We start from the raw sequence: 112635 nt of genomic DNA, 5'->3' as shown, positions 1-112635 counted from the left end.
CGCCGAGACCGAGTCCGGTTTATCGGCGCGGATTTTCTGCGTGCCGAATCAATGCGGATGGTGGCCGCCGGTGGTGAAAACGGCGGGATCGGGCTGGCCGCGTGCCGCGAAGAATGCGGGTCGGGCGAGCGTACGGCCCGATGGGGTGCCATTTCGGCGGGTTTTGCGGGGGCGGGGAAATGGGGTCCTGCTGATCCCGGATGGGCGTCGCGGCGGCATCGAGAGGCTCTCCGCCGTAAGCGTCTACTTCGTGACTTTTACGAGTCCGCCGCCTTTCGTCAGAGTGCCGGGCAGAAGGAGGTGTTCTGCTCGGGGAAATGGCAGGCGACGCGGTGCCGGGCGCCGGTCAGCACGGGCTCCTCGGTCGCGCACCGTTCCTGGGCCTTCCAGCAGCGCGTACGGAAGCGGCAGCCCGACGGCGGGTTCGCCGGGCTCGGCACGTCACCGGTGAGCACGATCCGCCCGCGCCCGCCGCGCTGCGACGGATGCGAGATCGGCACGGCCGAGATGAGCGCCCTGGTGTAGGGGTGGGCGGGCCGGCTGAAGATCTCCGCCCGCTTGCCCTCCTCCACGATCCGGCCCAGGTACATGATCGCCACCCGGTCGCACAGATGCCGCACCACCGACAGGTCGTGCGAGATGAACAGGTAGGCCAGGCCCAGCTCGCGTTGCAGGTGGGCGAGCTGGTTGACCACCTGCGCCTGGACCGAGACGTCCAGCGCGGAGACGGGCTCGTCCAGCACCAGCACGCGCGGGTTCAGCGCCAGCGCCCTGGCGAGGCCGACGCGCTGGCGCTGGCCGCCGGAGAACTCGTGCGGGTAGCGGCCGGCGTGCTCGGGCGACAGGCCCACCAGCTCCAGCAGCTCGCGGACCCGTTCCCGGCCGCCGTCGCGGTAGCGGCCCCGGGTGCGCAGCGGCTCGGCGACGATCTCGTGCACGGTCAGCCTCGGCGACAGCGACGAGTACGGGTCCTGGAAGACGATCTGGATCTCGCCGCGCAGCGGGCGCAGCTCTGCGTGGGACAGGCGGGCCAGGTCGCGCCCGTCGTACAGGATGCGGCCGGAGGTGGGCTCGGCCAGACGCACGACGAGCCGGCCCGTCGTGGTCTTGCCGCAGCCCGACTCGCCGACCAGCCCGAGCGTACGCCCGGGATGCAGCGCCAGGTCCACACCGTCCACGGCCCTGACCACGCCGGTCCGCCTGCGCAGGACCCCGGTGCGGATCGGGAAGTGCTTGGTCAGGCCCTCGACGGCCAGCACGGGCTCGCTCACGTCGGCCTCCTGCGGAGACGACGGGTGGCAGGTCGGCACGGGTTCGCTCATATCGGCTCCTGGTGGAGGTGACAGGCCGACACGTGACCGTCGGCCACCGCGACCGGCTCGGGACGGCTCGTCCGGCAGACGGCGCGTCCGGCGCCCAGCGCGCAGCGCGGCTCGAAGGCGCAGCCGGGCGGCGGGTTCAGCAGGTCGGGCGGGCTGCCCGGGATCGGCACCAGCGCCCCTCCCGCGGACTCCAGGACGGGCCGGCTGGACAGCAGGCCGCGCGTGTAGGGGTGGCGAGGCGTGGTGAAGACCTGGTGCACGTCGCCGTGCTCGACGACGCGGCCCGCGTACATGACCGCGACCCGGTCGGCCAGCTCGGCGAGCACGCCCAGGTCGTGGGTGATGAGCACCGCCGCCGCGCCGGACTCCCGCCTGGCCGTGTCGAGCAGGCCGAGCACCTGTGCCTGGACGGTGACGTCGAGCGCGGTCGTCGGCTCGTCGGCGATGAGCAGGTCGGGCTCGTTGGCCAGGGCCATCGCGATCATCGCGCGCTGGCGCATGCCGCCGGAGTAGTCGTGGGGGTGGCGGGCGTACCGGTCGGCGGGGTCGGCGATGCCGACGGAGGCCAGCAGCTCCAGCACGCGGGCCTTCACGGCGGCCCGGCGCAGGCCCGGCTGGTGCAGCCTGACGGCCTCGGCTATCTGGGCGCCGACCGGGACGACGGGATTGAGCGCCGTCATCGGGTCCTGGAAGATCATCGCGATCCGGCGGCCCCGTATCCGGCGCAGCCGGCGCGCGGGCAGCGTCAGCAGGTCTTCGCCGTCGAAGCGGACGCTGCCGCGCGCCACCCGCCCCGGCGGCCGGACCAGGCCGAGCACCGACATCGCGGTGACGCTCTTGCCCGAGCCGGACTCGCCGGCCACGCCGAGGATCTGGCCCCGCCCCACCTCCAGGCTGACTCCGTCGACGGCGCGTACGACGCCGTACTCCGTGGGGAACTCGACCGCGAGGTCGAACACCGTGAGCAGCGGCGTCATCGGCGGGCTCCCTTCGGGTCCACGGCGTCGCGCAGGCCGTCGCCGACGAAGTTGACTGCCAGGACGGTCAGCGCGATGGCCAGGCCGGGCGGCAGCCACAGCCACGGCATGGTCTGGAGGAGGGTGAGGTTCTGCGCGTCGGTCAGCATGTTGCCCCAACTGGCCTGCGGCGGCCGTACGCCGAGGCCGAGGAAGGACAGCACCGCCTCCAGCAGGATCATCTGCGCCACCAGCAGCGTGCCCACCACCGCGACCTGCGACAGTACGGCGGGCAGCACGTGCCGCCCGATCACCGTCAGCCGCCCGGCGCCGAAGGCGCGCGCCGCCTGGACGTACTCCCGCTCGCGCAGCGACAACGTCAGCCCGCGCACCACGCGGCAGGCGGTCGGCCAGTTGCACGCCGCGAAGACGAGGACGAGCAGCGCGGTGCCCGGCCCGAGCACGCCCGCCAGCACGACGATGACGACCAGCGAAGGAAAGGAGAGCACCACGTCGGCGGCGCGCATGACGACGGCGTCGACCGGCCCGCCGAACATGCCGGACAGCGAGCCGAGCAGCGTGCCGAGGGCGACCGCCGCCAGCGCCGACAGCAGGCCCACCAGCAGCGAGATCCGTCCGGCGTGCACGAGCCTGGCGAACACGTCGCGCCCCGAGGAGTCGGTGCCGAGCAGGTGCGCCGCCGACGGCGGCTCGCGGAAGGCGGCCAGATCCACCGCGTTCGGGTCGTGCCCGGCCACCAGCGGCGCGGCCAGCGCCAGCGCGGCGACGGCGGTCAGGAACACCGCGCCGGCCACCGCCATCCGGTTGCGCAGGAAGCGCCGGGCGGCCAGCGCGCCCGGCGAGCGCGGCAGGGCGGGGAGAGCGGTCACGACAGGCCGATCCTCGGGTCGGCCGCCGCGTAGAGCAGGTCGGCGGCGAGGTTGCAGAGCAGCACGAGCACCGCGATGAACAGCGCGAACCCGATCACCACCGGGTAGTCGAGCTGGCCGATCGAGCTGACGGCGAGCTGCCCCATGCCCGGCCAGGCGAAGACCTGCTCCAGGGCGACCGCCCCCGACAGGAGCTGCGGGACGGAGATCATCACCACGGTGATCAGCGGGACCAGCGCGTTGCGCAGCGCGTGCCGGATCAGCACCCGGCCGGGACCGGCGCCCTTGGCCTCGGCCGTGCGTACGTAGTCGGCGTCCAGCTCCGCCAGCAGCCCGGCCCGTACGTAGCGGGTGAACGGCCCGGCGATGGACAGCCCGAGGATGGCCGCGGGCAGCACCAGGTGGGCCAGAACGTCGGCGCCGCCGCCGTCACCCGGTGTGGACATGCCGGACGACGGCACCCAGCCGAGCTTCAGCGAGAAGAGGTAGATCGCGGCGATGCCCAGGAAGAAGCTGGGCACCGAGATCGTGCCCAGCCCGGCGACCGTGGTGGCGTGGTCGATCGCGGTGTTGCGCCGGGTCGCGGCCAGCGTGCCCGCCGCCACCGCCAGCACCAGGCCGATCGCCAGGGCGGTGCTCATGAGCAGCACGGTGGGCCCCATCCGCTCGCCGAGCACCTCGGCCACCGGGCGGCGGCTGACGAGGGAGTAGCCGAGGTCGCCGCCCAGCGCGTCGCGCAACCAGATGCCGTACCTGACCAGGAGCGGCTCGTCCAGGCCGAGTTCGGCGCGCTTGGCGGCGACGAACGCCGCGCCGCCCGCGGACAGGTGCTCGGGGTTGACCATCATCCGGACCGGGTCGCCGGGCGCGGCGCGGACCAGGAGGAACACGCCGACGCTGATGAGCACGAAGACCACGGCGTTGATCAGGAGCCGGCGGGCGAGGTAGGCGAGCATCAGTCGGCCAGGGTCCACTCGTCGGCGTTCCAGAATCCGGTGGTGAAGTCGCCGCTGGGCTTGACGCCGCGCAGCCGCGAGCTGGTGGCCCACAGGGTGTCCGGGTTGTACAGCCACAGGTAAGGGACCTGGGCGTTGTCCATGCTCGCGGCCTCCCGGTAGAGCCTGGCGCGCCGGCGCCGGTCGGTGAGGGCGTCGGCTCGGGCGGTGAGGGCGTCCAGTGACCGGTCGCAGAAGTTGCTGATGTTCGCCCCGGCGGGATAGAAGGCGGCGCAGTTGACGATCGTGAGGCTGCTGGAGGGGTCGACGGCGTAGCTGCCGCCGCCGAAGAGCGCCAGGTCGAACGTGCGCCGCTCGTACGACTCCAGCAGCTCGGCCGCCTGCACCTGCTTCAGCTCGACTGTCATGCCCGCCGCGCCCAGCGCGCCCTGCACGACCGTGGCCGCCACGTCGCGGTCGCGCTGGCCGGGGATCCACGACAGCGTCACCGTCTCGCTCGCCCGCCAGCCCGCCTCGGCCAGCAGCGACCTGGCCTTGGCCGGGTCGTAGGCGTACTCGTCCAGCGTGCCGGGCAGCGCCCAGGGGGTGACGAACGAGGAGTTCTGCACCCGGCCCCGGCCGTCCAGGAGCTTGGCGACCAGCGTCGCGCGGTCGATCGCGTGGAGCATGGCCCGGCGTATCCGGGGGTCGGCGAAGCGCGGGTCGCTCTGGTCGACCGCCATCCTGATGAAGCCGGGGCTCGGCCGCGCCGAGACGGTGACGCCGCTGAGCCCTGCCACGGCCCGCAGGTCGGTGGGGGAGACCTGGACCAGGTCCATCTCGCCGGTGCCGAGCTGGGCGGTCGCCACGTCCGAGCTGACGGGTTTGAGGAAGATCCTGGGGATCGCGATGGGCTTGCGGTAGTGCGGGTTGGCGGCCAGTTCGACGTACTGGTCGGTCTGGTACCTCACGAAGGTGTACGGGCCCAGGCCGACCGTCGGGCGGTTGAAGAAGGGGTGGCCCGCGATCCTGTCCACCGGCTCCCCGCCGAGCACGTGCTCGGGCAGGATGAAGGCGAACGGCCCGGCGATCAGGCTGAGGAAGCCGACGTTCCTGCTGGCCGGTCTGATCACGAACGTGGTGTCGTCGGGGGCCTCGAAGGCGGCCCCGGCCAGCTTGCCCGCCATCGCGCTGCCGCTCCTGACGTCGGCCAGCAGCCTGTAGGTGAACAGCACGTCTTTGCTGGTGAACGGCGTGCCGTCGCTCCACTTCAGCCCTCGGCGCAGGTGGAAGGTGATCCGGCCGTCGGCCAGGTCCCAGCGCTCGGCCAGGCGGGGCGCGTAGGCGTAGGAGTCGTCGACGGTCAGCAGGTTGTCGAAGATCAGCGTCATGACCTGCTGGTCGGGGCCGGAGGGCGGATCCAGCGGGGAGAAGCGCTTCGGCTTCTGGTACAGGTGGAGGTTGATCGCGTTGTGCCGGGAGCCCTGGGCGCTGGTCGGGTCGGCGCAGCCGGTGGCCAGCACGAGCACGAGCAGTGCGCCTGACAGGCGGTTCATCGACACGGGACAGGAGCGGACACGGGAGTCTCCTGAAGGGGTCGCGCACGATAAGTGACGAGAAAATACTCTCAGTGATCAGAGGTTCGGCACAAGCCCCGGCCGACGGTCACTTCCCTCGCGGCGCGCAGGGCGGGAACGGGCCCTGCCGGTCCGCGTCCAGGTGTCGCGTGTAAGCAATCGCGCTCGGATCGACAAGTGCTGAGTGTGCCCCCGGGCGTCGGCATCGTCCGGATTGACCATACTTCGTGGAACGAAGTACGGTCGACTCGCCACAACGAGATGGGAGAGCGCATGAGATTAGCCCACGGAACCCTCGCCGTGATCGTGGTGGGATCCCTTGTCACGGGCGGCACCACGAGCGCGGCGCGGGCCGAGCCGACGCCATCGGCGACCGGCACGGCAGGCTCGGTGACCCTGCTGACCGGTGACCGGGTGACGGTCACGGCCGGCGGTTACCGGGTCGAGCCGGGGCAGGGCAGGTCCGTCCGCTTCGAGGTCCAGCGCCGTCAGGGCCACCTCCACGTCATTCCGCAGGACGCGAAGCCGCTGCTCGCCCAGGGCCTGCTGGACGAGCGGCTGTTCGACGTCACACAGTTGCTCGCCTGGAACTACGGCGACGCCGACCAGGCGGAGATCCCGCTGGTCGTCCAGTCCGCCGAGGGAGCCGCGGCGAAGACGCTCACCGGCGCCCGCGCGGCCAAGGAACTGTCCGGGCTGGGACTGGCCAGTGTGCGCGTCCCCAAGGCCCAGACGGGCCGGACCTGGCAGGACCTGGCCGGCGACGCCCGAGCGCTGGCCGCGGGCAGGTCGAAGATCTGGCTCGACGGCAAGCGCTCGTTCACCCTCGACCGGAGCGTCAAGCAGATCGGCGCCCCCGAGGCGTGGCAGCGGGGGCTGACCGGAGCCGGGGTCACCGTCGCCGTGCTGGACTCCGGCTACGACGCCACCCACCCCGCCCTCAAGGACGTCGTCACCCAGTCGCGGAACTTCTCCGACGACCCCGACACCACCGACGGCGTCGGCCACGGTACCCATGTCGCCTCCATCGTGGCGGGGGCCGGGGAGAAGTACCGGGGCGTCGCACCGGGCGCGAAGATCGCGCTCGGCAAGGTCGGCGGACAGTACATCACCGACTCGGCGCTGCTGGCGGGCATGGAGTGGGCCGCCGTCGAGGTCAAGGCGAAGATCATCAACCTGAGCCTCGGCGGCCGGGACACCCCCGGCATCGATCCCATCGAGCACGCCGTCAACACGCTGTCCGAGCGTACGGGGGCGTTGTTCGTGATCGCCTCGGGCAACGGCGGAGGGCCCGGCTCGGTCTCCAGCCCGGGCAGTGCCGACGCGGCGCTGACGGTCGGGGCGGTCGACAGGTCCGACCAGATGGCGAACTTCTCCAACCGTGGTCCGAGAGGTGGCGATCACGCGATCAAGCCCGATGTGACCGCTCCCGGCGTCTCCATCGTGGCGGCGGCCGCGCAGGGCACGGCGGACGGCCCGTACGTCGCCTACAGCGGCACCTCCATGGCGGCGCCGCACGTCGCGGGCGCGGCGGCGATCCTCGCCCAGCAGCATCCGGACTGGACCGGCCGGCAGCTCAAGGCCGCGCTCATCGGCAGCGCCGCGCCGCAGGCCGGAGCCACGCACTTCGACCAGGGCGGCGGGCGCGTCGACCTCGTCCGCGCGACCGGCCAGCAGGTCCATGCCGGCCCCGCGAACCTCGGCGCGGTCTTCCGCTGGGACGAATCCGGCGAGCGGAAGGCGACCAAGGAGATCACCTACGCCAACGACGGAGACACCCCGGTCACCCTCGACCTCACCGTGGACACCGACGTGCTGCGCACCTCGGCACAGCGGGTCGAGGTGCCCGCCAAGGGCACGGCCTCCGTCACCGTGACGATCGACGCGACCGGCACGGCCCCCGGCGACCACCCGGGCACCGTCACGGCCAGGTCAGGTGACCAGATCGTCCGTACCGTCGCCACCGCGTACGTGGAGCCTGAGTCCTACGACGTGAAGATCAGCGCCATCGGAGCCGACGGTCAGCCCGCCGGCGCGTCCGGGGAGTTCTTCAACGACAAGGGCGAGATCTTGCCGATCTACGTCAGTGGCGAGCCGGTCACGTACCGGCTCCCCGTCGGGGAGTGGACCCTGGCCGCGGACGTCTGGGAATCCGATCGCATCACGACCGCCCACCTGCCGGTGAAGGTCAGCGAATCCGGCGCGGAGGCGGTGCTGGACACGCGCCAGGCCCAACCGATCAGGTTCACCCTGGACGAGCCCACCGCCGTCACCAGTGGGTATCTGGAGATGTGGCTGTTCGACGGCTGGTGGTTCCGGGGCTGGTACGGAAACTGGGCGGATCCCAGCGCCGTGAACTTCGTGATCCCCTCCAAGAAGCCCGGCCTGAAGTACATCACCAGGACACACTTCCAGACGAAGGACCCCTCTCCCAGCCGGTCCCGCTACGACCTGGTGGACGAACGGCACGACGGCATCCCAGAAGACCCGACGTACGCGGCCAAGGTGAAGGACCTTGACAAGGTGACCACGACCTTCCGTGGCGCGGGAACCGCCGCGACGGGCGACTACTACGTCACGGTCGCCCCCGACGACGACCCCATGGGCGGGTTCCTGACCCCCACCAAGGGTGTACCGCTGCCGGGCACACTCACGGAGTACCGCACACGAGGGCACAAGTGGGGCGGCGCTCTCGGGGTCGGCGCATCCATGGTCAGAGAGACCGTCAAGCCCATCCGCGACCGTGCCCGGCAGACGTGGGGCGTCGCGGTGAGCGGACCGTCCTTCGCCACCCAGGGAGCCTGGCGGGAGCAGGACAAGCTGACCTTCGACGGCGGCCGGCTGCTGGCCGACGGCGTGCCCGGCCGGGTCGGCATGGACGGCGCGGCCACCGGCACCATCAGCCTGACCGCGGGCGACCAGGTCATCTCCACGATCGACTACACCGGATGCGGGCCACGGAACATGAGCCCGTGCCAGTTGGTCGCCGACCTGCCCGCGCAGGCCGGGACGTACACGCTCAGCGCGACGGCCACCAGGCAGGTGCCGCACTCCACGCTGTCCACGAAGGTGGAGTCGGCGTGGACGTTCCGCTCGGAGACCACCTCGACGCGGGAGGCACTCCCCCTGACCGCGGTCCGCTACGCCCCGGAAGGGCTGGACGAGTACAACCGCGCCAAGCCCGGATCGTCCACCCGGCTGCCGATCACGATCGAACGCAACCCCGGCGCTCCCACGGCGGCGGTGAAGTCGATCCGCCTGCAGATGTCCGTCGATGACGGGGCGACCTGGCAGGACGTCCCGGTCAGGGAAGCGGGGTCGGGCTGGACCGCGCGGGTGGCCAACCCGCGCACGGCGGGCTTCGTGTCCCTGCGCGCCACCTCGACCGACACCGCGGGCAACACCGTCGACCAGACCATCCACCGCGCCTACGCGGTCGGATAGGACTCCTCGCGGGGACGGCCTCCCCATGTGCCCGCTGAGATCCACCTCAGAGGGCATGGCCATCATGGGGAGGCCGACCCGTGCCCGGGGCGCGGGCGCGTGAACGGAAGGACCGGACATGACATCCGACGCGGACGAGCGTGACGACCGGACCGGCCGCCGTACCGAGCTGATCACTCCCGAGCCGGCCGAGGCGCTGGCCGGGCTCCTCGACGTCGAACCGCCCGCGGGGGAGCTGCCCGCCCTGTGGCACTGGGTCTACCTGCTCGACCGGCCCCGACAGCGGGACCTGGGCCCGGACGGGCATCCCAGGCACGGCATACCCGCTCCTCCCGGCCCGGGTCGGCGGCGCATGTTCGCCGGGGGACGGGTGTCCACGCACGCGCTCCTGCGCTTCGGCGCTCCGGCGACCCGTATGACGCGGGTCGTGCGTACCGTGGAGAAGGAGGGCAGGGCCGGGCCTCTGACGTTCGTCACCGTGCGCAGCGAGATCGAGCAGGGCGGGCGGACGGTGATCGCCGACGAGCAGGACATCGTCTACCGGGCCCCCGGCTCGGCGCTTCCTGCACGGCCGGCCGCCGACGAACCACCTCACCCCGAGGCCGGTCTCGCCCTCGACGTGGACGCCGTGCTGCTGTTCCGGTTCTCGGCGCTGACCTACAACGCGCACCGGATCCACTACGACGCCGCCTACGCCGCCCAGGAGGGCTATCCCGGCCTGGTCGTGCACGGGCCGCTGCAGGCCCTGATGATGGGCGAGCTGATCCGCCGCTCGGGCGTGCCCCTGATCGGTCGGGAGTTCGCCTACCGCCTCGTCGCGCCGATGTTCGGCGCGCAGCGGCTGACCGTGGCGCCCGTGCCCGCGCAGAGCGGAGCATCGGCGCAGGCGCAGGCGCAGGTGCAGGTCAGGGATGCCGGGGGCCGGGTCACCGCCACGTGCTCCCTGCACCCGGCAGCCCTCTGGACCGGCCCTTCTGACCGGGTCCGTCCGACCTGATCGCCGAGTTCTCCTGAGCCGCTGGTGCTCACGGCTCGACGGTCTGGGCGGCGAAGCCGCTCGTCCGCCAGGTACGACCGTTCGCGGTCACCGCGACGGCCTCCAGGCCGGGCCTGTCCTCGACCCAGTCGCGCGCGGCGTCCCCCATGGCGAAGGCGGCGGTCGCGTACGCGTCCCGGTGTCTACCATGGTCGGGCAACGGTGATCCCGGAGGGCGCGAGGGGCCGCGCCGGTTGGAGGGCAGGTGACCTCGGGACCGTACGACGAGGTGGTGGCCGACGCCAGCGGCCGCTTCGCCTCGGGCCGCTCCTTCAGGACGCTGGCGGACGAGCACGCCGACTTCGTCGCCGGGCTGCGCGGCCAGTGGGACGAGGAGGCTCCGCTGCCGTACGAGGAGTTCGCCGTTCCCTACCTCCAGCTCAGGCGCAACCTGCTGGACGAGTGCGAGCGGCTCGGCGGCAACCTGCGCTACGTGGGCGACGGCCAGGTCTTCATGGCCGAGCGCAACACGGACGCCGAGGACGCCTCAACGATCGGGAGCGCCGTGGCGGGGCCCGTCCAGATGGGGCCTCGATGATGATCGAGCCGGCCGTTCTCGTCGGCTTCGACCTGCTCGGCATCGCCCCGCTGCCCGGCACCGCCCAGCTCGACCGGCACATCGGCGAGCTGGACCGGGCGGTCGGCCGGCTCCGGCTGCTGGCCCAGGAGGGCGTCCACGCGTACGGGCAGGCCGACCTCAACCGAGGCCCGGCCACGGACGCCCTGCATGCCTACATGACCAGCCCCGACGGCGCCCTGCCGCAGGCGGCCGACCTCGCCGACCGGCTCACCACGGCCGCCGACGGGCTGCGCGTCTCGAAAGGCGTCATCGAATGGGTCGTCGGCCCGCTGTCGGCGGTCGCGCTCGCCGCCCGCGTCGCGGTGGTGTTCGCTCCGCACCTGCTCCCTCGGCTGTCGGCCATGGGGGCGCGGTTCACCGCGATGCTCCGTGACGCACTGAGCCGGGTCGGGCGCATCTTCGCCAGCCTGTTCAAGACGTCCCGGGTGCGCGCGGCCGGTGCCGGGGGCCGTACGGCGCGGGCCGGGCCGAAGCCCGACTACCGGGCGGTCGCCGCGAACAGGTCCACGCCCGTGGACGACGTCGTGGCCGAGGAACTGCGCCGGCCGGGCAACCGCTGGCGTACCGAGAACACCCCGGTGTACCACGGCTCCCGGACCTCCCCCGACCGGATCTTCGAGGAGGGTCTGCATCCGTACGTTCCCGGCGATCGGGTCTACACGTCTCTCGACAGTGAGATCGCGAGATGGTACGCCAGGGGACGCTTCACGTATCGCGTTCGCACCTCCCGCGGCGGCGGCTTCGCCAGGGGTGACAGCGAGGAGACGGTCACGTTCCCCGGAGGGGTGCACCGCCGTTTCGTCGAGGGCGCGGACGACCACAGGACCGGCGACTTCCTCCCCAACCCCCATTTCGATCCTGGCTAGGGCCTGCGGGGAAAGCCTGGTCAGGGCCTGTGGGGGAAAGTCTGGTTAGAGCCTGCGGGGAAGTCTGGTCACGGCCTGCGGGGAGCCGGGCCCGCGCCCCGCTCGGGGTCACGGTTCGCGGGCGAATGCCGCGCAGTCCGGGCAGTCGTCCAGGAACCGGTGACGGCACTCGACGGTGTGCCGCAGAAAGGTGAGGGCCTGCCGCATACGTGCCATCTCGCTCTCCAGGGCCGCGATCTTCGCCCGCACCACCTCCTGCGCCGCCGTCTTCTTCGGCGTCATGGCGGCGCGGACCTCGGGCAGGGAGAGCCCCACCTGCCGCAGTTTCAGCACGGTGCGGGCCTGCTCCATGGCCTCGTCGTCGTAGACGCGGTAACCGTGGCTGTCGCGACGCACCGTGAGAGCCCCGACCTGCTCCCAGTGCCGCAGCACGTGAGCCTCGACCCTGAGCTCCGTGGACGCCTCTCCGATCGTCCTCACCGTTCACTCCTTGCCTTCATGTCGACCTTAACCCCTAGCCTCCGGGCATGACCGAAACCTCCCTTTGTCCTGCGTCGATACTCGTGACCGGTGCGGCGGGAAACCTCGGGCGTGAGGTCGTCCGGCGTCTCCATGCGCGTGGCGTGGGCGTCCGGTGTCTCGACCGGCATCCGGCGGACGCGTTCCCCGGCGTGGAGTCGGTGGTCGGTGACCTGACCGACCCCGATGTCTTCCGCGCCGCGCTCGATGGGATCGAGGCCGTCCTGCTCATGTGGCCGCTGCTCGACTCGGCCCCGGCCCACGCCCTGCTGACCCCGCTCAGGAGCGCGGCTCCCCGTGTCGTCTACCTCTCGTCCTCAGCGGTCGACGACGGACGCGCTCGCCAGAGCGACCCCATCGTGCAGGTGCACGCGGACATGGAGGCGCTGCTCGACGAGGCCGGGCTGCGGCCGGTGGTGCTGCGTAGCGACACGCTGGCCTCCAACGTTCGTGGGTGGGCCGCGCAACTGCGGGCCGGGGACGTCGTGGCCGGGCCGGACATCGCGCGGACGGCGGTGGTCGACGAGCGCGACGTCGCCGACGCGGCCGTACGCGTGCTGCTGCCGGACGGCGACCGATTCGGACGCGGGCCCCACGTGCTCACGGGGCCGGACCTGCTCGGCCGCGCCGATCAGGTGGCCCGGCTCGGTGCCGTACTGGGGCGGCGCCTGCGGTTCGAGGCGGTTCCCGCCGACGTGGCGCGAACCCGGATGCTCGCGGACGGCCGGCCAGAGGAACTGGTGGCGGCGCTGGTCGCGGCTTCGACGCGGCGGCCGGAGTCGGATCGGGTCACCGAGGGCGTGCGGCGGCTCACCGGCCGACCGGCCGGCACCTTCGCCCAGTGGGCTGCCGACCACGCCGACGAGTTCCGGTGACCCGAATTCCGGCCGGTCGTCCTGTGCGCTGATGGGGTGCGTACTTCCCGTTCCGTAGCCGAGCGGGGACGTACGCCGGAGGGAGCAGCGCGTACTGCCTTCCGCCGTACGACGACGGGTGCGGGCCGAGGCGGCGAGGATCGAGGCTCCGCACCGAACCGCCGTCGAGGGGCCCGAGCCATGAAGTCATTGGTACGCCACGTCACCCCCATCTCCCCGGATCGTGCCACCGGTGTCGTGGCCGAGGTCTACGCGCAGGTCAACGCCGAGTTCAGCAGCATCGGCCCGGCCGTGATGATGATGTCCCCGTCGCCCGAGCTGATGGCGGCGGGCTGGTCGCTCATGCGCGAGGCGCAGTTGGCCGGTGCCGTCCCTGCGCTGGAGAAGGGAGTGGTGGCGCTGGGGGTGGCGCAGGCCAACGAACTGGACTACGACGTCCAGGCGTTCCTGTCCGTCCTGCGGCTTCTGGGCCGGGCGGAGCTGGCCGACACCGTCGAGCGTGGCGGCCGGCCCGCCGATCCCGCGCTGGCGGCCCTGCTCCGCTGGGCGGTCGCCACCGGAGGCGACCCGGTGGCGGCGCCGTTCGCCGCCGACAGGGCCGCCGAATACCTCGGTACGGCGTTGTTCACGCACTTCATCAACAGGGTGGCGGCGGCCATGCTGCCTGCCGGGCTCACCCCGGGCAGCATGCCCGCCGGCGACGAACCACCGTTCGAGGGCGCCCCGATCCTGCGCGATCTCGACCAGGACCTGCGGCCCGGCGCCACCCTGCCGCTCCTGGACGGGCTGCCCACCGGCGAGGAACCGGCCTGGGCGCGCGGCTTGCCGATCGGCACGGCGTACGCCGCGCTCGCCGCCACGGCCGCGCAGGGTGCCGGGCTCCTCACGCCCGCCGCCGCCGGGGTGGTCGCGGACGTGATCGCGGAACACCGTGGCCGCCGCAGGCCCTTCGGCGACTGGCTGGACGCGCCGCTGTCGTCGCTTCCTGACCAGGAGGCGGCGGGGGCGAGGGTGGCGATCCTGGCGGGGCTAGCGCCAGAGGCGGTGACCGACGAGGACGTCGCCACCTGGCGAGCCACCGACCGCCGCTTCAGCAACCACTGCACGGTGTACCTGCTGGCCCACGGCGCCATGACCGCCGTCACCCACATCGAGGCCGCCCTCGCTCCCTAGACGTTCGTACGCCTGCCTCCTCCGGGTTTCGCGGACGACGAGCCAGGGAGGGCTCAGCCGAGGTCCGGGTGGGGAACGTACCGGTCCGGACGGATCAATGCGAGGCCCGGCTCGTCGGCCATCAGCGTGTCCAGGTCTCCGATGCGCCAGCCGGCGGTCGCGAGCAGTGTGGGCACGAGGGGATGCGTTCCCGGGAGCGCGATCCGGGCGGTGCGTGCCCGGGTGGCGGCGAGGGCGGCGAGCACCGCGTCCGCGCAGTCTTGCGGGGTGGCTCCACCGGCCGGGCCGATCAGGACGTCGTGGCCGGTCAGGCGGGTCGCGGCGTAACCTCGGTCGGTCGCGTACATGGTGACGCCAGGCAGGGCGGCGTACCAGGCGAGGGTGGCGGGCCGGGCCCCTCCGGAGGCGCGGGCGTCCAGCGTCGCGACCTCCTCTGCCCGCGTTCGCCGCGCGGGCGGCGCGGGCAGTCCCGCGGCCGGCCCGGTCAGGTAGAGCAGCGGGGTCCAGGGGCGCAGGCCGTGCCGTACGTAAAGGGCCATGGCCCGCGGGTCGGACGAGGCGAACGTCACCTTCGGCCCGCTTTCGCGCAGCAACTCCGCGAGCAGAGCCCGCCCCACCCCGGCGGACTGATGCCCGGGCAGCACGAACAGATCACCCAGGTGGGTGACGGAACCCCGCCGCAGCGTGCCCCCGAAGCCGAGGGCTCCGCCGGTCTCGTCGGGGGCGAAGAGCAGCCTGCCGAAGGAACGCTCGGCGTCGAGGAAGTCGGGCGTCCCCGACCACCCGGTCAGCAGCCCGAACCTCTTGGCCACCTCCCGCACAGCGGGCATGTCATCAGCCGTCGCGGCCCGAACCACTCGTCCTCCATCCGGCTTTCCCACACCACCGGCCACAATACCCACCTTGTGGCCGGGCACCGGGGTCTGGCCAAGGAGGCCGGGGATCAGCCGGTTCGGTGGGGGAGGACGATGACCTGGTGGGGGTCCTCGTAGATCACGTTGCCGGGGTCGGGCGTCTCGACGCGTACGCACGCCACCTCGTGCGCGGCGAGAATGTCCAGGTAGCCGGAGACCCGTTCGATGAAAGGGCCGGCCGACGGCTTGAACCAGGCGGTGGCCCCTGGGTTGCGCACTCGGTCGTAGACGTGCGGATCCACGTCGCTGGGGTCGGTCAGGTTCGCCTGATACCAGGCGTGGCCCTCGGTTCTGAAGCGCTCCTGTTCCGGCGAGAGCCGGCCCTGCTTGGCGAGACCGTTGACGAGGCCGAACACGCCGGGGTGGACACCTCGTGCATTGGGGGTGGGGCTCTGAAACCTCACGTACACGCGTCGGTTCTCCTCTGATCGCCTTCCACGCGTCGGGGCACCAAGGCTAGAGCAGTCGCTCGCTTTGGCGGGCTGCTTCCTCCCGGGTCGCGGTGAGGAACGCCCGGCGGAGCGCTTCCTGCCGAGGCTCGTCCCCGGCGTCGCTCGTGGTGGCGATGGGGCGTTGGACGCCGGCGTGCTCCTGGTAGAGCCGGCAGCAGACGTGGATGCCGTGGAGAAGGTTGTCCAGGAGGTCGGGGGCGGGCCGGGCGGGATCGAGCGGGGTGAGCGGCAGGCGGACGGTGTCGGGGTGGAGGCCGAGTTCGGGATGTTCTGCCTGGGCCTTCTCGATGAACTGCCCGGCGGCGGTGAGGCGCTGTTGGACGTCGGTGATGCCGCGCAGGTGGCCCTCGGCGACGTGCAGGGCGTTGCGGATGAGGGGCATGACCACGTGCCGGGAGCGTTCGCCGATGTTGATGGCCGCCGTGATGTCGGTGAGGCTCTCGATGGCGAGGGGCTTGCCGCGCTGCTCGGCGGTGGCCACGATCTGGATCAGGTACAGGCCGGTGCGCTGGGCGGTGACGGTGACCGCCGCGTGGAACCAGTGGGCCGCGGCGATGGCGGCCGCGGTGGGATCGACCTGCGTGAGGAGCGCTTCGCAGCCGAAGGGGTTCTGGTGCAGCAGGCGGTCGGCTTGGGAGATCTGCAGGGGTGAGGCGTCCTCGCGACTGAGGGCGACGGCCTGCTCGGCGCGTTCGGACAGGTCGCCGAGCTCGGCCTGTTCGATGGCGGCCAGTTCGGCGGCGACGTCGGTGGTGATGCGCGTGGTGAGCTGCGGGGCGTCGAGTGTGCGCAGGACGCGGGCGACGGCGTGCGCGGCCTGTTCGACCTTGGTGCCGATCGGCTCGTCGGCGGGCTGCCTGGCATTGATCAGGATGGGCAGGACGGTGGCGAAGGCGTCGCGTTCCTGCTGCCGGTACCAGCCGAGGCTGTGCGGGCCGTGCTGGTCGGTGGCGCTGGCGGGGTGCGTGTACGAGCGCCAGCAGAGCTGGGACAGGCTGGTCAGGTTGGCGGTGAGCTGGAGGAGGTGCTGGCGGGGGTGGTGGCGGGGGAGTTCGGCCACGGTGGTGGCGGTGTCGCCGATGCCGGTGCTCCATTGGGCGATGAGCGCGTTCCGGGCGCAGTCGATGGCATATCGAGTCACAAAGGACCTCTTTATGGAAGGGGGGTACGGAGAGCGTGACGGCGCTGCTCGGGAAGTTCCCGGTGATGCCCAGGATGCTCGATCCGCTACGCGCGCGGAGCGCTTTTGACGTTGTTACGGGTCTCTGATCAGCGCTTTTGCCCGTAGATGCGGAGTAACTTTCTCCGTAGCCGCTCGCGGGGATGGTGTCGTCAAGTCCTTCACCACGTCCGCGGACGCCACGCACGTGTGCCGCTGTGAGTGGATCAGTGCAGGCCGTCCTGTTCGCGTACCGCGGTGGTGAACGTGCCGGTCCTGTGATCTTCCCGATTCCTGTGGGTGATTCCCGTACCGGGGCGATCAGTCGTCGTCGGCCGGCGGGGACGTGACGAAGGCGCCGGCGGTCGCGGCGATGACGGCATCGGTCGCCGCGTGGTCGGGCAGCTCCGCGGCGGGGGGTGTGCGGAGCAGCAGCAACTGGTGGTAGAGCGGCGCGGTGGCGGCGATGAGCAGCCGTCGCGCGTCCGTGTGCGGCGGCAGCTCGCCGCGGTGGACGGCTCGGCTGACGATGACCTCGCAGCGGGCGTAGCGATCTTCCCAGAGCCGCCGCAGGCCGCGGGCGGCTTCCTCGGACCTGAACGAGGCGGCGATCAGCGCCGCGGCGATCGACGGCCGTGCGGTCAGCGCCGCCAGGTTCTCGTGGTTGAGCGCCGCCAGGTCGCCGCGCAGGGAGCCGGTGTCCTGGGGCTGCCAGTCGTCGTCGCCGGTCGCGTCGAGGAGGTCGGCGAGCAGGCCGCCGACATCCCGCCAGCGCCGGTACACCGTCGCCCGATGGACGCCCGCACGGGCCGCGACCGCGTCGAGGGTGAGCTCGTCGTAGCCGCGCTCGCCCAGCTCGGCGCGGACCGCGTCGAGCACCTGCGTACGGATGCGGCTGGTACGGCCACCCGGGCGGCGCCGGATCGGCGGCGTCGACGGGTCGTCCTGTGACGGTGGAGGCGCGGAGGGCATCGTTTCGTCTCCGGTTTGCTCAGCGGACAACATCCATGACACTATCTTAATGTAGCAGTTGTCGCGTTAGTAGAGGAAAAGACCAATGAAGTCCAGTGTCCCCGCCGACCCGACGGTGCTGCGTCCGATGCCGGGCCAGCCGCGGGTGGTGCTGCTCCGGCCGCTGGTCACGTCGCCGTTGATCGAGGTCGGAGAGTTTTCGTACTACGACGACCCGGACGATCCGACCGCGTTCGAGACGCGCAACGTGCTCTACCACTACGGGCCGGAGAAGCTGGTCATCGGTAGGTTCTGTGCGCTGGGCACCGGGGTGCGGTTCATCATGAACGGCGCCAACCACCGCATGGACGGCCCCTCGACCTTCCCCTTCCCCACCATGGGCGGCTCGTGGTCCGACCATTTCGACCTGCTCACCGGCCTGCCCAACCGTGGCGACACCGTCGTCGGCAACGACGTCTGGCTCGGTTACGGCGTGACGGTGATGCCGGGCGTACGGATCGGGCACGGGGCGATCGTCGGTTCCGGCGCCGTGGTCACCTCGGACGTCCCCGACTACGGGATCGTCGGCGGCAACCCGGCCCGCCTCATCCGCACCCGCTACAGCGCCGGCGACGTCGCCCGGCTGCTGGCGGTGGCCTGGTGGGACTGGCCCGTGGAGCACATCACCGAGCACGTACGGACGATCATGTCGGGCAGCGTCGCCGACCTGGAGGCCGCCGTCCCGAACGCCTGACGTCCGTGACGCGGACACGAGACGCCCCCGTGCCCGTGGCCTCGGTTTCCGCCTCGCGGAGGTGGTCCGTTCCGCCATCGACCAGAAATGAAGTGATCTTCCATGTCCCGTCGCCGTGCCCACATCGCGATGGTCGGCGTCCCCGCCGTCAGCCACGTCCTGCCCAGCCTCGAGATCATCCGCGAGCTGGTGGCCCGCGGCCATCGGGTGACGTACGCCAACGACCCGGCGGTCAGCGACCTGATCACGTCGACCGGCGCCGAACTCGTCCCCTGCACCTCCGTGCTGCCCGTCGCCGACAACAACTGGCCCGACGACCCCATCGCCGCGATGAGCCTCTTCCTCGACGACGCCGTCCAGGCCCTTCCGCAGCTCCGCGCCGCCTACGACGACGACCCCGCGGACCTCTACCTGTACGACATCGGCGCCTACGCCGCGCGCGCACTCGCCGAAGCGCAGGAGCGCCCCATCCTGCAACTGTCCCCGACGTTCGTCGCCTGGAAGGACTACGACCGGGACGTGGCCGCGAATCTGTGGCAGCTTCCGGGGGCCGACGCCTACCGGGCGAAGTTCGCGCGGTGGCTCGCCGGCTCCGGCGCGTCCACCACTGACGTGGACGCCTTCTCCGGCCGCCCGGCACGGGCCCTGGCGCTGATCTCCCGCGCGCTGCAACCGCACGCCGACCAGGTCGACCACGAAACGGTGACCTTTGTCGGCCCCTGCTACGAGCTGGGCGGGGGAGCGGAGGGCTGGCGGCGTCCCGGCGAGGCCGCGAACGTCCTGCTGATCTCCCTCGGCTCGGCGTTCACCCGGCAGCCGGAGTTCTATCGGCAGTGCCTGGCGGCCTTCGGCGATCTGCCCGGCTGGCACGTCGTCCTGCAGATCGGCAGGCACACCGACGAAAGCGAGCTGGGCGACATCCCCGCCAACGTCGAAGTGCACTCCTGGGTCCCCCAGCGGGCCATCCTGGAACAGGCGGACGCCTTCGTCACCCATGCCGGAATGGGCGGTTGCGGCGAAGGACTGCTGGCCGGTGTCCCGATGATCGCCGTCCCGCAGGCCGCCGAACAGTTCCTCAACGCCGACCGTCTCGTGGAGCTGGGCGTCGCGCGCCGGATCGACACCCAGGACGCCACGGCCGACGCCCTGCGCACCGCCCTGAGCGAACTCGTCTCCGACCCCGAGGTCGCCCGCCGCTCGGCGCGGCTGCGGGCCGACGCGCTGGCCGAAGGCGGCACCACGCGGGCCGCCGATCTCATCGAGCGCCTGCTGACCTGACCTGACCCCGGCTCGTCCGCCCGGCTCGGCGTCCGACGGCGCGGTTCGCGGGACGGCCACGGGTTGACAGCGGGCCCTCGCATCCAACACCCTTTCACTACTCAAATAGTGAAAGGGTGTTTTGGTTGATCGAGTTCAACCTGGACCGCGGCTCGGGGGTCTCGACGTACCTGCAGCTCGTCCACCAGGTCAAACAGGCGCTCCGGCTCGGTACGCTGCGCCCCGGCGACCAGTTGCCGACGGCCCGCGAGGTGGTCGAGAGCCTGGCCATCAACCCCAATACCGTGCTCAAGGCGTACCGGGAGCTGGAGCGCGAAGGGCTGGTCGAGGGGCGGCCGGGGATGGGGACGTTCGTCCAGCAGGGCATCGCGGGGGCGACGCTCGCCGAGCACACGCGGCTGCGGCACGCGCTGGAGGCGTGGGTGCGCGAGGCCCGCGCGGCCGGGCTCGACCAGGAGGACCTGCGGGTGCTGGTCGCCGTGGTCCTGGCCGACGCCGCGAAGGAGGACGTGGCATGAGTCCCGCGCTGGAGGCGACCGGGCTGGGGGTCCGCTATCGCCGTACGTGGGCGCTGCGCGACTGCTCGCTGTCGGTGCCCGCAGGCCGCGTGGCGGCGCTCGTCGGGCCCAACGGCGCGGGCAAGACCACGCTCATGCACGCGGCGGTCGGCCTGCTGCGGCCCGCGCTGGGCAGCGTTCGCGTGGCCGGTGAGGCGGCGTTGGTGGCGCAGGACAAGCCGCTGTACGACGGCTTCACCGTCGCCGAGATGCTCACCTTCGGCCGCCGCACGAACCGCCACTGGGACGACGCCGCCGCTGCCGACCGGCTCGCCGGGCTCGGCATCCCGCTGAAACGCAAGGTGAGCGGGCTGTCGGGCGGGCAGCGGGCGCAGGTGGCGGTCACGCTGGCGCTGGCCGGTCGGCCCGACCTGCTCGTCCTGGACGAACCGCTGGCCAACCTCGACCCACTCGCCCGCCACGACGTGATGCGCTCGATCATGGCGGAGGTGGCCGGGCGGGAGGTGACCGTGCTGCTGTCCTCGCACGTCGTGTCCGACCTGGAGGAGACCTGCGACTGGCTGATCGTGCTGAACGGGGGCCGGCTGCAGGTCAGCGGCGACATCGAGGAACTGCTCGACGGGCACCTCGTGCTCACCGGCCCGGACGGGGCGTCGACGGCGGGGGCGCAGGTGGTGGGCGCGAGCCGTACCGGCAGGCAGGTCGGCATGCTGGTCAGGGGCACGCCGCCGACCGATCCGCGCTGGCGGGCGCGGCGCCCCGGGCTGGACGAACTCGTCATGGGCTACCTGCGCAGCCCCGAGTCGGCGGCGCTGCCGGGACTGACGGGGGTGGGCGCGTGATCTGGGTGACGTGGCGCCAGCACCGGGCGCAGATCCTCGTGACGGCGGGGTTCCTGGCGCTGCTGGGCCTGCTGCTGCTGGGCTCGGCGATCGAGGCGAACTGGCACGTGACCGAGCACGCCCCGGGCTGCCCCGGGCCCGTGGAGCAGTGCCTCGAGGTCGTGGCGGGGCTCTTCGATCGCTACGACGCCGTCTACTCGGTGTTCGGCTGGATGCCGCTGGTGGCCCCGGCGTTGATCGGGGCGTTCTGGGGCGCGCCGCTGCTCGGCCGCGAGTACGAACGCGGCACCCACCGCCTGGCCTGGACCCAGGGCGTGCCCGTCCGGCGGTGGCTGGTGATCAAGCTGTCGGTCCTGGGCGGGGCGGTCGTGGCGGGCGGGCTGCTGCTGTCGCTCATGGTGAGCCTGTGGCGGCCGGTCTTCAAGGGGGGAAGCGACTCCACGTTCGGCAACATCGGCGTGTTCAACATGGTCGGGGTGGAGCCGGCGGCGTGGTGGCTGTACGCGTTCGCGCTCGGCGCCGCGGCCGGGTCGCTGTTCCGGCGTACGCTGCCCGCGATGGCGCTGGTGGTGGCCGGGGTGGCGGTGACGATGTTCACCCTGTTCCAGCTCAGCGACCACTATGCCGAGCCGGTGCGTACCGAACTGTCCGGCACCATGGTCCTCGGCGATCGCGACGCGCGGATGGTGCGCGCCGCCTGGGTGGAGCCGTCGGGGAGAGAGGTCGACGAGCCGGTCGCCGGCGGCTGCCCGCGGCAGGTGCCGGAGAGCGAGGAGACAGCCGAGGCGTGGCATGACTGCCTGTTCGGCAAGGGCCACCGGTACGCCGTGTACTACCATCCGCCATCTCGGTTCTGGCGCTTCCAGTGGACCGAGGCGGGAATCCTGACGCTCGCGTCGGTGGCCCTCGGCGGCCTGGCCGTGCGCCGTACCCATCGCCGCCCCGGCTGACCCGGCCGGGATGCGCCGATCAGGGTGTGTCAACAATCAGTAGTTGTAAGGTTGCTTTCCGTAAAACGCCTGTGAGTGTGGGCGACCCCGCCGTCCCCCGGCTCAGGCTCTTCCACCCTCCACAGGCGAGGCAGGTGCGCCCTTTTCCGCGCAACGGGCGCACCGAACGAAAGGAACCTTCGTGCGCAAAGCTGCCCTGACCTTGGCAGCGGCCGGCCTGTGGACGCTGCTCGCGGCCCCCGCCTACGCCGCGAGCCTGCCCACGGTCGTCCCCCCGGCCCCACCCGCCGGCCAGAGCCAGCCGGTCCACCCGGCACCCGCCCCGGCGGCGGAGCCCGCCGCGCCCGCGGCGGAACCCGTCGCCCCGGCGCCGGAAGCCGCCCCGCCCTCCAGCCTGGTGACGGTCTTCAACGACGAGATCATCGAACCGATCAACATTCCGGTCAGCACCTGCGACAACCTGTTGTCGCAGCACACCTCGACCTCCTGCAACGCGGGTGCGGCCTCGGCGACGACAGTGCCCTGACCCCTCCGGCCCACTCGCATTCCCGCGGATCGTGAACGCCATTCACTGGACCGGCCACTGACCCGGACCCCGGCCGCTGATCAAGTGGCCGGGGTTCTTGCCGTCGTTCCTCGCCCCCGGGATCAGGAACGGGGCCGGTCAGCTTTGACGCGCGCCCTGGACGCGGAAGCGGTCGGTGGCCTCGATCAGGCGGTCGAGGGTGCCGGGTTCCGAACCGCTGTGACCCGCGTCCTCGACGAGGTGGAACTCGGCCTCCGGCCACGCCTGGTGCAGATCCCACGCCTGGTCAGGAGGGGTCTTCACGTCGTAGCGGCCGTTGACGATCACGGTCGGTACGTGCCTGATGCGGTCCACGCCCGCCAGCAGGCCCTCCTTGGGGAGGAATCCGCCGTTGCTGATGTAGTGGTGGGTGATGCGGGCGAAGAGGAGGATGGCGGCGTCGTCGAGCTGCGGCGGATCGACCGGCACCAGGGTGTTGGCCGTGAACTCCCAGCCCATCCAGGCGCGGGCCGCCGGGAGGTGGACGGCGGGGTCGGGGTCTTCGATGCGGCGGCCGTACGCGGCGAGCAGGTCGTGTCGCTCGGCGGCCGGGATCGCGTCGCGGAACGCGGCCCACTCGGCGGGAAAGAGGTGGGCCGCGCCGGTGGAGGTGAACGACCAGACCTCGTCGGAGGGCCGGACGAGGTAGATGCCGCGGAGCACCAGTTCGGTGACCCGGTCGGGGTGGGCCTGGGCGTACGCGAGGGCAAGGGTGCTGCCCCAGCTCCCGCCGAAGACCAGCCAGCGGTCGACGGACAGGTGCTCGCGGAGCCGTTCGATGTCGGCGACCAGGTGCGGGGTGGTGTTGTGCCGCAGTGACACAGCCGGGTCCGCGGCGCTCGGCCGGCTGGCGCCGCAGTTGCGCTGGTCGAACAGCACGATCCGGTACGCGGCCGGATCGAAGAACCGGCGGAAGGCGGGCAGGATGCCACCGCCGGGGCCACCGTGCAGGAAGACCGCGGGCTTGCCGTCCGGGTTGCCGCAAGCCTCCCAGTAGATCTCGTTACCGTCCCCGACGTCGAGCAGGCCGGAGTCGTACGGCTCGATCGGCGGATAGAACTCCTTCAGCGCCATGCGATCAAGTACACCCCGAAAACCGGGCGATCGCGCACAGATGGGGTCGCCCTGTACGGATGGGGTTCAGCCTTCTAGGGTCCGTTCGAGCCACGCCACCAGCATGTCCACGGTGGAGCCGAACAGTTCGTCCGGGTGCTGTGGGCCGGCCTCGGCGACGACGCGGCGCAGATGAGGCGCGTCGAGACGCGTCGCGGCATCCCGGACCTGCGGAGGGACCGTGTCCCATTCGGACGGGTCCACCCCCGGCGGCGGCCGGTCGTGCCAGGAGTCGTAGAACTCGGTGAACCCGGCGATCAGCAGGATCATCTGCTGATACGCGCGGAGTGCGCCTTCTGGGCTCAGCCCGATCCGCAGCAGGAATTCGAGCACGGCGTCCTGGTGGCGCGCCAGGGTCGGCTGCGGGCCGGGCAGGGCCGCGAACTGCCCGCTCATGGCCAGCGCCACCAGCCCGGCGTGCCGCCGGTACCAGGCGCGCAACTCCTGGCAGTAGCCGCGCAGGCTGTCCTGCCAGTCCGCCGGGTCCAGCCGGGGCTCGGGCGCGTCGTCCTGTGCGACGCCCAGTGCCAGCGCCAGCACCTCGCGCTGATCGGTGACGTAGTTGTACAGCGCGCGAGGGGAGACGCCGAGTTCGTCGGCGAGCGCTCGCATGCGCAGCGCCGTCGGGCCGTCTCGCGAGATCGCCGTCAGCGCCGCCCTGCCGATCAACTCCCTGGTCAAGGTGGGTCTGCCCTTGCGGTGGGTGGGCCGGCGCCGAGTACGCGGGATCTCGCTGGACACAGGGCAAGACTAGCCAAGTCTGAACTTCACACCTGTTGACTTTAAGCGTGCCACCGGGCAACCTAGGTTAGGTGAGCCTTACTTCATCGCCCAGCTTCGACCATCTGATCCATGTCGTCCCGGACGTGCCGCGCGCGGCGACCGCGTACGACGCGGCCGGGTTCCGCACGTACACCGCGGAGCCGGCCTTCGGCGCGCAGAACGGGAGCTGGCTCGACGACCTGCGCTACGTCGAGCTGTACACCGTGCTGAATCGCGAGGAATGGGTGTCCAACATGTACGCCCCGTGGTCCCGGCAGGTCGTGTCCACCGTGGAGGACATGATGGCCGCCGGCGGCGGCGCGTTCGCGATGGGTTTCGAGGTGCCCGAGATCGCCAGGGCGACCGAGCGGATGCGTTCGGCCGGGGTCGCCGCCGAAGTGATCATGATTGACCTGCCGCGTGGCGATCGGAAGGTGTCGTACCCGCTCGCGTTCCCCACCGAAGGTCCACGGTGGACGCCGTTCCTGCTCACCTACCCCGGCGAGCCAGAACAGCGCCGCGCGCTGACGCGCTCCCTCGGCCGGCGGCCCTCCGGCTTCGGCATCGACCACCTCGTGGTGGAGACCGCCGACCCGCGCGAGGGCGCGCGGTGGCTGGCCGCGATCCTAGGGTTGCCGGACGCCATCCCGGTCGGCGCCGACTGGCGGCTCGCGGTGCCCGGCGCGGACCTCGTCTTCACCGCCGGCCCCGCCGAGCGCGTCACCACCGTCGGCCTGACCGGCCCCGACGTGCCGGACGTGACCCTGTTCGGGCTACGCTACCGGTCCGTTCGGCGCTGACGTCGTGCCAGGGCCCGCGGACTGCCCTCGGCGAGCGGAGCCCCTGGAGATCGATTGCCGCTAAATGCGACATATGTGGTAAGTCTCCGTCATCACTTCTGTCACGGAGGCACCATTGCGTACCTTGGCTATCGCCGGATTGACCACCCTGCTGCTCGGGCTGGGCTCCCACGCCGCCCTCGCCGACCCTGAGAAGGGCGAGCCCGCGAAGGACGGGCCGATCGCGCGGCAACTCCCGACCACGTTCGCGGCGGGCGACGACTATTGGACGCCCGAACGCATGCGCGCCGCTCGGCCGCTGGCCGCTCCCGCCCGTCCGGCGAAGGCCGCGACCGGCGAGGCGACACCGCGTGCTGCCGGCGAGGAGGTGGAGGTCGCTCCCGCCCCCACTCCCAAGACCATGCGCTGGGAGAAGGTCGTCCCGTACGCCACGACGGCGGCCACCCAGCAGACGTGGAAGTCGGGCGGCCTCATCGCCAAGACGGCCGGGAAGGTGTTCGGCACCGGCGGCAACGGCAACGACTTCGTGGCCTCCGGCACCGTGGTGAACAGCACCGACGGGGACGTCATCGTGACCGTCGCGCACGCCATGATCGACAGTGAGGGCCGCTGGAGCCGCAACCTGATCTTCGTGCCCGCCTACAAGAACGGGGCGGCGCCGTACGGGAAGTTCACGGCGCGCACCATGTTCATCTGGTCCGGCTACTACAAGGACGGCGTCCGCAAGCCGCCGCTCGACTTCGGCATGCTGGTCGTCAACAAGGTGAAGAGCAAGACCCCGGTGCAGACCGTGGGCGGGCAGGGCATCCGGTTCAACTCCACCACCGCCGGCAAGACCAACCTGTTGCTCGGCTACCCGAACAACGGCAACAGCGGGCAGACCCTGCAGTTCTGCAGCGGCGCCTCCGTCGCCCCCGCCTACGACATGAAGTACGCCCTGCTCTGCGACATGGGCGGCGGCTCCAGCGGCGGACCCTGGTTCCAGGACTTCAACCAGGCCGCCGGCTCCGGTTACGTGATCTCCACCCACGCCCTGCGCAACAGCACGACCAGCTACGGCGCATACTTCGGCGCCGAGGCCCTGGCCACCTTCCGCGCCGCCGTCGCGGCCTGAGTCCGGGCACCCCGCCCGGTCCGGCGGGGTGTCCCGGTGAAGCATGCGGGCGGTTCGGCGGCGAGGTGGCCGAACCGGCCGACGCATGCCCGGTTAATGTCTTGGGACACGCGTGGTCGACAAGGCAGAATCTGCGAGGAAGGCGCGTGTCCGTCCACGCCTGTGAGCCAGTGGAAGGGATTGGAGGTGCGGGATGACCGCTCAGCTCGTCGCGCTCTGCTTCGACGCGAACGACCCGCTCGGTCTCGCCCGCTTCTGGGCAGGAGTCCTGGGCTGGGAGATGGCCGACGATCCCCATGACGGCAGCACTCTTCTGCCGAGCGATGACACCGGCTTCCTGATCCGGTTTCTGCCGAGCCGGGAGCAGAAGACCGGCCAGAACCGGATGCACTTCGATCTGACCAGCACGTCCCTCGATGACCAGCGGCAGACGGTCGCGAGGTCGATCGAGCTGGGTGCGCGGCACATCGACGTCGGGCAAGGTCCGGAGGATCGTCATGTGGTGCTCGCCGACCCCGAGGGCAACGAGTTCTGCGTCATCGAGCCGGACAACAAGTTCCTCGCCGACTGCGGGTTCATCGGAGCGCTCGCGTGTGACGGCTCTCAGGAGGTCGGCTACTTCTGGAGCGAGGCGCTGGGCTGGCCGCTGGTCTGGGACCAGGACCAGGAGACCGCCATCCGCTCGCCCCACGGCGGTCCGAAGATCACCTGGGGCGGTCCGCCGGTGGCGCGGAAGACCGGGAAGAACCGGCTGCACTTCGACCTCGCGCCACCCGCGCACGGGGATCAGCAGGCGGAGGTCGACCAGCTGATGTCACTCGGCGCGAGCCGGATCGACCTCGGACAGGGCGAGGTCGGCCGGGTGGTGATGGCCGACCCTGACGGCAACGAGTTCTGCGTGTTGCTCCCTCGATGACGTGACCAGGGCCGGAGTGCGCCGCCGACTACGGCGCGGCCGGTCCGTACCGGGGCGGTCGGCCGGTCAGGGCCGACCACAGGCGCGTGCCGAACTCGAAGTGCCACCACTCCTCCGCCAGCACCACGAACCCCTGCCGGCGAAGCGTGTGGTACAGCAGCCGCCTCAGTGTGCGCACTGGCCCGGCGACGTGCTCGAAGGCTCTGGCCGCGGCCAGATGACTGAATTCGTCGAACGCCGTGCCCAGCGCCAGCGGCACTCCCTGCCAGGTCAAGGTGAGATCGACCGCCCCGCCCGTGAGATGAGGCGGTGGCGCCGCGGGGTTCTCCGAAGGCGGCGCGACGAAGTCGGTACCGGCACTCCCGTCCATGCTGATCGCGTCGAACAACTCCCGCTGCAACGCCAGGGGCCGCCAGGCGTCGAAGACCGCGACACCGAATCCCTCCGGCAGGGCGGCGGCTGCCCGCCGCAGCCGTACGAGCGCATCGGCTCTCAACCACTGCCGGCCGACCGCATGCCGCCAACCGGACCTGGCGTAGCTGTGCAACAGGGCTATCCCGTCGCCCGCGACCTGCGACAGCGGCTCTCCATGATCGATCGCTGTCGTCGGGCGCCGGAGGGCGGGCGACTCGGACATGAGCCCGGGAATGGGCAGCTCCGCCGCATGAAGCCCAGAGGGCAAGCCTTGTGCGGCCGTGGCGAGCAACGAGCCGCTCTCGGCTGAGGAGATCATGCCCCGAGGGTAACAACACCGTTTTGCCATCCTTGGGTCACAAGGCTTAGCCTAATATCACTAGGTTTCTCTTGATGGCTCTAAGGGAAGGGCGGAGCGCATGGCGCGGGCCGGGTTGACGGCGGAACGGGTGACGCTCGCGGGCGCCGAGCTGGCCGACGAGGTCGGGCTCGAACACGTGACCATGTCGGCGGTGGCGCGGCGGCTCGGGGTGAAGGACGCCAGCCTTTACGCGCACGTACGCGGCCTGGAAGACCTGCGCGGACGGATCGCGCTGCTGGCGGCCGACGAGAAGACCATCGGCATCGCCGAGGCCACCGCCGGGCGGGCGGGCAAGGACGCGCTCGTCGCGTTCGCGAATGCCTGGCGCGCGTACGCCCACGCCCACCCCGGCCGCTACACCGCGACACAGGTCCCGATGCAGATCGATCCCGAACTGGCGGCCCAGGCACCCGGGCCGCGGCGAGCGGTCGAGCTGACCTACAGCATGCTGCGCGCGTACGCGCTGACCGAGCCCGACCTGACCGACGCGGTTCGGCTGGTGCGCAGCACACTCCACGGCTTCGTCAGTCTCGAAGCCGCAGGCGGGTTCGCGTACTCGCGTCCGTCCGAGGACTCGTGGGCCCGCTGCCTCGACGCCCTGCACTCCCTCCTGGGGCGCTGGCCCGCACCGCGTGAAGAAGCCTCATCGAGGCGGGAACGTCCCGGCGCTGCCGGCCGGCGTTAAAGTGTGAACGGAGTGCGTGGACGGCAGCCGCCGCGGAATTCGAGGGCGGACTGCCGTGCCGGGCGGTGGGTGCGTACGGTGCGGGGGCCTATCGGCTCGCCATCCCGGGCAGGACCAGATGCACCATCTTCCCGCCTCCCGGGTAGCGGGCCACCTGGCGGGCCTTGCCTGTGCCGATGTCGACCGCGTAGGCGCGGACCTCGTTCTGGTACCCGTAGATGATCGTGACCTCGGATCCGCTGGTCCACAGGCCGGTTTCCAGCACACCGCCGCCCCGCTTCGCGGGCAGCCCGCGGATGGACACCGTCCGCAGGATCCGTCCGTTCTTCGCGTCGAGCACGCTGAGCTTGTTCTTGGTGTGGTCCGGGTGGTCGAAGGCGACCACCGTGCGGCCGTCCGGGGCCAGCTCGCTGAACATGATGAACTTCCCGTCGAAGCGCACCGGCCGGCCGCCGCCGGTTACCGGCATCTGCCACAGATCGGTCTTGCCGAAACGGACCAGCTCGGCGACGCCGTCCTTGACGCTGACCACCTCGTACTTGCCGTCCACCGGCCGGCTCTTGCCGGTACGCACGTCGATCAGCAGCCCGGGATCCTTGCTCCCCTCGCGTGGATCGAAGAACACGTAGCGGCCGTCGTCGGAGAGCGCCAGCATGGAGCCGATGTCGATCCGCTCCTCCGGCACGGCTACGGCAGAGGTCACCTGGGTGCCGCCCACCAGATCGCGGACCACGTGCGCCTGGGCCTGGCGGCTGTAGTAGACGAGCATGCGGCCGTCCCGGCTGATCGCGACGGGCGCGGGCCGGTCCTTGGTGGTGCTGGCCAGCGCCTGCGGCACCCGGTACGTCCGGTTGTTCCGGGTGACCACCCGCCACTCGACCGTGCCGCAGTCGATGCGAATCGGATTGCTCTGCTGCTTGCAGGGCGTCTGGAACGCGTACGCGAGCGGCCCCACCGCCCCGTCCGGCAGGGTGGGAACGGTGTCCACCTGTTGCGGCGTGACCGTACGGTCGGCCACGCCGGCTCCCTGCCACGGCAGCGTCACCGCGGTGCTCGCCGCGCCCACCACCGTGACCGTCGCGACGGCGGCCAGCATGAATGTGCTCCGCCGCCGTCGGCGCCGGTAGCCGGCCACGGCCACGTCGGCCAGGTCCACCAGGGGCGCCTGCGCGGCGATGTCGTCCAGCGCCTCCCGCAGCCTCGTCATCGGGCCACCTCCTTGATCTCCGTGTCGTTCAGCAGATATGCGAGTTCGGGCGCGTGCGTCCGCAGGCGGGCCAGCGCGTGATGGGACTGGCTCTTGACGGTGCCCGGCGCGCAGCCGAGCGCCTCGGCGGTCTGTGCCTCGGTCAGGTCCTCCCAGAACCGCAGCACGATCACGGCCCGCTGCCTGGGCGGCAGCTTGTCCAGAGCCTGGCGTAACACGATCCGCTGAAGCGCCGCGTCGTCGTAGGAGGCGCCGCGCTCCGGCAGCTCGGCGCGCGGCACCTCCGGCCGCGGCCGGCGCCTCCACGAGATGTACTGGTTGACGAGCGCCTTACGGGTGTACGCCTCGGGATTGCCGCCGCCGGTCAGCTTGGACCACTGGCCCGCGACCTTGACCAGGACGCTCTGCAACAGGTCCTCGGCGAGGTGCGCGTCTCCCGTGAGCAGGTACGCCGTCCGCATCAGCGCCTGCTGGCGGGCGATCACGAACTCGCGGAAGTCGTCGTGACGATGCAATGCGATCTCCTCTCGCCCGTTCAAAACGCGACCCGGCGCACGAAAGGTTGCACCCGATTTCCCGGGTGTCGCGATCCGAGGTCCCCGTCGCCGGGAGGAGATACCTTCTCGCCTATGGGATCACAGCCCGCCAGGGAGGTCCGGGACCTGCTGGGGCGCGCACGGCGGCTGCTGAGCGACGCGCGAGAAATGATCGCCGAACACGAACGAGCGGTCGCGGACGTCCGCGCCGCCCTTGAGCCGCTGCGCGGGCGGCAGGCCAGGGCGGAGCTCGGCGCGATGCCGGTGTCCCGGCTGAAGGACGTCACCAGCGGCCGGCTGCGGATCGGAGCGCTGCAGGAGGCCGGGTACGGCACGGTGCTCAGCGTTCTGGAGGCGACGCCGTACGAGCTGCAGAAACTGCCCGGAGTCGGACAGCAGACCCGATGGCAGGCACAGACGGCGGCCGAAGGCATCGCGCGGGCCACGAGGAAGTCGTGCACCCTCCACATCGACGTGGACAACCGCGACCCGGAAACCACCCGGCTGCTCGTCGCGCTGCACCGCCTGGTCGCCGTCGGCCCCGACCTGCCGCGCGCCCGCCGTACGGCCGAGACGGTCGCACGGCGACTGGACGAGCTGATCCCCCAGGCCCGCCCCCTCGGCAACCGGTTACGCGGGCTCCTGTACGGAAGCCGCCGCCGCGCCCGCGCGGCGCAGGCCGTGGCGCAGATCGCCGGCCTGCTCACCGACGAGACCGAGACCAGGCTGCTCATCGCCCAGGCCACCACCGACCTGCTGCGCCCGCCGCCGGACGGGGCTCTGGCGTGGATCGACTTCGAGATCCGCGCGGCCGACCACTACAACCTGCTGGCGGAGCTGTCGGCCACGGCGCCGTCGGACCGCGCCGCCGCCGAGGGCTTCCTGCCCGGCGAGCTGACCGCGCGGGTCAAGGCGCAGGAGCTGGACGACACCCTGCGCCGGGTCTCGCTACGCGGCTATCAGGCGTTCGGCGCGCAGTTCGCGCTCGCCCAGCGCCGGGTGATCCTCGGTGACGAGATGGGTCTGGGCAAGACGATCCAGGCGATCGCCGTGCTGGCACACCTGCACGCGCGGGAGACCACGCATTCCCTGGTGGTCTGCCCGGCCAGTGTGCTGATCAACTGGCTGCGCGAGATCGAGGCCCGCAGTTCCCTGCGGGCCTATCGGCTCCACGGCGACGAGCGCCCTCTGGCCCACGCCGCCTGGCTCGAACGCGGCGGGGTCGCGGTCACCACGTTCGACGGACTGCACACGCTGGACACCGTGCCGCAGGCAGGGATGCTCGTCGTCGACGAGGCGCACTACGTGAAGAACCCGCGGACCCGCCGCGCCAAAGCCGTCGCCCGATGGTCCCGCCACGTCGGCACGGTGCTGTTCATGACCGGCACGCCGATGGAGAACCACATCGAGGAGTTCCGCTCCCTCGTGGATCACCTCCAGCCGGGGCTGCTCGGCCAGGTCGAGCCGGGTGGGACGACCGATCGGGCACAGGCGTTCCGCCGCGCCGTCGCGCCCGTCTACCTGCGCCGCAACCAGAAGGACGTGGTCACGGAGCTGCCCGAGCTGGTCCACATGGACGAGTGGGAGGAGTTCAGCGCGGCCGACGCCGCCGCCTACCGTGAGGCGGTGGAGTCGGGCAGGTTCATGACGATGCGCCGCGCCGCCTACGCGGTGCCGGAGCAGTCCGCCAAGCTGGAACGGCTGCGCGAGCTGGTCGGCAAGGCGGCCGACGCCGGGCTCAAGGTCGTCGTGTTCTCCTACTTCCGCGACGTGCTCGCCGCCGTCGGTCCCGCCGTCGACTCCCCGGTTCACGGGCCGATCGGCGGCGACCTGGACCCGGGACGCCGCCAGCAGGTGGTGGACGCGTTCACGGCGGCCAGGGGGCACGCGGTGCTGCTCGCGCAGATCCAGGCGGGCGGGACAGGGCTCAACCTCCAGGCGGCCTCCGTCGTGATCATTTGCGAGCCGCAGGTCAAGCCGACCCTGGAAAGCCAGGCCGTGGCCCGCGCCCACCGCATGGGCCAGGTACGGCGCGTGCAGGTGCACCGCCTGCTCACGCCCGACAGCATGGACGAGCGGCTGTTGGAGATCATGCACGCCAAGGCGGCATTGTTCGACGCCTACGCCAGACGCAGCCACCTCGCCGAGTCGACACCCGCCGCCATCGACATCTCCGACGAATCACTGGCCGACCGGATCGTCAGGGAGGAACGGCAACGCCTCACCACCCCACATTGACGGGGGAGGCTCAGCGCGGAGTCGGCACCACGGAGATCTCGCAGGCGTAGGAGTCGGCCGGTGCGCTCAGCACCCAGGTGATCATCGAAGCGAGTGTCTGCGGCCGGATGCACGATTCGGGATCGTACGGCCGCCCGAAGGCGCTCCTGACCTCTCCCAGCAGGTCGGTGGCCGTCGCCGCCGGATACACCGTGGTGACGCGTATCCCATGGGCCGCCTCCTCCTCGCGCAGCGAGTCGGCCAACTCCCGCAGCGCCGCCTTGCTGGCCACGAACGCCGACCAGCGCGGGACACCGGTCAACCCGGGCGAGGCGTTGACGAAGACCACATGGCCTCTGGAACGCCGCAGCGCGGGCAGCGTCAGCCGGACCAGCTCGGCGGCGGAGGCCACGTTGACCGCCAGCGTACGTCGCCAGGTCTCAGGTCCGGCCTCGGCGACGGCCTCGACGGGAGAGATCCCCGCACAGTGCACCAGGGCCTGCACGTCCGCCAGCTCCCCCGTGTCCTCCAGCGCCTTCATGGCGGCGGCGAGCGTACCGGGCTCGGCCAGATCCGCCTCGATCCCCCGCACCTCCAGCCGCCCGACGCCGCGCCCCACGGCGGTCACCCGATGCCCCGCCTCCACGAGCCCGCTGACCAGCGCCGTCCCGATCCCTCCGGTGGCGCCGGTCACCAGCACATGTCCCATGAGGCTCTCTTTCTCATCGTCCGAGAACTGATCATCACGCCCGGGCTGGAGCGGCTCGTCGGTCGTCGGGCCGTGGTCAGGGTTTGACGGCGATGCCGCCGAACATCAGGCGCTGGCCCACGCTCAGCTCCCCGGGGACGTCCTCCTCAGGGCGCCACTGCGGCAGCGGTACGACACCCGGCTCGACCAGGTCGTGCCCCTTGAAGAAGGAGGTGATCTCGGCGACGGTGCGGAACCGGCCGGTGCCGAGGATCGCGAGGTACTTCTCCTCCGCCTCGCGGGATCCCGGGAAGGAGTCGCAGAAGTGGGTGACGAACAGGTGGCTCCCGGACGGGACCGCGGCCATGTACGCCTCGACGATGCCCCACGGGTCCTCGTCGTCGTGCAGGTGGTGCAGGATCCCGACCATCATCACGGCGACCGGGCGGCTGAAGTCGATGAGCCGTTTGACGGCCTCGTCTGCGAGGATCGCCGCCGGTTCGCGCAGGTCCGAGGTGACCACCCCGGTGCGGTCGTTCTCGGCCAGCAGGGCCCGGCCGTGCGCCAGCACCATCGGGTCGTTGTCGACGTAGACCACGCGCGCTTCGGGGTTCACGCTCTGCGCGACCTGGTGGGTGTTCTGCACGGTCGGCAACCCCGAGCCGAGGTCGAGGAACTGCGTGACACCCTGGTCGATCAGAAACCGGACGCCGCGGCCCAGAATCTGCCGGTTGTAGGCCGCCACGTCGTAGATCTCCGGTATGACCTTCGCGATCTCCGCGACAAAGGCGCGATCGACCTCGAAGTTGTCCTTCCCGTGGAGGACGACGTCGTAGGCTCTGGCGATGCTGGGTTTGGTGGTGTCGATCGCGCTCGTCCACTTGTTTGACTGCTCGGCCACAGGTGTCCTTCCTCGCGGAGTCGATCACCTAAGATCCTAGACGTCCCTTGATCTGATGAATGATCTTATCGATGGATGAACGCCGGGAGTTCACTGATTTGTCGGGCACCTGATCGCTGGGAACCCCGGCTCCGGGAGGAAACCGCCCCGAGGCGTCCAGGCCGGGCCAGGCCGGGCCAGGTCCCCGCCCTCGCTCGACGAATCGGCCGAAAGTACGGCCGTCGACGCCGCGAACCCTGCTTTTGACCGGTGTCGTCGCCCGCGTGGGCCGCGCAGGATAAGGCTCCATGCCACGCGAAGCTCTCCCTCAGGAGCCGCACTCCGAGGGCCCGGCCGGTCGTCCCGGCCGCCGTCGCCCGCACGACGGGCCCGACGCCGTCTCCCTCGACCCGCCCCAGACCGCCGAGCCCGCGTCCGACCCGCCCCAGACCGCCGAGCCCGCGTCCGGCCAGTCCCGGATCGTCGCGCTCGACGTGCTGCGCGGGTTCACGTTGTGCGAGATCCTGCTCGCCAACATCCAGTTGATCGCCAACAGCGGCACCGCCGTCGCGACGCAGCCCATGGGCGACTGGGACCCCTGGCTCGGGCTCCCGGTGTTCTCCCTGCTGTTCGGTATCGGGTTCTCGTTGCTGCTGGACTCCGCCGCGGACCGCGTCTCCCGCCCGGAGTTGGTCCTGCTGCGCCGGCTGCTGGCGTTGCTCGCGATCGGCCTGCTGCACATGCTGCTGTGGCCGGGCGAGATCCTGACCAAGTACGCCGTCATCGGCATGCTGGTGCTGCTGCCCTCGGCCTGGCTGCCGCGGTGGGCCGTGGCGGGCCTCGCACCGGCGCTCGTGGCGGCGGCGCTGATCAGCAGCGGGGGCGGACCCCTGTTGATCGCCGGGTTGTTCCTGCTGGGCTCGGCGCTGGTCCGATACGGGGTGATCGAGCAGATCGAGCGGTCCCTGCGAGGGCCGCTCCTGCTGGGCCTGGTCTTCGCGGCGGGGGTGGCCTCTCTCCTGTGGGTGCGAACCGGGACAGGCGCGCCTCAGCCGTCCTTCACGTCCGGCCTGGCCGATCTGCTGCTCGCCGGTGTGTACGTGTGCGCCGTGCTGGTCCTGCTCAGAACGCCGTTGCGGGCGGTGCTGCGGGCCGTCTTCGCGCCACTGGGCCGGATGGCGCTGACCAACTACCTGACCGCCACACTCCTCGTCCTGGTGGCAAGCCGCGTCCTCGGGCTGCCCATCGGCCAGTCCTTGCAGGTGGCGTACGTGACCGCGGGAGCCGTCCTCGCCGCCCAGTGGCTGCTGTCCACCCTCTGGCTGCGCAGCTACCGCCAAGGGCCCGTCGAGTGGTTGTGGCGCTGGGCGACCTGGGCCCGTCGTCCACCTCTCAGCCGCGCCAGGACGTGACGAGCCCGGGCGGAACGGCGTTCGCGACGGTCAGTCCAGCACCCATTTGGTCCCGGCGCAGTGGGCGATCTCTTGGGTGATCTCCCGTCTTCCGGCCCGGTAGCCGCTGAGCGTGGTGAACAGGACCTCGCCCCGGCCCGGGTCGTACCACGGGCTGAGATCGTTGCGGCGCTGGGCCGAGGGCAGCGCGACCGAGGGCTTCAACTGGAGGCAGATGTAGCGGCGGAAGTGCCACCGCTGTTCGGTGACGCGGGAGATGTCGTTCCACCGGTAGAACCAGCGCTGGTCGCGCACCCGTACCTCGATGCCGGCCGCGTTCACGATGAGCAGGCGGGCCAGCCGTCGTTTCATGCGCTGGTCGCCCCACCGGATCATGCTCAGGAAGAGCCCGAAGGAGAACATGCAGCCGACCACGCCGAGCGCCAGCAGTATGACCAGGACCAGTCCCGGGGCCTGGAACGAGCCCACGATCAACTGCACACAGGCGGCGGTGACGGCCAGCGGCACGAGAGACAGCAGCCACCACAGCCAGCCCAGTCCCCGGGCCGGGGCGAACGTCTGACCCTTGCCGACCCGGCCGGCGGGAACGGGCCGGGCCACCTGGTCCCGGGCGCTGAGAGGCGGGTGGTCGGCGGTCTGACGGGCGGTGCCGGTGATGGAGCGGGCGGCGTTCCTGGTGAAGGCGAAGCTGTGGGCGTTGTCGGTGCCGCGCTGGTTGGGCTCGGGCAGCCCTCGAACGCGCAGCCGGTGCCGCAGGTGCCCGTACAGGACGCCCAGGGTGAGGGGGTCGGGTTCGTCCGGGATCCCGCTGCGGATCAGGCGCAGCAGCTCACCGGTGAAGGAGGTGCAGACGTCGAGCTGGTCGTCGAAGGGCGCGACGTGGGCGGCCAGGTCGCTGGCGGTCAGCGTGTAGACGCCCCGTACGTCGCTCTGATCGGCGATCAGGCTGCCCGGCGCGGAGAGGGACTCGGACTGGATGACCGTTCCCGCATAGCAGCAGTCCAGGATGGCGATCTTCACCGCGGCCGGGCTGTTCCGCAGCGCGCCACGGATCCTGGAGTACTCCAGACCGGTCAGGTCGGGGTCGTCCGCGTCGGTGTCGGCCAGTGCCAGGCACAGCTCGCCCTCGGCGGTGAGCACGCCGTGCCCGACGAAATAGAGCAGCAGCACACCGGTGGTCTCCTGGGCCGACTGCCGGATCCGCTGGGCCACGATCCGGCAGTCGGCCTGGTTGTGCAGCACGCTGACGTTCTCGGCCGGCCAGCCGCACAGGAGCGGGTCGGTCAGCACCGAGCGCACGGCCATGAGGCTGTTGGTCGCGGCGGGCAGGTCGGGCAGGCTGTCGTCCTGGTGTACGGAGGTCCCGATGAGGATCGCCTGCGAGCCTCTGGCCCAGCGCGGGTCGGTCGGCGGCGGGTCAGTCCGCATCGGCCTCGCCCACGTGGTTCAGCACCTCCTGGAGCAGCGGCAGCGCGTCGTCCACCCGTTTGGCCTCCACCGTCACGGTGTTCTCCGCGGTGGTGATCGTGATGGACACGTCGGAGTGCCGGTTGGTCAGCCACGTCGTCAGCGCGCGGGCCAGCACCAGCCCCATCCCGCCCGATCCCACCGCGATGCTGAGCAGTTCGACAGGTCCGCCGAGCTCCTCGGGGCCAGGTGGTCGCCTGACCGGCCGAACCCTGCCCTGCAGGGGGCGCTGGCCCTGCAGCCATTTCGTCAGTGAGACCAACTCGCCCGTCAGGTCGTCAGCGGTGGCGACCCGGATTTCGACGTGCATCACCCGTTCTCCCAACGATCCGCGAAACTGATCCGCTCAAGGCCCGAAATACAGCATGAGTCATCGCGGGGAGGCGTGTCAGGAAACGTTCATTACCTGAACCGGTTACCGTTCTGATCTGGGGAGCCGCAGGGGCCCGGCCGGGTCAGAGCCAGCCGCGTTCCTTGGCACGCAGGGCGGCCTGGAAGCGGGTGGTGGCGCCGAGACGGCCCATCAGGTCGGCGACGTGCGCGCGGAACTTGCGGACGGACACGTTCAGCGAGCGGGCGGCGGCCTCGTCGGTGTCGTGGCGGGTCAGCGCGTCCAGCACCTGCTGCTCGATGGGGGAGAGGGGCAGGTCGTCCAGGTCGCGGGCGCGTTCCCACATGCCGTCGAAGACGTCGGCCATCATCGCGACCGCGCCCGGCTGGCGGATCTGCAGCGCGCCGGACCTCGGGTCGCCGAGCCCGGCCTGGACGAAGGCGACGCACCGGTTGACGATGGCCAGGTGCCTGATCGGTTCGGTGGTGACCCGGTGCAGGTCGCCCAGGGCGTGCCACTGCCGCGCGTACGGCGCCTGGCGAGGATCTTCCAGGGCGTGCGCGGAGAACAGGGTGCGGCTGTAGAGCCCGGTCGCCAGGGAGCGCTTGAAGGTGGAGTGGTCGTAGCGGGCCTCGTGGTTCTCCTGCGGCCCGGTGACCAGGGCGTGCGACTTGAGGTGCACGAACTCGCCGGGGTCGTCGGCCAGCATCGCGTAGATGCGGCGGGTGACGGTCGCCCCGTCCTCGATGTGCTCGACCATCTGCACGGAGCGGCCCCTGCGTTGCTCCTCGGACAGTGCTGTGAGCACGTCCCAGGCGAGGGTGAGCTCGCTGAGCTGGCGCTGGGTCTGCTCGATGCGGCGTCGTACCAGGAGGTCCACGGCCGCGGCGGGGGTGACCGCGGTCAGCGTCTGGTCCACCAGGCCGAGCGTGCGCAACTCGACGGCCACCTGCCGGGCGTCGGACATGGACAGTTCGGTGGCGGCGGTGTCCAGATCGGCGTGCGTGGTGCGCAGCAGGTAGCGGTACAGCCGCTCCTGTGCGGCGGTCAGCCCGAGGCTTGCCAGGCTCATTGTTTCTCCAGGTCTCACGCTTGGTCAGGACCCGATCTGAAAGATCGGGTTGAATGGGCAGCAGGACATCGAGGGCCCGACGGCCCCCAGACCCTTCTCTCTGTGCTCGGTTCTCGGTTTTCGGTTCGGTCGGGTCGGCAGGCTGCGTGGGCGCGGATGACGGGCCGCTTGACGGTTGCCTCGACGGGGCGATCGCCTCGGCTCACGGAGAAGGACGAACCCGGGCGGGCGCGGGTCGCGCACCGCGGCCGTCTCGACCGGAGCCGGTGGGGACGCTCGGCGGAGGGCTCCAGCTCGCGCCGTCGTCCGAGGACATCTCCAGCCTGGACGACGTCACCCGATCCGGAGCACGCCAGAGTTGCGCTCCAGGCGAACGGAGGCCCTGGTCACCCCGTCAGTACGGGCGGCCGGCAACCTGGTGGCGCAGGTTTCGCCCACCCGCGAAACCTTTCGGTCCGGCCATTGAAGCAGATGAGATTCCCACACACGTACGCATCTGGATCAAAGGTACGTAAACGACTAATCACCTCGCCGGAAGGCCGAGCGTCGGTCACGAAGCGAGCGTGATCTCGGCCAGTTCCCGCCAGTCCTTGCGCTGCCCGTCACGGGTCGCCTCGGCGAACCTGGTCTCGCCGAGGTGATTCCGCGTCTCCGCGGCGATCCTGGAGGCGTCCGGCTGCGAACGATCCGGCGTGCCGCGCACGACGTCGCCGGCCGCGAGCAGCCGCGCGGCCTGCTCGTACTGCCCTTGGCGCAGCGCGTGATCCGCGATCCCGATCAACACCTCGGCGACCGACGGCGTGTGCTCCGTCACCGCGCGCAACGCCTCGGCCCGGTACGCGCGGGCCGTCTCCAGGTCCTCGGCGAGGTAGCCGGACAGGTCCATGGCCGGGGCGCGGACGGCGTCGGCCAGTTCCGTGTCGTTCACCGTCTTCAACACCGTGGCCAGATGCCGGCGTGCCTGGTCAGGCTCGCCACGCCAGCGCGCCAGCTTCGCGTTCGCGAGCCCGAGTTCGGCGAGCGCGTCCGGCGAGGTGATCCCGCCCGCGCACCGCTCCGCCTCGGCCATGGCGGACCTGCTGGACAGGTCATCGCCGAGCAGCCAGTAGAGCTGGGCCTGCCGCGCCCGCATGCCGACCGCGTCCTCGGTCGCGCCCACCTCGGTCATCGCCACGGACGCCTCCTCGAACAGCTCACACGCGCGTGCCAGTTCACCGCGCATGGCGAGCCGATCGGCCAGGAAGCTCAACGCCATCGAGATCCCCCACCGGTCACCCAGCGCGCGGAACTCGGCAAGGGCGATCTCGGTGTCGAGGTCCACGTCGGTCTCGTCGCCGCCGAGCGTCAGCCGCAGCCGGCCGCGGCTGAGCCTGGCCTGCGCGCGCACCCATGGATCGCGATCGTCGCCGATGAGCGGGTCGAAGGCGGGCAGGAACTCCGTCGACCCCTGCAGCATCCGCTCCAGCGGCGCGATGAACCCGAGAATGGGGTGGAGATCCGCGCTGAACCGGGTGAACCGGTGCGCCCCCTGGATCCACTCCCGCGCCTGATACTGGTCACCGCTGATCCCGGAGGTCAGGAACACCGCCACGATGCCGTACGCCATCGCCCGCACCTCATCGGACGCCTCACCGGGCAGCGAGGCCGCCGCGATGCCCAACTCGGTGCCCTCGGTCCGGTGCCCGCTGAGGAACCAGTACCAGCCCGCGGCCCCGACCAGCCGCATCGCCTCCTGAGCCCAGCCCTCGGAGATCGCCCCGCGCAGAGCCGCGTTGACGTTGTCGTGCTCGGCCTGGAGCGTGGACAGCCATTCCAGTTGCTCGGCCCGGCGCAGGTGCGGATCGGCGGTCTCGGCCAGCTCGGTGAAGTAGGCGAGGTGCGCCCGGCGTGCCTGCTCGCTCTCCCCGGCCTCGGCGAGCCGGTGCGCCGCGTACTCCCTGATGGTGTCGAGCATCCGGTAGCGCGGCGTGTCCTCGCCGTCGGTGAGCAGCAGCGACTTCTCGATCAACGCGGTCAGTACGTCGAGCACCTGCTCTCCGGGGTCCCCGCCGAACGGCTCGTCCCCGCACACCCGTTCGGCGGCTTCCAGGCTCGCCCCGCCGGAGAAGACCGAGAGCCGCCGCAGCACGCCGCGTTCGGCCTCGGTCAGCAGATCCCAGCTCCAGTCCACGACCGCGCGCAAGGTCTTGTGCCGGGAGAGCGCCGTACGGCTGCCGCTGGTCAGCAGCCGGAACCGGTCGTCGAGCCGGCGTGCGAGCTGGTCGAGGGACATGGTGCGCAGCCGGGCCGCGGCCAGCTCGATGGCCAGCGGTATCCCGTCGAGTGCCCGGCAGATCCGCTCCATGGTGGACAAGGTGTGCGCGTCGGAGCCGATGTCCTTGCGCACCAGGCCCGCGCGGTCCCGCAGCAGCCGTACCGCGGGCGAGGACCCGACCTCGGCGGGGTCCGCCCCCTTCGCGGGCAGCGCGAGCGGCTCGACCTGCCACAGCACCTCGCCGGTGATGCCGAGAGGTTCCCTGCTCGTGGCCACGATCCGCAGCCTGCGGCACTCTCCCAGGAGCCGGTCCGCGAAGGCCGCGGCCGCCTCGATCACGTGCTCGCAGTTGTCCAGGACCAGCAGGATCGCGCGCTCCCGGAGCGCGGCGACGAGCCGGTCCATCGGCTCCCCGCTCCGCGCGCCACCGAGCAGTCCCTGGTCGCGCAGGCCGATCGCGGTGAGGGCGGCCTGCGCCAGCTCACCGCCCGCCCGTACCGAGGCCAGTTCGACCAGCCACGCCCCGTCAGGCAGCTCGGCGAGCATCGTCCGTGCGGTCTCTGTGGCCAGCCTGGTCTTGCCGGAGCCGCCCGGCCCCGTCAACGTGACCAGCCGGTGGGTGGCGGCCAGCCCGGCGACGGCGGAGATGTCGTCGTCCTTGCCGACGAAACTCGTCAGCTCGGCGCGCAGGTTCGTCCTGCGGCTCTCCGCCCGTTCGCCCAGCTCGCCCCGCAGCAACGCGGTGTGCAGCGCGGACAGCTCGGCCGACGGATCGGCGCCCAGCTCCTCGGCGAGCCGCTCGCGCGTCCGCTGGTAGACGGTCAGCGCCTCATTCGCGCGCCCCGCCTCGGCGAGCGCCCGCATCAGGGCCGCCACGAACCCCTCACGCAGCGGATACGTGGCGACCAGCCCGGTCAGCTCGGAGACCAGCTCCGAGCCGCGGCCGAGGCGCAGATCCGCGTCCACGCGATCCCCGAGCGCGGCGACGTGGAGTTCGTCGAGGCGCGCGACCACGGCGTCGAACACCTCGCTGTCACGCAGCGCGATGTCCGCCATGGCCGGGCCGCGCCACAAGGCCAAGGCCGAGTGCAGCAGCTCCGCCCGCTGCGCGGGCTCGGCGGCACGGGCCTGACCGACCAGGCGCTCGAACCGGCTCACGTCCACGGCGTCGGGAGCCACGGCCAGCCGGTAGCCGCCGGAGTCGGCCTCGATCACGCCGTCCGGCAACACCCTGCGCAGCCGGGACACCAACGCCTGCAAGGCGTTCACCTCGTCCGCGGGCGGCTGCTCCCCCCAGATCCAGTCCACCAGCCGCGTACGGGTGACGATCCGGCCGGGTTCGAGGGCGAGCGCGGCCAGCAGCGCGCGCAGCCGAACCCCGGGGACCTCCACCACGGCCCCGTCGCGGTTCCTGACCTCGAACGGCCCGAGCAGTCCAACGTGCACATCGGTCACGGTCAGACATGGTACGCGGAATCGCGATATGTCGCGACGGGCGGGTGGTCGCCGCCCTGCCCGGGAAGTCGCGCCGCCGTGTCACGGGATCCCGGACCCGGTGACACGGCGGCGCGGATCGACCTCTCGTCAAGCGGCGTCGAGAGCCTCGGTGATCTTGTTGGCCATCTCCACCAGGGTGGGGCTGGGCCGTCCCTGGTGGGTCCTGGCGGCCGCGTCGATGGCGATGACGACGGCGCCGCGGAAGTTGTCGGCCTCCGCCGGATCCTGCTGCTTGAGCAGGCTCATGGCCGCCGTCAGCGCCGGCAGCACGCGGTCGGCGAGTCCGGCCACGGACTTGTCGTTCAGCTTCACGCCCTTGGACTTCTCGGAGAGCACGTGCCCGACCAGGCCGGTCGCGGAGTACAGGGCGATGGTGCCGTCGGTGGCGATCTTGTGGGGCGAGCCGGCGGCGCCGGCGGCGGCCATCAGCGTGACGGCGCCGTACGCGGCGGTGCGCAGGGTGAGCTTGTCCTGGTCGGTAAGGGTGATGGACATGGTGGTCGCTCCTTTGGGTCTGTGGTGGAGTCGCTCGCGGTATCCACCGTCGCCGACCGCCCTGACATCGAACCGTTGCCGTGCTGACACGCCCGCTGACGCGCCCCGATCCAGGGCAGCTCGGACGGCGCGTCAGAGCACGGGGTGACTCTCGGGGTGGCGGTCCCACCACTGCCGGAAGGCCCGGTTGTCGTCCACGTGGTCCAGAAAGGCGGTGGCGAGCCCTCGGTAGATCGCCCCGGCGGCGTCCGCGTTCAGCCGGTCCCGCCGCCACGCCATGACCAGCCGTGCCATTTGCGGTTCCCCCGCCAGGGGGAGGGTGACCGTCCCCTGGGACGGCGGCCAGCCCGGGTCCACGAGCCGGATGCCGTGCCCGGCGGCGACCAAGGGGCTGCCGGCCCCGCTGGGGGCGTCGTAGCGGATGTCCGGCTCGAAGCCGGCCGCGCGGCAGGCGGTGCGGAGCGAGGCCAACGACCCGTCGTCGGCGCCCGGTGGACGGATCCACCGCTCGTTCCTGAGTTCCTCGAGCCGGACCGAGGTCCGCTGGGCCAGCGCATGCGTGGCCGACAGGGCGACGAAGATCGGATAGCGCGGGACGAGCGTACGCATCGTGATGGGCGCGTGGAGCGGAACCTCCGTCCCCTCGATCATGCCCATGAGCGCCGCGTCGAGCCAGCCGTGGGCCAGCCCGTCGGCGAGCAGCGCCGAGGACGGCTCGATGCGCAGCGACACCGCCCGCCCTGGCACCACCTCGCTCACCCGGTCGACGATGCTCGCCACGCAGGGGAAGTGGTTGGCCCCGAGGTTCAGCTCCGTGGACGGCGTGGTCGCCGCCAGCAGGTCGTCGACCAGCGCGTCGATCTCGTGCAGCACGATCCGGGCCCGCGAGATCACCTGCCGGCCCAGCGCGGTGGGCTCGGAGCCGGCGCGGGTGCGGACGAAGAGGCGGCCCCCGACGAGCTCTTCGAACTTGTGCAGCCGGCTGGTGATCGCCGGCTGCGACAGACCGAGGCGCGCGGCCGCCTTGGTGAGGCTCCCCGTCTCCGCGATGGCACAAACCATGCGGAGATGTCTCAGGTCGAGGTCCACCCGAGAATTATGTGATATTTCATCCTCGCGCCTCCAGAGGGGCATCAACGAGATTTATGGATCCGCTTATGACGGCGGAGCGCTCACCGATACGACACTCAGAGCGGCCTCGAATCCATCCGTTACCCCCCAGGAGGTTTCCGTGCGCCGTCTCTCAGTCCTGTTAGCGGCCTGCGTCGTTGCCCAGTGCCTCGCCTCGGCACCCGCGCGGGCAGCAGCCGAACCACCCCCGTCCACCCCCATCGCCTCGGCCCAGAGCGACCCGCCGCACGTCCGGAAGGACCGGCTGGACATGGCCGACCGCCCACCTCGCTCCGCCGGCGCCGACGCGCTGCGCAAGGACTACGACGAGCCCGCCAGCGAGCCCGAACACCCCAGACCGTCGGCCAAGGCCAAGGCGGTCGCGGCGGCCTGCAACACGGCCGACTTCACCAGCCGCTCGGGCAGCGCCCTGGTGCAGCAGATCAAGGCGAGCACCACCGACTGCGTCAACACCCTGTTCAACCTGACCGGCGGCGACGCCTACCACGCCTTCCGCGAGGCGCAGATGGCGACCGTCGCCTACGCCCTGCGGGACAATGCCGCCTCCTACCCGGGCGACAACACGACCTCGACCGCGCAACTGGTCCTCTATCTGCGGGCCGGGTACTACGTGCAGTGGTACCACCCCACCGACGTCGGCAGTTACGGCCAGGCCCTCACCACGGCCATCCAGTCGGGTCTCGACGCGTTCTTCGCCGCCTCCCGCGCCTGGACGGTCAACGACGCCAACGGCGAGGTGCTGGCCGAGGCGGTCACCCTGATCGACAGCGCCGAGCAGAACGCGCGCTACCTGCACGTCGTCAAGCGCCTGCTCAACGACTACAACAGCTCGTACGACTCCTCGTGGTGGATGCTCAACGCGGTCAACAACGTCTACACCGTGCTCTTCCGTGGCCACCAGGTGCCCGCGTTCGTCAGCGCCGTCCAGTCCGACACCAGCGTGCTCACCACGCTGAACTCGTTCGCGACCGACCACCTGTCGCTGCTCGGCACCGACCGCGCCTACCTGACCTCGAACGCCGGTCGCGAACTGGGCCGCTTCCTGCAGCATCAGCCCCTGCTCCCGACGGTCCGGCCGCAGGCCAGGAACCTGCTCGGGCGCAGCTCCATCACCGGGACGACCGCGCCCTTGTGGGTGGGCGTCGCGGAGATGACCGACTACTACGACAAGGCCAACTGCGCCTACTACGACACCTGTGACCTCCAGCAGCGCCTCGCCTCCAGCGTCCTGCCGATCAACCACACCTGCAGCGCCAGTATCAAGATTCGCGCGCAGGACATGACCGCCGCCCAACTGGCCGGCACCTGCTCCAGCCTGGCCAACCAGGACGCGTACTTCCACAACCTGGCCCAGGACGGCGGACCGGTCGCGAACGACAACAACACCACCCTCGAAGTGGTGGCCTTCGACTCCAGCACCGACTACCAGACCTACGCCGGCGCCCTGTTCGGGATCGACACCAACAACGGCGGCATGTACCTGGAGGGAGACCCGTCGGCGCAGGGCAACCAGCCGCGCTTCATCGCCTACGAGGCCGAGTGGCTGCGCCCGGACTTCCAGATCTGGAACCTCAACCACGAGTACACCCACTACCTCGACGGCCGCTTCAACATGTACGGCGACTTCACCGCCGGGGTCAGCACGCCGACGATCTGGTGGATCGAGGGCTTCGCCGAGTACGTCTCCTACTCCTACCGGAAGGTGACGTACGACGCCGCCATCACCGAGGCGGGCAGGCGTACCTACGCCCTCAGCACGCTGTGGAACACCACCTACTCCCACGACACCACACGGGTCTACCGGTGGGGCTACCTGGCCGTCCGCTACATGTTCGAGAAGCACCCGAGCGACCTGCGCACGCTGCTCGGCCACTACAGGACCGGCGCCTGGAGTACGGCCCGATCGTTCCTGACCAGCTCGATCGGCAGCCGCTACGACTCCGACTGGTACACCTGGCTGGCCGCCTGCGCCGCCGGATCCTGCGCGGGCGGAGGCGGCGGCAACCAGGCCCCGGCCGCCTCGTTCACCGCCGTCACCAGCGGGCTCAACGTCTCCTTCACCGACACCTCCACCGACCCTGACGGCACGATCGCCTCCCACCGCTGGGACTTCGGCGACGGCGCGACCTCGACCACGGCCAACCCGTCGCACGCGTACGCGGCACAGGGCACCTACACCGTCACACTCACGGTGACCGACGACAAGGGCGCCACGGGTACGGCCGGCCGCAGCGTCGTGGTCTCCACCGGGGGCGGCTCCACCCCCGAGTGCACCGGCGCCGACACCCGGCAGCTCGACCGCAACTGCCTGCGGGGCAACCTGTCAGCCGCCCAAGGCGGCTACGCCTACCTCTACCTGTACCTGCCCTCCGGCGTCTCCCGGCTGACCATCACGGCCTCCGGCGGCACCGGCAACGCCGACCTCTACTACAGCCCCACCGGCTGGGCCACGACCGGCAATTACACCCAACGCTCCACCGCCTCGGGCAACTCCGAGAGCCTGACCGTCTCCAACCCGCCCGCCGGGTACGTCTACATCAGCCTGCACGGCGCGTCGGCCTTCTCCGGCGCGACGGTGAAGACCGAGTACTGACGGCGACGCCGTAGCTGAGCGCCTCCCACCAGGGTCGACTGCCCCTGGCGGGAGGCGCTCCTTCGTACGTGCGAGGGGACAGGCACGCCGGTCAGATGGGGGAACGGAACAGCTCCTCCAGTTGCGCCGGGCTCGGGTCGAGGTCGAGATGGCACCACACCAGGCGGAGCCCGTCCGGGGGCACTCGGTGGCTGCCCCACCGATTGCGTGACAGGGCCGCCACGATCGCCAGCCCTCGGCCCCGCTCGGCGTGCAGACTCGGTGCCTGGAGCGGGATACGTGACGGCGTCGAGCAGGCCGATCCTGGATCGGTCACCGCCAGCCGCAGGTAGTCCGGCCCCTGGCCCAGTTCGAGCGTGATCGCCTCCGGGTCGGCGTTCGAACTGCTGGTGTCGGCGTACCGCACCGCGTTGGTGACCAGCTCTGACGCCGCGAGGACCACGATCTCTCTGGCCGGATGCTCGGGCTCCAGCCAAACACCGACCGCTTGCCGAGCCAGGGAAGGGGCCCGGACGCCGCACGTCAGCCCGATGGTCCCGATGGCCCGAAGTCCGGCGGGAGAAATGTAGATCACCGAATCCACCTCGATATAGCCGTGCCGTTTGGGTGAAGTACGAGAATGGCCTGTGCACGCGCGATCAACCATTTGTGTAGTCGGCGGAGAAACGTCGAGCCGGCCTGAAGAAGACCATCCCAGAAAACCCCTGCCGGAGAGATGCATTGCAAAGCACTTCCCAGGCACGAACCAAGTGTGCTAATACGCGTGTCGTGTGCATTTCTCGTGTGTCAACGGGAAGGAGGCATTCCGCCTTGCAGAACACCGAGCCGGAACCTGCTCTTAAAACGCCCAGAGCGGAATTTGGCACCTATCTCCGCGAATACCGTATAGCCTCCGGTAGGCGGCAAAAAGAACTCGCCGCCATGCTCGGCTGGTCAGTCTCGAAGATCAGCATGGTCGAACGGGGAGAGCGCCCGGCCGACGAAGACTTCGCCCACGCCGCCGACACCGCATTGGGAGCGGACGGCGGCCTGCTGGCCCGCTGGCGCGAGACCGTCGAACATGCCTCGCATTGGCCGATCTGGCTGGCTCAGCTAGCGGAGATCGAACGGCAGGCGGACATCCTCCGCACCTGGCAGCCGCTGATCGTCCCCGGTCTGCTCCAGACACCGGCATACGCGCGAGCCATCTTCCGTGGCAAACCCGCCATCACGGAGGAGGAGGTCGAGCAGAACGTCGCCGCACGCATGGAGCGCCAGCATGTTCTGCATCGGGAAGTTGGGCCTACGCTATGGGCAATCCTGGACGAGGGCGTTCTTGCTCGACCGACCGGCAGTGAGGCGGTGATGGCCGAACAGATGGCACGGTTGGCCGCACTGGACGAGCATCCCCGCATCAACATCCGTGTGCTCCCGCGCGACTCCTGGCTGACGACCGGCCTGCAGGGAGCATTCATCCTCGCCGGTGGACCGGGGATGCCAGACATGGCCTATCTGGAGTCGATCACCATGGGGCAGATCACCGCTGACAGCGGGCGAGTCCGGGAGGTCAGGTTGAAGTATGAGACGTTGCACAATGAGGCCCTACCTCGGCGTGCCTCGCTGCAACTGATTAGGGAGATGGCAGACAAATGGACAAACTGACCAACGAACTCCTCAAGTCCGCCGAATGGCGCAAGGCAACCCGCTCCGGCGACAGCGGCGACTGCCTCGAAGTGGCGCACTTGCGTGACGGGCGCGTGGGCCTGCGCGACTCGGAGCGCCCCGACCTGCCCGCCTACGTTGTCTCATCCTCGGTCTGGGCCGCGTTCATTGATGGCGCAAAGAAGGGCGAATTCGACTTCTGATCTCGACCGCATCGAGCCGCGGCGGGCTCTGGTCACCGGCCCAGGACCCGCCGTGTGCCCGCCGGGCCGAGCGGCGGTCTTCGCCCGAGACGTTCGCTCTCGCCACGCGTGGCCTTGGTCGGAAGGCTATGAGCTGGGTTCCTGGAAACCAAGTCGAGATATGAGATGCTGCACTGTGACGCACTGCCCCGAAGGGCTTCCCTCCACTTGATCGAGGAGAATGCCAAGCGATGGAAGTGACCAACGAGGATCTGGACCGCGCTGACTGGCGCAAGGCCAACCGCTCTGGCGACAACGGTAACTGCCTTGAAGTGGCGCCCCTCCCCGGAGGCCGGGTTGGCATCCGCGACACCGAAGCCCCCGACCAGGCCCCCTACGTCGTCTCGGCATCGGTCTGGGCCGCGTTCGTTGATGGCGCCAAGAAGGGCGAATTCGACTTCTGATCTCTACCGCAGCGAGCCGCGGTGGGTTCTGGTCACCGGCCCAGGACCCGCCGGGCTCAGCGGCTCATTGGGTGGTGAAGGGCGGGCAGATCTCGAAGGACACCGATCGCTGCACCTGCTGCGGGGTCAGCAGCTTGAAGATGATCTGGTTACGGCTCGGTGAGTCCAAGCCCTGGGGCAGGTCGTGCTTCAGCGTCGAGTTCAACGGAAGCGAGGGGCTGCGCCCCTTGTCGACGCCGTTGATGATCCACCGGTAGGTGTATTCGACGGACCCGCCGGTGGGCTTGAGCACGGCGTAGACGGACGTGCCGCTGCTCCAGCACCCCTGGTCCAGCTCGGCGCCCTGCATGTGGATCGACACGCTGACTCCGCCGCCGCCGCCGCCGGTCTTGGGCTTGGCCGTGGTCTGAGTGGGCCTGGGGGCGGCCGAGGTCTGGGCCGTGGGCTTCGTCGTCGGCTCGGGCTCGGCCGTCGGGGGCGACTTCGACGTGGTGGCGGGGCTCGGCTTCTTGGTCTTCTTCTTCGTCGGCGCGGGAGTCGGCGTCGGTGTGGGGGTGGGCGTCGGGGTCAGGGAGGAGTTGGGCTGCGCTGTGATGGTTTGTGCCGTCGAGGGCGGCCACCACCACACCACCGCGCCACCGGCCAAGGTGACGACCGTGGCGCCCGCGACGATCGGTAGCACCGGCAGGCGTCTGCCGCCCCGCCGTACGGGCTGGGTCCTGTTCCGCCGTCCCGGTCGCGTGGGTGGCGCGCCGCCCAGCAGGCGGAGCAGGACCTCTTCCATGTCGGGCCGGTCGGCCGGGTTCTTGGCCAGGCAGTCGAGCACGATCTCGCGCAGCGGGGGAGCCAGGCCGCCCACGTACGGCTCGTCGTTCAGGACCCGCTTGATCACCGCAGGCATGGCGTCGACGCCGAACGGCGGGGTGCCCGTCGCCGCGAAGACGATCACCCCGGCCCACGCGAACACGTCCGTCGCCGGCCCCACCGGCGCACCGGCGAGCTGCTCGGGCGCCATGTAGGCAGGGGTGCCGACGACGCTGCTGGTGACGGTGAGCGAGGTGTCGGTGGCACGGGCGATGCCGAAGTCGATCACACGCGGCCCGCCCGGTCCGAGCAGTACGTTGCCGGGCTTGAAGTCCCGGTGCACCACGCCGGCGCGGTGGATGGCGGCCAGCGCGGTCGCCGTGGCCACCGCCAGCCGCTGCAGGTCGCCACCCGCATGCCGGCCCGCCTGCTGGAGCGAGGGGCCTTCGATGTATTCGGTGACGATGTACGGCATGCCGCCGAGCGAGGCGTCCAGCACCTGGGCGATGCAGAACGGCTCGACCCGGCGCGCGGCGTCGATCTCCTTGGCCAGCCGTTCGTCCCCGGCCCGCAGCACCTTGACCGCCACCCGCCGCCCGTCCGGGGCCTGGCCCAGGTAGACCACGCCCTGGCCGCCCTCGCCCAGCCGGGCCAGGAGCCGGTACCGGCCCACGAATTCCGGATCTCCCGGAGCCAGGGGATCCATCAGTCGTCGTCGCAGCTCTCGAAGGAGACGCTGCCCTGGACGCTGACCGGGGAGGTGATGCGGAGCACGACCCGGTGTGTCCCCAGCTCCGTGATGGGGCCGTATTGCGGTAGTTGCGTGGCGCCGTCACGGGTGGCCCACTGCGAGGTCGCCTTGACCTTGCCGTCCAGGACCCAGGAGTAGGTGAAGTCGATGCCCGGCGGCCCTTCCACCATCGCCTTGATCAACGTGGCGCCGTAGTTGCAGTCGGAGGGCGGGTGCTTGTTCCCCAGCGCCTCCACTGACAGAATCCGGATGTTCGGCTTGGCCGCGGGCTTGGGCGTGGTTTTCACGGTCGGCTTGCTGGTCGTCCGTGTCGCGGTGGGCCGTGTCGTGGTGGGCCGTTGTGTCGTGGGCTCGTCCGCCGGTCGCTGTGTCCCGGACTCCTCGGCCGGTCGACTCGTCGACGGCTTCTTGGTCTTGGGCTTCGCCGTGGAGAGGTCCTTGGCCTCGGGGCTCGTGGTGACCGGCTGGGCCAGCGCGGACGGGGTCGGGGCCGGGCCGCCGGGGGACATCGCGACCGCCGCGGTGGTGGCGATCGCGGCGATGGCGACCGCCCCGGCCGTGGCCACCAGCGCCTTGCCCCGGCCCGATGCGGGACGCCGGCGGCGCGAGGCGGTCCTCGGCCCCGGTACGCCGGTCGCCGCCGCCTTGCCGCCCAGCAGGCGTAACATCACGTCCTGCATCGTGGGCCGATCGGCGGGATTCTTGGCCAGGCACTCCAGGGCGATGCCGCGTAGTGGCTGCGGGAGGTCGGGGAGCTGGGGTTCGTGGTGCAGGATGCGGTTGATCACCGCGGGTAACGAGTCATCGCCGAACGGCGGCGAACCCGTGGCGGCGAAGGCGACCACCGAGGCCCAGGCGAACACGTCGGCCGCCGGGCCGACCGCCTCGCCGGCGAGTTGCTCGGGCGCCATGTAGGCGGGGGTGCCGACGATGCTGCTGGTGTTCGTACGGGCCTGGTCCATCGCGCGGGCGATGCCGAAGTCGATGACCCGGGGGCCGTCCGGGCCGAGGAGCACGTTGCCGGGCTTGAAGTCCCGGTGGACGATGCCCGCCTGGTGGATGGCGGCCAGCGCGGTGGCCGTGGCGATCGCCAGTCGCTGCAGGTCGGCGCCCTGGTGGCGGCCCGCCTGCTGGAGAGAGGGGCCCTGGACGTATTCGGTGACGATGTACGGCACGCCGTCCAGCGAGGCGTCCAGCACCTGGGCGATGCAGAACGGCTCGACCCGGCGCGCGGCGTCGATCTCCTTGGCCAGCCGTTCGTCCCTGGTCCGCAGCACCTTGACCGCCACCGGCCGGCCGTCACCCGCCTGGCCGAGGTAGACGACGCCCTGCCCGCCCTGGCCCAGCCGCCCGATCAGCCGGTACGCGCCGACCGCCGAGGGATCGCCCTGCCGGAGCGGTTCGACGTTCGGCATGACGCGAGTGGCTCCAGGGATGGGTGCGATGGACCTCAGCACTTTAGCGACCATAGAAAGGATTTGTCGTCTATATCGGTAAATGTGGCTGCGGCCAGGGCTCGACGCCGCTCACGCCGGGTCGCCACCGGCTGACCGGCGCGGTGGAACAGCACCGTCTGTGCAGAGTTGGGAACATTGCCCGGGGGCCGATCGTTGGTCGCGATGACGGTGCCGTCGGGTAGAGGAAGCGGAGCAGCGAACCCCCGTGGAGGAGTGCAGTACCAGGCCGGGCCATGTCCCGGCGCTTCACCTTCACGGACCGGCCTGCGCGTCCCGTCCTTCACCTCTGACAGGCACCCGCCGCGGCGGCAGGCCGTCGTACGCCCGCCGATCCCGCACACGCGGCAGGTCACCGTATGGCCGCCGCTCCCGTCCGCCCTTCCTGGGCCGGCGGATCGAAGCCGGTCGCGCATCCGCCCGGCCGGCTGACGCACATCCCTCACCGGCCATCGTGGGCCGGAACTCTTCGCAAGGAGCCCTTCTGCCGTGGACGGCTATTGGTTTCAGCTCGCCCTCGTCGTGGTCCTCGTCCTCCTCAACGCGGTGTTCGCCGGTAGTGAGCTAGCACTGATCTCGCTACGCGAGGGCCAGATGCGCAGGCTGGAGCGGCACAGCTCGGGCGGGCGCCTCGTGGTGCGCCTGGCCAGGGACCCGAACCAGTTCCTGGCCACCATCCAGCTCGTCATCACCCTGTCCGGCTTCCTGGCCTCCGCCACGGCGGCGGTCACCCTGTCCGAGCCGCTGGTCCCGGTGCTCGCCTTCCTGGGCGACGCGGCGGGCCCGGTCGCGATCATCGTGGTGACGATCGTGCTGACGTTCCTGACGCTGGTCTTCGGTGAGCTGGCGCCCAAGCGCGTCGCCATGCAGCGCGCCGAGACGTGGGCGCTGCTCATGGCCCGCCCGCTGAGCATGATCGCCACGCTGTCCCGGCCGGTGGTGTGGGCCCTGGCCAAGTCCACCGACGTGGCCGTACGGCTGATGGGCGGAGATCCGAACCTGCACCGCGAGGAGATCAGCCCCGAGGAGATCCGTGACCTGGTCGCCACCCACCGCGGCTTCACCGCCGAGCAGCGGATGATCATCTCGGGCGCGGTCGAGATCACCGAACGGGTCCTGCGCGAGGTCCTCGTCTCCCGCCGCGACGTGTTCACCCTCGACGCCGACACCCCCGCCGACCAGGCCCGCCACCTGCTGGCCGCCTCCGGCCACTCCCGCGCGCCCGTCGTGCGCGGCGGCGGCCTCGACGACGCGATCGGCGTCGCCAACCTGCGTGACCTCCTCACCGACGAGGCCGCCCGCACCGCCGCCGACGTGGCCCGCCCGCCGCTCCTGCTGCCCGACAGTCTGCTCGTCTCCGACGCGCTGCGCCGCTTCAAGTCCGAACGCCAGCAGTTCGCTCTCGTCATCGACGAGCACGGCGTGGCCGACGGCATCGTCACCCTGGAGGACCTGCTGGAGGAGGTCGTCGGCGAGATCTACGACGAGACCGACCGCGACGTCGTGAGCGTCCTGCGCGATCCCGACGGCAGCATGCTCCTGCCCGGTGGCTTCCCCGTGCACGACCTGCCCGATCTGGACGTCGAGCTGGAGAACCGCCCTGAGGGCGACTACACGACGGTCGCCGGTCTCGCCCTCGCGCTGCTGGGCCGGGTGCCGACCGGGCCCGGCGACCGGGTCGCCGTGGACGGCTGGGAGCTGGAGATCATCGCCGTGGAGCGGCACGCCATCACCGGAATCCGCATCCGGCCCGTCACCGCCCCGGCCGCGGACGAGCCCGCGCTGCCCGCCGAGCAGCAGAGCTGACCCGTCGAACACCCCGACAGGGGGCCGCCGCCACGGCGCGCCCCCTGTCGCTCCTCTTAATGGCGGGTGTAGGCGGGGTGGCGAGCGACGACCCGAACCACGTCAGGGTCAACCACGAGGGCCCCGTCCTCGGGCGGTCACCGGGACGAGGTGTTGGCGAGACGGGCGCGCAAGGCCGCTCTCACCGTGGGCCATTCGGCGTCGGTCACGGCGAACATGGCCGAGTCGCGAAGCAGGCCCTCCTCACCGGGTGCCCACGACACGGACCAGGAACGCAGCACACCCTCGAAGGGGATGCCGAGCCGTTCGAGCGCGCGGCGGCAGCGGAGGTTGCGGGCATCGGTCTTGAGGTCGACGCGGGCGACGCCGAGCGTCTCGAACGCGTACGACATCAGGAGCAGCTTGGCCTCGGCGTTGATCCCGGTGCCCTGCGCCGAGGCGGCCAGCCAGGTGAACCCGATCTCGATCGCCCGCAGACCGGACCGCCCCGGCCAGGTGCGGGGATCCCACAGCGCGGTGCACCCCACCGCCCTGCCGTCGGCGACCCGGATCTGCCCGAACGGGGTCAGCCCATCGCGTGTGAGCTGCGCGGCCACATAGTCGGTCATCCCCTGCGCGCGGGGCACCAGCGTGAAGTCGTAGGACGTCCGATCCTCTTCGGCGGCCTCCGCCAGGTCGGCCACCTGCCGCATCGCCAGCGGCTCCAGCCGCACCAACGCGCCGGCCAGCACAGGAACATCGAGTCGTACGCTCACGGAGGCTCCCTCATCGTTCCTGGCATTGGCACCTTTCCCACGGGCTTTCGCCGGGGGAGGTTGCCGGACCGTCGCAGGGCCAGGTCCCTCGGGTCCTCTGGATGATCGACCGGTCCAAGACCCTGTCAGTCCGGACCGGGTCCCGTCAATCGGTGTTACCCAAACACCAACTGACCGGTTGTTCTCATCGATCTTGACAGTTCGACAAGAGATGACGCCGAGCGCACTGGCGACCTCACTCACGGTTGACTAACGTGACATAGCCGGAATACTGGATCTTCCGTTAGGCCGTCGTTCCAGTGAGACCGAGGATGCCAATGTTGCTTGGCCTTGCCACCCCACGGGCAGAGCCGCACCAGGCGCGCAGCCGTGCCGGCCACGTGGAAGAGCGCGCGGCACGCGGTCCCACCACCCGGCCGCCGCGCGAGAGCGACACGCGCCGCTAGCACAGGCCCTTCGGCGGTCGACATTTTCCCGCCGGCCCTCCGACCCCAGGACTGTCATGCCGCCAGACTCCTTCAGCGTCCCGATAGTGATCGCCTTTGCCGTACTCGTCCTAGCGCTCGCGGGCGGGGTGATCCTCCACATGCGCACACGTCGGCAGCTCGCCCAGCTCCGTGGGCAGCTCGTGCAGGCCCGTCAGGCGCAGGAGCACCTGACCCGCGAGACCAGCGCCAGAAACCAGCGGCTGGTGCAGGCCGAGCGCCAGGCCCATGACGGCGTGAAGGTGATGCACGAGGCGCGCGCCCAGCAGGACCTCGTACGCGCCGAGACCGAACACCTGATCTCGAAGCGCATTCCCGCCCTGCTGTCCCACCTGCGCGCCCCGCACGTGATCGTGCCCGGCGTACAGAACCAGACGTTCGCCGGCACGGACGTCGACCAGCAGCACCGCGCCATCCTCGACGCGTTCGCCCGCGGCGTGCGTGACGAGGGCGAACGCATCGACGAAGCGGCCCAGGCGGTCGTGAGGGGAGCGATGTCCCGTGTCCAGACCCAGGCGCTGCGCGCCCAGGACCTGCTCGCCGACCTGCAACAGCGCTACAGCGGCGACGAACACACGGCACTGCTGCGCGAAGTACTGGGGCTCGACATGTTCAACGAACTGATCATCCGCCGCGTGCAGGTCACCGGCATCGCCTGCGGCGCCACGACCGGCCTGTCGCGTGACGACACCTATCTGGTGGACCTCGTGGTGGGCGCCATCTCCCGGGTGGAGAACTTCGAGCTGCGCATCGAGGGCCCGGCCAACCACCTGCGCCGCCGGATCGGGGTCGCCGCCCGCGCCGCGGAGTCGATCCTGTTCACCACCGCCGAGCTGCTGGCCAACGCGGTCCACCACTCCCACGGCACGCTCAAGGTGACCGTCGCCGTGCACGAGACCAACAACGGCGCCGCCATCGTCATCGACGACGCCGGCGTCGGCCTCAACGAGGAGCAGTACACACGGGCGACCCAGTTGCTCAGCGGCACCCACCCGGTCCGCCTGGTCGACCTGGGCAACCCGCCCCGCACCGGGTGGGCCGCCATCGGCCGCCAGGTCGCGCACTACGGCATGCAGGCCACGGTCAAGAAGAGCGCCTTCGGCGGCGTCCAGGCCGTGCTCAGCATTCCCACCGCCCTGCTGGTGGAGATGCCGGAGCACACCCGGCCGTCGGTGCTGGCGCCCGAGCCGGTCCGCGCCGCCGCGCCGGCCGGCGCCGCGGCCTTCCGGCCGCAGCCCGTGACGGCCTCGCGGTCGGAGCAGGTGCCCCCCTCCGTACGCCCCGACCCCGCACCGGCCTTCCACCAGGAACGTCCGGCCGCGCCCGAACAACGGCGGGCCCCGGCCGAGGACCTGGCGCCGCTGCCGCAACGCCGCCGCCAGTCGCCGGGCGCCGCGTCCGGTTCCTGGCCCGCCAGGAGCTCCGGCGGCTCGGGCGGCTCAGGCGGCTCGGGCGGCTCTGACGACACGGCCCGCAAGATCCTCACCACCCCGGAGGAGGCTCAGAAGCGGTGGGGAGACTTCCAGATCGGAGCCGAAGCGGGTCGTCGTGAGGCGCTCCCGCCCCAGCAGCATGACTTCACTGAAGGGAACTGACTGCTCCATGGACTCTCACAGCGCTTCCGGCCGTGTTCAGACCAAGGGTCGTCCGTTGGCCCTCGACGTGTCCTGGGTCCTGTCGCCCCTGCTGGCCCTGCCCGGTGTCGCCCGTGGGGTGGTGCTGAGCCGTGACGGGCTCATCCTCGGCGGCTCGGCCGACCTGACCGTCGAGGCCGGCGAGCGCTCCGCCGCAATGACGAGCTCTGTGCTGGGGGCCGCCCGCGCCCTGTGCGACGGCCTCAGCGACGGTGTGGACGGCGAGGTGGTGGACATCGTCATCTCCGCGGGCAGTGGCTACTACTACATCGCCCCGGCCGGTGACCGCGCCGCCCTCGTGGTCGCGGCGACCGGGGCGGTCAACATCGGCTCGCTCGCCTACGAGGTGCAGCTCCAGGTGCAGAAGCTGATCAAGGCTCTCGACGAGGCCAGTGCGGCCAGGGTCCCGGGCGCCCGGGCATGATGTCCGGGCGGGAGCGGCGGCGGGTCGTCCCTGACTACATGGCCGCCGCGAGGGTGACCGTGCCCGAGCACATCAACGTCGAGCGCACGACCCTGGTCTACATCGCGCCCGACGCCGCCACCAACGGGCTGGACCCGCCGGCGTCGCATCTGCTGGCCCTGCTGCAGGACGGGCCGTTATCGGTGTACGAATGCGCCGCGCACCTGGGCCTGCCGTACTGCGTGGTCCGGTTACTGGTCGCCGGGCTGGTCGGCGGCGGGACGTTGTTGACCCGCGATCCGCCGGTCGTCGACATGCCCGACATTGAGATCTTGGAGTTGGTGCTCAGTGGCCTCCGCGCACTCTGACAGCCGCATCAGTGCCGATCACATCCCGGTCAAGTTGGTCATCGCCGGGCCGTTCGGCGTGGGCAAGACGACCATCGTGGACGCGCTCTCGGAGATCCGGCCACTCAACACCGAAGAGGTGCTCACCCAGGCGGGCACGCTGGTCGACGACCTCACCGGCGTGAACGAGAAGACGACCACGACCACCGCCATCGACTTCGGCCGTCTCACCCTGCCCGGCGTGGTGCTCTACCTGTTCGGGGCGCCGGGACAGACCCGGTTCCAGGTGTTGTGGAACGAGTTGGTCCGCGGCGCGCTGGGGGTGCTGGTGCTGGCCGACACCCGCCGCATCGACGACAGCTTCGCCGTCCTCGACCTGGTGGAGAGCGCCGGCATCCGCTACGCGGTGGCCGTCAACCACTTCCCCGACTCCCCGGACTATCCGCCGGACGTCCTGCGCAAGGCGCTCGACCTGGACCTGCGCACGCCGCTGGTGGTGTGCGACGCCCGAGACCCCGCCTCCGCCCGCGCCGCGCTGATCGCGCTGGTGGAGCACATCAGAGAACTGGTGCTGTCATGACCCTGCGCTACCTGCCCGACGCCGGGCGCCTGTACGGAGCCGAGTACGCGAGGGACCCGCAGGCGATCTACGAGACACTGCGCCGGCGGCACGGCGCGGTCGCGCCCGTGGAGATCGCTCCCGGCATCGAGGCCCACCTGGTGATCGGCTACCAGGCCGCCGTGGACGTGCTCACCAACGCCGGCGGCGTGTGGAGCAAGAACCCCAGCGCCTGGCAGGTCCGCCTCCCCGACACCCCCGAGGCCGCGGGGATGATCGGGATGCTCGGCCACCGCCCGAACGCGCTGTTCTCCGACGGGGCCGACCACGCCCGCTACCGCAAGGCGATCTCCGACTGCTTCCAGCTGATCCAGCCGCACAAGCTGCGCCAACTGGTGACCGAGGTGACGGACTCGCTCATCAGCCGGTTCGCCGCGGAGGGCGAGGCCGACCTGGTCGCCGACTTCGCCCGGCTCATTCCCGCCCGCATCTTCAACCTGCTCTTCGGGCGCCCCGACGCCGACAGCGCCGGCCTGACCGAGGCCCTGGCGGACCTGATGGAGGCCGACGGCGAGAGGGGCGCGCGGGGGAGCGAGGCGTTCGGCCGCTACATCGGCGAGCTGATCCAGGGCAAGTACGCCGAGCGCGGGGACGACCTGACCTCCTGGTTCATCGACCATCCTGCCGCGCTGCAGCCCGAGGAGCTGGTCCAGACCATCGTGCTCGTGGTGGCCGCCAGCTACGAGCCCACGGCCAACCTGATCTCCAACACCATCTCCCGGATGGTCAGCGACGACCGCTACTACAGCTCGCTCACCAACGGCGCGCTCAGCACGTACGACGCCCTGATGGAAGCCCTGCGCGCCGAGCCGGCCATGTCCAACTACGGCCCGTACTTCGTGCGCCAGCCCGTGCACTTCCACGGCACCTGGATCCAGCCGGCCGAGCTGGTCCTCGTCTCCTACGCCGCGGCCAACACCGAGCCGACCGACGTGCCCGACGAGCTGCGTTCCGACAGTGGTGCGTACCTGGGCTTCGGTGCGGGGGCGCACCGCTGCCCGGCCAGCGACCCGGCGGTGCTCATCGCCATGACCGCGATCGAGCGCCTGACCTCTCATCTTTGCGACCTCGAACTGACCGTGCCGCGCGACGAACTGGTGTGGCGGCCCGGCCCGTTCCACCGTGCGCTGGCTCACCTGCCGGTGCGATTCACCCCCATCCGCCCCGATCAGCCAGGAGATTCCCCTTGGGCAGTACAGCCCCCGTCGTCCTCGACCCCTTCGGAGCCGATCTCGCCGGCGAGGTCCGCCGGCTACGCGACCTCGGCCCCCTGGTCCTCGTAGAACTTCCAGGAGGCATCCCGGCCTGGGCCGTCACCCGGCACGACCTGCTCAAGCAGCTCATCCTCGATCCGCTGGTGAGCAAGGACAAACGGCACTGGCGGCTGCTGCCGCAGGCGGTCGCCGAGCCGAGTTGGACCTGGATCCTGACCTGGATCGGGGTGTCCAACATGCTCAGCGCCTATGGCGACGAGCACCGGCGGCTGCGCAAGCTGATCGCCCCCAGCTTCACCGCGCGCCGTACGAAGGCCATGCAGCCCATCATCGAGGAGCTCGTCTCCGAGCTGCTGGACGCCATGGCCGCGCTGCCGCCGGGCCAGGTCGTCGACCTGCGCAGCGCGTACGCCCATCCGCTGCCGATGCGGGTGATCTGCGAGCTGTTCGGTGTCCCCGCGCACATGCAGGCGGAGATGGCCCAGATCATGGAGGCCATCATGGACACCACGGCCACCCCTGAGCAGGCGGCGGCCACGGCGGTCCAGATCGGCACCGTACTGCCGGCCCTGGTCGCCTACAAGCGCGACAACCCGGGCGACGACCTGACCACCGAGCTGATCAACGTCCGTGACAGCGGCGACTCGCTCAGCGACGACGAGCTGCGCGACACCCTGCTGCTCCTCATCGCCGCCGGGCACGAGACCACCGTCAACCTGATCGGCAACGCCGTGCACGCCCTGCTCACCCATCCGGACCACCTCCGGAGCGTCCTGGCGGGCGAGATCTCCTGGGAGGCGGTGGTCGAGGAGACGCTGCGCTGGGCGCCGTCGATCGCCAACCTGCCGCTGCGCTTCGCCATCGAGCCGATCGAGATCGGCGGTGTGCGGATCGAGGCGGGCGACGCGATCATCACCAGCTACCTGGCGGCCGGTCACGACCCCGACCAGCACGGCCCGGAGGCCGACCGGTTCGACCCGACGCAGGATCACGAGGAGCACCTGGCCTTCGGCGTCGGCGTGCACCGCTGCATCGGGGCTCCGCTCGCCCGCCAGGAGGCGCTCACCGCCCTGCCCGCGCTGTTCGCCCGGTTCCCTGACCTCCGGCCGGCGGGGGAGGACGCGGAGCCGACGCACGTCCCGTCCTTCATCGCGCACGGCTGGAACCCCCTGCCGATCCTCCTGCACCGCTGACGCGCGGACGGCACGGACGCGCCCGCATGGCGTGCACCTCGTGCCACCGGACGGCCCGAACGCGACCCACCTTTCTCATGGCGGAAGGGGGGTCGCAAGGGCGAGAGTTGCCGAGACTGATCAAGTCACTTGATATGCCTCACCGATCACCCGGCCGCGCCCGCCCTGCCCGCCCAGGCGGCGGCCTGGCGGGCCATGGGTATCTACGGCAGCAAGACCGCGTGCGTGGACGCCGGTCAGCAGTACGTACGCGAGAACTTCAACGCGTACAAGTGCACCGTCGAGCCCACCGGTTACCGGCTCTGGCTCCAGTAGGCGCCACCTCCGGCCCCCGGCCCTGCCGGGGACCGGAGGCGCGTACGTACGTGCTGCTGCCGACTGCCACTGGCGAATGGGCGACCAGGTGTCGTCGGGACCGTTGACCCGAGCACTACGTCAAGATCTCTGTCGCACGCCAGGCCCGAACCGGCTGATTCCCGGGGCTCTCACTCGTCCGCGGGCAGGGTGAAGAGGCGGATGTAGACGGGGCGGGCGTCCGGCGGGGCCTCGGTGACGGGGCGGCTGTAGCGCAGGAGCAGGGCGATGTACTCGTTGTAGAAGGCGTCGAGGTCGTCCTTGGTGACGCGGGCCAGCCCGCGCGAGCCTCGCGCCCAGCCGGGGTCGGCCCGGTAGGCGGCGGGGAAGCGCTCGAACAGGACGCGGTCCTCCTCGTAGCCGACCCGGTGAAACTCCTCCAGCACCGCCCGGTCCTCGGGCGCCACCTCGTCGGGGGTCGGCAGGCGCATGTCGCGGGGGATCGCGGCGCGGCGCCACCAGCGTTCGCGTCCCGTCGAGCGCTCGGGGATCTCCTCGATGAAGCCGTACTTCTCGAGTTGGCGCAGGTGGTAGCTGGTCGTGCCGGTCTTCGCGCCGAGCAGTTCGCCGAGGGTGGTGGAGGTGGCGGGGCCGTGCACGTTGAGGTGAGTGAGCATCCGGCGGCGCATCGGGTGGGCCAGGGCCTTGAGCCGGTCCGGGTCGTCGAGCACGAACGGCTCGTCATCCTTCATGACGATCAGGCTAGTCCTTCAGGACCATATCTGCAGACATCTCTTTGCCGATATTTCTCTGCAGAGTAGTCTCGGCAACGTGAAGAGAATCCTCGCGGCCGTCGCCGCCGCGTTAATCCTGTTCGCGGGCCCCGCCTCCGCCTCCGTGCCGTCCAGCGCACCGCCCGCCCTCTCGGGCGACCTGACCTCGGCAGAGGTGAGTTTCCGCGGCAGCGGAAACCTGCTGCTGCACGGCAGCGTGATCAGCCCGGCCGGAGCCGAGGACGAGCGCGCCGGAGTCGTGCTGGTGCACGGCGCGGGCACCGGAACGTCACGGGAGAAGCTGCTGGGCGAGGCCGTGGCCTTCGCGCGGCAGGGCATGTCGGTGCTCATCTACGACAAGCGGTCCGAGGGCTACTCCACGTTCAAACGGTCGTACGCGCAGCTCGCCGACGACGCTCTGGGCGCCGTCGAGACGCTGCGGCGACAGCCGGGGGTCGATCCCGGCAAGGTCGGCATCTGGGGGCTCAGCGAGGGAGGATGGGTGGCGCCGATCGCCGCCTCCCGATCCAGCCACATCTCCTTCGTCATCCTCGTCGGCGCCAACGCCGTTGACCCGCTGCGGCAGCAGTCGTGGGCGGTGGCTGCGGGGCTGCGGAAGGCTGGCGTCAGCGGGTCGCTGGTGGACCGGGCCGAGCCCACGCTGTACCGGGTGATCGCGGACGGCGGGATGTTCCCCGAGCCGTACCACGACTCCGAGTCGATCCTCGCGCAGGTGCGTCAGCCCGTGCTCTCGATCTGGGGCGTGCACGACCTGCTGACACCGCCCAGGGAGACGCCCCCGATCATGGCCAGGGCGCTTGAGGCGGGCGGGAACCGCCAGTACACGTTCCAGTTCTTCGCCGAGGCCGACCACGCCGCCCACCAGACGCCCGACGACGGCGTCACCCGGCTGCCCGAGCTGGCCCCCGGGTACGCGGAGCTGGTCGGGACGTGGGTGGGCCAGGCGACCTCGGGGCAGGCTCCCGTGGCCCAAGTCTCGGGCCCTGAGCCGGTGCAGGCCGACGACTCCGTGGAGGTGCCGCCCACCGCGTGGTGGGAGTCGGCGGGGGTGCAGCTCGCGGCGGTGGTGCTGTTGCTGGTGGCGTTCGGGGCGTATCCCGTGGTGGCCCTGGTCCGGCGGGTCAGGCGTACCAGGGTGGAGGTGGCGCCGTTGAGGGCTGCCCGGTTGGTCAGCGCCGGCGGGCTCACGGTGTTGCTGGGCGGGTTCGCGTACCTGTTCTATGTGATCATGACGGGCGTGAAGCTGGCCGCCCCCGGGCCGTTGCTGGCGGGCAGGCCGGTCGTCTGGCTCCTGCTCCAGGCCGTCGCGATCATCACCGCCGTGGCCACCCTCGTCACGGCGGGGCGGCTGCGGCGGGTCGCCACCCGTGGCGAGCAGGCACGGCTTGGACTCCTGGTCGCGGGCGGCGTGGCGTTCGTGCCGTGGGCCCTGTACTGGGGCCTGCTGCTCCCCTGAGCCGTCGCCCACCCACGACACGCATCGACCGGCCGGACCGAGAACGACGTCCGAGGGCCTGACCCGCAAGCCCCCAAGCCCGTCGGACGGCAAGCTGCCACTATGCGGCAGCACCCCAGGTCAGGTGGCTTGGATCGTCGAAGCAGCCCCGCAATCCTCTGCTGGACCTCGGCGAGCGCGCTGGGCCGCTAGGCTTCCTCCTCCGCGTTCGGGATGCCAGGCTCACTGTCAGGGAGTGGTCCGAGATGAAAGCGCCCAACGACAGACGTCATATGCGCGTCCTGCCGCTGTCGGAACAACAGCGCCGCCTGGAACGGGCGCATCAGGGTGCCCGGATGGCGCGCCTCGTTACCGGCCTGGCAGCAGCAGCCTTCGGGTTGTTCGCGATGCTTGCCAGTTTCATGCCGACCAACTACAACTGGGATTCGGCGATGCCGGATTACAGTGACACCGACATGGTGTTTCTCGCGACGTGGGCATCCGGCGGTTCCGTCTTGCTGATTGCTTTCGCGGCCGGTCTCCTCTGGAGGAGCAGAGTCATGATCGCCATTCTGGCTCTTCTCCTCTCCGTAGACCTGTATAGATTCAGCTCCCTCGTTCCGCATTATCAGGGGTGACAGGCCCGCGCGGGCTCACAGGACGTTCATGATCGGGCCGGGGGTGTCGGGTACGGCCTGGGACAGGTGGTGGTCCACCTCGTCCTGGGTCAGCAGTCCGACGTCGCGCAGGATGTCGAGCGAGCGTCGCCAGCACGTCCACGCCTCGTTGTCCCGGCCCAGGTCGTGGTAGGTCTGGCCGAGGCCCCACAGGGACGTGGCCGTCCCGAGGTGGTAGTCGGCTTCCTGCTGGAGCGTGACGGCCGTCCGGTAGGCGGACTCGGCCTCGTCGAGCTGCCCCGCCCTGCGGTGGGCGTCCGCCAGCGCGTCAAAGGTGATCCCCTCCCTGAACGGGTTGTCCAACTCGGCCCACAGGGCCAAGCTGGCCTGCGCCGTCGCGATCGCGTCGGCCAGTCGGCCCAGCTTGCCGTAGATCACCGCACGGTTGCAGAGGAAGATGGCCTGGAAGTCCGGTAGCGCGGCGGCTTCGGCGAGGGCCCGGCCGTTCTCCATGGCGGCGAGCGCCTCGTCGTGCCGCTCCAACTGGGCGTAGGTGATGCCGAGGCCGTTGTAGACCGACATCATGCGCCGCGGCCGGTCGGCCCGTTTCCAGAAGATGAGTGCCTGCTCGTGATGTTCGGCCGAGATGGAGAACTGGCCCATGGCCATGTAGCGATCGCCGAGGAGGTGGTGCTCCAGCCCTTGGGCGGCGAAGTCGCCGGACGCGACGGCGATCTCGAGGACGCGGGTGTGCAGGTCGATCAATTCCCGGTTCAGGCACAGCGTGACAAAGGGCCAGTTGAGAGCACAGGCCAGACCGATCGCGGTCACCGGATCATCGCGGACGGCCGCGGCCTGATGGGCGGCGGCGAGAAGGTTGTCGCGCTCCTGGTCCGTCCAGACGCGGGCCTCCTGGGCGGTGGCGAGCGCGACTCCGGGGCGCTCGCCGTCGTGGTCGGCCAGGGCCTGCGCCGACGAGGGGTCGAGCAGGAGGCTGGCGGTCTTGGCGGTGGACAGGTAGTGGTGGAGCGTGCGTCGGACGGCCGCGCGGCGTTCGTCTTCCGGGCAGTCGAGGGTGGCCTGCTCGCGGGCGTAGAGGTGGACGAGGTCGTGCGTCCGATAGCGGCCGAGACCGGCCGATTCCAGGAGACGGGCGTCCAGCAGACGGTCCAGGGCGGCTTCGGCCCGGTGATCGGGCCAGTCGGCCAGGGCGGCGGCGGCTGCCGGGGTGTGGGTGGGCGTGTCGAGCAGCCCGAGGAGCGTGAACAGGTGGGAAGCGTCGCGCCCGGTGGGTTCTTCCCGCAGGTGGTGGTGGCTGACGGCGATGGCGGTACGGACGGCCAGGTCGGCATATTGCAGGACGTCCAGACGGCCGGTGGCGACCGCGAGTCTTCCCGCGAGGTAGGTGAGGGTCCAATCGGGGCGTGCGGCCAGCCGGGCGGCCGCGATGCGCAGGGCGAGCGGCAGGCCGCCGCAAAGTGTGACGATCTGGTCGGCGGCCGTCGGTTCGGCGTGGACGCGTTCTGGGCCGGTGACGCGGGCCAGCAGCGCGGTGGCGTCGCGGTGGTCGAGGCCGGTCAGGTGGCGGTGTTCGGCGCCGTTCAGCAGGGCCAGGGGCTGGCGGCTGGTGACGATGACGGCGCAGGTGGGTCCGGCGGGGATGAGCGGGCGGACCTGGCCGGCGTCCTGGGCGTTGTCGAGCAGGATCAGCAGGGTACGGGTGGCGGTGAGGGAACGATAGCGGGCGGTCGCCTCCTCCATGGTGGCGGGAACGGCGGCGTCGTCGACGCCCAGCGACCGCAGCAGTCGGCCGAGCACCTGGATCGGAGCCGTCGGCGGGATGCCCGCCGACGCACCGTGCAGGTCGACGTAGAGCACGCCGTCGGGGAACCGGTCGGCGACCGCGTGCGCGGCGTGGATCGCCAGGGCGGACTTGCCGATGCCGCCGGGGCCGTCGATCGCGGCGATCGCCGGCGAGCCCGGCGCGGTGTCGGCGAGCACCTGGTTGAGCCAGGCGAGTTCGGCAGAGCGCGCGGTGAAGGCGGGTGTGTCGGGCGGCAGCTCGGCGGGGATCACGCGCTCGGCGGAGGCGAAGCCAGGACCGGTGGCCAGGTCGAGCGCGGGATCCCCGGCCAGCACCGCGCGCTGCAAGCGGTCCAGCGCGACTCCCGGTTCGATGCCCAGTTCGTCCGCCATGACGCGGCGCGTCTCCTGGTAGACCTCCAGCGCTTCGGCGGGCCGGGCCGCGCGGTACAGCGCCAGCATCAACTGCGCCCGCGGGCGTTCCCGCAGGGGGTGGGCCTCCACGTGCGCGGTCAGCTCACCCAGCACGACATGGTGGTCACCGGCGGACAGGCGCAGGTCGACGAGGTCCTCCAGCGTTGCGAGGCGTTCCTGCTCCAGCCGGGCCGCCTCGATCTGCGCCCACGTCTCGCTTCTGCCCTGCAGCGCATCCCCGCGCCATAACGCCAGCGCCCGCTCGCGCAGGCCGATCGCGGTGGTGGGATCCCGGGTGGCGCGCGCCCGCCGGACCAGTTGGGCGAACCGGTGCGCGTCCACGCTCTCCGACGGCAGGTCAAGCCGGTACCCGCCGGGCACCGTGGCGATGACCCTGCCCGGTAGCGTCTCCCGCAGTTTTGAGACCACGATGTGGAGCTGCTTGTCCACGGTGGACACCGAACTGTCGCCCCACACGTCGGCCACCAACCGCTCGGAGGAGACCGTCTGCCCGACGCTCAGCGCCAGCCGGGCCAGTACGCCCAACCGCCGCGCTCCCGCCAGCCTCACCGTGGCACCGTCTACCGTGACCTCAACCGGTCCCAAGATCTTGATCTCGACGCCCACCGCGAGCGCGCTCCCATTCTCTTGTCCTGCGGAGGTGCAGGAGTCTAACGAACTCGCCCGCCGAGAAGTCCCGGTTTGCCGTGAACCCCCAGAGCTCCCTGCGGCTTTCCTCGGGGACGCTCGCCACGTCGTACGGGATGAAGCCGCTGGTCAATGCGTCGCCTGGCGCGGCGCTCAAGCTCGTCGAGCGCGCACCCAATCGCGGTTCTCGCGTACGACGGTGAACCCGGCCGATCGATAGAGCGCCACCGCGGCCTCGTTCGTGGACGGTGTCACGACGGCGACCGCGCTCGCACCCCGATCGGCGAGAGCCGCGCACGCGCCCAGCACCGCATCGCGCCCGTAGCCGCGCCCGCGATGGTCGGGATGGGCGCCGACCGGTTCGAGCAGCCCGCACCTGCCCACGCCCGCGAACCATCCGGTCGCGGCGGCCGCGGGCTCCCCGGCGGGCGTGCGGACGAGCGCCTCCACGGCCAGCTCGCCCGCCGGCGACCGCTTCATCGTGTGCCAGCGCTCGACGGTGAACGTGGATCCCGCGAAGGCGGACCGCTGCACCAGCACCCGGTCGGCCGCGCCGGCAGGCCCGACCGGCTCGGCGCGGCTCGACACCGGGCGCGGGGCCCACGACATGACGAGCCAGGACTCCTCCCGCTCGGGCTCCCACCCGGGCACCGGCAGACCGTCGGACCGGTCGTTGCCGGGCTGGAGCAGCTCTTCGGCGTCGGCCGCGAGCGCCCCGAGATCGGCGCCGGGTGCGGCGGTCACGCGCAGCACGGGCCCGTCGAGGAAGCCGACTGCCACCGGCGCCGCATCATCGACCCAAAGAAAGACGGCCGCGTCGTCGAACCGTAGCTGCCACCCCACGTCTCCGGGATGAAGGCCGCCGCCCGGGGCGTCGACGGGCGTCCAGTCGCACAGCGCGCGCAACGCCGGGCCGGTCTCGGCAGGGGCCAGGCAGCGCCGCGTGAGCGAGGACATGGACGGCAGATTAGCCAGCCCGCCGCGGTGGTCTCAAAGGCTTTACCCGGCTGTCGAACCGCTCGACCGCCTCCGCACCGAGTATGGACCGCACCGCCACACTGTGGGCTATGGGTTGCCGAGGTTGATGGAGCCGAAGACGTCGCCCGTCTGGAGCACCGGGCCGGTGATGCGGGCGTCGCCGCTGATGGTGTTCGACACGTCGTGCTTGCTCTGGACGAGGCGAGCGGACTCGGCACTCCAGCGCCGGAGCTCCTCCGCGAATGCGGGGTCATCCGTGGCGTAGTTCGCAATGATTTGCGCGGTCTCTTCCACAGGCCGCGTTTCTGCGCGTTCGATGGCGGCGGTGACGGTGTCGTCGTCGCCGAAGCGGCGGCGGACGAGCGTGGTCAGGGAGGTCCAGGCGCCCTTGCCGGCCTCGCCCGCGGCGCCGCCGATTATCGCGGAGATGACCGCTGCCAACGTGGGAACGATACTGGGGTCCAATCCGCGCCTCCCAGGCGAAGAGGTTTCCCTTAGCGTAGGTCGCGCTCGTGGGAGGCGTGCCATGATTGATGCGATTTGCTGATTGGATATGGCTCGCGACAGGTGACCATCTCATTGATAAGGATAAATTCCCCTAAACGTGGATAAAGGTGGAAGTTAGGGGATCGGGTGAGGGTGGTTCATGGATGAGGGGGATCCGGGGAACGGTCCCGGCGACGACGAGACGCATCGCGCCCCGCTGCGTAACGAGGTGTCCGGGCAGGTCGACGGCCCCGTGATACAGGCCGCGAGCATCGGCTCGGTCAACATCGGCGCCCCGCCTCCGTCGCCCGTCCGCGTTCCCCGTCAACTGCCCGCCATACCGCGCGGCTTCGTCAACAGGGTCAGTGAGCTGGCGCTGCTCGACAGCGTTCTGCACGAGGGGCCCGCGGTCGCGGTGATCAGCGGGATGAAGGGCGTCGGGAAGAGCGCGGTCAGTCACCAGTGGGCGCATCGGGCGCGCGAACGGTTCAGCGACGGCCAGCTGTACGTCGACTTCAACGCGCTGCGGCAGCACGGTGGCGCGGAGATCAGCGGAGTGCTGGCGGGTTTCCTGCGCGCGCTCGGCGTGCACGAGTCGTGGATCCCGGCCGAGCTGGCGGAGCGGGCGGGCATGTTCCGTTCCCTGACGGCGGACCTGCGGCTGCTGGTGCTCGCGGACAACGTCGAGCACGCCGCGGAGGTGACGCCGCTGTGCCCCGCCTCCGCCGGCAGCGCGGTGGTCGTGACCAGCCACCGCCAGCTCGGCGAGCTGCTCGTCGCCGGGGCCAGGCCGGTCAGGTTGGCGCCGCTGGAGGCGGAGCAGGGAGTGTCGCTGCTGGCCCGCATGCTGGGTGACGACCGCGTGGCGGCCGAGCCCCAGTGGGCCGGCGAGCTGGTGCGGCTGTGCGGCGGCCTGCCGATCGCGCTGCGGGTGGCGGGAGCGCGGCTGGCGCAGCGTCCCGCCTGGACGATCGCCCGGCTGGTCGGTGAGCTGACCGACGCCGAGCAGCGTCTCGACCGCCTGACGTCGGAGGGCAGGGCCAGGGTGGAGGCGGTGTTCCAGTCGGCGTACGAAGGGCTGCCTGAGACGGCGGCCCGGCTCTACCGCCTGCTGGGTGCGATCCCGGTCGCGGACTTCGGGCTCGGCACGGTCCGGGCCGTCCTGGCTCACCAGCCGGAAGAGGCGCTCGACCTGCTCCTCGACGCCAACCTCGTGGAGGAGGCCGAGGAGGGCCGGTATCGCTTCCACGATCTCGTCCGGCTGCACGCGGCTCGGTGCGGGCAGAGACAGGAGCCCGCGCGGGAGCGGGAGGCGGCGCTGCGACGGGTGGCGGAGTGGTACGTCGGACAGGTGGCCGCCGCCGATGCCGCGATGGGGCGGCGCCTGCGCCTGGCCGACCACGGGGCGCGGCTTTCGGCGGTGGGGCAGCCGTTCGGCACCCGTGGTGAGGCCGTCGAGTGGCTGGAGGCGGAGCGGACCAACGTGCTCGCCGTCGTACGCGCGGCGGCGGCCCGCGAGTGGGACGACCTCGTCTGGCAGGTCGCCGAGGCGCTGTGGCCGCTGCACCACGACCGCGGCCACTACGCGGACTGGCTGGAGGTCAACCGGCTGGGAGTGGAGGCGGCACTGCGCCTCGGCGCGCTCGCCGTGGAGGCCCGGATGCGGAACCAGTTGGCCCGCGCTCACGTGGAGCTCGGGGCGTACGAGCAGGCGGACGAGGAGCTGCGCCGCGCGTGGCAGGCGGCTCTCGACTCGGGCGAGCGCCGGATGGAGGCGGTGGTCCTGGAGTCGTTCGGGCGCGCGGCCCTGGCGCAGGGAGAGCCGGGCAGGGCCGTCGAGCGCTTCGCCGCGGCGCTGGCCATTCACCAGGAGGCCGGAAACCAGCGCGGGGTGGGCCTGCAGAGCTACCACATCGGTCTGGCGAACAATCGGGAGGGCCGCTACGGCGAGGCGCTCGCGGCCTTCGAACGCGCGCAGTCCTTGCTCCCCTCCCACGACAGCGCCGGCCAGGGCCGCATCCAGCTCGGCATGAGCGAGGCCCATCGCGCGCTCGGCGACCACGCGCGGGCGGTGCGATCGGCGGAGACGGCCGCGGCCCTCCTGGGCGAGGGCGACGCGCCGGTGCGCGAACTGCAGGCGTGGGAGCTGCTCGCCGAACTGGCCGACGACGCCGGCGACCGCGAACGGGCCAAGGCCCATCTGGGGCGGGCCGTCGCGATCTGCCTGGCCACGGGCAACGTGCCCAAGGCTGACGCGCTACGCGCGCGCCTGGCCGCCATCGGCTGAGCCGCCAGGCGGTTCCGAGCCCGGGGCGACCTCAAAAGGACCGGAGGTGGCCCCAAAAGGGCCGCGGGTGTTCTCAAAAGGGCCGCGGGTGACCTCAAAAGGGCCGGGGGGGGGTGATGTTGATGCGGAGGTGCTGCCCACCCAGGTGGATGGTGATGTCGCGCGGCTCGTGGCCACTCGTCAACCAGCCGTACACAGCCGACGGCAGGCACCAGGCATCCGGCGGACGGTCGGGTGCGGAGACCTCGAGGCGCTGCCCGTCCCGCCGGGTCAGGTGGACCAGTCCGGTATCGACGATCTCGGCGGCGAGGTGACAACCCGGGTAGCGGCGCAGTGTCTCCTCCGCCCACCGCGGCTCCGTGTCGTCGCGGACGATGATCGCGGCATTCTCCAGCAGCCGCCGGTCCAGTACGCGGGCGTCCACGACGAGGTGCACCTCGCGTACCCGGTCGTCCTGGTCGTCCCGGTCGGGTCCGGGGGCGAAGGGAAAGCGGCGCAGGGACACCGACGAGCCCTGGACCTCGGTCTCCACCGAGAACGCGAGCACCTCGTCCCGTTCGGCCCACGGCTCGGCCAGCGGTGCGGAGACGGGGGAGTGGCCGCGCTCGGGGAGGTCCATCAACCGGTAGGCCAGGCCGCGCAGCAGGCTCTCCGCCCGGCCCGGCATGGCGAGGGTACGGCTGGTCACCTCCTCGTGGGTTCGAGGGTCGGCGATGACGGTCTCGAGCTGCCGTCGCAGGCCACGCCGCGGATCGAGCCGGGGCAGCACCCGGCACAACGCGGCCGTGGGGGAGCCGGGGTCCAGCTCCTCGGCCTCCCGCCCGGAGGACGCGAGCAGGACGGGACGACCCAGCGCCGCGCCGTAGAACGTGACCGATCCATGGTCGCCCACGATCACGTCCGCGGCGAGCAGCGCTGCCTGCCATCCCCGCCGGGGAGGCATCAGCATCAGCCCCGCCTCGCGGGCGTCGCCGAGCCAGAGCCGCACCTGGAGGCCGCCATGGCCGTACCAGACGTTGGGATGGGCGACCAGGAGCACCTGGTATTCGTCGAAGGGCAGCTCGGCGACCAGCCGCGCCACCAGGTCGCTGTTCGCGCCGAGCAGCGAGTGCTCGCCCCACGTCGAGCTGAGCAGCACCAGCTTGCGGTGGCGGGCGACGCCGAGGGCCCGCCGGTAGTGGTCGCGCCGCCCCGCGTTCGCCACGATCCGATCGAAGACCGGGTCGCCGGTCACCACGGCGCGCGGCACCGCTTCCGGGCACTCGCGCGCCAGGCGGGCCAACTGCTCCTGGTGCGACAGCGCGATGGCCGCCGGAATCACCCGCCCCTCCCGTACGAGCTGCCGCCGGGCCAGGCCGGACACCCCGGCCCGTCGACCGTCGGCCGAGCCGAGGAGCCGGTTGTGCCCGGCTCCGTGCGGCACGAGCAGCAGCGGCGCCTTCAGCCGGTGCAGGTCTCCGTTGGCGCTGGCGGAGACAGCCAGGTCGAACGGTGTGTCGACGGCCTGTTCCCACGAGACGGTACGGGCCTGGACCTCGCGCAGGAAGTCGGTCACGCCGTCGTCGAACGCCGATCCGCTGCCCACGGTGAACAGGAACTGGACGCGGCGATCGGCCTGGAACAGCGGCAGGAGGTCCAGCAGCCGGCCGGCGGTGGTCACCGTACGCGCCACCGCGAGAACGTTGCGAGCGGGTGAGATCGTCTGCCAGCGGCGAGCCTGCGGGCCTATCGGCACCTGAAGCCAACCTTCGCCGCTCACCGCCGCTCCGAACCGGAATCGCCCGGGAACCGCAAGGCCGCGATTCCGCCCAGGCTCTCACCTTATCGCCAGGTAAATCCCCACGTTCGCTGGGCGATGCCGGACGACCTTTCCCCCGCGCGAGACCTCCACGTGGTGTCAGAGTTGTCGTCGGATCACCCGTGGTGTGTCGGGTTCCGCGGTGGTTTCCATGGCGTGCCTTTCTTCGGCGCTGACCAGGCCGAGGTGGTGCAGAATGACAGCCGATCGCCGCCGGAACCGCCGTGCCTGGTCCCACTCGCCGAGATCGTGGAGCGCGAGGCCGAGCCCCCAGGAGATCTCCGCCTCCCGATAGTCGGCGATGCGACCATCGGCTCGGTAGCGCGCCAGTGCCTGCCGGTACTGGCGTACGGCCTCGTCCGGATCGCCCGCCAGCCGGTACGCCTCGCCGAGATGCACCTGAACGGACACGATGTCGAGGGCGGACCCGAAGGACCGGAACGTCGCCATCGCCCTCGTGTGCAGATCGACGGCCTCGTCGAATCGCCCGGCCCGCTGGTACGCCAGTCCGAGATGGGTGAGGATGACCCCTTCGTGCCAGGGCCTGGCATCCGCCAGCCCGCGTTCGGCGTCCAGGGACCGCAGGTGATATTCGATGGCCTTCTCGAAGTTGCCCAAGGCGCGATAGGCGAGACCTATCTGGTCCAGCAGAGCCACCTCGCGGGGCGGGTGACCGACCTCCTGGTAGGCGGCCAGCGACCGGTGGAGGTGGACGAGCCCCTCGGCCGTCCAACCAGTGCAGATCTGGGCGAAGCCGAGATCACCGTAGGCGTGCGCGCTGAGAAGCAACTCCCCGGTGTGCTCGGCGGCCTGTGTGGAGAGCCGGCAGACGGCGAGTTGCTTGAGCCAGTGGCCCCGCTCGTACAGAGAGACGGCGAAGCTCATGGCCAGCGCGACCGCGAGCCCGGCGGCGGGGGTGTGCGCGGCCTGGCCGATGACGGCCAGCACGTTGTCCTCCTCGGCGTCGATCCAGGCGTGCAGGTCCTCGCTGGTCTCCAGCCTGACCCCCTGATGGGTGAGCGCCTCCGGCCCGACGGCGGAGCGCCACAAGCCGCTGCCCTTGATCATGCCGACCGCGGTACGCGCAGTCGCGAGGTAGCAGTGCAGGACCCGCTCCACGGCTTGCTGCCGAGCCGTCGCGCTCTCCTCTTCGCCTGCCCGCTCGCGGGCGAACAGCCGCAGCAGGTCGTGCAGGCGATATCTGTCAGGGGCGTGATTTTCCACCAGTTGAGCGTCTACCAGGTGGTCGAGCAGATCTTGGGCCTGTTCGTCGGAGGTGCCGGCCAGCGCAGCGGCCACGGCGAGGCCGAGGTCCTGCCCGTCCAGCAGACCCACGAGCCGGAACATCCGCGCGGCCGCCTCACCACGCGAACTGGTCAGCAGGTCCTGGTAACTGCCCTGAAAGCCGGCACGCACCGCGCGGTCGTCTATCCGCAGCTCGTCGAGCCGGCGCCGTGCGGTGACCAGCCGGCTCGCCAACGTCGACACCGGCCAACTGGGCCGGGCGCTCAGCCGGGCTCCGGCCAGGCGAAGCGCCAGCGGCAGGTTTCCACAGAGCCGGACCACGTCGGCCGCCGCGGCGGGCTCGTCGGCGATCCTGCCCGCGCCGGCCACCCCGCTCAGCAGGGCCAGTCCCTCCTCGTCGCTGAGCACATCGAGCGGGACCTGGACCGAGTCCTCGACCGGGTCCTCGACCGAGGCGAGCCTCCTGCGGCTGGTGACCAGCACCGCGCAGGTGGGGCTGCCCGGCAGCAGCGGTCGTACCTGTGCCGCGTCGCGGGCGTTGTCCAGCACGACGAGCAACCTCTTGCCGCCGGTCAGGGTCCGGAAGCGCGCGGCGGCCTCCTCCACGTCCGCCGGTACGGCGGAGTCGGCCACGCCGAGCGAGCGCAGGAACCTGCCGAGTGCCGCCAGCGGGGTGACCGGATTGGCCTCCGGTGTGGCGCCCTGCAGGTTCACGTACAGTTGCCCGTCGGGGAAACGATCGGCGACCGCGTGGGCCACGTGGATGGCCAGGGCGGACTTGCCGATCCCGCCGATCCCGCTGATCTGGCAGACCCCGGACCGGGTCCGCCCGCCCGCGCCGAGCAAGCCGGTCAGCCGGGCCACCTCGGCGGCCCTCCCGGTGAACGTCGCCACGTCGGCCGGCAACTCCGCGGGAACCGGGGCGGTGTACTCCGGGCTCCCGTCATATGTCCACTGTGCCGCCGCGGAGTCCGCGTTGAGGATCCGCCGTTGCAGGTCCTGCAGCTCGCCGCCCGGCTCGATGCCGAACTCCTCGACGAGCCTGGCCCGCGCGTCATGGAAAACCTCCAGCGCGGCGGCACGCTGGCCGTCCTGGTGCAACGCCATCATCGTCAGGTGGACCAGCCGCTCCCGCACCGGATGCTCGCTCAGCAACATCGGCAGCTCGGCCAGCAGTTCGCGGTGACGTCCGCATCGCAGGTCGGCCGCGATGCGGTCCTCCAGGGCGGTCAGCCGTTCGTCCCGCAACGCCGCTCCGAAGGTTTCCTGCAGCCAGGGACCTGCCGTGTCCGCCAGCGGTGCCCCGCGCCAGAGGCCGAGCGCCTGCCGGAACAGCCCTCGGGCCTCCTCCGGACCACTCGACCCGGCTTGACCGACCAGGTCACGGAACCGGTACAGATCCACTCGCATCAGATCGAGGTCCAGCCGGTAGCCCGGGGGAGACGTGACCAGCTCCGTGTCCGGGACGAGGGCGAGGATCCGCCGCAACCGTGACACGTACCCCTGAACGGCATTGCGCGCCGAGACCGGAGGCTGCTCTCCCCACACTGCCTCCACCAGATGGTCCAGGGGGATCACCTGGCCGGGCCTCAGTAACAATGCCGCCAGCACCGAACGCTGTTGGGCCGTGGACGGTCCGATCAGCCTGTCTCCCGCCCAGACTCCAACCGGCCCGAGGAGTCGGAACTCCGTGTCGCCCGGCGCCTCGGTCACGTGGCCGGAACGGTCAGCGCGACCTCGTCGACCTGGGCGCAGTCCCGGTCACGGCAGTCGAGCAGGCTGATCGAGAAGATTCTGGCACTGAAGATCTTCGCCCCCCGGGAACAGTTCGCATGGAATGGAAAGCCGAATGAGTCGATGACCGAAGTCGCGCGAATCGACTCCCCCGTAGCGGTTCGCGCGACGGCATCGTAGAAGTGCTCGCTTGAATGTCGCTGAAATGCCGCTGACTGTCATTCTGACGGCGCTGACGATCCCCGCCGGCCAGGTCGACAGCCCGTCCGCCGCCCTGGCTGAGCAGACTCGGCCTGCCGCCTCTCCTTGCCCCCGTGCCGCCGGGCTACCGCCAGAACGGTGGCCTTCCCGCGTCTGTGCCGCCAGGGCGTGAGCTTGGTGACAGGGCAGGACACCGTCACAAACACGGCTCCTGAGGCCCCAGGACCCCTCTGGGTGCGCCACCAGTGCCGCACGCGTGGTAGACTACCGGACGTTGCAGTTATGGCACCCATAGTGACTTCTTGCGCGCCTGACAGATGTAATCTTCAGGCGCGTTTTTCGTTTACCGGTCTTCTCCGGATGGGCACATCGCGGCGACACGAGAATTCGCGCGGTGCGAATTCTCCAGTTTCCTGCACCTTTCTAAGGGAGATCGGCATGGCTACCGGAACCGTCAAGTGGTTCAACTCTGAAAAGGGCTTCGGCTTCATCGCGCAGGACGGCGGCGGCGCCGACGTCTTCGCCCACTACTCCAACATCGTCGCCAACGGCGGCTACCGCGAGCTGACCGAGGGTCAGAAGGTGTCCTTCGACGTCGTCCAGGGCCAGAAGGGCCCGCAGGCGGAGAACATCGTCCCCGCCTGACCTGGCACGCATCACGAGATCAGGGCTCGCCCCCTTGGGGCGGGCCCTGATTTCGTGCTGGGCCCTGATTTCGTGCTGGGCCCTGGTTTCGGGCCGGGCCCGACCGATCCGACGCAGTCGGCGGATCAGGCCGGCGCCGCAGGCGGCACGGCGTGCCGGCCCGGACAGGTCGGAGTGGTGCCTTCGCGTGACACCGTGTCCCGCGAACTGCCGACGTGACGGTGATCCCCGAACTCAATCATCCTCGGAGTGTCCGATCCACCTCGCCAGGCCGGATCGCGCTGACCTCGCGCCGGCCGTCGCACGAAGGGATCCAGCGTTCCGATGAAGATCACAGTGAAGCGCGCCGTCGTAGCCCTCTGCGCGCTGGTCACCGCCGGCTCGGCCACCGCGTCGGTCGGCAGCCCCGCGTACGCCCTCGGTCCGGGACGGGTGTGCATGTTCCTCTCGCTGACCGGGGTGCCCGTGCTCGGGCATGTGGGCTGGGCGTTCCGGATCGACGACAGCCCGCAATGGATCTTCGGGTCCACCGACAGCAACGAGGCGGGCGACCGCCATGTCCCGAAAGGGGCGTTCAACGGTGCCTGGTGGCGGCGGGGCACCTTCGACACCGTGAAGTCCGTATTCCGTACGAACCGGATCGACTACACGCGATACCGCTGCAAGGACACGCCCACCAGTGCCGTCGGGGCCGCCGCCGCGCTCGCCAAGGACGCGAAGAAGTGGGGCTATGACCTGTTCGAGAACAACTGCCTCGACCATGCGGCAAAGATCCTCAACACCTACCGCGGGGCGGTGGCGCCTGCCCCATGGTCGTACCCGGTGCCGAGTGAGTATTTCGCCGTCGGCCTGAAGAGATCTGGGTGGGAACCCGCCCGGCAACTGTGAGCCGGTCTGGTGTGAGCGGGTCTGGGGTGAGCGGGTCAGGTCGGCGTGGGTAGGCGGGCCTCCGCCCGTGCGATGCGCGCCTTGACGTCGCGGAAGTGCAGCCGCATCGCCTCCCGGGCGGCCTCGGCGTCCTGGGCGCGAAGCGCCGCCACGATCCGGCGGTGGTTGACGGCGATCTCCGCGGTGCGCTCCTCCGGCGGGCCGAGCGTCGGCTCGACCTCGTGGTAGACGTCCCAGAACAGGCCGATGAGCTGCAGCACCAGTTCGTTGCCGCACGCGTCGTACAGCAGCGAGTGGAACGCCCGATCCGCTTCCCGGTCCCGATCCATGCCATTGGCCAGGGCCTCCAGCGCGGCGAGCCTGGGGGCGCTGGTGCTCTCCGCCACCTCGCCGATCAGCCCGGTCTCGAGCAGCTCGCGAACCTCGACCAGATCCTGCAGCGCGCGGATCCCGCCCGGCCCAGAACGCACCCGGAAGGCGAACGACGGGGTCAGCGCGTCGAGCGACGCGTGCCCGACGAACGTCCCGTGACCGTGCCGGATCTCGACGATGCCCAGCGCCTGAAGGGCCCGTACGGCCTCGCGTACGCTGTTGCGGCTCGCCCCGAGCAGCTCCATCAACTGCACTTCGGTCGGCATCGGTGACCCGGCGGCCAGCCCGCGCTCGTGAATCAGGGCGACGATGCGCTCCTGAAGCGACGCGCCGTCACGTGTACGCATGCCACCCCCAGGCTCGTCGAAGACCTTGCGTCAAACATCCCACCTCTCGGTCCTGAAAGACCAGCGGAGGCCAGGAAAGTTTACGCCGACGACACAGAGGTCCCACCGGGAGGTTATGGCCAGTCCCGCACACTCGTTCGGGACATGGGATGTTCACGCAAAGCGAGGCGAGGTGAGGTGAAGCGAGGAGAGGCGAGGCGATGGCGCTCGCCGGGTCGCGAGCGCCATCGCCAAGCAGTGCGTATCCCTTAGCCGTATCCCTTAGCCGACCGTGTCCAACGGCAGCCGCAGCCCGAGCTGACCGCCGATCGAGAGGTTCCGCTGCCGGATCAGGTCCAGCTCGGCGGTGCTGAGGGCGCGCCGGTAGACGCGTACCTCATCCAGCGTTCCGCGGAAGCGGTCCGCACCGTCCATCCGCTGTCCGACGTGGATCCCGTCGATCCCGAACTCCTTGCCGAGGGTCAGCGAACCGGCCGGTGCCGCCGCCGACGAGACCAGTACGCCGTCCACCAGGAGCCGGAACTGGCCGTCCACCCGCTGGACCGCCACGAAGTGCCACTGCCCGTCGTTGTACGCGCTCGTCGACTGCACGGTCACGTCGTACCGGTCGACGCCGAGGAACGCCCGGATGCGGTTGTTGGCCGGTTCGGCCCGCAGCCACAGCGCCGGCGGGTTGGTGCCCCTGTCCACCTTGTGGAACCAGAGGATCGAGTGCGCGCCGGTCAGCTCCGAGTACCGGAACCACGAGGTCAGCGTGAAGTCATCCCCGCCGAGGTCGATGGAGTCGTCGAACGGCACCTCCACCCGGTCGTCCACCCGGTCGAGGGCCAGCCCGTTGCCGAACCGCCCGGGGGTGGTCGTCGCGCCGCCGCGGACATACGCCTTGTTGGCGTTCGGCGACCTGTCCAGCGTTGTCGGACCGGGCAGCGGGGGTGCGGGGAAGTTGGGCGGGGTGCCGTTCGGCGTCTCCAGGTACGCCTCGTTGAACCGGGTGAACCGGATCTGCTCGTACGGCGAGATGTTGCCGGCCTCGTACATCAGGGCCGCCTGGTCACCGTCCAGACGCACCATGTCCGAGTACGCGGACGGCCCCCAGTGGAAGACCTTGCCCTCGTTCCAGGTCTCGAAGTTGTTCCCCTGGTCGTAGGACGACCGGATCCCCATCGCTTCCCGGGCGCCCGGGTGCATCGGCGAGGAGAAGAAGATGCGCTCGTCGCTGAACCGCAGCAGCGACGCCTGGACGTCGGTCGTCGCCAGCGCCGGCATGGTGCGGAACGGGTCGTCCCACGTCTCACCGCCGTCGCTGCTGGTCGAGTACCCCCGGCTGCCGTCGTCGGTGCCGCGTTCGCGGGCCGAGGCGTAGATCCGTCCGTCGTTCAGCTCGACGACGGTGACCTCCTGGGCGATGACCGTGCCGTCGTCGCGGGACGTCTCCGCGCCGATGTTCCAGGTCACCCCGCTGTCGTCGCTGTACAGCAGGTGCGTGCCGTAGACGTGTTTGCCGACCCGGTCCCAGCTCTCGAAGCTCGCCCCGACGATCAGCCGGCCGGCGTGCGGGCCGTTCTTGAGCTGGATGCCGTGCATCGGGCCGGTGGCGTACCAGAAGTTCCACTCCGGACGCTTGCCCTCGGTCATCTCCCTGGCGGCCGACCAGGTGGCCCCGTGGTCGTCGCTGAACTGCACCCAGGGGTCGCGGTCACAGCCGTTCGGGCACGGGTCGGCGCCGTTGTGGGTGCTCACCAGCACGACCCGCCCGGTGCGCTCGTCAACGACCGGCACCGGGTTGCCGTGGGTCGTGCCGTTGCCCTCCGAGACCACCTGCAGCGGTCCCCAGGTCTGCCCGCCGTCGGCGGAACGGCGCAGCACGAGGTCGATGTCCTCGTCGTCGCCGCAGTCCTTCACCCGGCCCTCGGCGAACGCCAGGAGCATGCCGTTCGTGGCCCGTACGACGGCGGGGATCCGGAAGCAGCCGTATCCGAAGTCGCCCTGTTTGTAGAGCACCTGCTCGTTCACGAACGGTGCGGCGCCGGTGGTCGCGCCGGTCTCGGGGGTTTGCTCCGGCGTCGCGTTCGCCGGGGTGGAGGGGGTTTGCTCCGGCGTTGCGCTCGCCGGGGCGGAGGGGGTCTCCTCCGGCGTCGCGTTCGCCGGGGCGGAGAACGTGCTGACGAGTAAGCCGGTGAACACCATTACCACGCCCGCCCGGCGGAGCCGGGAGCGGAGCCCGGCACGGCCCTCCGGGGGATAGCCATCGTGCATGATTTCGCCCTTCCTGGGGGGAGAAGGTTACGATGGGACATCCTACGTCCAACGTCGGATGTTAAATAGATGGTGAACGTAGAACGTTTGCGGAGGGCCTCAGGGAACGCGGGCGCAGCGGGAGAGCCGACCGACGGACGCCGTCAGCCTCGGCGGTGCGGGGCGAGCGAGTCCAGTTCGTCCGCTCGCCGGAGATCCTTGGGGCGGCCTATGGCGCGGCGCATCCGGATCAGGTCTTCCCGGGAGACGTAGTGGACTTCCAGGCCGCCTGGGTCGACTGCGGTGACTGCGCGGTCGAGTGACTCTTCGACGCGAATGCCGCCCCAGGGGAGCGCCGGGGTGCAGCAGTCGCCGCCGGCTCCGGGTGAGGTGAACTCCACTTTGGGGCGGAGAAGGGAATCCGGGTGGGTCGCCACGGGGTTGCCCGCGTCGTCGAAGAGCTGGGCGTTGACGGAGGCGAGGGCGGCCGCCAGGGCTGGGGCGTGCGCCGGGGTGCCGTCCCAGAGCAGGTCCAGATCGCCGGTCAGCTCGGTGGAGCCATGCATGATGCCGGCGACCTGCCCGATCACGACGGCTCGGACGCCGTGGCGGTGGAGGGCTTCGAGCAGGGGGAACGGGTCGAACCCGAGGGCGCCGTCCGTGCCGATCGTGCCGACGTCGTTGTCGGCGTCGTGGTGCCCCTGGCCGGTGACCGCCCGGCTTCGGGCCAGCTCGCGGGTGCGTCGGGCGGCTTCGCGGAGTCGTTCCATCGGTTCGTCGATCATCCGACTCATGCAACACCCGGCGGGACTCGTACGCACTCGAATTTGTTCAGACCATCGAAGGGCATGAAGACCTCTCGACGTGGTGCGGTGTCGATGATCTATCATGCGGCCATGCAGTACCTCTGTGCCTGACCAGCAGATGCCCCGCAGCCCGCGAGCTGCCGGGCCGACGACGTCGTCTTCGTCGACCTTTCCCGGTCACCAGCCGGGATCATCCACTGCTGGAGTCACCGAGTGCTGTCCGCATACCGTCGATCTTCCGGAAACCTCTTCGCGTTGCTACGGGGCAACGCCGATTTCAGCCGCCTCATCGGTGCTTGCGCGCTGAGCCTGACAGGCGACTGGTTCACCTTCGTCGCCTTGAGCGGGTTCGTCTACCAGCACACCGGCTCGCCAGGGCTGACGGCGCTGTTGTTCGCGATCCACTCCCTTCCAGGAGTGGTGCTGTTCCCGCTGATCGGCCCGCTCACCGATCGTTTCGACCGGCAACGCCTTCGAGTCGCGTGCGACCTGGGCTCGGTCGTGCCGGTCATCGGCCTGCTGATCGCCTTTCACGCCGGTTCCGTGGCGCTGGCGCTGGGCTGCCTGGCCGCGCTCTCCTTGTTCGCCGCGGTGGCCGGCCCCATCCCCGAGGCCGCGCTGCCGAACCTCGTCACCAGCCAGGATCTGCCACTGGCCCAGACCGTGCTGGGCAGCCTGTACTCGGCCGGCCTGCTCGTCGGCGCCGGTCTGGGAGGCGTGGTCACCGCGGCATGGGGCACCTCGGCCACCCTGCTCATCGACGGCGCCTCGTTCGTGCTCTCCGCGCTGCTCGTCGCGAGGATCAAGCGGCCCTTCTCCAGCGCCGTGACGACGCGTCGGCTGCGGATGAGAGCCGATACGACCGAGCTATGGCGCTTTCTGCGAACCGCTCCGGTGGTGGCGGCCTTGCTGTGGCTCACCGCGGGGCTGCGTCTCTGCTACGGAATGGTCGGACTCCTGCCCCTCTACGCCCTCGATCGCTTTCAGGTCGGCGATGCGGGAGTCGGCGCCCTGTATCTTGCGCAAGGGCTCGGCGCCGTACTGGGGCCCTTCCTGGGCAGATGGCTCACGGGCGGCTCGACCCGTCGGCGGCTGTACGTGGCCGCGGCGGCCCTGGCCGTCTTCGGCCTGGGATATCTGCTCCTCGCCCACAGCACCAGCCTCGGCCCGGCGATGGCCGCGGCCCTGGTGGGCCACATCGGGGTGGGCGCGTGCGCGATCCTCGCCCTCAACGGTCTGCAACTGGCGACACCCGACCACATCCGCGGACGGGTCATGGTGTTCGTCTTCAGCCTCGCGTCGGCGTTCCAGGGGGTGTCGACACTCGCCGTCGCACCCATGGCCGTGACCGTCGGCATGACCGATACCACGCGTCTCCTCGGCGCCCTCGCCATCTCCTACGCGATCATCTGGTCGGTCGCGGCATCACGCATCCGGGCCACCCGGTTGGACGGCACCCACAAAGGAGCCGCCGCATCGGACGGTGGCGGCTCCTGCTGATCGGTACGAGCCTGTTTCGCCGCGGCCCCGCGTATGTGATCGCGGACCGTCATCGCAATTCACACGATCACGATATAAATGCGGCATTATGTGCTAAATGGGTTCCCGGATCGCCATCCCTTTGATCGGTTTGCTCGCGGCCTCGGGCCGGCAACGCGAGTTCTGGAGCCTGTTCGCGCTGCCCGAGACGGCCACCACGCTGAACGTCAAGATCGCCAGCTTCGGCGACCTTCAGGTCCCGATCCAGTAGAGGCGCCTGCCCGTCATCTTCAGTGATCAGTCGCCGGAGCGGCCGGACGGCTCCGGCGCCAGGCCAGGGCGGCCATGGCGGTGAAGGCCAGGGCTGCGCAGCCGATCTGTGTGAGGGCCGCGGAGGCCGACATGAAGGGCGGGCCTCCGAGGGTTCCGAGGGCTGCCGCGGGCAGGAACAGCAGCAGCGCCGCCCGTCGCCCCACGACCGACCGGCACGCGTATCCGGCCGTCAGCGCCACCACGACCAACCATGGCACGGCTGCCCAGGTCAGGCTGTCGTGGTGGACCATCACGTTCACCCAGCGCACAATGGCCTTGCCGGCGGCCAGTCCGACCAGCGCGAGCGCCCCCCACAGCAGGACGGCGCGCCTGGGGATGAGCGCGACGGCCCGGTGCGCCGCGGGGACGAAGGCGATGACGAGCGCGGACACCTCGGCCAGCAGGACGGGGCCGGGGTCCGGGAACATCAGCGTGTCCAACTCCAGCAGGTACGGGTGACCGGCCCGGTAGACGTAGAGCGCGAACGCGACCGCGCCGAGTACGCCGATCCACCAGCGACGGAGGAGCACGGCCAGCACGGGCAGGGCCGCGATGACGACCGTCTCGGCCACGAACGGGATCCAGGTCGGCCTCTCCACCACGGCGGCGACGCCGCGGATCCGCAGGGACTCGGCGGCCAGTACGAACTCGGTCGCCAGCACGCTGACCAGGATCAGGAACGGCCACAGCGCCACGGCGACCGCCAGCCCGTCCCGCCAGGCGGGTGCGGAGAGCGGCCCGAACGCCCGCCGCCCGTGCACGCGCAGCGCACCCCACAGCAGGTCGGCCACGTCGGCCGGATCCGGGCGGGTCTGCCCCGGCCGCGCCCCCGCCAGCAGCACGCTCATCATCTCTTGCTCGTGCCGCGCCCGGTGCTCACGCGGGTAGCAGGCCAGGAGGCGCCGATAGCGTGCCGCCAGCGGGTTCATGCCATGCCTCCCGAGCCCGCGTGCATCTGTCTCATGTGATCAATATATACCGATGGTCTACATATAGGCACGCCGGTAATCATGCGGAAATCAGGAGATCGCCATGCCCACGCCTACCACTCGCACCCTGACTGCGCACGCCGACGCCGTCACGGCAGCGGAGGGAACTCCGTCGGGACATTCGGCAACCTTCTGGGAACTTCTGGCATCTCATGAGGCATGAAATTCCGTATGGCTCTCGTTGCACTCCTTCTGACCGCCGTAGCACCCGTTGGACAGCCTGCTGCCGCGGCGGCGGTCGCGCCGGTCACGATCGCGTATGCGCAACGAACGCAGGGCTGGGAGCTGGTGTTGACCGATGGAAAGGTGGTCAAGGTGCCGGAGGCGCTCGCCAAGGCGCCGGCCGATGCGGTCAACCCGGGTTCGCGGGCGGCGTTCCTGGTCAGTGGGGATGGGCGGCATTTTCTCTATTTCCGGAAGTCGGATGGCCGGTTCGTCGAGCGGACCCTGAACGGTAAGGAAAGGGTGGTGTCGCGGAGCTACACGGCGTTCACGATCAACGAGGAGTGGCCGTTGGTGTCGAACGACGGCGGTTTCGTGGTCACGAGCACTTCGGGGCCGGGGTTGGGCGTCCTTGCCGATGTGCCGACGGGTAAGAGGTTGGATCGTCCCGGGGTGACGTATGAGTGGGTCTTCATGGGATTCACCCCGGACAGCAAGCGAGTGCTGCTGTGGGACGGAAAGGGCCCGGCGATGTTCGACCGGAAGCTGCGGGTCCGGGTGGGCTTGAAGAAGCCGGTGGACGCGCTGGCGAACGACTACGCCGCGGCGGCGGTGGTGGTCGGCACGACGGACAAAGAACGCAAGCTGCGCCTGTTCAACGCGCGCACCGGCAAGGTGAGCCGTACGGTGGCCGTGGGGTTGCCGAGCGGGCAGTACATCGACGACGTCGACTTCGATCAGGCGGGTCGCCTGATCGTCCGGTCGAAGACCAGGACCGGGATGGCGATCTACCGTGTCTCGAAGACGACCGGCAAGACGACGCTGCTGCGGGCGATGACCCGGCCTGACGTGCCGGTGTGGGTGCTTCCTGGGGACAGCACGGACGAGGGGTGGACGGAGCGGTAACCGAACGCGTGAGCAGCCGCGACTCGCCCGCCTCCGCCTCGCTCAGGCGGGCGTCGTCGACAGCTTCGGACGCGTCCCACCGGGCGTTCGCGGTCCAGGCCCAGGCTTAGGCACAGGCTCAGCGGGTTCGGGCGCGGGGCAGGGGAAGGCTCGCCGGTATTCCGTGGGCGCCACTCCAAGGTGCGCGGCGAAGTGGTGGCGGAGGTTGTTCGCGCTGCCGAGTCCGCTGCGTTCGCTGATCTGCTCGATGGACAGGTCGGTGGTCTCCAGGAGGAGTTGCGCGCGGGCGAGCCGCTGATGGAGCAGCCACTTCATCGGGCTCGTGCCGGTCGCCGCCCGGAGGTTGCGGTGGAAGCTGCGCACACTCATCCCGGCGTGGGCGGCCAGGTCGTCGACGGTGAGCGGACGGTCGAGGTGCTCAAGGGCCCAGTGCAGTACGGGGGCGATGCCGTCGTCGGTCACGGCGACGGCGCGTTCGACGAACTGGGCCTGGCCGCCCGGCCGGTGGGCGGGCACCACGAGGCGGCGGGCGAGCTGGTTGGCCACCTGCGCGCCGAGGTCGCGGCGGACGATGTGCAGGCACAGGTCGAGACCGCCGCTGAGCCCGGCGCTCGTGAGCACGTCGCCGTCGTCGACGTACAGGACCGAATCGTCGACCTTCACCTTCGGGTACCGCTCGGCCAGCTCCTGGGTGTGCTCCCAGTGCGCGGTGGCGGGGCGGCCGTCGAGGAGTCCGGCGGCGGCGAGCGCGAACACGCCGTTGCAGAGCGAGACCAGCCGCGCTCCCGCGGCGCCGGCCCGGCGGAGAGCGTCGAGCAGCTCCTCGGGCAGCTCGAGGTCGCCGCGCATGTACGCCTCCGGCACCACCGGGACGATCACCGTGTCGACGCGGTCCAGCTCCTCGATCCCGTACGGCGCGTTCAACGTGAACCCCGGCGCCGACGAGGACGTCCCCGGGCGCATCCCGACGAGCCGCAGGTCGTACCACGGGTCCACGAGATCGGTGTGGGAGATGCCGAAGACCGCCGTGGCGATGCCCAGCTCGTACATGTCCCACATCGAGATGGTGTCGTCGATCACGACCAGCGCGACGGAACCAGCACTCATGCGCCCACTCTATGGCAGCAATTTGGTGAATGTCGGCACTCCTGCCAGTTTCCGGCGCCGTCCCGCGCTGTCATCGTGGTGCACCGCCACCTCTTGAAACGGACAGGAAGAGATCGACATGGCAGGAACTCCCGTCACGGTCATCGGCATGGGGCTGATGGGCCGGGCACTGGCCGCCGCCTTCGTGGCCGCCGGCCACCCCACGACCATCTGGAACCGTACCCCGGGCAAGGCGCAGGCCCTGGTCGAGGCCGGTGCGAGCGAGGCCCCGACGGTGGACGCCGCCATCGCCGCCGCCCCGCTCGTCGTCATCTGCGTACGTGACTACGACGCCGTACGCGAGCTGCTCGCCCCGGCGGAAGCCGCGCTGTCCGGCCGCGTCCTGGTCAACCTCACGTCGGGCGCGTCCGACGAGGCGCGTGCGATGGCCACATGGGCGGCGGGGCTCGGGGCCGAATACCTGGACGGGGCGATCATGATGACCCCTCCGGGCATCGGTGCGCCGGACACGGCGATCCTGTACGGAGGTTCGCCGTCACTGTACGAGACGCACGAGAAGACCCTCTCGGTGCTGGGCGGCGGCACCACGCTCGTCAGTTCCGACGTCGGCCTTCCCTCTCTCTACGACGTCGCGCTGCTCGGGATCATGTGGTCGACGTTCAACGGGTTCATGCACGCCGCGGCGCTCATGGACAGTGAGAAGATCGCGGCGACCGATTTCGTGCCGATGGCCACGGACTGGCTCAAGGGCGTGGCGTCGTTCCTGACGGCGTACGCACCCCAGATCGACGCGGGCTCCTACGCCGCCGAGGACGCCACGCTGGAGACCCAGGTCCCGCCCGTCCGGCACCTCATCCACGAGAGCCGGATACGCGGCATCGACGCGACCCTGGCCGAGTACACCGAGAAGCTCATCACCGAGGCGGTCGGCCGCGGCCACGCCCTCGACAGCTACGCCCGCATCATCGACCACTTCAGGGCGCCCAGCGCATGAACAATGCGGGCTGGGCCGCGCTCGTCCTCGAGGCGGCCGACGAAACCACCGCGATCCTTGAGAAAGGCGCCAACCAGGACTGGACGCGCAACGCCGCAGGGCTGGAATGGACCTGCAGGGCCACACTCGACCACATCGCCCTGGGCGTCGTCGGCTACGCGGGTCTGCTCATCGCCCGTCCCCCCGGCCGGTACATCACCCTCTTCGCCTCGCTCGACCCCCAGGCTGACATCCCCGAGTGCCTGGAAGGGATCGGGATCGCGGCGAACATCCTGGCCTCCGCCGTACGGGAGGCCGACGGCGACGTACGCGCCTGGCATCCGTGGGGCCACTCCGACGGCCCCGGCTTCGCCTCTATGGGAGTCGTCGAACTGCTCGTCCACGGCATGGACATCAGCCGCGCGCTCGGGCTCGACTGGCGGCCGCCGGAGCACCTGTGCGCCCCCGCGCTGCGCCGCCTCTTCCCCGAGGCTCCGGACGGCGAGGACGCGGCCGAGATCCTCCTGTGGTGCACCGGCCGCGCCGAGTTGCCCGGTCATGCCCGCAGACAACGCTGGCAGTGGAACGGGACCGTCCGCTGAGAGCGGTGGACGGCCGGGCCGTCAACCCGTCAGCGCGTCGGCAATGGCCACAGCCAGCATGACGAGCGGGATCGCGATCATGATCAGCATCGTGGTCCGTGACCTGACCCTGCGCAGGGCCTGCTCGGCCAGAGGGCTCCGGTGGTACAGAGTCTTCTTGTGGGCATGAGCGGCCGGACGGGTCGGAGCGCTCCGGCCGGACATGGTGTTCTGAGCGGACATGGTGTTCCGAGCGGACATGGTGTTCTGGCCGGACGGGCGCGCCGCGGTGGCCGCGCCTCGTCTCGCGGCCGCCGCCGCGGCAGCGGCCCTCAACGGCGACCCGGGCGGCCGAACCTCCGGCGCGTCGGCGACCGTTCGCCCCTCCGCGGCGGCTGTGGAGGCTGCGGCGGTTTCGGGGGTGGCGGCATCGTCCGGCTCTGGCGGAGGCAGCGGCGCGGGGGTGGCGACGAGAGTGCGTACGACCTGGGCGACGGGGGCGGGCAGCCACCTGGCCTCGACGTACAGCTCGGCGAGCCGGCCGCCACCCGCGACGTTGCCCGCCAGTTCGTCCAGCAACGCCGTGGCGGTCGGCCGTTCCTCGGGCGCTTTCGCGAGGCACCGTCCCACGAGCGAGCGCAGCCTCGGCGGGAGCGCCGCGAGATCAGGCTCCTCGTGGACCGTGCGGTACCACAGCCCCTGCCACGACCCGCCGCCGAAGGGCCCGGTGGCGGTGGCGGCGAACGCGAGCACCGCCCCGAGACAGAACACGTCGCCGGCGGGCCCCACGGGCGCGCCCGTCAGTTGCTCGGGCGAGATGAAGCCCGGCGTGCCCACGGCGACGCCGGTCCTGGTCAGTTTGCTGCCCTCGACGGCCACGGAGATCCCGAAGTCGATGACCCGCGGGCCGTCCGCGCCCAGCAGGACGTTGGACGGCTTCAGATCCCGGTGCACCACGCCCGCGGCATGGATGGACTCCAGCGCCTCGGCCGGCGAGGACGTCCTTCTCCTGCCACGGCCCGTGCTCACCGATGGCCTCGTCCAGGGACATGCCGGGCACGTAGGCGGTCGCCAGCCACGGCGGCGTCCCTTCGGGATCGGCGTCCACCACCCCGGCGGTGAAGAACCCGCTCACCGTACGGGCCAGGGTGATCTCGCGCGTGAAACGCTGCAGGAAGTCGCGATCGGCGGCCAGCTCCGGATGAACGACCTTCACCGCTACGACACGCCCGCTCCGCGACCGGCCCAGGAAGACCCGGCCCATCCCGCCGGCGCCCAGCCGCGCCTCCAGCCGGTACGGTCCCACGCTGGGTGGGTCGTGCGGCTGCAGTGCCTCGAACGCGGACACACGCGCCTCCTCCGGATCCGCGGCCAGGGCGTACTGACTCCTGCACCATTGTCCCGAGAGTCGAAATCACGATCAACCGCCGCCGACCTCGCGCCCGGAACCCCACTGCCCGGCCAGGACTCGTCAAGCCGGAGCGTCCGCCTGTGCGGCGAGGTAGGGGGTGGCGAAAGGCAACCCGAGGTCGGAGGGCAGGAGAGCGCCGATCCAGGTGTCCCTCAGCGAGTCGCCGCTGGTCTGTGCCGCGCGCAGGACCCCCTCCATGACGAAGCCGACCTTCTTCGCCACCGCCCAGGAGGCCGTATTGCCCGCCTCCGCCCGCCACTCCAGGCGCTGCACCCCCAACTCGGTGAAGGACCAGATGGCCAGGGCGCGCACCGCCTCCGCCGCGTAGCCGCGGCCCCTGTGCTCCGCCACGGTCCAGTAGCCGATCGCCCACGTGTCATGGTGGCGGTGCACGTTGACGGACGCGACCAGATCTCCGTCGTCCCGGGCTTCCACCGCGAAGTGGTACATCGTGTCATCACGCCAGCCACGCGGCACCATCTGGCCCAGGTAGAAGGCCGCATGTCGGCGTTCGTACGGTGTCGGGAAGTCCGTCCACCGCTGGATGCCCGGATCTTGGCAGGCGGCGAAGACCGCGTCCTCGTCGCCGGAATCATGAGGACGCAGCAGCAGACGTGGTGTCGTCAGCGAAACGGGCTCCATGGCGGCGATTCTGACATTCGCCCTCACCCGCGAGCGATGGGTTTGTCGGCGATCTTCCCTGACGCTCGCGGTGTCTCTTGTGCAGGCGCGGATGGCGAGTTGGGCTGGGTCATCTGTGGCAGCCGGTCTGTCGTGCTGGGGCGAACGATCGGCACTCGTCATGAAGCCGGAACAGATCGGACCACTGTCCGGCGGTGAGGCTCTTGGGAAGGGCCATGGGGCTGATCTGATGCTTCCTGATCCATCCCTGGACTCGCTGTCTCGGGATCTCAGGGGACGCGGCGGCGACGATCTGCGAAAGGCCACGTCCCTTGGCGGTGAAGACCCGATGCACGAGGTCCTGATAGCGCTCCTGTTCCGGGCGTTCGACGAGCGGGCGCGCCCGGCGGGTGATCGTCATCAAGCCACCGTCGACACTCGGTCGCGGGCGGAAGGCCGCGGCGGGGACCCGGCCGATGAGAGCGAACTCGAACCACGGCCACCACTGCGCCGTCATCATCGTCGCGCCGCCGACTCCGGCGCGGCGGCGGGCGACCTCCCATTGAACGAGCAGGACGGCATCGGTCCATCCGGGTGAACGGAGGATCCGGCGGAGCATCGCGGTCGTCTCGTGAAAGGGGAGGTTGCCGACGAGTACATGGGGCGTTGTGGGCACCTTGTAGCGCAGGAAGTCCGCGTTGACGATCGTGGTCGATCGGTTCGTGCGCCGTGCCAGCCGTACGGCCCGGCGGTTGTCGATCTCGATTCCGGTCAGATGTCTGCCCAGCCGCTGCAGCGGCAGGGTCAGCGCACCGTCTCCGGTGCCGATTTCGGTGATCGATCCGTGGGTTCGCGCGACGAGGTCGACGATGGTGTCAATCGTGGTCCGGTCGGTGAGGAAGTTCTGGCCGAGTTCGTGCCGGCCAGGGCGATGCGTGGACACAGGGCCTCCGCGGCTCACCGGTCAGCCGAGTGCCTTGCGGCTGAGGTGCTCCCAGGCGCGGTATTCCTCGGTACGGGCCTGGTCCATCTGCTGGACGAGGTCGTAGGAGTTGCTGCCGACGATCAGCCGCAGCGGCGGATTCGGCAGGTCGACCAGTTCCATGATGACGGGAGCGGCCGTGGCCGGGTCGGGGCCGGCGTCCTCGCCCCACATCTCGGCCAGCTTGACCCGCAGGGGCCCGTAGGCCGGATGAGCCTGCGTCGTCGTGGTGCCCGTCGTGAACAGCCCGGTGTTGTAGCCGCCCATCTGCACGATGGTGACCTTGATGCCGAAGGAGTCGACCTCCATCGCCAGCGCCTGGCTGACCGAGTCGAGCGCCGACTTGCCCGCTCCGTAGAACCCGACGGAGGCGAAACCGCCCCCGGAGCCCATCGAGGTGACCTGGAGGATGTGCCCGGAACCCTGCTTCCGCAGGTGCGGGACGACAGCCTGGGCGACCCAGATCGCGCCGAAGAGGTTGACGTCGAGGTGGGCCCGGATCTGCTCCTCGGTGGCCTCCTCCACCATGCCGTACAGCAGTCCGCCGGCGTTGTTGACCACGATGTCGAGCCTGCCGAAGGCCGCCACCGCCTGGTCCACCCCTTCCTGTACGGCCTGGCGGTCGGAGACGTCGAGCGGCAGCCGTACGAGGCTGTCCGGATGCTCCTCGGCCAGCTCCGCGAGCGGGTCGACATTGCGGGCGGCGGCCACGACCCGGTCTCCCGCGGCCAGCGCGGCCTCGGCGAATGCCCTGCCCAGGCCCCGGGACGCGCCGGTGATGAACCATACTCGGGCGGTCGTCAACGGCCTTCACCTCCTTGAGATCATCAACCATGGCGAGACGTTGCGTCTCGCCGTCCTGTGGCCTCAATCTTGCAGTCACCCCCTTCGCCATGTCAAGACGGACCGTCTCGTCTCGTAGTTCTGCTATCCTCACCCGCATGTCCATCGCCAGGAAGCCGAACCCCGCCCGCCGCAGCGAACAGTCCCGGCAGGCGATCTTCAAGGCCACGCGCGAGCTGATCTCAGAGGTGGGCTACGCCAACGTCTCGATCGAGGCCATCGCCGCTCGGGCGGGCGCGGGCAAGCAGACCATCTACCGGTGGTGGCGGTCCAAGGCGGCCGTGGTCTTCGACTCTTTTCTGGCGCTCAGTGAGGCGGGCCGGCAGGAAGAGATGATGCTCCCCGACACGGGCGACATCGAGGCCGATCTCAAACTCGTCATGCGGGCGACCGTCACCGAGTTCGCCGATCCGGACTTCGAGGCGCCGATCCGGGCGCTCAACGCGGAGATCATCAACGATCCCGACCTCGCCGCCCAATACCGCGAAAAGCTGGCCGGTCCTGTTGAGGAGGCCAAGAAGGCACGGCTGTGCAGCGCGCAACGGGCGGGCCAGATCGCCGCGGACGCCGACCTCGACCTGGTGCTCGAACTGCTCTACGCCCCCCTCTACCAGCGCTGGCTGCACCGCTCGGGGCCGCTCACGCCCGAGTACGCCGACGCCCTCGTGGACCTCACGCTCAAGGCGTTCCGCCCCTGAGGAGGGGAGGGGCGGACGGCATCAGGTGGGGAACGGCGCGTCACGTAGCAGCAGGGCCGCCTGCACCCGGTTGGTGCAGTTCAGCTTGGCGAGGATGCGGCTGACGTAGGTCTTGACGCTGGCCTCGGTCATGTGGACGCGCCGAGCCACCTGGGCGTTGGACAGGCCCTGTGCCACCAGGGCGAGGACGTCGGCTTCGCGCGCGGTGAGGGCGGCCAGCCGGCGGGCGGCGTCGCGTCCGCGCTCGTCGTCGCCCGGCGCCACCATGTCGAGCACCTGGCGGGCGACAGCCGGCGACAGGTACGCCTGCCCGGCGTGAGCGGCACGGACCGCGCGGATCAACTCGTCCGGGGCGCACGTCTTCAGGACGAACCCGGACACGCCCTGCCGAACCGCCCGTCGTACGTTGCCCTCCTCGCCGAAAGCGGTGAGCAGCACCACACGCGTCCCGGTCAGTTCGGCGGCGGCGTCCAGGCCGTCCATCACCGGCATCGCGAGGTCCAGGAGCGCGACGTCGATCCGGTGCCGGCGCGCGGCCCGCACCGCTTCGCGTCCGTCGCTCGCGGTGGCCACCACCTCGATGTCGCAAGCCGACTCCAGGACGGTGCGGATGCCCGTGGTGATGAGGGGTTCGTCATCGGCGACCAACGTCCTGATCACGAGGCGGCCCCCACGCGGACCGGCACCAGAGGGAGCATCGCGACCAGCCGGAACGCGTGCGGTCCCGGATGGACTCGCAGCAGCCCGCCGGCCGTGGCGACGCGCTCCGTCAGCCCGTGCAGGCCGCCGCCGCCGCCTCCGACGGAGGACGGGGGACGGCGGGGCATCGGGTTCGCCACGGAGATCAGGAGAGCGTCGGGTTGCCAGTCGAGTGTCACCGTTATCGGCGAGCCGGACGCGTGCTTGACCGCGTTGGTCACCCCTTCCTGGACGACCCGGTACGCGGCATGGGACGCACTCGGATCGGTGAGCGGGGCCGCCTCGCCGGACGTCTCGATCGTCACCATGGCGCCCGCGGCCCGGGACCGGGCGACGAGGTCGTCGATGTCGGCCAGGCCGGGGGCATCATGGTTGCGGAGCGCGTTGACCACCTCGTGGAGTTCGGCCGCGGCGGCACGGGCGGTGTCGGCCAGGCCGCCCACCGCCCGCCGCTGGTCGGGGGGCAACGGGCCCACCTCCAGCGCGGCGGCCTGCACGGACACCAGACTGAGCAGATGGCCGAGCGAGTCGTGCATGTCGTGCGCGATGCGCAGCCGCTCGCGCAGCCGTTCCTGTTCGGCGATGAGAGCCCTTTCCCGGCGCAGGTGCTCGCGCTGCTGGGCGACGTACCGGCCGGCGAGTAGCGGCAGCACGGTCAGCACGACGACGCGGGCCAAGCTGATCCATGGATCCTCGACGCCGGGGGACCGCTGCGCGGCCAGCAGGAGGACGCACACGTACGCGCTGAGCGCGCCCGCCGTCACCAGCGCGTCTCTTCGCGCGGAGATGCGGTGCCCGGCCTGGAAACCGGTGCAGGCCAGCAGGGCCAGCGACCCGCCGGTCAGCACCGCCAGCGTCAGCGCCGCGAGGAAGGCCGCGAACGGCAGGCGATGCATCGCCGCCACGGCGAGCGCCGTCGCCACCGCGTACGCGGCGAGCGTCCAACCCCGGGTCCCGTCCAACCACAGCAGCGCCGTGTCCGCGACGACGACAGCCGGGACGAGCGCATACCTGGACATGGGAATCACCCTACTCATCGCCCCTGGCGGGACTCATAGTCAACTTTGGTGAACACCCACCGCTGACTTTCGCGGGCAGACCCCGGCCGCCCGCGACTCCTAACGTGCTGCGCATGCTCAAGACATTCCTGGCGCTGGCCGTCCTCTCGGCGCCGGTCAGCGCCCAGGCGCCGCAGCCGTCCCCGCAGTGGAGCGCCTGCCCCATCGCGAACGCGCCCGAACTCCAGTGCGCGGGCCTGTCCGTCGCCCTGTCGCCCAAGAGCGACAGGAAGATCACCCTGAAGATCGCCCGGCTGCCCGCCACCGGCGCCAAGAAGGGCTCCGTGCTGGTCAACTTCGGCGGCCCGCAGGGCTACCAGATCGCCTCGCTGGGCTCACGTACCCAGATCTTCGACAAGATCCGGGCGTCGATGGACGTCGTGACCTGGGACCCGCGAGGCTATCCCGGGCTCAGCGGCGCGGTGCTCCAGTGCGACTGGGGATTCATGCGCACTCCGGCGTTCCCCGCCGACAAGGCCGCGTTCGACCGGCTCGTCGCGGCGAACAAGGCCAGGGGCGAAAAGTGCCGCGACACCGATCCGGCGCTCTTCGACCACATGGACGCGGCCTCCGACGCCAGGGACGCCGACGCCATCCGCGCGGCGCTCGACGAGGACGAGATGAACTTCCTGGGCCTGTCGTACGGCGGAACGATCGCGCAGTCCTACGCCCGGCTCTTCCCGCACCGCGTGCGCACGATGTACGTCGACGGCACCGGCAACCACAGCCTGCGCGACTGGGAACGCGGACTCGACACCATCGCCCGCCAGAACGAACTCTTCATGGACCGCTTCTTCGCCTGGGCGCCCGCCGGGACGGAGAAACGCTGGCGGGCGCTGATCGCCAAGGCCGACCGCGAGCCGATCCCCGCCCCGAAGGCCGACGCCCGCTACGACGGTACGCAGTTGCAGTCGCTCGCCTTCGTCAAGCTCCGGCCCGGCCCGGCACGCTGGGCCGACGTCCTGGCAGCGGTCACAGCGGCCGAGAAGGGCGACGCCTCCGGCTTCGCGCTGTCGAGCAGCCAGCCGTACCCGGGCCTGCCCGGCGGCGGGGTCAAGGAATGCCTGGACTTCCCGCGCCCGGCCACTCGGCAGGACGTCGCGCGCACGGTCAAGCGGCTGCGCGCGATCGCCCCCAACACCGGCGCCGCCTTCCCCCTCGCCTGGCACCTGCCACTCACCTGCGCCGGCTGGCCGACTCCGGTGACCAACCCGCCCAAGCCGATGCCGCGTACGCTGCCGCCGATGCTGGGCGCGGGCACCTGGCAGGACTACGACTCCACCCGCCGGGTCGTCGAGCAGATCCCCGGCAGCCGCACGATCGAACACGACGGCCCCGGCCACAACCTCTTTGGCGCGATGGCCAACCCCTGCGTCATCGACCACGTCAGCAAGTACGTCACCGAGCGCCGGCTGCCGTCCGCGGGAACCACCTGCCCTTGATCCAAGGAGACGCTGGCGGACCGAGGGCGCCGTCACCGTCGTGGCGCAGACCGCGAATCGCCTCCGCGACAGCCCACATCGACCGCACGCGCAGAAGCGCGCTACGGGCGGGGCGACCGCAGCGCCGTTCCGGCCGGGACGACCGAGGCGGCGACGACGAGCAGGAGGCAGGTGCCGACGACCGCGCCGATGATCGGCGTTCTGCTCCGCGGTCAGGGCGGAGACCAGGTTGAAGGACTGAAAGACGAACCCGACCCGCTCACGGCGCAGCAGCGTCAGCTCCTTCTCCGTCGGCGTGCCGAGGTCGGTGCCGTCGATGACGACCCGGCCGCCGTTGGGCCGATCCAACCGGCGCGAGGATCTTCACACACGGGCGCTGGGGCGAGAGACGCCGGTGGACGTAGCACTACCCCGGTCCCAGCGCGCCTCCGCTGACCTGTTCAGGTCAGCGAGCGGACGTCCGTGACCTCGTACTCGGCCACCGAGGCGGCGAGTATCGCAGCGCGTTGCGAGTCGTCGGGGCCGCTGCCGCGGAACGCCTCGACCGCCGGCCGCGACTCCCAGCGCTCGAAGACGTTGATGCGGCCGGCATCCACCAGGTCCGCGCTGATGGCGAATTCCAGGCAGCCGGGTGCACGGCGGGCCGACTCCACGATGCCCACGCAGTCCGCGAGATAGCGCTCGCGCTGTTCCGGGTCGACGACGATGTGCCCCGCGATGATCACCATGCTGCTCCTCCGCCGGATCAGAACTGACCGTTCCGGGCTATGACCGCCGAACGAGCCGGAACTCATCGGTGCGCCCCGGCTCCGATCCCCTCCCGCCGTCAGACGCAGGCGTCACGATGGGTGTTGGAAAACTTGTTTGTCAAATAGGTCGAAGGCAATTGACAAACCAGTTTTTCAATTCGAGGATGGGCTCCATGAGCGGGCAGGTCGATGTCGTCCGCGGCGCGCTGTCGCCGCTGCGCCGACGGGTGCTGGAGGAGCTACGTGAGCCGGGGTCGGCGACGGCGGTCGCCGCCCGGCTGGGCGAGAGCCGGCAGCGCATCAACTACCACCTGCGTGAGCTGGAGAAGTTAGGGCTGGTGGAGTTGGTGGAGCTGCGCCAGCGGCGCGGCCGCAAGGAACGGGTGGTGCGCGCGACCGCGCACACCGTGGTGGTCGCGCCGGAGGTGGTCGGCTCGCCTTCCCCCGGCGAGCTGGACCGCTTCGCGTCCGACACGCTGCTGGCCATGACCGCCCGCGCATTCGGCGAGGTGGCCGAGATGCGTGAGGAGGCCGCCGCGGAAGGCACCCGGCTGGTCACCTTCAGCATCGAGACCGACGTGGGTTTCGCCGAGCCGGCCGACATCAACCGCTTCGCCACCGACCTGGCCGCGCGGGTGGCCGACTTGGTCGCCTCCTACGACTCCCCCCAGGCGCCTCGCTACCGCGTGATCATCGGAGGCCATCCCGCCCGTCAGAGGTTGCAAGATCCTGAGAGCCCGGAGAACTCGGAGGGTACGTCATGAACGGCAAGAAGCGCCCCATCGTCGAGTTGACCGTCAACGCACCGCAAGACGCGGCATGGCGGGCCATCAGCACCGCCGAAGGGCTGCACGAGTGGTTCGGCTACGACTATGACGCGAGCCACAGCGGCCCCGCCCGACCCGCCGCGGGATTCGACGACGAGATCCGGTCCTTCATCGCCGAGTCCGAACCGCACGCTCCGGACCGCGTGGCCTTCGACGACGGCAGCGAGCTGACCCTGACCGCCCACGGCCCGCGTACGGTGGTCCGGCTGGTGGTGCCCGAGGTGGCGGGCGCGAGCTGGGAAGAGCTGTACGACGGGGTCGCCGAGGGTTGGCGCTTCTACCTGGAGCAGCTCCGCTTCTTCCTGGAGCGCGAGCCGGCCGGGCGCCGCCGCACGGTGTACCTGGCAGGTGAGGCCACCGGGCCGCAGGTCGCCGAGATCGTCGGCGCGGGCACCCGCTGGTACGACGCCAGCTTGGTCGACTCCGAAGGCCATCTCATCTCGGTCGGCGCCGACCTCGCCAACTCCGAGGCCACGCCGGTGAACGTGATCGTCACCACCTACGGCCTCGACGACGCCGCGTTCACCGCGCTGCGTGACCGGTGGGCGAGCCGGTGGGCGCCGGTCGTCAAGAATCCCGAGGTCATACCGTAGGCGCCGGCACCACGATCGTCACCAGCAGGCCGGTGGCCGGGCGTTCGCAGCCCGAGACCGGGTTTCGAGCGGGACACCGTGCGGACGTCACAGCGATTGCGCCCCGCGCCTCCGCCGCCGTCGTGAGTGCAGAAACTTCCTCGACTCCCAGGCCCAGCCCCCGGTTATGAGCATGATGACGGTGATCACGATCAACGAGTACGTCCAGGCGTCGCGGCGATACGCGAGATCAACCCCCGTCACGACGACGGACACGCCGTCGAAGGCGAGACCCGCGGCGCCGCCACCGAGGAGGAGCCCGAGGACACCCACGACGACGGCGACGGTCTTGCCGGCGACCGGCGGTACGAACCGGGCGACCTGTGCTCCCAGTAAACCGGCCAGACCGATGTCGGCGATGATGACGACCCACGGGAGGATGCCTTCGACGCCGTCATCCAGCACATCCTCGATCTCGTCCCAGGCGAGGCCGACGTCCGTCAGGCCGACGCCACCGAGCAAGAAGATGATCGCCATCATCACCCCGACACCTTTGTGCACCCACCCCTGAGGAGAGGCCACTTCAGGTGGGAGGAGCCTGGTGTTGTCGCGTACGCGGTCGCGGCCCGGCTGCCGCTCGCCGAGCAGGGCCAGCGCCTGCTCGACGGTCGGTCTGCGGTGCGGGTCCTTGTCGAGCAGCCGGGTGATGAGCGGCGCGAGGGGGCCCGCTCGTAGCGGCGGTGGGGGCTCCTCCAGCATGACCGCGGTCATCGCCGCCGGGTGGGTGTTGCGGGAGAACGGTGAGACGCCCTCGACGGCCTGGTAGAGCGTCACGCCGAGGGAGAACAGGTCACTGGCGGGAAGCCCGTCGATGCCGTGCAACCGTTCGGGAGCCATGTACTCGGGCGAGCCGACGAGCATCCCGGTGCTCGTCAGGGTGGTGTCGGTGGTGTGGACCGCGATCCCGAAATCGGCGAGCAGGACCTTTCCGTCGCCGGCGAGCATGACGTTGCCCGGCTTGATGTCGCGGTGCACGATGCCGGCCTGGTGCGCCGCACCGAGCGCCGCCAGCAGCGCCGTGGCGAGCTCCGCGACCCTGTCCACCGGCAACGGTCCATCGGTGCCGAGACGCTGGGCCAGCGACTGGCCGTCGATCAGCTCCATCACGATCCAGGGCAGGCCGTCCCGGACGATGTCATGCACCGCCACGACGTTCTGGTGCGCACGCAACCGGACGGCGTTGCGGGCCTCACGCTCGGTGCGTTCCAGCCGCTTGTCCTGCTCCGTCTGCGAGATCCCGGGCAGCAGCCGCAGCTCCTTGATCGCCACCTCGACGTTCAGGATCTCGTCATGGGCGCGCCACACCCGCCCGAACCCGCCGGACCCCAGTTCGGTGATCAACCGGTAACGTCCGCCGACCAGGTAGCCAGGCTCTGCTGATGTCATGGCCACTCCGCCCTGTCTTGCCCCTGTACGACAGGTGTTCAGATTAGATCACTGACGGGAGCGCTGCGGTCCGTCATTGTGATCCCAGAGCCTGCGCGAGAACGGGGTAGACGGTGTGGCGGCATCCGCCCGGATGCCTGGTGGAACGGCGCTCGGCTCAGGTGGTGAGGTACTGGTCCGCGTAGGCTCCGGTGGGCGCGATGGGCGTGATGACGTCGATCAGAACGCCGCTGGGGTCGGCCACGATGAAGTGCCGCTGGCCGAACTCCTCGCTGCGCAGTTCGAGCTCCGCTCGCAGCCCTTCGCCGACAACGAGCCGTTCCCACTCGGCGTCCACGTCCTCCACCTCGAAGTTGAGCAGCAGTCCCCGCACGGGTGCGCGATACCCCTCCGGCACCGTCGGGTGGGTGTAGTCGAGCAGCGCCAGCTCGTACGGCGGCGTCCCCGGCCGCCGCAGGCTCACGTACCAGTCGGCCTCGAAGATCGTCTCGAACCCGAACAACCGGGTGTAGAAGTCGTGGGACTCGGCTAGCTGCGAGGTGCCGATGACCGGATAGAAGCTGGTCAGCAACATGGAAGTACTCCTTCGCGTACCGTTGGTATGTGAAGGTACGCTACTTGACCTACCATCGGTACGTCAAAGGGGGATGTGATGACCGACGGAGCCAGGGCTCGCCGGCGTGAGCAGACCAGGCGCACCCTGCTGCGCGAGAGCCGCCGGCTGTTCGCAAGCCGCGGCTACGGCGCGGTCGGCCTGGCCGAGATCGTGGACGCGGCCGCGGTCACCAAGGGCGCGCTCTACCACCACTTCGACAGCAAGACCGACCTGTTCCGCGCGATCCTCGAACAGGTGCAGCAGGAGGTCGCCCAGAAGGTGGCCGCGACCGCACAGGCCCACGACGACCCCTGGGAACAGTTGACCGCCGGATGCCGGGCGTTCCTCGCCGCGAGCAGCGACCCGGACGTCCAGCAGATCATGCTCATCGACGCCCCCGCCGTGCTCGGCTGGGCCGAATGGCGCGCGATGGACGAGAGCGCGTCGGCACACCACCTGGCCGAAGCGCTCTCCACGCTCATCGCGCAGGGAACCATCGCTCCTCAGCCGGTCGAACCGCTCACCCACCTGCTGTCCGGCGCCATGAACGAGGCGGCTCTGTGGCTGGCCACCGCAACCGACCCCAACGCCCTGGCCGCCACCTGGGCCGCACTCTCACAGATGCTCGAGGCGCTGCGCCACCGGTAGTTCCGCTATGTGCTCACCCAGAGGCAGAACGGGTGCCCGGCCGGGTCGAAATGCACGCGTACGTCGTCCTGAGGCTGGAAATCGCCCACGGTCGCGCCCAGTTCGACGGCGCGGGCGCTGCTCGCGTCGAGATCGTCGACCTCGAAGTCCAGATGCATCATCAATTGCTGCTCTCCGGGCCGCGTGGGCCAGACCGGCCGGACGAAACCGGGGTCGCTCTGGAACGACAAGCCGGGGCCGCCGTTCGGCGGGGCGAGCAGCGCCCAGTCAGGTTCCTCGGCTTTGACCCGCCAGCCGAGCAGCTCCCGATAGAAGGCGGCCAGCGCCGGCCCGTCGAGCGCCTCCAGGCAGACGGTCGACCACCGCAATCCTGTCAACATGGCGGGATCGGCAGCTCGGTCTCTCGGCGGCTTTGATGCGTCAGGATCTGGATGGCGTCGGCGGAGCTCGAGTCGTTCGGGGTGTAGATCTCGAGCCGGTGGTCGGGGCTGTCGGGCTGGAGCCAGACCTGGTAGGCGACGCTCGCGGCGCCCACGGTGGGGTGCTGCAGGTGCATGGTGCCGACGGTGCAGTCGGCGACCTCCCCGATCGTCCACATCCGCGCGAACTCGTCGCTGCGCATCGTCAGCTCTCCGATCAGTGCCGCCAGGCGCGCGTCCGTGGGGAATCGACCCGCGGTGAGCCGGAGGTAGGCGACGTGGACGCGGGCCAGCTCGTCCCAGTTGCGGTGCAGATCGCGGGTGAGCGGATCGAGGAAGAACATCCGTGGGATGGACGGGCGGCGCGTCGCCACCTGCGGCGCGTCGTAGGCGATGTGCTCGGCGACGAGCGCGTGACCGGTGCGGTTCCACGCGAGCACGTCGCCACGGCGGCCGAGCACGATCGCCGGCGTCACGTCCGCTATGGACTCCAGGAGTGCGAGGACCCGTGGGTGCGGCTCCTCCAGGGGCGGTTCCGAGAGGCCGGGATTCGCGGGTTGCCGGGCGAGATTGTGCAGGTGGACGGTCTCGATCCGGCCGAGCTGCAGCACCCGCGCGAGGGCGTCGAGCACCTGCTTGGAGGCGGTCTCCGCCTGCCCCTGCTCCAGACGCGTGTAGTAGCCGGCGCTCACCCCCGCGAGGTGGGCGAGCTCTTCACGCCGCAGGCCGGGAACCCGGCGAGCGCTTCCGAAGGTGCGCAGCCCGATCTCGGCCGGCGTGACCCGATCACGACGACTCTTCAGAAACGCTCCAAGGCTCTCCACGACATCCAGCCTAGGCCGACCGAGCACGTTCGTGGGTATACCTGCTGGGTGCACCCACAGCAGGGGGATGGTTGCCGGCCTCGTCCTGCCGGACCGTCGACCATATGTCTCAACAGCACGCGCACAACCCACCGGGCCTGCGGGCCTGGCTCGGTCTTCTGGTGATCCTCGGGCCCGTACTGCTGGTCTCCATGGACGGGTCGATCCTGTTCCTGGCGATGTCCAGGATCAGCCAGGCCCTCACGCCAACCGCCGACCAGGCCCTGTGGATATTGGACATCTACGGCTTCGCCGTCGGCTCCCTGCTGGTCGCGTTCGGCAACATCGGCGACCGGTACGGCCGGCTGAAGCTGCTCATGATCGGCACTGCGGCCTTCGGCATCGGCTCCGCGGGAGCGGCGTTCGCGCCGAGCCCCGAGCTGCTGATCGTCGCCCGTGCGCTGATGGGAGTGGCGGGTGCGACTCTCCTGCCATCGGCCCTGGCGGTGTTGAGCGAGCTGTTCGCCGACCCGCGGCGACGAGCGCAGGCCATCGGCATCTTCGCCGCGGCGTTCGCGGCCGGGTTCGCCATCGGGCCGGTCGCCGGCGGCATCCTGTTGGAACGGTTCTGGTGGGGCTCGGTCTTCTTGATCAACCTTCCCGTCATCGCCCTGTTCCTGATCTTCGCGCCGATCCTGCTGCGTGAGGTCCGGGCAACCCGCCCGGGTCGCGTCGACGCGCTCAGCGTCGTGACCTCCGCGGTCGGCCTCCTCCTCACGATCTACGGCCTCAAGCACGCCGCCGCAGAAGGTCTGTCGATCGTCCCGGTTCTCGTGGGGATCGTGGGGCTGGTGCTGCTGGTGTGGTTCGCTCTCCGGCAGCGGAGCCTCGAGCATCCGTTGATGGAGTTCTCGCTCTTCCGCGACCGTGTCTTCACGGTGGCGATCATCACCGGGCTGCTGCCGTTGGCGGCGTGGTCGGCGGCCGCGTACCTGGCGGGCATCTACCTCCAATCCGTCCTTGACCTGCCTGTCCTGAGCGCGGCTCTCCTCGCGCTGCCTGGCGCCGTGATTCTCACCGTCACCTGCGTCGTCACGCCCTTCGTGGTCGATCGCATCGGCAAGCGAGCCGCCCTCATCATCTGCCACTTCTCCATCGCGGCGGGCCTGCTGCTCCTGCTCCCCACGGCGATCACGGACGGGATCGGCTGGTACGTCGCCTCCACCGTCATCGCGGGCATCGGCTACGGCATCTGCTTCAGCGTCGTCGCCGACACCGCCGTCGGCGCCGTCCCCGCGGAACGAGCCGGCTCGGCGGGCGCGATCGCGGAAACCAGCAACGAGATCGGCAACGCCCTCGGCATCGCGCTCCTCGGCTCACTCGCCGCCCTGGTCTTCCGGCTCCAGGGGCCCGACCTGGCGCCCACCCTCGACGAGACCCTCCAGCTTCCGGACCTCGCGCCCGCGGTGGTCGGGGAGGCGAGGACGGCCTTCGTCACCGGCCTGCACGTGGTCGCCGCAGTGGCCAGCGTCCTTCACGTGGTACTCGGCGTCCTCGCCCTTCGCTGGCTCCCCAGAGCGGCGCCATCGGCGGGGGAGCCGGTGCTCAGTCGTCCTGAGGCTGCTCAAGAGGTAGAACCACGCGGAAGGTAGTGCCGTGGCCCGGAGCGCTCGTCACCTCGATCCGCCCGCCGGGCGCCGGCGGCCCGGACGCGGCGGGTCGGTGGAAGCCGGGTGCGGCGCGTGCGCGGCAGGCTGGCCTGCGAGGCAAAGCTGTCGGCAGGCAAGGGGAGCACGTTCATGTCGGCTGTCGTGATCGTTATGGTGGCGGTCTTCTTTCTCGGGATGGGCGTCTACGGTCTCCTCGCGCCTGCCGCGCTGATCAGGCCGTTCGGGATCGTCGCCGATTCGGTCGAGGCGCGGACCGAGATCCGCGCCGTGTACGGAGGCTTCGGCGTGGCCGTCGCGGGCCTGCTGCTGGCGGCGGCGGCCGACGTGGGCGGGCTGCGGGCGGGCATGGCCGTGACCGTCGCCGTGTCCCTGCTGGGCATGGCCTTCGGGCGACTGGTGGCGCGGTCGGTCGAGCGGCCGTCGGCGTTCTACCCCTCGTGGCTGTACTTCTGGGTGGAGGTCGTCTGCGGGGGCGCGCTGCTGGCCGCCGTGGCCTGGTGAGCCGTCCTGCCACGCGACCGTGTCACCCGATGGGATCCAGGCACCGGATCGTGACGCGCCGGGAGAGCAGCGCGCTCGGGGCAAGGCCGAACATCGCGTAGAAGGCGGTGCTGAAGTGGGACGGACTGGCGAAGTAGCCGTCGGCCGCGGCACGGGTGAGGTTCTCGCCCGCGGCCAGCGCGCGGGCGGCCCGGTGCATCTGCGCCCACAGCCGAAACCTCCGGTACGAGGTGCCCGTACGGTCCCTGAACAACCGGAGGAAGCGTGACTCCGACAGCCCGAGTTCGGCGGCCAGCAGCGCGGCGGGCAACGGCTCGTCCGCGCCGATCAGGCGGCGCATGGCGGCGGCGATCCGCGGGTCGGTGAACGACGCCGCCTGATGGCCGGTGGCCTCGGCCGCCCAGGCGGTGACCTGCCGGTCGGGGCTGTTCGCGGAGATGGCCGCCGCCCTGTCCAGCAGACCGGCCTCGGCTTCGTGCCCGGTCATGACACCGTGGTCGCCGGCGCTGAACCTGGCCCGGCACGCCCGGTCCTCGGCCGAGCCCGGGTCGAGGTAGAGGAAGATCATGCGGTCGCCATCCGCCGCGAGGTGGTGCCGGACCCGTGGCGGGATGAGGGCGGTACGCGCCCGCAGTTCGCCGCCGGGAGCACGGCGTACGGCGAAGGGCGCGTCCACGCCGACCGCCACGCACGCCACCGCGCCGGAGTGCGGGCCCAGCCGCAGGGACGGCCCGGCGTACAGGGCGCGGCCCGGCCACAGCCACACCGCCGCCTCCCCACCCGGAGCCTCCTGGACCTGGGGCGCCGCAGTGCCGCGGCAGGTCCGTGAAAGCGCTGGCATCGACGTCTCCCGCAGTCTTACCGGAGTCGGAACGTTCATTGGAGGATACGGTGCGCTCGTACACCCGCGGGATCGGCATGGCGTTGTTCGCCGCTGTGGGACTGCTCAACCTCGCCCCGGGCCTCGTCGCGTTGCTGCCGTCGCAACTGGCCGGCGTCTACGGCGTCGTGGCCGCCGACGCCACCAGCACCCTGCTTCTGCGCCACCGCGCGGTGATGCTCGCGTTGCTCGGGGCCGCCCTGCTGGCCGCGGCCGTACTGCCGAGCCTGCGGACACCGGTGCTGCTCGCCGCCGCGATCGGCAAGGTGTCGTTCATCCTCCTGGTGTTCACGAGCGCGGGCGCGCACCCTAAACTGACCCCGGTCGCACTGGCCGACGTGGCGGCGCTCGTGGCACTGGCCGTGGCCGCCGTCCTCCTCCGCCACCCGAGGCGAACGGGGGCGCCGATTACGGTTTCGGAAGTTTGTTAGGGTCTTCTCGGTGATGTGGGAAGGGATGGGGCCTGATCTCCCCGCGCCGTCGGGCATACCCGGCGATGGGCGGGCGGCGGCACCCGTCCCTGCCTGGCAGCCGCCTACCGACACAGAGCGCGATCTGTACGAGGCCAAGATGCGCGGCGACTGGGCCGCGTACTTCGACGTCCTGGCCGGCGCGAAGCTCTATCACGCGATGTCGCGTGCCCAGGCCGACTCCCAGCCCGGCTGGATCGAGCTCAACGCCTCACTCCTGGGTCCCCGGCCCGGCCGCAAGCATCTGGTGTTCCTCACCGACGGGATGCTTCCCGCGCCCGTGCCCGACCCGGTCTTCTTCGTGATCGGCCTGGGCAGGCTCGCCCGGGATTGGCCCAGGGACGATGAGTGGCTGGCGGTCAACCCCGGCACTCCTTGCGAGGCGTTCTTCCCCGCGTCAGCGGCTCATCGGCTGACGTGGCGGTGGCACGCCGAGCGGATGGCGCGTCCGCACCGCAGCAGACTGCGCACGCTGTGGGTCGGGGGTCCGCTGCACGGCTCTGTCGCGCATGGTCTCGCCTGCGGGGCGCTGCTTTGCGTGGACAACGCCTCGCTCTGGAACGCGATGGGCTGGCACGGCACCGGCTACGTCCGTGAGAGGCGGCGGCTGGAGGAGTGGTGGAGGATCACCAGCCGCGAACAGTGGTCGCGCACCCAGGAGAGCCTGCTCAAAGGCGAGATGAGCAGCCAGGTCTGGCGATTCGTGCTGAGCGTACGCAGTGCCCTCGCCCACGACTTCGGCGGCGCGGTCGAGGTCGACCACTGGCGGCAGGTGACCGCGCGAGTCATCCGGCACCGCGCCGCGGACGAGGAGACCGCCACCGACGGGGCCACCAGGACGGCCCCCTCCCGCGACTCCGAGACGGAGGCCCAAGTCGCCGGGGCGCAACGGCTCATCGGGCGGATCACCCGCTACGAGGCGCGCTTCCGCGCGGACGGGCTGCTCGCCGAGGGCAGGTTCGTCCATTCGGTGGAGGCGTGGGACTACGGACGAGCTTCGAAGATGGCCCGCTGGGGGCTCGGCGCCCGCTACTGCGATCTGGCGGAGGCCGAAATGGCGGTCCACCGCGCCGGACGGGTCAGCCAGATGGCCTACCGTTCCTGGGAAGACTTCTCGGCCGCCTACATCCTGGGACGTTGCCTCCATTTCGACCAGGAGGAGTTCGGCGACTGGTACGGGGAAATGCTCAACGCGCACCGGATCCTGACCACCGATCCGAACAGCCCCTGGCGAAACATCCCCTTCAAATGATCAAACCCGTCGGCGTGGCCCAAGCCGTTTTCGGGAGGAGCGGCGTGCTCACTCCCGGGTCAACGCCGCGTCGAATCGGAGGCGCAGATCGGTGAGGCGCTCGACGGGTTCACAACTGTAGACGAGGCGAACATGGTCGGGGGCGATCGTTCCACCCCAGGCCGTCATCGGGGTGGCGGCGACGCGCCCGTACCGGAGCAGCCGGGACGACAGCTCCGGGGCGGTCAGGCCCAGCGCGGCGGCGTTGACCAGACACGACCAGCCGCCTGCCGCGCGTACCACTGGGAGACCCGCGAGCTGCTCGATCACGGTGTCATGGCGTCGTCGGTATTCGGCTGTGGCCGCGGCGACTCCCGCGCCTGAGGGGTCCGTGAGCGCCGCCGCGGCGCCGAGCTGGGCGAAACCGCTGGCCACCGTCGTGTTGTAGATGACCGCCATCTTGATGCGCTCCATGAGCGCCGCCGGGCCGGCGATCCAGCCGATCCGCCATCCGATCATCCGATACTCCTTGGAGACCGAGCCGATCGTGATGGTCCGCTCCGCCAGGCCGTCGACCCGGCACGGGTTGATCTGTGGGTGGCCGTCGTAGACCAGGCGTTCCATCGCGGCGTCGTAGATGAGGTACGCGCCGGTCCTCGCGCAGGTCTCGGCCACAGCGGCCCAGTCGTCCCGGTCAAGGAGCACCCCCGACGGCATCGAAGGGCTCATCAGGAGCAGCGCGGCGGCCGTGGTGACCCCGGCCAGGGCGTCGCGGTCCAGCCGCCAGTAGCCGCCGTCCACACGGAGCGGGAGGAAGTGCGGGCGGGCACCGGACAGCCGCACCCGCTGGAGGAGGCCGGCGTAGGTGGGGTCGGTGAGCGCAACGTGATCGCCCGGCTCGGTGGTGGCGAGCAGCACGGGCATGACCGCCGAGGTGCCACTCGAGGTGATGACGATCTGTCGCGAAGGGTCGTAGTCGAGCCCGGTACGGGTACGCAGCTCGCCGGCGACCGCCTCGCGTAGCACCGGCAGACCGGTCAGCGGCAGCCAACTGTTGCCCTCCCCCGAGGCCAGCGCCCGGGTCGTGGCGTCGACAGCGCAGGGCGGAGGGGCGACGTCGGTGTCGAGATTCTCCATACGCAAGACGTCGGGGTCGGTGCCCGCGGCCTCCGCCACCACGTCGAGGCCGATCGGTTGCACATCGGCGAAACGGGCGTTCTGCCGCACAGGGCACCTCCATTTGTCGGGGTATCAAGCACAAGATCCGTCAGAGCAGTTTGACCGTCAAGCCCGATCACCATCGCGTCGGCTTCACACCACCACCGCAGCCCCCCGCCCCAGCACCGCCGACCGCACAGCGCGCCTGCCGACAATGACGTCCACCCAGTTCACGGCCATACGGGCCTCGCAACGGCGTACGAGAGTCCCGGCTGCCTCCCTTGAGCGATCGGGACAAAACGTCGAGCTACTCGCCCTGCGCCATCAGACCACCGTGCTTGACCGGCAACTCGGAGCGGGTAGCTGAAGCTCCTTGAGCGGCGCCTATCGCTGTACGGCGGGGCAGGGCAGCGAGATCTCAACACCACGCAGACCTAAGTACCCCACGAGCGTAAGCGGTGCGGACGGCGTGACGACACCGGTCAGGTCCCGGCCCGAAGCGACGTCCGCAAGTCGCAGCCTCTCATCTGCCTGCCCGACCGCAGTACATGTGTGGTGGGACCGCTGCGCGCACGTCGTCGGCGGTGTCCATCAGGCGATCCGGTAGGCGGCGGCACCGTCGTGCAGGAAACGGGCGCGGCCGTGCCCGTCGGAGCCGACCAGGGACAGGACCTGGTGGCCGGAGGACTTCGGTTCGGCGGTGATGACCGAGCTGTCGTTGAGGCGGACCACCTCGACGCGGTTCTCGGACCCGCCGAGGAAGGCCTCGGCGATTTCATTGCGTGGGCGGTAGGTGAGGAACGCGCGGCCGTGCTCGCTGGTCAGGGTGATGTCGTACAGGGTGGAGCGGTAGGTGCCGCACATGCGGCCCGCGTCGATCCCGGCCGGGTTCAAGGGCGGCACGGGTAGTGGTCGTCTCGACGCCGGCAAGGTCCCTGAGCACCGCACCGAAGATCTCGTAGGCCAGTGGCACACCGCCCGTGCTGTTGGTCAGCACGGCCACCGCCACACCCGCCGATGGGACGACGCGAAGGAATGCCTTCTGTCCCTTGGCGACACCGGTGTGGCCGACGACGCCGTCTTGGTAGAGCATCCAGCCAAGTCCCCAGCCGATGACGCCGCCGCCGAAGTCCGGGACGGATTCCACCTGGGGTTCGCGCAGTGCCGCCAGCGCGTGGTCGGTGAGGTGCAGGTGGACGAACTCCAGCAGCTCGCGTGCGCTGATCGCAAAGTGCGAGCCGCTGGGCGCGGAGTAGTAGGAAACCGCCCACTCTTTGGCCGGAACGACCTCCCCGCCGGTCTGGACGTGGCCGACCGCGGCGCGGTGCAGGATCGCCTCGTAGGTGTCGGTAGCGGCGGTGTGCAGCCCCAGTGGCGTCACCAGGCGTTCGCGGAGCACGTCGTGGAAGGGCTTGTCACGTAACACCTCCACCAGCCTGCCGAGCACCACGTACCCGCTGTTGGAGTAGGAGAAGACGGTGTCAGGCGGCAGGAGCTGGTCCGCCTCGGCGAGGGTGGCGACGAACTTCTCGATCGCGTCGTTGTTGCGACCGGTGTCGGTGAAGTGGTTGCCGTCGATACCGCCGGTGTGGGTGAGTAGATGGCGGGCGGTCAGGGACGCGGTGGCGGCTGGGTCACTCAGCCGAAAGCCGGGCAGGTAGTCACGGACAGGACGGTCGAGATCCAGCACACCGTCGTCGACCAGTTGCTGGGTCAGCGTGGCTGTCCAGATCTTGGTGATCGAGCCGATCTTGAACACCGAGTCGGTTGTGGCCTCGACCTGGGTGCGCAGACTCAGCACGCCCGCAGCCTCGTCCCGAATCTCCCCGTTGGCCAGCACGGCGACCTGTGCGCCCGGTACGTCGTATTTCACGACAAGCTCGCCCAGATCCCATCCCATCCCGCCAGGCTAGTGCCGTGTCAGGCCACGTTTGCCCTCTGCCCGATGCGGCGTAGGCGAGGTAGCCGGTGCTGCGGTTGCGCCGGGCGATGTAGCGGTGGATCATGCTGCCCTGCTCGCGGTGGCCGGCGTGGTCAGTGCCGTTGAGGGTGAACTCGCGCAGCGCGGTGAACTGTGCCTCGATCCGGTTCAGGTAGGAGGAGTCGGCGGGCGTGTAGGTGATCCCGACGTTGTTCGCCTCCGCCCACTGGCCGACTCGCTTGTCCTTCTTGGTGGTCAGGTGTGGGCTGAAGTCGCCGCAGATGATGGCGATCCGCACCTCGGGTTGCGCTTCTTGATATGCCCGTACACCTTGTCCGTTGCCCAGGTCTAATGCGGCGAACAGGCGAATTGCAGGCGCATGACACTAGGGCAGGATGGGCGCCATGGTGGAGATCAACTTCTTGACGGAATCCGACCGCGCCTGCTGGGAGTCGCTGGCCCGTGGCAAAGACACATACTTCGACGTCGAACGCAGCGACGACGACTACGAACGGACCTGGCGACGCCTGCTCGACGATGAGCGGACACGCGGGATCGCCGCCTGGCTGGACGGCAAGATGGTCGGCATCGCGCACTACCTGTTCCACGCCAGTGTCTGGTACGCCGGGAGATGCTATCTGGCGGACGTGTTCGTGGACGCGGAGGTCCGGCGGCGGGGTATCGCGACGGCAGTGATCGAGTGGGTGGCGCGCGATGCCAAGGAGAACGGCTTCCCCAGCCTCTACTGGAACACGTTGGAAGACGCCCCGGCCCGCGCGCTGTACGACAAGGTGGGCAAGTTCCACCAGGGGCTCATCCTCTACACCTACCGGCGCGACGCGAACCAGACCCCCGCCCCGCGCTGAGGGGCAACCAGCGTGGGGCGATCTCGACGGCCCGGCGACAGCCGGCGGAACGCGGGATCGTCGGTGCTGGTCAGGCGCACGGGCGGCGCCCTCCCCGGCAGAGCATGGTTTGCTCCTGAGGGGTGGGCGGCCAACGACCGGGCCCGTCAGGAGACGGTCTTCACCAGATGGCGCAGCGTCTCGCTCAGCTCGGTCGTGCACGTGATGTGCCTGTCGCCGCTGGGCTGGAGGATGCCGCGCTGCTCGGCGTCGTGCAGGCCGGCGAGTTCCTCGGCGAGCTGGGGCGGGACACCCGCCTGCACCATCAGGCCGACCCATTCCGGCTGCGGGACGGTGACCACCTCCAGCGGCCTGCCGAGAACGGCGCCCAGCTCCTCGGCCACCTGCCGCTCGGTGTAGTGACTGCAGTCCAGGCCGATGACCTCCTCAGCAGGGGACGGCGCGGTGAGCGCCTCGGCGACCACCACGCCGACGTCACGCGTGGCGATCATCGGAGTGGGCACGTCGGCCGAGTCGGCGAAGACCGGATAGACGCCGAGCTCGCGGGCGGCGTCGAGCACGGTCTCGACCTTCTCCTGGAAGTGCGGCGGACGGATCGCGGTCAGGGTCACGCCCGTCTTCCGCAGCCGGTCCTCCATGTGGTGGAGCCAGCGGATCGGGCCCGTGCCCTCGGCCAGCTCCGCCCCGATCGACGAGAGCATCACCACGTGCGTGATCCCGCTGTCGAGGACCGCTCCGGTGATCGAGTCGGCCAGCCGTCGGTGATCGGCGTCGGCATCGGCCAGAGCCGGGTCCGTCGGCAGCATGACGAACGCCGCGCGGCAACCACGGAAGGCCTCCGCCAGCGCCGCCCTGTCGCCGAAGTCGGCGACGGCGATCTCCGCGCCCGCCTGCGACCAGGCTCCGGCCTTGGCCTCGTCGCGGACCACGGCCCGCACCGCTTCTCCCTTGGCCAGGAGTTCCCGGGCCGCCGCGCCGCCGACGTGGCCTGTCACTCCAGTGATCGCGTACATCGGATACCTCCGGTGAGTCGTCGAGGTGAGTCACCACCCAGTGAACGCGCTCGCAGAGAGACGATCCATATTCCGTAGGCTCGTTTGCATTTCTGTCCGTCTACACTGGCAGTTGTGGACCCGCTCGCCGACCTCCTCGACGGTGTCCGTGCCCGCAGCGCGGCGTTCTGCCAGACCATCCTCGAACCACCGTGGTCACTGCGGATCGCCGACGAGGCCACGCTCGCCCTGGCCACCGCGCTGCGCGGGCACGCCTGGGTCGTGCCCGACGTGGGTGAGCCGGTGCTGATGCGCACCGGTGACGTGACCATCATCAAGGGGCCGAAGCCGTACACGATCGGCGACGACCCGGCCACCCGGCCGGAGGTCATCGTCAAGCAGGGCAACCGCCTGGTCACCATGGACGACGTCGACGTCACCGACCAGCTACGGCTCGGGCCGCGCACGAGCGGATACAGCCCTGACGGTTCGGCGATCGTGGCCAGCGGCACCTACCAGGTCATCGGGGAGGTGAGCGGGCGGCTGCTGAACGCCCTGCCGCAGATCGTGTTCGTGCCCCGGTCGAGCGTGCAGTCCCCGATCATGGAACTGCTGGCGCAGGAGGTCAACGGCGAGGGGCCCGGCCAGCAGGTCGTCCTCAACCGGCTCCTCGACCTGGCGCTGATCGCGACCCTGCGCGCCTGGTTCGCCCGCCCCGAGGCCCACGCGCCCGGCTGGTACCAGGCGCAGAGCGATCCGCTGATCGGCCCGGCGCTGCAACTGATCCACGGCGACCCCGCCCATCCCTGGACGGTGGCTCTGCTGGCGAGCAAGGTGGGCGCCTCGCGCGCGGCGTTCGCCCGCCGGTTCACCGCGCTCGTGGGGGAGCCGCCCATGGCCTATCTCACCGGCTGGCGTATGGCGCTCGCCGCCGATCTGCTGCGTTCCTCCGACGCCACGATCGACGCGGTCGCCCGGCACGTCGGCTACGCCAACCCCTTCGCGCTTAGCGTGGCCTTCAAGCGCGTCCGCGGGGTGTCGCCGAGCCGCCATCGCTCGGGCGAGTGAACCTGGCGAAGTTTCGCCGTACTTGACCGCCTCTGAGCTGCGAAAACTCCCGCACTAGGCTCGCGGCGCCCCGGAGGGGACCTCGGCGGCCGTGACCCTGGCGGCGAACATCTGCGAGGCAGGGAATCCGCACCGTGACAGCGATCCTTATAGCGCTCTAACATCTATAAGTCTAAAGTGCTAGGACACTAGATAAATGGAGCGGCTAGTGATCGAGTTCCATCTGGACGGCAGGTCGGGTGTGTCGCCGTACCTGCAGTTGGTTCAGCAAGTACGGCACGCGTTACGCCTCGGCCTGCTGCGCGAGGGCGACCAGTTGCCGACCGTCAAGGAGGTCGTGGCGCGGTTGGCGATCAACGCCAACACCGTCCTGAAGGCCTACCGGGAGCTCGAGCACGAGGGCCTGGTCGCCCCCCGGCCAGGGGTGGGGACGTTCGTGACGGCGACGCTCACCGGCACCTCGCTGGCCGCACACGGCCCACTGCGGCTGGAACTGCAGCGCTGGCTGGCCAAGGCCCGCCAGGCCGGCCTCGACGACGAAAGCATCGAGGCCCTCTTCATGACCACCTTTCGGACCACCGCTCAGGAGGACGTAGCGTGACCTCTGTCCTACAGGCCCAGGGACTGGGCAAGAAATACGGAAAGCGCTGGGCGCTGCGTGAGTGCACCGTCGATATCCCGGCGGGGCATGTCGTGGGGCTGGTCGGCCCCAACGGTGCCGGTAAGACCACGCTGTTGAAGCTGGCCGGTGGTCAGCTCGAGCCGACGGCGGGCGGGATCACCGTGCTGGGCGGCCGGCCTGCCAGTGGCCCGGCGCAACTGGCCAGGGTCGGGTTCGTCGCCCAGGACACCCCTGTCTACGCCGGGCTGAGCATCGCCGATCACCTGCGGCTGGGAGCACGGCTCAACCCCCGCTGGGACGAGGCCATGGCGCGGGAACGTATCGAGCGCCTCGGTCTCACCCTCGACCGCCGGGCGGGCAAGCTGTCGGGCGGCCAGCGCGCCCAGCTCGCCCTCACCCTCGGCCTGGCCAAGCGGCCCGAGCTGCTCATCCTGGACGAACCGGTCGCCTCGCTCGACCCGCTGGCCCGCCGCGAGTTCATGCAGGGCCTGATGGAGGCCACGGTCGAGCACGAGTTCAGCGTGGTGCTCTCCTCCCACCTGGTCTCCGACCTGGAACGCACGTGTGACTTCCTCATCGTGCTCGTCGACTCCCGCGTCCAGGTGGCCGGGGAGACCGACAAGCTGCTGGCCACCCACCACCGGCTCACCGGCC

108 protein-coding genes and 1 riboswitch are annotated in these 112635 nt (G+C 70.6%); of the genes, 53 read left to right on the top strand and 55 right to left on the bottom strand.

The features are described 5' to 3' along the window. Positions 1-278 precede the first annotated feature (278 nt). The 5 genes from ABD844_RS23910 to ABD844_RS23890 are packed head-to-tail and all read right to left on the bottom strand — an operon-like array spanning position 279 to position 5659. Positions 279-1322, bottom strand: a complete 1044-nt coding sequence (locus ABD844_RS23910; protein WP_344881952.1) for an ABC transporter ATP-binding protein — start codon at positions 1320-1322, stop codon at positions 279-281. Further along, positions 1319-2299, bottom strand: a complete 981-nt coding sequence (locus ABD844_RS23905) for an ABC transporter ATP-binding protein (protein ID WP_344881949.1) — start codon at positions 2297-2299, stop codon at positions 1319-1321. The genes ABD844_RS23910 and ABD844_RS23905 overlap by 4 nt, the downstream gene beginning before the upstream one ends. Next, positions 2296-3168, bottom strand: a complete 873-nt coding sequence (gene opp4C / locus ABD844_RS23900; RefSeq protein WP_344881946.1) for an oligopeptide ABC transporter permease — start codon at positions 3166-3168, stop codon at positions 2296-2298. The genes ABD844_RS23905 and opp4C overlap by 4 nt, the downstream gene beginning before the upstream one ends. Continuing rightward, the gene (locus tag ABD844_RS23895) at positions 3165-4124 is read right to left on the bottom strand and encodes an ABC transporter permease (RefSeq protein WP_344881943.1); all 960 of its coding nucleotides are present in this window, start codon (positions 4122-4124) and stop codon (positions 3165-3167) included. Before ABD844_RS23895 ends, opp4C begins: the two co-directional genes overlap by 4 nt. Continuing rightward, entirely contained in the window at positions 4124-5659 is a 1536-nt protein-coding gene (locus tag ABD844_RS23890) for an ABC transporter substrate-binding protein (protein ID WP_344881940.1), read from the bottom strand. Before ABD844_RS23890 ends, ABD844_RS23895 begins: the two co-directional genes overlap by 1 nt. Before the next feature lie 294 nt (positions 5660-5953). On the opposite strand from ABD844_RS23890, the gene ABD844_RS23885 reads away from it, so the two are divergent. Both ABD844_RS23885 and ABD844_RS23880 read left to right on the top strand, forming a co-directional pair. Beyond that, complete coding sequence (locus ABD844_RS23885; protein WP_344881937.1) at positions 5954-9124, top strand: S8 family serine peptidase; 3171 nt, start codon at positions 5954-5956, stop codon at positions 9122-9124. A 118-nt stretch (positions 9125-9242) separates the two neighbouring features. Beyond that, positions 9243-10121, top strand: coding sequence for an HTD2 family dehydratase (locus ABD844_RS23880; protein ID WP_344881934.1), 879 nt, complete (start codon positions 9243-9245; stop codon positions 10119-10121). A gap of 28 nt (positions 10122-10149) precedes the next feature. Here ABD844_RS23880 and ABD844_RS23875 read toward each other — a convergent pair whose 3' ends face one another. After that, positions 10150-10320 (bottom strand): hypothetical protein, encoded by a 171-nt coding sequence (locus tag ABD844_RS23875; protein ID WP_344881931.1) that lies wholly within the window; start codon positions 10318-10320, stop codon positions 10150-10152. 45 nt (positions 10321-10365) lie between these two features. On the opposite strand from ABD844_RS23875, the gene ABD844_RS23870 reads away from it, so the two are divergent. Continuing rightward, positions 10366-10698 carry a hypothetical protein gene (locus tag ABD844_RS23870; RefSeq protein ID WP_344881927.1) on the top strand — a complete coding sequence of 111 codons (333 nt, stop codon included), beginning with the start codon at positions 10366-10368 and terminating at the stop codon, positions 10696-10698. Next, the gene (locus ABD844_RS23865; RefSeq protein WP_344881924.1) at positions 10695-11606 is read left to right on the top strand and encodes a hypothetical protein; all 912 of its coding nucleotides are present in this window, start codon (positions 10695-10697) and stop codon (positions 11604-11606) included. The genes ABD844_RS23870 and ABD844_RS23865 overlap by 4 nt, the downstream gene beginning before the upstream one ends. A 108-nt stretch (positions 11607-11714) precedes the next feature. Here the strand turns inward: ABD844_RS23865 and ABD844_RS23860 are convergent, their stop codons facing one another. Next, positions 11715-12086 (bottom strand): MerR family transcriptional regulator, encoded by a 372-nt coding sequence (locus ABD844_RS23860; protein WP_344881921.1) that lies wholly within the window; start codon positions 12084-12086, stop codon positions 11715-11717. A gap of 47 nt (positions 12087-12133) precedes the next feature. Here ABD844_RS23860 and ABD844_RS23855 point away from each other — a divergent pair, with 47 nt between their 5' ends. Together ABD844_RS23855 and ABD844_RS23850 are read left to right on the top strand one after the other, a co-directional pair. Next, positions 12134-13000, top strand: coding sequence for an NAD(P)H-binding protein (locus ABD844_RS23855; protein WP_344881918.1), 867 nt, complete (start codon positions 12134-12136; stop codon positions 12998-13000). Between the two features lie 180 nt (positions 13001-13180). Continuing rightward, positions 13181-14173 (top strand): carboxymuconolactone decarboxylase family protein, encoded by a 993-nt coding sequence (locus tag ABD844_RS23850; RefSeq protein ID WP_344881915.1) that lies wholly within the window; start codon positions 13181-13183, stop codon positions 14171-14173. Between the two features lie 53 nt (positions 14174-14226). On the opposite strand, the gene ABD844_RS23845 is transcribed toward ABD844_RS23850, so the two are convergent. The 4 genes from ABD844_RS23845 to ABD844_RS23830 all read right to left on the bottom strand — a co-directional run bounded on the left by ABD844_RS23845 (position 14227) and on the right by ABD844_RS23830 (position 17670). Beyond that, positions 14227-15003, bottom strand: a complete 777-nt coding sequence (locus ABD844_RS23845) for a GNAT family N-acetyltransferase (protein WP_344881912.1) — start codon at positions 15001-15003, stop codon at positions 14227-14229. A gap of 113 nt (positions 15004-15116) precedes the next feature. Then, complete coding sequence (locus ABD844_RS23840) at positions 15117-15497, bottom strand: hypothetical protein (RefSeq protein WP_344881909.1); 381 nt, start codon at positions 15495-15497, stop codon at positions 15117-15119. Between the two features lie 46 nt (positions 15498-15543). Further along, a complete protein-coding gene (locus tag ABD844_RS23835; protein WP_344881906.1) occupies positions 15544-16680 on the bottom strand; it encodes a hypothetical protein in 1137 nt (378 codons plus the stop codon). A gap of 339 nt (positions 16681-17019) precedes the next feature. Further along, positions 17020-17670, bottom strand: a complete 651-nt coding sequence (locus tag ABD844_RS23830; protein WP_344881903.1) for a TetR/AcrR family transcriptional regulator — start codon at positions 17668-17670, stop codon at positions 17020-17022. Positions 17671-17755: 85 nt separating this feature from the next. On the opposite strand from ABD844_RS23830, the gene ABD844_RS23825 reads away from it, so the two are divergent. From ABD844_RS23825 to ABD844_RS23800, 6 genes are all read left to right on the top strand, one after another. After that, a complete protein-coding gene (locus ABD844_RS23825) occupies positions 17756-18403 on the top strand; it encodes a CatB-related O-acetyltransferase (protein ID WP_344881900.1) in 648 nt (215 codons plus the stop codon). Positions 18404-18505: 102 nt separating this feature from the next. Beyond that, a complete protein-coding gene (locus ABD844_RS23820) occupies positions 18506-19681 on the top strand; it encodes a macrolide family glycosyltransferase (protein ID WP_344881898.1) in 1176 nt (391 codons plus the stop codon). A gap of 125 nt (positions 19682-19806) precedes the next feature. After that, positions 19807-20199: a GntR family transcriptional regulator gene (locus ABD844_RS23815; protein ID WP_344881895.1), complete on the top strand. Its 393-nt coding sequence runs from the start codon at positions 19807-19809 to the stop codon at positions 20197-20199. Next, positions 20196-21041, top strand: coding sequence for an ABC transporter ATP-binding protein (locus ABD844_RS23810; RefSeq protein ID WP_344881893.1), 846 nt, complete (start codon positions 20196-20198; stop codon positions 21039-21041). Before ABD844_RS23815 ends, ABD844_RS23810 begins: the two co-directional genes overlap by 4 nt. Then, on the top strand, positions 21038-21991 hold the full coding sequence (locus tag ABD844_RS23805) for an ABC transporter permease (protein ID WP_344881890.1): 954 nt from the start codon (positions 21038-21040) through the stop codon (positions 21989-21991). The genes ABD844_RS23810 and ABD844_RS23805 overlap by 4 nt, the downstream gene beginning before the upstream one ends. A gap of 181 nt (positions 21992-22172) precedes the next feature. Next, positions 22173-22517: a hypothetical protein gene (locus ABD844_RS23800; protein ID WP_344881887.1), complete on the top strand. Its 345-nt coding sequence runs from the start codon at positions 22173-22175 to the stop codon at positions 22515-22517. A 138-nt stretch (positions 22518-22655) separates the two neighbouring features. On the opposite strand, the gene pip is transcribed toward ABD844_RS23800, so the two are convergent. Both pip and ABD844_RS23790 read right to left on the bottom strand, forming a co-directional pair. Further along, positions 22656-23624, bottom strand: coding sequence for a prolyl aminopeptidase (gene pip, locus ABD844_RS23795; protein WP_344882013.1), 969 nt, complete (start codon positions 23622-23624; stop codon positions 22656-22658). 72 nt (positions 23625-23696) lie between these two features. After that, positions 23697-24410, bottom strand: a complete 714-nt coding sequence (locus ABD844_RS23790) for a TetR/AcrR family transcriptional regulator (RefSeq protein WP_344881884.1) — start codon at positions 24408-24410, stop codon at positions 23697-23699. A gap of 71 nt (positions 24411-24481) precedes the next feature. Between ABD844_RS23790 and ABD844_RS23785 the strand changes: the two genes are divergently transcribed. The 3 genes from ABD844_RS23785 to ABD844_RS23775 all read left to right on the top strand — a co-directional run bounded on the left by ABD844_RS23785 (position 24482) and on the right by ABD844_RS23775 (position 27261). Then, on the top strand, positions 24482-25231 hold the full coding sequence (locus ABD844_RS23785; RefSeq protein WP_344881881.1) for a VOC family protein: 750 nt from the start codon (positions 24482-24484) through the stop codon (positions 25229-25231). Between the two features lie 115 nt (positions 25232-25346). Beyond that, positions 25347-26345 (top strand): trypsin-like serine peptidase, encoded by a 999-nt coding sequence (locus ABD844_RS23780; RefSeq protein WP_344881878.1) that lies wholly within the window; start codon positions 25347-25349, stop codon positions 26343-26345. Positions 26346-26538: 193 nt separating this feature from the next. After that, on the top strand, positions 26539-27261 hold the full coding sequence (locus ABD844_RS23775; RefSeq protein ID WP_344881875.1) for a VOC family protein: 723 nt from the start codon (positions 26539-26541) through the stop codon (positions 27259-27261). Positions 27262-27289: 28 nt separating this feature from the next. On the opposite strand, the gene ABD844_RS23770 is transcribed toward ABD844_RS23775, so the two are convergent. Continuing rightward, positions 27290-27994, bottom strand: a complete 705-nt coding sequence (locus tag ABD844_RS23770) for a M15 family metallopeptidase (RefSeq protein ID WP_344881872.1) — start codon at positions 27992-27994, stop codon at positions 27290-27292. Positions 27995-28094: 100 nt separating this feature from the next. On the opposite strand from ABD844_RS23770, the gene ABD844_RS23765 reads away from it, so the two are divergent. After that, positions 28095-28721 (top strand): TetR/AcrR family transcriptional regulator, encoded by a 627-nt coding sequence (locus tag ABD844_RS23765; protein WP_344881869.1) that lies wholly within the window; start codon positions 28095-28097, stop codon positions 28719-28721. 88 nt (positions 28722-28809) lie between these two features. Here the strand turns inward: ABD844_RS23765 and ABD844_RS23760 are convergent, their stop codons facing one another. Beyond that, positions 28810-29928 (bottom strand): hypothetical protein, encoded by a 1119-nt coding sequence (locus ABD844_RS23760; RefSeq protein ID WP_344881866.1) that lies wholly within the window; start codon positions 29926-29928, stop codon positions 28810-28812. Continuing rightward, a complete protein-coding gene (locus ABD844_RS23755; protein WP_344881863.1) occupies positions 29925-30443 on the bottom strand; it encodes a SigE family RNA polymerase sigma factor in 519 nt (172 codons plus the stop codon). Before ABD844_RS23755 ends, ABD844_RS23760 begins: the two co-directional genes overlap by 4 nt. Positions 30444-30557: 114 nt before the next feature. Here ABD844_RS23755 and ABD844_RS23750 point away from each other — a divergent pair, with 114 nt between their 5' ends. Beyond that, positions 30558-32702: a DEAD/DEAH box helicase gene (locus ABD844_RS23750; protein WP_344881860.1), complete on the top strand. Its 2145-nt coding sequence runs from the start codon at positions 30558-30560 to the stop codon at positions 32700-32702. A 10-nt stretch (positions 32703-32712) separates the two neighbouring features. Here the strand turns inward: ABD844_RS23750 and ABD844_RS23745 are convergent, their stop codons facing one another. Further along, entirely contained in the window at positions 32713-33390 is a 678-nt protein-coding gene (locus ABD844_RS23745; protein WP_344881857.1) for an SDR family NAD(P)-dependent oxidoreductase, read from the bottom strand. Positions 33391-33466: 76 nt separating this feature from the next. After that, complete coding sequence (locus tag ABD844_RS23740) at positions 33467-34270, bottom strand: SAM-dependent methyltransferase (RefSeq protein ID WP_344881854.1); 804 nt, start codon at positions 34268-34270, stop codon at positions 33467-33469. Between the two features lie 287 nt (positions 34271-34557). On the opposite strand from ABD844_RS23740, the gene ABD844_RS23735 reads away from it, so the two are divergent. Then, positions 34558-35661 carry a DUF418 domain-containing protein gene (locus ABD844_RS23735; protein ID WP_344881851.1) on the top strand — a complete coding sequence of 368 codons (1104 nt, stop codon included), beginning with the start codon at positions 34558-34560 and terminating at the stop codon, positions 35659-35661. 30 nt (positions 35662-35691) lie between these two features. Here ABD844_RS23735 and ABD844_RS23730 read toward each other — a convergent pair whose 3' ends face one another. From ABD844_RS23730 to ABD844_RS23705, 6 genes are all read right to left on the bottom strand, one after another. Further along, on the bottom strand, positions 35692-37089 hold the full coding sequence (locus ABD844_RS23730; RefSeq protein ID WP_344881848.1) for a caspase, EACC1-associated type: 1398 nt from the start codon (positions 37087-37089) through the stop codon (positions 35692-35694). Beyond that, positions 37079-37438, bottom strand: a complete 360-nt coding sequence (locus ABD844_RS23725) for an effector-associated constant component EACC1 (protein WP_344881845.1) — start codon at positions 37436-37438, stop codon at positions 37079-37081. The genes ABD844_RS23730 and ABD844_RS23725 overlap by 11 nt, the downstream gene beginning before the upstream one ends. 145 nt (positions 37439-37583) lie before the next feature. Beyond that, positions 37584-38531: a hypothetical protein gene (locus ABD844_RS23720; RefSeq protein ID WP_344881842.1), complete on the bottom strand. Its 948-nt coding sequence runs from the start codon at positions 38529-38531 to the stop codon at positions 37584-37586. A gap of 550 nt (positions 38532-39081) precedes the next feature. Then, a complete protein-coding gene (locus tag ABD844_RS23715; protein ID WP_344881839.1) occupies positions 39082-42240 on the bottom strand; it encodes an AfsR/SARP family transcriptional regulator in 3159 nt (1052 codons plus the stop codon). Positions 42241-42369: 129 nt separating this feature from the next. Beyond that, positions 42370-42777, bottom strand: coding sequence for a hypothetical protein (locus ABD844_RS23710; protein ID WP_344881836.1), 408 nt, complete (start codon positions 42775-42777; stop codon positions 42370-42372). A 132-nt stretch (positions 42778-42909) separates the two neighbouring features. Beyond that, the gene (locus ABD844_RS23705) at positions 42910-43866 is read right to left on the bottom strand and encodes a LysR family transcriptional regulator (protein WP_344881833.1); all 957 of its coding nucleotides are present in this window, start codon (positions 43864-43866) and stop codon (positions 42910-42912) included. A 142-nt stretch (positions 43867-44008) separates the two neighbouring features. Between ABD844_RS23705 and ABD844_RS23700 the strand changes: the two genes are divergently transcribed. Further along, positions 44009-46501 (top strand): collagenase, encoded by a 2493-nt coding sequence (locus ABD844_RS23700; protein ID WP_344881830.1) that lies wholly within the window; start codon positions 44009-44011, stop codon positions 46499-46501. Positions 46502-46592: 91 nt separating this feature from the next. On the opposite strand, the gene ABD844_RS23695 is transcribed toward ABD844_RS23700, so the two are convergent. Next, entirely contained in the window at positions 46593-47075 is a 483-nt protein-coding gene (locus tag ABD844_RS23695; RefSeq protein WP_344881827.1) for an ATP-binding protein, read from the bottom strand. Between the two features lie 236 nt (positions 47076-47311). On the opposite strand from ABD844_RS23695, the gene ABD844_RS23690 reads away from it, so the two are divergent. The 3 genes from ABD844_RS23690 to ABD844_RS23680 all read left to right on the top strand — a co-directional run bounded on the left by ABD844_RS23690 (position 47312) and on the right by ABD844_RS23680 (position 48788). After that, complete coding sequence (locus ABD844_RS23690; protein ID WP_344881824.1) at positions 47312-48142, top strand: helix-turn-helix domain-containing protein; 831 nt, start codon at positions 47312-47314, stop codon at positions 48140-48142. Then, complete coding sequence (locus tag ABD844_RS23685; RefSeq protein ID WP_344881821.1) at positions 48130-48345, top strand: DUF397 domain-containing protein; 216 nt, start codon at positions 48130-48132, stop codon at positions 48343-48345. Before ABD844_RS23690 ends, ABD844_RS23685 begins: the two co-directional genes overlap by 13 nt. A gap of 230 nt (positions 48346-48575) precedes the next feature. Further along, a complete protein-coding gene (locus ABD844_RS23680; RefSeq protein WP_344881817.1) occupies positions 48576-48788 on the top strand; it encodes a DUF397 domain-containing protein in 213 nt (70 codons plus the stop codon). Positions 48789-48852: 64 nt separating this feature from the next. On the opposite strand, the gene ABD844_RS23675 is transcribed toward ABD844_RS23680, so the two are convergent. Next, positions 48853-50298 (bottom strand): serine/threonine protein kinase, encoded by a 1446-nt coding sequence (locus ABD844_RS23675; RefSeq protein WP_344881814.1) that lies wholly within the window; start codon positions 50296-50298, stop codon positions 48853-48855. Then, the gene (locus tag ABD844_RS23670) at positions 50298-51758 is read right to left on the bottom strand and encodes a serine/threonine-protein kinase (RefSeq protein ID WP_344881811.1); all 1461 of its coding nucleotides are present in this window, start codon (positions 51756-51758) and stop codon (positions 50298-50300) included. Before ABD844_RS23670 ends, ABD844_RS23675 begins: the two co-directional genes overlap by 1 nt. Before the next feature lie 528 nt (positions 51759-52286). Here ABD844_RS23670 and ABD844_RS23665 point away from each other — a divergent pair. Further along, positions 52287-53603 carry a hemolysin family protein gene (locus ABD844_RS23665; RefSeq protein WP_344881808.1) on the top strand — a complete coding sequence of 439 codons (1317 nt, stop codon included), beginning with the start codon at positions 52287-52289 and terminating at the stop codon, positions 53601-53603. Between the two features lie 137 nt (positions 53604-53740). On the opposite strand, the gene ABD844_RS23660 is transcribed toward ABD844_RS23665, so the two are convergent. Beyond that, a complete protein-coding gene (locus ABD844_RS23660) occupies positions 53741-54358 on the bottom strand; it encodes a GNAT family N-acetyltransferase (RefSeq protein ID WP_344881805.1) in 618 nt (205 codons plus the stop codon). 7 nt (positions 54359-54365) lie between these two features. Further along, positions 54366-54466: riboswitch (SAM riboswitch) on the bottom strand. Between the two features lie 478 nt (positions 54467-54944). Here ABD844_RS23660 and ABD844_RS23655 point away from each other — a divergent pair. The 7 genes from ABD844_RS23655 (at position 54945) to ABD844_RS23625 (ending at position 60568) form a co-directional block, all read left to right on the top strand. Next, positions 54945-56438, top strand: coding sequence for a histidine kinase (locus ABD844_RS23655; RefSeq protein WP_344881803.1), 1494 nt, complete (start codon positions 54945-54947; stop codon positions 56436-56438). Positions 56439-56493: 55 nt separating this feature from the next. Next, on the top strand, positions 56494-56901 hold the full coding sequence (locus tag ABD844_RS23650) for a roadblock/LC7 domain-containing protein (protein WP_344881800.1): 408 nt from the start codon (positions 56494-56496) through the stop codon (positions 56899-56901). After that, on the top strand, positions 56898-57248 hold the full coding sequence (locus tag ABD844_RS23645) for a DUF742 domain-containing protein (protein WP_344881797.1): 351 nt from the start codon (positions 56898-56900) through the stop codon (positions 57246-57248). Before ABD844_RS23650 ends, ABD844_RS23645 begins: the two co-directional genes overlap by 4 nt. Beyond that, positions 57229-57807: a GTP-binding protein gene (locus tag ABD844_RS23640; protein ID WP_344881794.1), complete on the top strand. Its 579-nt coding sequence runs from the start codon at positions 57229-57231 to the stop codon at positions 57805-57807. The genes ABD844_RS23645 and ABD844_RS23640 overlap by 20 nt, the downstream gene beginning before the upstream one ends. Next, on the top strand, positions 57804-59129 hold the full coding sequence (locus ABD844_RS23635) for a cytochrome P450 family protein (protein WP_344881791.1): 1326 nt from the start codon (positions 57804-57806) through the stop codon (positions 59127-59129). The genes ABD844_RS23640 and ABD844_RS23635 overlap by 4 nt, the downstream gene beginning before the upstream one ends. Continuing rightward, entirely contained in the window at positions 59033-60253 is a 1221-nt protein-coding gene (locus tag ABD844_RS23630; RefSeq protein WP_344881788.1) for a cytochrome P450 family protein, read from the top strand. Before ABD844_RS23635 ends, ABD844_RS23630 begins: the two co-directional genes overlap by 97 nt. 129 nt (positions 60254-60382) lie before the next feature. Then, a complete protein-coding gene (locus tag ABD844_RS23625) occupies positions 60383-60568 on the top strand; it encodes a hypothetical protein (protein WP_344881785.1) in 186 nt (61 codons plus the stop codon). A 170-nt stretch (positions 60569-60738) separates the two neighbouring features. Here the strand turns inward: ABD844_RS23625 and ABD844_RS23620 are convergent, their stop codons facing one another. Further along, positions 60739-61299, bottom strand: a complete 561-nt coding sequence (locus ABD844_RS23620) for an ArsR/SmtB family transcription factor (RefSeq protein ID WP_344881782.1) — start codon at positions 61297-61299, stop codon at positions 60739-60741. Between the two features lie 79 nt (positions 61300-61378). On the opposite strand from ABD844_RS23620, the gene ABD844_RS23615 reads away from it, so the two are divergent. Further along, positions 61379-62797 carry an alpha/beta hydrolase family protein gene (locus ABD844_RS23615; protein ID WP_344881779.1) on the top strand — a complete coding sequence of 473 codons (1419 nt, stop codon included), beginning with the start codon at positions 61379-61381 and terminating at the stop codon, positions 62795-62797. Positions 62798-63042: 245 nt separating this feature from the next. Then, positions 63043-63414, top strand: coding sequence for a hypothetical protein (locus ABD844_RS23610; RefSeq protein WP_344881776.1), 372 nt, complete (start codon positions 63043-63045; stop codon positions 63412-63414). A 15-nt stretch (positions 63415-63429) separates the two neighbouring features. On the opposite strand, the gene ABD844_RS23605 is transcribed toward ABD844_RS23610, so the two are convergent. The 3 genes from ABD844_RS23605 to ABD844_RS23595 all read right to left on the bottom strand — a co-directional run bounded on the left by ABD844_RS23605 (position 63430) and on the right by ABD844_RS23595 (position 67677). Next, positions 63430-66180, bottom strand: coding sequence for an AfsR/SARP family transcriptional regulator (locus tag ABD844_RS23605; RefSeq protein ID WP_344881773.1), 2751 nt, complete (start codon positions 66178-66180; stop codon positions 63430-63432). A 231-nt stretch (positions 66181-66411) separates the two neighbouring features. Next, the gene (locus ABD844_RS23600) at positions 66412-67215 is read right to left on the bottom strand and encodes a GNAT family N-acetyltransferase (RefSeq protein ID WP_344881770.1); all 804 of its coding nucleotides are present in this window, start codon (positions 67213-67215) and stop codon (positions 66412-66414) included. A gap of 108 nt (positions 67216-67323) precedes the next feature. Beyond that, positions 67324-67677, bottom strand: a complete 354-nt coding sequence (locus ABD844_RS23595; protein ID WP_344881768.1) for a hypothetical protein — start codon at positions 67675-67677, stop codon at positions 67324-67326. 205 nt (positions 67678-67882) lie between these two features. Here ABD844_RS23595 and ABD844_RS23590 point away from each other — a divergent pair, with 205 nt between their 5' ends. After that, positions 67883-70009: an NB-ARC domain-containing protein gene (locus tag ABD844_RS23590; protein ID WP_344881766.1), complete on the top strand. Its 2127-nt coding sequence runs from the start codon at positions 67883-67885 to the stop codon at positions 70007-70009. A gap of 94 nt (positions 70010-70103) precedes the next feature. Here ABD844_RS23590 and ABD844_RS23585 read toward each other — a convergent pair whose 3' ends face one another. Together ABD844_RS23585 and ABD844_RS23580 are read right to left on the bottom strand one after the other, a co-directional pair. Beyond that, entirely contained in the window at positions 70104-71744 is a 1641-nt protein-coding gene (locus ABD844_RS23585; RefSeq protein WP_344881763.1) for a CDP-glycerol glycerophosphotransferase family protein, read from the bottom strand. Between the two features lie 162 nt (positions 71745-71906). Beyond that, on the bottom strand, positions 71907-74765 hold the full coding sequence (locus tag ABD844_RS23580) for an AfsR/SARP family transcriptional regulator (protein WP_344881760.1): 2859 nt from the start codon (positions 74763-74765) through the stop codon (positions 71907-71909). Between the two features lie 660 nt (positions 74766-75425). Here ABD844_RS23580 and ABD844_RS23575 point away from each other — a divergent pair. After that, a complete protein-coding gene (locus ABD844_RS23575) occupies positions 75426-75632 on the top strand; it encodes a cold-shock protein (RefSeq protein ID WP_344881757.1) in 207 nt (68 codons plus the stop codon). 324 nt (positions 75633-75956) lie between these two features. Further along, positions 75957-76520 carry a hypothetical protein gene (locus ABD844_RS23570; protein ID WP_344881754.1) on the top strand — a complete coding sequence of 188 codons (564 nt, stop codon included), beginning with the start codon at positions 75957-75959 and terminating at the stop codon, positions 76518-76520. A gap of 35 nt (positions 76521-76555) precedes the next feature. Here the strand turns inward: ABD844_RS23570 and ABD844_RS23565 are convergent, their stop codons facing one another. The 3 genes from ABD844_RS23565 to ABD844_RS23555 form a co-directional block, all read right to left on the bottom strand. Next, entirely contained in the window at positions 76556-77239 is a 684-nt protein-coding gene (locus ABD844_RS23565; RefSeq protein WP_344881750.1) for a FadR/GntR family transcriptional regulator, read from the bottom strand. A 261-nt stretch (positions 77240-77500) separates the two neighbouring features. Beyond that, positions 77501-79495 (bottom strand): exo-alpha-sialidase, encoded by a 1995-nt coding sequence (locus ABD844_RS23560; RefSeq protein WP_344881748.1) that lies wholly within the window; start codon positions 79493-79495, stop codon positions 77501-77503. A 143-nt stretch (positions 79496-79638) separates the two neighbouring features. Continuing rightward, positions 79639-80259: a hypothetical protein gene (locus ABD844_RS23555; RefSeq protein ID WP_344881745.1), complete on the bottom strand. Its 621-nt coding sequence runs from the start codon at positions 80257-80259 to the stop codon at positions 79639-79641. 234 nt (positions 80260-80493) lie between these two features. Between ABD844_RS23555 and ABD844_RS23550 the strand changes: the two genes are divergently transcribed. Both ABD844_RS23550 and ABD844_RS23545 read left to right on the top strand, forming a co-directional pair. Beyond that, positions 80494-81780 (top strand): MFS transporter, encoded by a 1287-nt coding sequence (locus ABD844_RS23550; RefSeq protein WP_344881742.1) that lies wholly within the window; start codon positions 80494-80496, stop codon positions 81778-81780. Between the two features lie 97 nt (positions 81781-81877). Further along, entirely contained in the window at positions 81878-82030 is a 153-nt protein-coding gene (locus ABD844_RS23545; RefSeq protein ID WP_344881738.1) for a hypothetical protein, read from the top strand. Between the two features lie 19 nt (positions 82031-82049). Here the strand turns inward: ABD844_RS23545 and ABD844_RS23540 are convergent, their stop codons facing one another. Continuing rightward, positions 82050-83000 carry a hypothetical protein gene (locus ABD844_RS23540; RefSeq protein WP_344881735.1) on the bottom strand — a complete coding sequence of 317 codons (951 nt, stop codon included), beginning with the start codon at positions 82998-83000 and terminating at the stop codon, positions 82050-82052. 219 nt (positions 83001-83219) lie between these two features. Between ABD844_RS23540 and ABD844_RS23535 the strand changes: the two genes are divergently transcribed. Further along, a complete protein-coding gene (locus ABD844_RS23535) occupies positions 83220-84128 on the top strand; it encodes a hypothetical protein (protein WP_344881733.1) in 909 nt (302 codons plus the stop codon). Positions 84129-84170: 42 nt separating this feature from the next. Here the strand turns inward: ABD844_RS23535 and ABD844_RS23530 are convergent, their stop codons facing one another. Beyond that, positions 84171-85235 carry a GlxA family transcriptional regulator gene (locus ABD844_RS23530; protein ID WP_344881730.1) on the bottom strand — a complete coding sequence of 355 codons (1065 nt, stop codon included), beginning with the start codon at positions 85233-85235 and terminating at the stop codon, positions 84171-84173. Positions 85236-85353: 118 nt separating this feature from the next. Between ABD844_RS23530 and ABD844_RS23525 the strand changes: the two genes are divergently transcribed. Next, positions 85354-86229, top strand: coding sequence for an NAD(P)-dependent oxidoreductase (locus ABD844_RS23525; protein ID WP_344881727.1), 876 nt, complete (start codon positions 85354-85356; stop codon positions 86227-86229). Next, positions 86226-86810, top strand: coding sequence for a maleylpyruvate isomerase N-terminal domain-containing protein (locus tag ABD844_RS23520; protein WP_344881724.1), 585 nt, complete (start codon positions 86226-86228; stop codon positions 86808-86810). The genes ABD844_RS23525 and ABD844_RS23520 overlap by 4 nt, the downstream gene beginning before the upstream one ends. Positions 86811-86831: 21 nt before the next feature. Here ABD844_RS23520 and ABD844_RS23515 read toward each other — a convergent pair whose 3' ends face one another. The 4 genes from ABD844_RS23515 to ABD844_RS23500 form a co-directional block, all read right to left on the bottom strand. After that, the gene (locus tag ABD844_RS23515) at positions 86832-87818 is read right to left on the bottom strand and encodes a protein kinase domain-containing protein (RefSeq protein WP_344881721.1); all 987 of its coding nucleotides are present in this window, start codon (positions 87816-87818) and stop codon (positions 86832-86834) included. Positions 87819-88260: 442 nt separating this feature from the next. After that, positions 88261-88842: a GNAT family N-acetyltransferase gene (locus ABD844_RS23510; protein ID WP_344881718.1), complete on the bottom strand. Its 582-nt coding sequence runs from the start codon at positions 88840-88842 to the stop codon at positions 88261-88263. A gap of 109 nt (positions 88843-88951) precedes the next feature. Next, a complete protein-coding gene (erm, locus tag ABD844_RS23505) occupies positions 88952-89764 on the bottom strand; it encodes a 23S ribosomal RNA methyltransferase Erm (RefSeq protein ID WP_344881715.1) in 813 nt (270 codons plus the stop codon). A 21-nt stretch (positions 89765-89785) separates the two neighbouring features. After that, positions 89786-90607 (bottom strand): SDR family NAD(P)-dependent oxidoreductase, encoded by an 822-nt coding sequence (locus ABD844_RS23500; protein ID WP_344881712.1) that lies wholly within the window; start codon positions 90605-90607, stop codon positions 89786-89788. A 137-nt stretch (positions 90608-90744) separates the two neighbouring features. On the opposite strand from ABD844_RS23500, the gene ABD844_RS23495 reads away from it, so the two are divergent. Beyond that, positions 90745-91344 carry a TetR/AcrR family transcriptional regulator gene (locus ABD844_RS23495; protein ID WP_344881709.1) on the top strand — a complete coding sequence of 200 codons (600 nt, stop codon included), beginning with the start codon at positions 90745-90747 and terminating at the stop codon, positions 91342-91344. A 21-nt stretch (positions 91345-91365) separates the two neighbouring features. Here ABD844_RS23495 and ABD844_RS23490 read toward each other — a convergent pair whose 3' ends face one another. Both ABD844_RS23490 and ABD844_RS23485 read right to left on the bottom strand, forming a co-directional pair. After that, positions 91366-92004: a response regulator transcription factor gene (locus tag ABD844_RS23490; RefSeq protein ID WP_344881706.1), complete on the bottom strand. Its 639-nt coding sequence runs from the start codon at positions 92002-92004 to the stop codon at positions 91366-91368. Next, positions 92001-93062, bottom strand: coding sequence for a sensor histidine kinase (locus ABD844_RS23485; RefSeq protein ID WP_344881703.1), 1062 nt, complete (start codon positions 93060-93062; stop codon positions 92001-92003). The genes ABD844_RS23490 and ABD844_RS23485 overlap by 4 nt, the downstream gene beginning before the upstream one ends. Positions 93063-93175: 113 nt before the next feature. On the opposite strand from ABD844_RS23485, the gene ABD844_RS23480 reads away from it, so the two are divergent. Next, positions 93176-94543, top strand: a complete 1368-nt coding sequence (locus ABD844_RS23480) for an alpha/beta fold hydrolase (protein ID WP_344881700.1) — start codon at positions 93176-93178, stop codon at positions 94541-94543. A gap of 440 nt (positions 94544-94983) precedes the next feature. Here ABD844_RS23480 and ABD844_RS23475 read toward each other — a convergent pair whose 3' ends face one another. Then, complete coding sequence (locus tag ABD844_RS23475; protein WP_344881697.1) at positions 94984-95271, bottom strand: putative quinol monooxygenase; 288 nt, start codon at positions 95269-95271, stop codon at positions 94984-94986. Between the two features lie 194 nt (positions 95272-95465). On the opposite strand from ABD844_RS23475, the gene ABD844_RS23470 reads away from it, so the two are divergent. Both ABD844_RS23470 and ABD844_RS23465 read left to right on the top strand, forming a co-directional pair. Continuing rightward, positions 95466-96056 carry an ArsR/SmtB family transcription factor gene (locus ABD844_RS23470; RefSeq protein WP_344881694.1) on the top strand — a complete coding sequence of 197 codons (591 nt, stop codon included), beginning with the start codon at positions 95466-95468 and terminating at the stop codon, positions 96054-96056. Then, positions 96053-96712, top strand: a complete 660-nt coding sequence (locus tag ABD844_RS23465) for an SRPBCC family protein (RefSeq protein WP_344881691.1) — start codon at positions 96053-96055, stop codon at positions 96710-96712. Before ABD844_RS23470 ends, ABD844_RS23465 begins: the two co-directional genes overlap by 4 nt. An 87-nt stretch (positions 96713-96799) precedes the next feature. Here ABD844_RS23465 and ABD844_RS23460 read toward each other — a convergent pair whose 3' ends face one another. Further along, the gene (locus tag ABD844_RS23460; RefSeq protein ID WP_344881688.1) at positions 96800-98137 is read right to left on the bottom strand and encodes a serine/threonine-protein kinase; all 1338 of its coding nucleotides are present in this window, start codon (positions 98135-98137) and stop codon (positions 96800-96802) included. 157 nt (positions 98138-98294) lie between these two features. Further along, positions 98295-98711, bottom strand: a complete 417-nt coding sequence (locus ABD844_RS23455; protein WP_344881685.1) for a VOC family protein — start codon at positions 98709-98711, stop codon at positions 98295-98297. A gap of 78 nt (positions 98712-98789) precedes the next feature. Here ABD844_RS23455 and ABD844_RS23450 point away from each other — a divergent pair, with 78 nt between their 5' ends. Next, entirely contained in the window at positions 98790-99380 is a 591-nt protein-coding gene (locus ABD844_RS23450; protein ID WP_344881683.1) for a TetR/AcrR family transcriptional regulator, read from the top strand. Positions 99381-99385: 5 nt separating this feature from the next. Here ABD844_RS23450 and ABD844_RS23445 read toward each other — a convergent pair whose 3' ends face one another. Next, the gene (locus ABD844_RS23445) at positions 99386-99760 is read right to left on the bottom strand and encodes a VOC family protein (RefSeq protein WP_344881680.1); all 375 of its coding nucleotides are present in this window, start codon (positions 99758-99760) and stop codon (positions 99386-99388) included. Continuing rightward, positions 99754-100623 carry a helix-turn-helix transcriptional regulator gene (locus ABD844_RS23440; protein WP_344881677.1) on the bottom strand — a complete coding sequence of 290 codons (870 nt, stop codon included), beginning with the start codon at positions 100621-100623 and terminating at the stop codon, positions 99754-99756. Before ABD844_RS23440 ends, ABD844_RS23445 begins: the two co-directional genes overlap by 7 nt. A gap of 104 nt (positions 100624-100727) precedes the next feature. Between ABD844_RS23440 and ABD844_RS23435 the strand changes: the two genes are divergently transcribed. Together ABD844_RS23435 and ABD844_RS23430 are read left to right on the top strand one after the other, a co-directional pair. Continuing rightward, the gene (locus ABD844_RS23435) at positions 100728-102254 is read left to right on the top strand and encodes an MFS transporter (protein ID WP_344881674.1); all 1527 of its coding nucleotides are present in this window, start codon (positions 100728-100730) and stop codon (positions 102252-102254) included. A 147-nt stretch (positions 102255-102401) separates the two neighbouring features. Continuing rightward, positions 102402-102773, top strand: a complete 372-nt coding sequence (locus ABD844_RS23430) for a DUF4345 family protein (protein WP_344881671.1) — start codon at positions 102402-102404, stop codon at positions 102771-102773. Positions 102774-102795: 22 nt separating this feature from the next. Here the strand turns inward: ABD844_RS23430 and ABD844_RS23425 are convergent, their stop codons facing one another. Continuing rightward, entirely contained in the window at positions 102796-103614 is an 819-nt protein-coding gene (locus tag ABD844_RS23425; protein WP_344881668.1) for a helix-turn-helix domain-containing protein, read from the bottom strand. A gap of 50 nt (positions 103615-103664) precedes the next feature. On the opposite strand from ABD844_RS23425, the gene ABD844_RS23420 reads away from it, so the two are divergent. Further along, a complete protein-coding gene (locus ABD844_RS23420) occupies positions 103665-104084 on the top strand; it encodes a hypothetical protein (protein WP_344881664.1) in 420 nt (139 codons plus the stop codon). 25 nt (positions 104085-104109) lie between these two features. Next, positions 104110-105375, top strand: coding sequence for a DUF1266 domain-containing protein (locus ABD844_RS23415; RefSeq protein WP_344881661.1), 1266 nt, complete (start codon positions 104110-104112; stop codon positions 105373-105375). A gap of 48 nt (positions 105376-105423) precedes the next feature. On the opposite strand, the gene ABD844_RS23410 is transcribed toward ABD844_RS23415, so the two are convergent. The 3 genes from ABD844_RS23410 to ABD844_RS23400 form a co-directional block, all read right to left on the bottom strand. After that, positions 105424-106581 (bottom strand): pyridoxal phosphate-dependent aminotransferase, encoded by a 1158-nt coding sequence (locus tag ABD844_RS23410; protein WP_344881658.1) that lies wholly within the window; start codon positions 106579-106581, stop codon positions 105424-105426. 522 nt (positions 106582-107103) lie between these two features. Then, positions 107104-107376, bottom strand: coding sequence for a hypothetical protein (locus ABD844_RS23405; protein WP_344881655.1), 273 nt, complete (start codon positions 107374-107376; stop codon positions 107104-107106). Further along, a complete protein-coding gene (locus ABD844_RS23400) occupies positions 107288-108412 on the bottom strand; it encodes a serine hydrolase domain-containing protein (protein ID WP_344881653.1) in 1125 nt (374 codons plus the stop codon). The genes ABD844_RS23405 and ABD844_RS23400 overlap by 89 nt, the downstream gene beginning before the upstream one ends. A gap of 425 nt (positions 108413-108837) precedes the next feature. Between ABD844_RS23400 and ABD844_RS23395 the strand changes: the two genes are divergently transcribed. Then, positions 108838-109299, top strand: a complete 462-nt coding sequence (locus ABD844_RS23395) for a GNAT family N-acetyltransferase (protein WP_344881649.1) — start codon at positions 108838-108840, stop codon at positions 109297-109299. Positions 109300-109445: 146 nt separating this feature from the next. On the opposite strand, the gene ABD844_RS23390 is transcribed toward ABD844_RS23395, so the two are convergent. Beyond that, entirely contained in the window at positions 109446-110312 is an 867-nt protein-coding gene (locus ABD844_RS23390) for an NAD(P)H-binding protein (RefSeq protein ID WP_344881646.1), read from the bottom strand. A gap of 114 nt (positions 110313-110426) precedes the next feature. On the opposite strand from ABD844_RS23390, the gene ABD844_RS23385 reads away from it, so the two are divergent. The 3 genes from ABD844_RS23385 to ABD844_RS23375 form a co-directional block, all read left to right on the top strand. Next, a complete protein-coding gene (locus ABD844_RS23385) occupies positions 110427-111359 on the top strand; it encodes an AraC family transcriptional regulator (RefSeq protein ID WP_344881643.1) in 933 nt (310 codons plus the stop codon). Between the two features lie 196 nt (positions 111360-111555). Beyond that, positions 111556-111960 (top strand): GntR family transcriptional regulator, encoded by a 405-nt coding sequence (locus ABD844_RS23380; protein WP_344881640.1) that lies wholly within the window; start codon positions 111556-111558, stop codon positions 111958-111960. Next, on the top strand, positions 111957-112635 hold a 679-nt coding region (locus ABD844_RS23375; RefSeq protein WP_344881637.1), incomplete at its 3' end, for an ABC transporter ATP-binding protein. The genes ABD844_RS23380 and ABD844_RS23375, both read left to right, overlap by 4 nt.

The organism is Nonomuraea antimicrobica (assembly GCF_039536965.1).
Taxonomy (GTDB): Bacteria; Actinomycetota; Actinomycetes; order Streptosporangiales; family Streptosporangiaceae; genus Nonomuraea; species Nonomuraea antimicrobica.
The sequence above is the reverse complement of the archived record's forward strand: the minus strand, read 5'-3'. Positions and strand labels throughout refer to the sequence as shown.

Excerpts from the sequence above, each read along its gene's own strand:
- ABD844_RS23775 (WP_344881875.1), top strand. The coding sequence starts at position 26,539 with ATGACCGCTCAGCTCGTCGCGCTCTGCTTCGACGCGAACGACCCGCTC.
- ABD844_RS23635 (WP_344881791.1), top strand. The coding sequence starts at position 57,804 with ATGACCCTGCGCTACCTGCCCGACGCCGGGCGCCTGTACGGAGCCGAG.
- ABD844_RS23480 (WP_344881700.1), top strand. The coding sequence starts at position 93,176 with ATGCTCAAGACATTCCTGGCGCTGGCCGTCCTCTCGGCGCCGGTCAGC.
- ABD844_RS23545 (WP_344881738.1), top strand. The coding sequence starts at position 81,878 with ATGGGTTCCCGGATCGCCATCCCTTTGATCGGTTTGCTCGCGGCCTCG.
- ABD844_RS23760 (WP_344881866.1), bottom strand. The coding sequence starts at position 29,928 with ATGACGAGGCTGCGGGAGGCGCTGGACGACATCGCCGCGCAGGCGCCC.
- ABD844_RS23765 (WP_344881869.1), top strand. The coding sequence starts at position 28,095 with ATGGCGCGGGCCGGGTTGACGGCGGAACGGGTGACGCTCGCGGGCGCC.
- ABD844_RS23435 (WP_344881674.1), top strand. The coding sequence starts at position 100,728 with ATGTCTCAACAGCACGCGCACAACCCACCGGGCCTGCGGGCCTGGCTC.
- ABD844_RS23470 (WP_344881694.1), top strand. The coding sequence starts at position 95,466 with ATGAGCGGGCAGGTCGATGTCGTCCGCGGCGCGCTGTCGCCGCTGCGC.
- ABD844_RS23475 (WP_344881697.1), bottom strand. The coding sequence starts at position 95,271 with ATGGTGATCATCGCGGGGCACATCGTCGTCGACCCGGAACAGCGCGAG.
- ABD844_RS23730 (WP_344881848.1), bottom strand. The coding sequence starts at position 37,089 with ATGCGGACTGACCCGCCGCCGACCGACCCGCGCTGGGCCAGAGGCTCG.
- ABD844_RS23465 (WP_344881691.1), top strand. The coding sequence starts at position 96,053 with ATGAACGGCAAGAAGCGCCCCATCGTCGAGTTGACCGTCAACGCACCG.
- ABD844_RS23565 (WP_344881750.1), bottom strand. The coding sequence starts at position 77,239 with ATGCGTACACGTGACGGCGCGTCGCTTCAGGAGCGCATCGTCGCCCTG.
- ABD844_RS23555 (WP_344881745.1), bottom strand. The coding sequence starts at position 80,259 with ATGATCGACGAACCGATGGAACGACTCCGCGAAGCCGCCCGACGCACC.
- ABD844_RS23495 (WP_344881709.1), top strand. The coding sequence starts at position 90,745 with ATGTCCATCGCCAGGAAGCCGAACCCCGCCCGCCGCAGCGAACAGTCC.
- ABD844_RS23885 (WP_344881937.1), top strand. The coding sequence starts at position 5,954 with ATGAGATTAGCCCACGGAACCCTCGCCGTGATCGTGGTGGGATCCCTT.
- ABD844_RS23905 (WP_344881949.1), bottom strand. The coding sequence starts at position 2,299 with ATGACGCCGCTGCTCACGGTGTTCGACCTCGCGGTCGAGTTCCCCACG.
- ABD844_RS23530 (WP_344881730.1), bottom strand. The coding sequence starts at position 85,235 with ATGAGTGCTGGTTCCGTCGCGCTGGTCGTGATCGACGACACCATCTCG.
- ABD844_RS23850 (WP_344881915.1), top strand. The coding sequence starts at position 13,181 with ATGAAGTCATTGGTACGCCACGTCACCCCCATCTCCCCGGATCGTGCC.
- ABD844_RS23570 (WP_344881754.1), top strand. The coding sequence starts at position 75,957 with ATGAAGATCACAGTGAAGCGCGCCGTCGTAGCCCTCTGCGCGCTGGTC.
- ABD844_RS23525 (WP_344881727.1), top strand. The coding sequence starts at position 85,354 with ATGGCAGGAACTCCCGTCACGGTCATCGGCATGGGGCTGATGGGCCGG.
- ABD844_RS23450 (WP_344881683.1), top strand. The coding sequence starts at position 98,790 with ATGACCGACGGAGCCAGGGCTCGCCGGCGTGAGCAGACCAGGCGCACC.
- ABD844_RS23485 (WP_344881703.1), bottom strand. The coding sequence starts at position 93,062 with ATGTCCAGGTATGCGCTCGTCCCGGCTGTCGTCGTCGCGGACACGGCG.
- ABD844_RS23745 (WP_344881857.1), bottom strand. The coding sequence starts at position 33,390 with ATGGGACATGTGCTGGTGACCGGCGCCACCGGAGGGATCGGGACGGCG.
- ABD844_RS23510 (WP_344881718.1), bottom strand. The coding sequence starts at position 88,842 with ATGGAGCCCGTTTCGCTGACGACACCACGTCTGCTGCTGCGTCCTCAT.
- ABD844_RS23460 (WP_344881688.1), bottom strand. The coding sequence starts at position 98,137 with ATGACATCAGCAGAGCCTGGCTACCTGGTCGGCGGACGTTACCGGTTG.
- ABD844_RS23825 (WP_344881900.1), top strand. The coding sequence starts at position 17,756 with ATGAAGTCCAGTGTCCCCGCCGACCCGACGGTGCTGCGTCCGATGCCG.
- ABD844_RS23720 (WP_344881842.1), bottom strand. The coding sequence starts at position 38,531 with ATGAGCCTGGCAAGCCTCGGGCTGACCGCCGCACAGGAGCGGCTGTAC.
- ABD844_RS23600 (WP_344881770.1), bottom strand. The coding sequence starts at position 67,215 with ATGTCCTCGCTCACGCGGCGCTGCCTGGCCCCTGCCGAGACCGGCCCG.
- ABD844_RS23560 (WP_344881748.1), bottom strand. The coding sequence starts at position 79,495 with ATGCACGATGGCTATCCCCCGGAGGGCCGTGCCGGGCTCCGCTCCCGG.
- ABD844_RS23620 (WP_344881782.1), bottom strand. The coding sequence starts at position 61,299 with ATGAAGGATGACGAGCCGTTCGTGCTCGACGACCCGGACCGGCTCAAG.
- ABD844_RS23390 (WP_344881646.1), bottom strand. The coding sequence starts at position 110,312 with ATGTACGCGATCACTGGAGTGACAGGCCACGTCGGCGGCGCGGCGGCC.
- ABD844_RS23710 (WP_344881836.1), bottom strand. The coding sequence starts at position 42,777 with ATGTCCATCACCCTTACCGACCAGGACAAGCTCACCCTGCGCACCGCC.
- ABD844_RS23735 (WP_344881851.1), top strand. The coding sequence starts at position 34,558 with ATGCCACGCGAAGCTCTCCCTCAGGAGCCGCACTCCGAGGGCCCGGCC.
- ABD844_RS23670 (WP_344881811.1), bottom strand. The coding sequence starts at position 51,758 with ATGCCGAACGTCGAACCGCTCCGGCAGGGCGATCCCTCGGCGGTCGGC.
- ABD844_RS23725 (WP_344881845.1), bottom strand. The coding sequence starts at position 37,438 with ATGCACGTCGAAATCCGGGTCGCCACCGCTGACGACCTGACGGGCGAG.
- ABD844_RS23685 (WP_344881821.1), top strand. The coding sequence starts at position 48,130 with ATGGACAAACTGACCAACGAACTCCTCAAGTCCGCCGAATGGCGCAAG.
- ABD844_RS23415 (WP_344881661.1), top strand. The coding sequence starts at position 104,110 with ATGGGGCCTGATCTCCCCGCGCCGTCGGGCATACCCGGCGATGGGCGG.
- ABD844_RS23830 (WP_344881903.1), bottom strand. The coding sequence starts at position 17,670 with ATGCCCTCCGCGCCTCCACCGTCACAGGACGACCCGTCGACGCCGCCG.
- ABD844_RS23540 (WP_344881735.1), bottom strand. The coding sequence starts at position 83,000 with ATGAACCCGCTGGCGGCACGCTATCGGCGCCTCCTGGCCTGCTACCCG.
- ABD844_RS23610 (WP_344881776.1), top strand. The coding sequence starts at position 63,043 with ATGAAAGCGCCCAACGACAGACGTCATATGCGCGTCCTGCCGCTGTCG.
- ABD844_RS23895 (WP_344881943.1), bottom strand. The coding sequence starts at position 4,124 with ATGCTCGCCTACCTCGCCCGCCGGCTCCTGATCAACGCCGTGGTCTTC.
- ABD844_RS23395 (WP_344881649.1), top strand. The coding sequence starts at position 108,838 with ATGGTGGAGATCAACTTCTTGACGGAATCCGACCGCGCCTGCTGGGAG.
- ABD844_RS23445 (WP_344881680.1), bottom strand. The coding sequence starts at position 99,760 with ATGTTGACAGGATTGCGGTGGTCGACCGTCTGCCTGGAGGCGCTCGAC.
- ABD844_RS23575 (WP_344881757.1), top strand. The coding sequence starts at position 75,426 with ATGGCTACCGGAACCGTCAAGTGGTTCAACTCTGAAAAGGGCTTCGGC.
- ABD844_RS23380 (WP_344881640.1), top strand. The coding sequence starts at position 111,556 with ATGGAGCGGCTAGTGATCGAGTTCCATCTGGACGGCAGGTCGGGTGTG.
- ABD844_RS23425 (WP_344881668.1), bottom strand. The coding sequence starts at position 103,614 with ATGCCAGCGCTTTCACGGACCTGCCGCGGCACTGCGGCGCCCCAGGTC.
- ABD844_RS23520 (WP_344881724.1), top strand. The coding sequence starts at position 86,226 with ATGAACAATGCGGGCTGGGCCGCGCTCGTCCTCGAGGCGGCCGACGAA.
- ABD844_RS23590 (WP_344881766.1), top strand. The coding sequence starts at position 67,883 with ATGGATGAGGGGGATCCGGGGAACGGTCCCGGCGACGACGAGACGCAT.
- ABD844_RS23675 (WP_344881814.1), bottom strand. The coding sequence starts at position 50,298 with ATGGATCCCCTGGCTCCGGGAGATCCGGAATTCGTGGGCCGGTACCGG.
- ABD844_RS23655 (WP_344881803.1), top strand. The coding sequence starts at position 54,945 with ATGCGCACACGTCGGCAGCTCGCCCAGCTCCGTGGGCAGCTCGTGCAG.
- ABD844_RS23880 (WP_344881934.1), top strand. The coding sequence starts at position 9,243 with ATGACATCCGACGCGGACGAGCGTGACGACCGGACCGGCCGCCGTACC.
- ABD844_RS23910 (WP_344881952.1), bottom strand. The coding sequence starts at position 1,322 with ATGAGCGAACCCGTGCCGACCTGCCACCCGTCGTCTCCGCAGGAGGCC.
- ABD844_RS23680 (WP_344881817.1), top strand. The coding sequence starts at position 48,576 with ATGGAAGTGACCAACGAGGATCTGGACCGCGCTGACTGGCGCAAGGCC.
- ABD844_RS23890 (WP_344881940.1), bottom strand. The coding sequence starts at position 5,659 with ATGAACCGCCTGTCAGGCGCACTGCTCGTGCTCGTGCTGGCCACCGGC.
- ABD844_RS23455 (WP_344881685.1), bottom strand. The coding sequence starts at position 98,711 with ATGTTGCTGACCAGCTTCTATCCGGTCATCGGCACCTCGCAGCTAGCC.
- ABD844_RS23535 (WP_344881733.1), top strand. The coding sequence starts at position 83,220 with ATGAAATTCCGTATGGCTCTCGTTGCACTCCTTCTGACCGCCGTAGCA.
- ABD844_RS23750 (WP_344881860.1), top strand. The coding sequence starts at position 30,558 with ATGGGATCACAGCCCGCCAGGGAGGTCCGGGACCTGCTGGGGCGCGCA.
- ABD844_RS23820 (WP_344881898.1), top strand. The coding sequence starts at position 18,506 with ATGTCCCGTCGCCGTGCCCACATCGCGATGGTCGGCGTCCCCGCCGTC.
- ABD844_RS23845 (WP_344881912.1), bottom strand. The coding sequence starts at position 15,003 with ATGCCCGCTGTGCGGGAGGTGGCCAAGAGGTTCGGGCTGCTGACCGGG.
- ABD844_RS23855 (WP_344881918.1), top strand. The coding sequence starts at position 12,134 with ATGACCGAAACCTCCCTTTGTCCTGCGTCGATACTCGTGACCGGTGCG.
- ABD844_RS23645 (WP_344881797.1), top strand. The coding sequence starts at position 56,898 with ATGATGTCCGGGCGGGAGCGGCGGCGGGTCGTCCCTGACTACATGGCC.
- ABD844_RS23400 (WP_344881653.1), bottom strand. The coding sequence starts at position 108,412 with ATGGGATGGGATCTGGGCGAGCTTGTCGTGAAATACGACGTACCGGGC.
- ABD844_RS23430 (WP_344881671.1), top strand. The coding sequence starts at position 102,402 with ATGTCGGCTGTCGTGATCGTTATGGTGGCGGTCTTCTTTCTCGGGATG.
- ABD844_RS23770 (WP_344881872.1), bottom strand. The coding sequence starts at position 27,994 with ATGATCTCCTCAGCCGAGAGCGGCTCGTTGCTCGCCACGGCCGCACAA.
- ABD844_RS23810 (WP_344881893.1), top strand. The coding sequence starts at position 20,196 with ATGAGTCCCGCGCTGGAGGCGACCGGGCTGGGGGTCCGCTATCGCCGT.
- ABD844_RS23865 (WP_344881924.1), top strand. The coding sequence starts at position 10,695 with ATGATGATCGAGCCGGCCGTTCTCGTCGGCTTCGACCTGCTCGGCATC.
- ABD844_RS23405 (WP_344881655.1), bottom strand. The coding sequence starts at position 107,376 with ATGTGCGGCACCTACCGCTCCACCCTGTACGACATCACCCTGACCAGC.